This window comes from Actinomadura sp. J1-007, from assembly GCF_009793335.1.
Lineage (GTDB): Bacteria > Actinomycetota > Actinomycetes > Streptosporangiales > Streptosporangiaceae > Spirillospora > Spirillospora yumaensis.
The window spans coordinates 5,567,694-5,683,036 of sequence record NZ_WING01000001.1 but is presented as its reverse complement, the minus strand read 5'-3'; the positions used below and the strand labels follow the sequence as shown (position 1 = coordinate 5,683,036).

The window sequence follows — 115,343 nt, the reverse complement described above, 5'->3', positions numbered from 1 at the left end:
GGTCTCAACCGCATGCCCGCCAAGCCCCAAGCCATCGAAAGCGGCCTCCTCAGCGCCCCCTACCCCAGCTCCACCGCCTGCTTCGACCAGACGGCACTCACCTCCCTGACCCGCCGCAAGGCCTCCCACACCGCCTCGGACGGCGCCGGCCTGTACGAGTTCGGCGTCATCGGCCACGGCCCCGGCGGCGACACCCTGGCCGAGCAGGTAGCCGATGCCGTCCGCACCTGGACCGCGATTACCGCGGCCGCGAGGTCGTCTTCGAGATCCAGCCACTCGACAACCCCACGCCCGCCCGACGTCCGGGCCGCTTCGCCTTCCCCAACGCCCTCAACCGGATCTTCATCGAGTGGCGCTGAGATGGATGTCGGCTTGATAGCCCACCGTTTTCCGCTGGTCGCCCGCCCACGCCCCGCCTGCCCGCCACTCGTCGAGTGGATCGCTCAACTCCGCGACATGGCCCATACCGCCCACACCGACGGCGACCGCACGCTGGCCGCCGCCGTACAGAACAAGGCCGCCCTCATCGCAGCGACTGCGGCATGACCGACCTGGCACGAACGCTGTGCTGGCAGCACTTCGACACCTACCGAAGCCGCTGGCCCCTCAACGCGCCCACAGCCCGATATGCCCTCGAACCCCTGGTCAACATCGCCCGCCTGTTGATTCGCGCCCGAGACACCAACGGGGCTCACCACCTACTCGAGTCCCTCATCCACGCGGTCAGCACTCACGGCGACGCCGTGATCGACGGCCGCTCCGTCTCCTTCCGCCACCTCACCGGCACGCAGGAAGACCACCGCACGCTCCGCCAATGGTTGTGGACGGTCATGCTCGCCGACGGCACTCGCGCCCTGACCAGCGCCGGCCAATGGCAAGAGGCCCTCGCACACGTACAGCAGCACAAGGGCATCGGCCGCTGCCCACTGGACGGACGACAAGTCGCCGTCCTCGCCCACCTCCACGCCAACGACCCCGACACCGCGCTGAAGACCCTCAGCCAGAGCGTCACCACCGGCAGGGTGAGCGAGGCAGGCGGGTCTGTTGCGGTACACGGTTCTTTGCCGCCCGCCGCCTTCCCCGGGTCGGGAAACGCGGACTGCTCGACGGCTATCTCAAGAGCCACTCGCCGACCTGGGGGCCGAAGCCGCTGTCCAGCGTGAACTGGAACTTGCTGAGCTTGGTCTTCTTGGGAACGGAGAAGACCAGGTAGCCCTTGCGGCTGCTGCCAGGCGCCAGCTTGACAGAGGTGCCGATGGAGGCGCCGAGGGCGATCTCGCTCAGAGCTTCGTCATACTGCTGGTCCTCGTCGTCGATGAGATGGGCGCCGTTGCCGGGCGAGTCATCGTAGGTGGTGGAGCCGACGTTCTTCAGGCGGATCTGAACGGCGACAAACCGGTGACCAGGCTCGGGAACGTTGAACTCGTCCTTGGGCTTGGCCGACGAAACCGCCTTCACGACGGTCACCTCGAGCTTGAGTCCGTCCTCGCCGCTGTTGAGAGTGATGGTGTCACCGATCCTGGCCCGGGCGCCCTGCGCCTTCGGCGGGGGCTCCTGTCCCTTCGAGGCGGCGGGCTTGTCGTCGGGGTTGCTGGTCACCTCGGTGCCGGTGCATGCAGTAAGGGCGAACGACAGCAGGGCCGGCAGGACGAGCAGAGACTTTTTCATTCTTCGACTCCTGAACATGAGGGCTGGCTCGGGGGTGCGCTACCGACGAACGGACAGGCCCCGTCGAGGCGCCCCACAACTTAGAGAGCCCATGCAGAGCAAGCCATAGAGTGAATTGATAACCGGGGTTATCACAATTTCATGACACCTGAGAGCACTCGGTCGGCGTAGCGTCTGGGTTCCTTGCGGCTCGCAGGTCTCGCGAACCTCTTGAGTCGCACGTCCACTTCGGCCGCCGTTTGGCCATCGAGGACCGCCAGCCGTCTTCCCCGGAGGTTCACCATGAACGTTCTCGTGTCTGTCGTCCTGTGTCTGTTGTCAGGCGTCCTCTTCGGTGTCATCGGCTACGTGCTCGCGCGGGGCCAGTGCGCCGCAGAGAGGAGTCGGCTGTTGGCCGAACAACAGGTCGTCCGGGTCGAACGCGACCAGGCGCGGACGCACGCCGACGAGTTGCGCTCCGAGCGGGACCAGGCGCGCAGCCGAGCCCAGCAGGCGGACGCCTCCTGGACGGATCTGTCCGCGCGGTACACCGAACGGGCTGAGCAGGTCGTCCGACTCGACCGCGACCTGGAGTCGACGCGGGAGAAGCTGCAGGCGACCGAGAAAGAGAACGCGCTGCTGACGGAGTCACTACAGGAGAGCGTGCAGCAGACGCGTTCCCTTGAGGAGCGGCTGCAGCAGAGCCAGCAAGCTGCGGCGAGGCTCCAGGGGGACGTCGACCGGCAGGAGCAGACCTTGGCCGGGATCAAGCAGGACCTGGCCGTCGCCCGACAGGAGTGCGACGGGCTGCGTCGGCAGCAAGAACAGGTCGAGGCGGCACGCAAGGAGCTGGACAAGCTGCGCGACGACACCACCCGGCAGCAGACCGAGCAGTTCGAGGCGTTCGTGACGAAGATGCTGGAGTCCTCGCAGGACCGGCTGATCGCCACCGCGGACGACCGGCTGGGTTCGGCCAGCCGCATGATCACCGAGCGGCTGGCGGACATGGGCCAGCAGCTGAGCACCTTCGACTCCAAGCGGAGCGACAACGAGAGCCGGCTCAGCGAGCAGCTCAAGATGCTGGCCGACGCGAACGTCGAGAGCAGCAGGCAGGCTCGGGCGCTGGCGGACGCGCTGCGCAAGCCGCAGGTCCGGGGTGACTGGGGTGAGCTTCACCTCAAGCGCGCCGTCGAGCTGGCGAACATGAAGGAGCACTGCGACTTCGAACTGCAGAAGCACGTCGAAGGCGACGAGGGACCGCTGCGGCCCGACATGGTGGTGCATCTGGCCGGCGGTAAGCGGGTGGTCGTGGATGCGAAGGTGTCGCTGGCCGCGTTCCTGGACGCCCTCGAGACCACCGACAATGCCGAGCGGGACCGCTACATGGCCGACCACGCCCGGCATGTGCGCAAGCACATCGACACGCTGGCGGGCAAGGAGTACTACCGGACCGTCGCCGGAAGCCCGGAGTTCGTGGTGATGTACCTGCCGAGTGAAGCGCTGCTGCAGGCCGCGCTCGACAAGGATCCCCGCCTGGTCGAGTACGCGGCAGAGAAGCGGATCGTCATCGCGACGCCCACGGTTCTGATCGCGATGCTCCGCACAGTGGCGATCGCATGGACGCAGGCGGCACTGCAGGAGAACCTCCGTCAGGTGCACGAGCTGGGTCGTGAACTGCACAAGCGGCTCACAACGATGGCGACCTACTTCAAGCGCCTCGGCAACTCTTTGGACGGCTCGGTCAAGGCCTACAACGAGGCCATCGCCTCGCTCGAAGGCCGCGTGATGGTGACGGCACGGAAGTTCAAGGAGTTGAAGGTCGTCGATGACGATCTCCACCCGCTGGCCGAAGCGAACGGTTCCGCCCGGTCCCTGAAGGCTCCGGAACTGCTGGAGGCGGCGTCGGCCGAGCCTCCCGTCCGCGCGGTGGAGTCTACGGCACACGAGTCCGAGGAGACAGCAGAAACTGCCTGATAAGGGCCGTTATCGGTCAATCTGATGGCCGAGGTGCGGCCGTTGCTCTACTGTCGATCGCACGCGGAGAGAGGAGGTAATGGTGGTGAAGCTTGCTCGTGACGAGGCGCTCTTGATGTCCATGACGGAGATCGCCGAGCTGGCGGACGTGAAACGGCCGGTCGTCAGCACCTGGCGCCGCCGCTACCCCGGCTTTCCGCAGCCGGTGACCGAGGAGCGCGGGCAGCAGCTCTTCGATGCGGCGCGCATCGTCGACTGGCTGGTCGAAACCGGGCGGGCCGGGCGGAGCGAGATCGAAGGGGACCTGCGGGTCCACACGCTCGCCCGGCTCGGTGCCCGGTTGCCGTCCAGCACGCTGATCCCCGCGCTCACCGCGCTGATCTGCCTGCGGCACCTGTCCGGCGACGAGCCACTCGACGATGAGACGCCGGGCCTGATGGCGCGCCTGCGAGAGCAGGCGGACGAGATCGACCCGGATGACGAGCTGCTGGCCTCGGAGATCCGTGGGCTGCGCGCGTCCTGGCTTCCGGCCGCGGTGGACGAGCTCGTGGAGGCCGCCTGGAGCACCCAGGGCGCGTTCGAACGGATCATGCAGGTCCGCGATCGGCTCGGCGCGGCGGACATGTCGTCCGGTCGGCTGGATCCCGTGCTGGAGTCCCTGGTCGCGGGCTTGGCCGATGCCCGCGCCCGCGCCGACCGCGAGGGCGAGGTGCGGCTCGTCGACCCGTATGCTGGAGTCAGCGACTTGCTGGCCGCGGTCGCTGGCACGCTCCGTGACGACCAGGTTCTGCACGTCACCGCCTGCTGCGCCGACCCGCTGGCGGCGCGGCTGACGCGGCGGCGCCTGGCCGTCCGCGACGTTCCCGAGGTCGAGTACGAGGTCCGCACCGACCCAGACGGATGCCTGGACGAGGCCACGATTGTCGTCACACAACTGCCGTACCGTCCGGCCGAGGAACGCTCCGCCGCACTGTCGCTGAACGCGCTGAACGACCTGCTGCTGCCGCTGTCTCGCGGCGCGGCCGCGATCGTGGTCGCGCCCGCCGACACCACCGCCGCACTCGACCCGACCGGCGACGCCGGCGTCCTGCGCGGGGAGCTGCTGACCTCCGGTTCGGTCAAGGCCGTCATCCGGCTACCCGGTGGCCTCGCCCCTATCGCCCCGGATACGAGGTCGCGCTGTGGGTGCTCACCGCTGACTACGCGGTCGGGGAACGCGGCATGGTGCTGCTGGCCGACGTGTCCGACCGCACTCTCACTTCCGGACTGGTCGATGCCCTTGTCACCGACGTGCTGGCCTGGCGCGACGAGCAGTTCGACCCCGATGCCCACCCCCGCGTCCACACCGTCGCTACCCCGGTCAGCGCGTTGGTCGCCTCGCCGCGCCCTCTGATCCCCCGCTACCTGCCATCCCAGGATGATCTGCGCTGGGACGTGCCCGAGCGCGTTGCCCGCACGCTGGAGCTGGAACGCGTGCTGTGGGAGGCCCGCCCGGACGCGTCCCGTCTCAACAGCGACTTGTCGGCCGTCCCGATGCCGCGTCCGCCGCGCACCGCGACCATCGCCGAGCTCGCGGGCAGAGGCCGTCGGAAGGAGTTGTCGTTGCGCAAGGGCACGCGCCTGCCGGCCGGTCTCGTCCGGTCTGCTTCCAGCGCGGTGAACGCGACGAACTCGTATCCGGTGTTCGGTCCTGCGGAAGTCCTTGGTGAAAGTGAACCGGGCAGCCGCCGCGTCGACCGCATCGAGTTCGAGATGTCCTGCCCCGGTGCTCGGCACAGCAAGCCCGGCGACGTCATCATCACCACTACGCCGCGTCCGTCCGCCACCGTCGACCACGACGGCCACTCGGTAGTGGAGTTCCCGGCGCGCATCCTTCGCATCGAAGAGGAAGGCGGCAAGCACTTCACGCCACGCGTACTGGCCGCCCTGCTGGACCGCGCAGGAAGAGCCGACGGCGCCATCCGTCCGGCGCAACGCCTACAGGAACTCGCTTTGCCGCTGCTGTCCCCGTCCGAGCTGAAGCGGCTGGATCGCCTGCTGGCCGACCTTGACGACCGCCGGAACCGCGCCCGCCGCGAGATCGCCGCCCTGGACGAGCTGCGCCGCATCGCCGCCACCGGCCTCGCCGAAGGAACCCTGACTCTCGCCGACCCCATCGGCTGACGCAACCACACGAATAGAGGAGATAGATGCCGCCCCGTAAGAAGACCCCCGCCGGACAGGCCGAACTGCCAGGCGTGTCCACGATGGCGGAGCTGAAGGCGATCCTGTGGAAGTCCGCGGACAAGCTCCGCGGCTCGATGGACGCAGCCCAGTACAAGGACTTCGTCCTCGGCCTGGTCTTCCTGAAGTACGTCTCGGACGCGTTCGCCGAACGCCGCGACCAGATCCGTGACGAGCTCATCGCCGACGGCGTGCCGGAGTCGCGGCACGAATCGTTTCTGGACGACAAAGACGAATACGAGCGCGAGGGCGTCTTCTGGGTCCCCGAGGGAGCCCGCTGGCCCGACCTAGCGGCGCAGGCCAAATCCGGCGCGATCGGCGAGCTGATCGATGGCGCAATGGACGCGGTCATGAAGACCAACCGGTCCCTGCGCAGCGTCCTGCCTCGCATCTACAACCAGAACAACGTCGACCAGCGCCGTCTCAGCGAACTCGTAGACCTGCTCAGCGACGCCCGCTTCACCGGACACGACGGCAAGTCCGCCCGCGACGTGCTCGGCGAGGTCTACGAATACTTCCTGGAGAAATTCGCGCGCGCCGAGGGCAAGCGCGGCGGTGAGTTCTACACCCCGGCCAGCGTCGTCAAGGTCCTGGTGGAGATCCTCGAACCCTACAAGGGACGGGTGTACGACCCGTGCTGCGGCTCGGGCGGCATGTTCGTCCAGGCCGAGAAGTTCGTCCTCAGCCACCGGGGCCGCCGCGACGACATCGCCGTCTACGGCCAGGAGGCCAACGAGCGTACCTGGCGACTAGCCAAGATGAACCTGGCCATCCACGGCATCGGCGGCGACCTGTCCACCAAATGGGCCGACACCTTTTACGAGGACCGCCACCCAGACCTCAAGGCCGACTACATCCTGGCCAACCCCCCGTTCAACATGTCGGACTGGTACCGCCGGACCGACGACCCCCGCTGGCGCTTCGGCACCCCGCCCGCCGGCAACGCCAACTTCGCCTGGATCCAGCACATCATTTCCAAGCTCGGCACCCGCGGCAGCGCCGGCGTCGTCATGGCCAACGGCTCCATGTCCTCCAAGCAGTCCGGCGAAGGCGACATCCGCAAAGCCCTCGTGGAGAACGACCTCGTCGCCTGCATGGTCGCCCTGCCCCCGCAACTGTTCCGCACCACGCAAATCCCGGCCTGCCTGTGGTTCTTCACCAAGGACAAGTCCGCCCGTGCAGGCCAGACCAACCGCGAAGGCCAGACGCTATTCATCGACGCCCGCAACATGGGCACGATGATCGACCGCACCGAACGCGTCCTGACCGACGACGACCTCGCGAAAATCGCCAACGCCTACCACGCCTGGCGCGGCACCTCCAGTGCCCGCGAGGCGGGCCTGACGTACGAGGACGAGCTCGGCTTCTGCTACTCGGCCACCACTGACGAGGTCCGCGCAGCCGACCACATCCTCACCCCGGCCGCTACGTCGGCGCCCCGAGGGCGAAGAGGACGACGAGCCCATCGCCGACAAGATCGACCGCCTCACCAAGGATCTCTTCGCCCACTTCGAAGAGTCCACCCGCCTCGAGCAGATCATTCGGAAGCAACTGGAGAACATCAATGGCTAGGGAAAACACAATTACCGGTGGTCGCAGTGCCACAAGTGCCGTCATTCCCGGTCGCTGGGCATTGAGTGTGGGAAACCCGGATAGGTGGACACCTTCAGGATTCGAGTGGGCTCGACTGACTGAGATTGCACGCCTTGAAAGTGGCCACACCCCCAGCAGAAGGAATTCCGAATACTGGGGTGGTGATATCCCATGGATTGGAATTCGCGACGCGACCTCCAATCATGGAAGGATGATATTCGAGACAAATCAAACGATCACACAAGCCGGCATAGAGAACTCTTCGGCTAGACTTCTCCCCGCAGGGACGGTCTGCCTTTCAAGAACCGCTTCCGTTGGCTACGTAGTGACCATGGGAGTGCCCATGGCCACCAGCCAAGACTTCGTGAACTGGGTATGTGGGCCCAGGATTATGTCAAGGTATCTACATTACATCCTAATGGCTGAACAGGAGAGCATTCGCCGCTTTGCTCATGGCAGCGTACATAACACAGTTTATTATCCTGAAGTCAAAGCTTTTCATGTCTGCATACCGCAACCTCAAGAGCAGGAGAGGATCGTCGCGCTTCTGGGCGCGCTCGACGACAAGATCGCCGTCAACGATCGCATCGCCGCCACGGCGCTCGATCTCGTCTCCTCACTTTTCGCCGAATCTCTAGCCGAAGACTCGGACTCCTCGATCACTACTCTGGGTGATGTAACCGGGATAAATATCCACAAAGCAAGTCCCACCAGTGGTGGCGTCATTCGATATATAGATATATCTAGCGTCTCTGTAGACAGCTACACATGGCCAGAAGTCACCGCGTGGGAGGAGGCGCCAAGTCGGGCGAGGAGGAAAGTTTCTGCCGGCGATGTCATATGGTCCACGGTGCGCCCAAACCGAAAGTCGCGTGCGCTCATCCTTGACGATGACTCAAATATCGTCGCATCAACCGGATTTGCTGTCCTGACACCCCGCAAGGTCGGCTCGGCGTTCCTGTATGAGGTGACGCGTCGAAAAGAATTCGTAACATATCTTGAAAGCGTCGCCGAGGGAAGTGCGTATCCCGCCGTCCGTGCGGACAGGTTTGCAAAAGCCGTCATTCCAATGCTTTCGCGCTCGCGTATGGTGAAGTTCGAGTCCGAGGCGATGCAACTGCATCATCGGATTCACGTCGCCAACAAAGAAAATCGTTTCCTTGCGGAACTTCGGGACGCGCTGTTGCCGAAGCTCATGTCGGGCCAGGTCAGGATCAGGGACGCGGAGAAGGTCGTGGAGGATGCCGTATGAGCGGCTACAGCGAGTCCGACTTCGAGCATGACGTGCTGGACACGCTCGGCGAGCTCGGCTGGGAGTACAAGGACGGCAAGCAGATCGCCGTGGGCTCGGGTGAGCGGGAGTCCTGGGACGAGCTGATCATCCCGAGCCGGCTGCGGGACGCGATCGTTCGGATTAATCCCGGTCTGCCCGCGTCGTCCGTGGATGACGCCGTTGCCTTGGTGCTGTCGCTGCAGTCGCAGGACGCGAAGGCGGAGAACCGGCGGATTCATGAGTACCTGACCGGCGGCATCCGCGGTATCAGCTACGTCGACGAGTACGGCGCGGAGCAGCATCCGACCGTCCATCTGATCGACCGGAGCGACCCGTACCGCAACGACTTCGTGGCCGCCAACCAGGTGATGGTCGTCAAGGGTGAGGAGCGGCGCCGCTTCGACGTCGTCCTCTATGTGAACGGGCTTCCGGTCGCGGTCTTCGAGTTGAAGAAGATGGGTGACGAGCGGGCCACGCCTGAGGCGGCGCACGCCCAGCTCATGGCCTACGTCAAGGACCTGTGGGAGGCGTTCCGCTGCAACGTGGTGTGTCTGGTCTCGGACGGCGTGACCACCAAGTATGGCACCGCGTTCACCCCCTACAACCACTTCGCGCCATGGAATGTCGACGAGGCGGGCGCGCCGGTGGAGCAGCCCGCGGTCGAGTGGGAGAACGGCGAGCTGAACCTCACGCTGCACGGCCTGTTCGACCAGCGGCGGTTCGTGGAGCTGTTGACCGGCTATATCGCCTTCGCCCAGTCGGACGAAGGGCTGCAGAAGCGGATCGCCAAGCCGCACCAGTACTTCGCGGTGTCCAAGGCGGTCGGCAAGACGATCGAGGCCGTTCGCAGCAACGGCAAGGCCGGCGTGGTGTGGCACACCCAGGGGTCCGGTAAGTCGTTCGAGATGGAGCTGTACTCCAACCAGGTGCTCAAGCACCCGGCACTCGGCAACCCCACCATCGTGGTGATCACCGACCGCAACGACCTGGACGACCAGCTCTTCGACGGCTTCAACGCCAGCGAGCTGCTGCCGGAGAAGCCCGTCCGCGTCGACAGCCGGCACGACCTGCGCACCGAGCTGTCCAACCGGCGCACCGGCGGCATCTATTTCACGACCCTGCAGAAGTTCAGCAAGACCGCTGAGGAGAAGAACGCCGGGCGGCAGCACCCGCTGCTCTCGGACCGCCGCAACGTCATCGTGATCGTCGACGAGGCGCACCGAAGCCACTACGACAGCCTCAACGGCTACGCCCGGCACCTGAGCGACGCGCTTCCTTACGCCACCATGATCGCCTTCACCGGTACACCGATCTCCGATGGCGACCGCGATACCCGCGCGGTGTTTGGCCCCGACATTGACGTCTACGACCTCACCCGGGCCGTCAAGGACGGCGCCACAGTGCCCGTCTACTACGAGAACCGCCTGATCGAGCTCAAACTGCCCGAGGACGTCGATCCGGAGAAGCTGGACGAGGAGGCCGACAAGGCCACCGAGAACCTGGACGACACCGAGCGAAAGCGGGTCGAGCACGCCACCGCCACGCTCAACGCCGTCTACGGCGCGCCCGCGCGGCTGGAGAAACTGGCGGCGAGCGTCGTCGAGCACTGGGAGACCCGGTCGGAGGCGATGCGGCCGTTCATCGACGCGCCCGGCAAGGCGATGATCGTGTGCAGCACGCGGGAGATCTGCGCCGATCTGTACGAGCAAATTATCGCCATAAAGCCGGACTGGCACTCCGATGACGTTAACACCGGCAAGATCAAGGTCGTCTACAGCTCGTCCACGAGTGATCCTGACAAGCTCCGCAAGCACCGGCTGCGTCCCCGTGAGCAGAAGACCGTCCAGCGGCGCATGAAGGACGCCGACGATGAGCTCGAGCTGATCATCGTCAAGGACATGCTGCTCACCGGCTTCGACGCGCCCCCGCTTCATACCCTCTACCTGGACCGCTCGATGCGCGGTGCGCAACTCATGCAGACCCTCGCGCGCGTGAACCGCACCTTCCGCAACAAGCAGGACGGCCTCATGGTCGGATACGCGCCGCTCCACGAGAACCTGATCGCCGCGCTGGCCGAGTACACCACCGACGACCAGCACACCAAGCCGATGGGCCGCGGCCTGGACGAGGCCATCACCAAGGTCCGCGACCTTCTCGACGGCATCGGCGAACTGCTCAGAGACCACCCCTGGCGCCAAGCCCTGCAAGCTAGGACTCCCACCGCCTACCGCGACGCCGTCCGCGGAACCGCCGACTACATTTGGAACCCGCAGCACCCGCTCAACCAGCCCGATGCGTCCGAGCCCGACAAGGAGACCCTCAAGGAGAAGTTCCTGCGCTGCGCCGGGCGCCTTGCGCGCCTCTACGCCTTGTGCGCGACCAGCGGCGACCTGAACGATGTCCGCGACGACATCGCGTTCTTCCGGGACGTGCGCGTGGTCGTCGTGAAGCTCGACGCCGCCCGCCGTCAGGCCGAGGGCCGTCCCGTCCCCGCCGAGGTCGAGCTGTACCTCAAGCAGCTCACCGCCAGCGCGATCGAGGCCGGAGACGTCATCGACCTGTTCAAGGAAGCCGGCCTGGACCAGCCGGACCTGTCCCACCTGGACGAGACCTACGTCAAGAAGATGCAGGCCGCTAAGCATCCCGCCATCGCGATCGAGGCGCTCCGCCGGCTCGTCCTGCAGGAGATGCGCAAGGTAACCAAGCACAACATCGTGCGCCAGCAGAGCTTCTCCGACCGCCTGCTGGACCTGATGCGCAAGTACACCAACCAGAACCTCACCGCCGCCGAGATCATCGCCGAACTCGTCGCGATGGCCAAAGAAGTCGCCGCCGACGCCAACCGAGGCCAGCGCTTCAACCCGGCTCTCAGCAACGACGAGCTCGCCTTCTACGACGCGGTCGCCGCCAAGGACACCGTCCGGGAGTTGATCGGCGACGACCAACTCGCCGCCATCGCCCGCGACCTGGTCAAGGCCGTTCGCCGTAACCTGTCCACCGACTGGACCGCACGCGACGATGTCCAGGCCAAGCTCCGCTCCATCATCAAGCGCCTCCTGGCCAAGCACGGCTACCCACCCGAGGAGCAGCCCGACGCTATCCAGAAGGTCATCGAACAACTCGATACCTTCGCCGACGAGTGGTCCCCGAATGCCCAGCAGTGATCAGAGCCAATTCAACACGCCTAACCCCCAGCCGATCCCTGAGGTTCCCCCAGTTCGGCGGCCACGTGACCTGAGTTGGCCTTGGCCAACGGGGAAGGAAGCGTCTCGTGCCGCCACCTCATCCGGGAGTTCCGGCGCCGCGCTGTCGAACTGGCCCGGACCGGAGACAAGTCGGGCTCGGCGCTGGCCAAGAGGAACCGGACAGGCTTCACACCATCCAGAGATGAGGGCGGTCTCGTAGCGTGTCCCGCGACCGTCCCAGCCCGGCACCGCCATCCGCTGGACATTACGCATCTCACTTGCACGGACGTACTTCTCGGCAACCACATGGGCGTGGGCACCCGACCGCAGGCGAGGAGAGTGCCAGTCTGCGTCAGCATGGGCGGAGCATCCCTGGCGGCTTAGCGCAACATGTCCTTTGCCAAGTGAACTTCTGGTGTGTGCTTCCCCTCGTAGCGTGGAGACCTGAACCAGAGAGATGGTTGGGTCGTGGGAGACAAGAGACGCCGGTTCGATCCGGAGTTCCGTGAAGGAGCGGTGCGGATCGTCAAGGAGAGCGGCAAGCCCGTCGCGCAGGTCGCGCGGGACCTGGGGATCAACCCCTACACGCTGCACAACTGGATGAAGGCCGACCGTGAGCGGGAGGCCGCGGGCGAGACGCTGGCGGAGTCCGAGCGCGAGGAGCTGGCTCGGCTGCGGCGGCAGAAGGCCGAGTGGGACAAGCAGCGCGCTGAGCTTTACATGGAGCGTGAGGTGCTCAAGCGATCTGTGGTCCTGTGGGCGAAGGACTCGATGAACCGATGATCGTCGCGGAGTTCATCGCGTCCTGCAGGACCGAGCACGGCATCCCGCACGCGATCGCCTGCCGGGCCCTTCAGGTCTCGCAGTCCTGGTTCTACAAGCAGGTCAACCGCGTCCCGACCATCCGCGAGCGGCGGCGGGCCCCGGCTGGAGGAGGAGACCGGGCGGCTGTTCACGGCCTCGGGCGGCACCTACGGGTCCCCGCGGATCAGCCGTGACCTGCGGGATGCGGGCTGGAGGGTGTCGGTCAACACCGTCGCCGCTCGGATGGCCGAGCTCGGAGTGGCCGGCTGTCCGCCCAAACGACGACGGTCGCTGACCCGGCCGGGCCGCCGGCCGGCCGCGCCCGACCTGGTGCGCCGCGTCTTCACGGCCGTGGCGCCGGGCGTGCTGTGGTGCGGGGACGTCACCCAGATCGACACCGATCAGGGGCCGCTGTATCTGGCGACGGTGGAGGACCTGTTCTCACGGCGGATGCTCGGCCACTCCATACGCGAGCATCACGACGCGGCCCTGGTGGTCGCATCGTTGCAGATGGCCGCCGCCACCCGCGGCGGCGACGTCGACGGGGTGATCTTTCACAGCGATCGCGGTTCGCAGTACACCGCGGCCCGCACCGCGACCACCGGCCGCGCCCTGGGCATCGTCCAGTCGATGGGCCGGGCCGGCTGCGCGCTCGACAACGCCGCCGCCGAGGCGTCCAACTCCACGCTGAAGGTCGAGTTCGTCCACCGGCAGCACTTCACCACCCGCGCCCAGGCGCGCATCAAGGTCGCGACGTGGACCGCCGACTTCTACAACACCCACCGCAGACACAGCGCAAACGACAGGCTCGCCCCGATCACCTTCGAGCGTCCGATGGCAGAAGCGAGAAGAATATCAACGGCCCAGATCAGGACCGAAGGGGCATAACACCGTCTCCACGCTTTCAGGGGATTGACACATGTGCTGACCGACACCCTGGGCACCGTGCTGGCCGCCTGTGTCAGCCCGGCCGATGTCAGCGACCGGGATGGCGCCCGGGTGCTGCTGGCGCGCTGCTGCGCCGACTTCCCGCGACTCGCGCACGTGTGAGCCGACCAAGGCTATCGCGGACAGGCGTTCATCGAGTGGGTGCGCGACAACCTTGATGTGCGGATCGAGGTCGTGACGCGGCGGGATGGCGGCAAACGCGGCACCTGGGTCAAGGCCAGTGCTCCGCCGCCCCCGCCGGTGCCGGGATTCATGCTGGTGCAGCGCCGGTGGATGATCGAGAGAACCTTCGCCTGGCTGGGCAAGTACCGGCGTCTGTCCAAGGACTACGAATACCTGGCCGCCACCTCGGAAAACGTCATCTACCTGGCGATGAGCATGATCCTGCTGCACCGCATCACCGGCGCCCCGACCTAGACCCTTCTCAGACGCCCTCTAGGTCGGCGGGAAGCTCCAACCGCAGATACCAACTTCCATGCCAACGCCCCGGCAGCAGCTTCGGGCACGAGCGACCCCAGGTTGCCGGTGCCAGGGTGCAGGCAGCTGCAACGCCGGTACGCCCCATCAGCACTCATCGAAATCGTCACCGCCGACACTTACAATGAACGGAGCATGCAAATGCGCTCAACACGATGAAGCGCTGTTTCCCTACGGTGAACGGTACTCGGTGGGCTTCATTCACTAGGTGTGACAGCGGCTTGAATCGTGTCGGTGAAAGCGGCGGGAACGTTCCCTGGGCAAAACTGGGCGGCAAGGCGTATCCGTGACCATACGGTGCCGTGTTCCTCTAGTGGATCAGCGTTGCGCCGGTAGTCGCAATGATTGACAACCCACGTCACCGCGGGGCAAAAGGCTTCCGCGTACCGCTGGGCGACGAGCAGCGCGTAGCGCTGGCCCTTACCCTGAGCGCCGTCATTGCGCGCGGCTGGCCGGATTTGCATCAATTGCCGGTCCTTCGCCTCGACGACGACCAACTCTCGGGCATAGGGCGGTGGCGTGGTCACCGTGACGTCCGGAGTCAACATACCTGTTGCCGTATCCCGCCGCGGCTCACGCCACACCTCGAGGTACATCTGCGACGGTGACTGCCCCAGCAGCCGAGCAACCGGCATGTTCGTCGCCCCGACCGACAACTCCCACACCCCCTCAGCATCGGCCGTGCCAGCCAGGCGAACCCGCCACCCGGCATGCTCGCAGGCATCAAGCGTCGCGCACAGTACCCACACCTCGTAGAGGAGATCCCGCTGCCGCCACAGCGGGAGGTTGAGGAATTCCTCGACTGATTCCAGCAGCGTCGTAACGTCGATAGATACCGCGGGGTGGACAACCTCAGCCGCAAGCCACCTGGCGGCGGCGTCGCACTGCGATGTAATGGCGTTAAGCCATTGCGTAAGATTCTCCTGGTCAGCAAACAGCGTTGGCTCTAGACTTTCGCGAGAACGACGACTCCAGTGACTGCCACGCCATTGCGCTACAAACCCAGCGAGCGTCCCCATGGTGGTGCCGTTCCGATGTCGGTCCGGCGCCGACATGCGAACCGGTCTAAGCTGCTCGTCTAGACCAAGCAAAGTCGGCTCGTCGATTCCGGTGACGTTTCTCGGATACACCTCAGCAGCCAGTATTCTAGCATCACGAAAGCGGTTGACATCGTTGCGAATTTGGTGTTCCAGTTGGCGGGCAAACCAATCCGAAATCTCGATGGTGAATACGTCGGAGGCTCTAATAGCGCCGCCCTTATCGTCGAGGCTGCTGAGGTACGTGAAATAGCCACGAACCAACCACTCGGCGGAGCTGATCACACCTTCTGCAGCACGCGTCGCCACCGCGACCGCCTCGGCGGCTTCGGCCCACGCCGCAGAACCGGCAGCTCGATCGGCCACGGCGGGAGCGATCCATCCGAGAGCCAGGATGCGATCAGTGAGACGTGTTCCATTCGCAGTTGCAGGCGGCCACGTCCCGTACAGGACCCCGGTATCCCAGCCAACGAACGACTGCACGGAGTCAAGATCGATGTGGCCAATCTTGATCGTCGTCAACGTCCGGGTGAGGTGCCGTACCTGCTCGAGGAAGGCGGGGCTGATCGTCAGCTGATCCTCCTCGACGTTGGCCCGGCGCAGCCGGAACGTCTCATTGGTGCCAGTGGTCGTTGCGGTGTGTCGTGCGAGCCGCTTGTAGATCGCTTCCACCATCGCAACAAACCGACCGCCGCAACGCACCACCGTGTTGAGCAAGACAGCCATCGTGGGCGCGGCATCGGCCAGCCGTTCAGCAGCCGATTCCCGAAGCAAGGTGGTGCTCCGCCCGGTGAACTGGCGCTCCAACGCGGCGAAGTCAACTCCGAGCGAGTCAAACAGTTCGTCGATAACGTCCCGTTCTCTCTTGCCAGTACCGACCTCAAGCGCCTCAACAATGAGGCCGGCGAGACGTCTACGAGCCTCCTCGTCACTCATGGCAAACACTATCCTCCACAGCGACCAACCTTGTCGAGCCATATTACAAAAGGACGGCTACAGCCGCTGGGCAGGGCACCCAACCAGAGGGGAGTACAAACCGTCGGCTCGAACAACAGTCTCCTGCATCCCATCTTAATCCGCGGGTTCGGGATTCAAGTCCCTGACGGCGCACCCACCTTGACCAGTGAGTCTCTTTCAACGTGATGCGGTTTCGCGGAGTTGGAGGGTGTGGATGGCCTTGGCGAGGCGGCCGGCGCGGTGGGGGCAGCAGCGCAGCTTCCGCAGGATTCGCCACGACTTGAGTTGCGCGTTCGCGCGTTCGCCGGGGCCGCGGAGCCTGGCGGGTGCACGGTTGGCGTGCTTTTGCGGTTCGGGCTTGTCTCGTCCTTTGTAGGGGGTGAGGATGTGCGGGCCGGCGCCTTGGTAGGCCTTGTCGGCCAGTACGAGCAGCCCGGTGGAGGCCAATGCCCGGATGACCCCAGATCCGTGCTGCGGTCAGGTCGTGGACCGCGCCTGGCAGGGGTCCAGACACCCACAGCAGGGCACCGTCCGGGGCGGCGATGACCTGGAGGTTCATGCCGTGGCGGTGGTGTTTCCCCGAGTAGTACGGCCGGTCGGCGGCGACCCAGTCGATGCAGATCAATGTGCCGTCCAGGACCAGGTACGGCAGTGCGTCTTTGACCGCTGTGGCCAGGGCGGCGCCGAGTTTGGGTGAGCGGGCGGCCAGCGCGTCGACGGTCTCGTTGACATAGCGCCAGGCGGTGGTGGTCGATACGGCGAATCCGGTGCCCAGTTCGGCGTAGGTCTCGCCTTTGCGCAGGTAGACCAGGGTCATCAAGGCCTGCATGCCCGGCGGAAGGCTCCGGCCTTTACTGCCGATGGCCTGGCGGTGGCGGCGGACGACACCGGTGGCGTAGGCCAGGGTTCGACGCGACAACGGCAGCGAAGCACGGTACAACAGCATGTGAAGCCTCTGGTGTGGACGGCGCGTTGTGAGAGACCAACCGTCCTGCCAGGGCTTGATGTCCCAGGGCTGCCACACCGTCCGCGATCATGCTGTGATCAGCACACCCGCAACTGACGCTGAAAAAGGCTCAGTGATGACCTCCCACATGGGAGTCGTTGCTGTCGTCGTATGGGCCGAACTGAGGCCAACCTGCGCCCGCCACTATGCGTGCGTTTGCGGCGAAACGTTTTCGGCCCTATTTGTGTCCTACAGCAACCGTACGTGGACATGCAGCATCGTGCGTGGACCCCCGTGTAGGCCCGGTTCATCTGAGTTAGTAGCGACAAGGGAGAGGAAGACGGCCTCTATCAACTATCACAAATAAGGGCGAAACTGCCTCTAAGGAACACTACCGATTGGCCGCCCGGGCTGTTGGCCCGTTCCAGAGCCGTTCTCGAATCACTTCCGGGTGCCAGCTCCGCACCGCCCGCGTGAATGTTGTCGCATTCGCCAGTTCGGATGTGACTTCGCTGTGAGAACGGCCACGGACGCGAAGGGGTGCGGCTCCGCTTGGGAGCCGCACCCGGTGCACTGGCAACGGATGTTCCGCGGCCCGGGTACGGCCGGGCGCGCGGACGTGGTCACTCGTCGAGTACGGGGGTGTTCTGGCAGGCGGTCAGGCGCCACTTCCCGTCCTCTTTGGACATCACGAACAGCGGAGTGCCAACGTTCTGGCCGTCGGACGTCCGGTAAACCTGGCGGACTTTGACGGCCGCGACATCGGGACGGATGAACAGCACGTGCTCCACCTCGAACGTGACCGTCATATCCTTCAATCCACCGGGAGCGTCTGGTGGGTGAAAGCCGAGATCGCGTCGCGGCCGAAGAGGCGCTTGCCGTGACCCGTCGTCCAGATCGCGTCCTCCCGGAACAGGCCGACGAAGTCGTCGGGAAGTTCGTTGTTCTGGGAGTGCTCAACGGTGGCGACCACCTGCTCGATCGCCGCGATCTCGCTCTGCCGTTCCTGGTCCTCAACGGTCATCACGATGCGTGTCCGATCGCCTTGGGAAAGAAGGGGATCTCGAAATAGGGGTGGTCGGAGGCGTCCATGATCTGATGGCCGTCATCGACGGGGGATGGATCAACCGCATGATCCACTGCTTGACCTCCTTGCCCTCCGCGCCCGTGGCCATGACCTCCCGCTCCCAGCCGCGGGTGAACAGGGCGCCCGCCGTTCCGAGATCGAGGCTGGTGACGTGGACTTCTTGCCTTTCAGCTTGCCCTTGGGCCGAGCGACGGCCATGCCTTCACGAGTGCGCATCTTGAGCAGGGCGGCTTCGAACTCGGCGAACACCGCCAGCATAGTGAAGAACCTGGTCCAGGACGTACCGCTGCCCGACCGTCAGCCGCCCTTCCAGCACACCCCACAACCGCTTGGTCGTGTCGTCGCGGACCCGCGCGACCAGCCGGGCCAGCGTCGCGATGCCCGGCAGCAGCACCTTCCGCTCCCGCAGCCACCCCACCCCGTCAGTGAAGATCGCCCTCGGGCCATCGCCCGAGGTCCAGGAACGCGCCGCCGCCCACGCCGCGAACTCCTCCTCGACGTCGGCGAAGTCCCTCCACCCGTAGGCCCTGCGGATCTCCCGCTGATGATCGAACGGCGTCGGCCGCCGCCCGGTACACCGCTTCACCTGGGAGGAATCCTCAACCCCCAGCTGGCCGGGCATGAACTCCAGCACCGCGCCCGGCCCATCAAGGGAGTCCTCCAGGAATGTCCCGAGCCGGCGCACCGTCACTAGCTACAGCGCGCCCCGAGCCTCATGTGCTCACCACGCCGCCACCCGACCAGCGCACGGTCCTCGTCATTGAGGAAGAACACCCGCTCCAAGTCCGCCTGCGGCGGCGGCCCCGCGCACCGCCCGTACGCCGCCGCATCGTCATTGGTCAGGAACTCCACCGGCATAGCCCGCAAAGTAGGCCAACCAGCAGATCATCTACACACAGCGCCCTAGTCGTTACAAGAACCCGGCTCTATCCGGCATCACCCGCATCAGAACGGCCAGTCACGACAAGAGGCGCCGCCGGGGGACTTGACTCAGCCGGTCGGGCGGGTACTGCTGGAAGCACTACGCGACCGCGAGCGACGTCCTCCGGTTCGCCTCTGACCTGCGGATGCCCCCGACGAACCATCAGGCCGAACACGATGTCCGCCGGGCCAAGAGGCAACAGAAATTCTCCGGACGACTCCCCTCCGAAACCACCGCCAAGCACCGGTACGCCGTCCGCGGCTCCATCTCCACCGCTGCCAAGCACGGAACCGACGTGCTCATCGCAATCCACGACGTCCTGCTCGGCCGGCCTGGATGCCACCCGACCTGGCACCGGCCTGACCAACCGCCGGCCTCCCGCGTTGCCCCGCAACGCGATCTCGTCATGCCTCAACGCACTCGGCCTGAATGTTCGCCTCACCGCGGCAAGGCCGTGGTAACCGGCTGACCACACGGTTCGGTACGCCGCCGTATCCAGGACGTACGATCAACGGTCGCTGTAAGCCAATATGGCACGGGCCAAGTCCCGCAACCGTGGGTTCGCATAAACCATGCGGGTCGGCATGACCACCCCAAGGCCATTCTTGAGTTCGGCGGCCAACCTCAGCGCGATCAGCGAGTGGCCCCCGAGGGCGAAAAAATCATCATTGGCCAGTACCCTTTCACGGCCGAGCAACTCCTGCCACAGCTCGGCTATCAGCGTTTCCACATCCCCGTCGGGAAGATGTTCGGCGTCGTCGGCGGACAGTTGCTCGGTCGGTTCGGGCAGAGCGGCTAGGTCGACTTTCCCACTCACATCCAGTGGAAAAGTGTCGAGGGCGGTCAGCGACATCTGAACCATATGATCGGGCATACGCGAGCGCAGATGGTGGCGCAGCGCCTCCGGGTCCGCGGACATACCGGGGGCGGGAATCCAATAGCAGGCCAGGTTGCGGCCGACCGGGGCGCTCTCCCTTACCACGGCGGCTGCGGCGGCGACGGCTGGGTGTTCGGTCAGCGCGGCCTCGATCTCGCCGAGTTCGATGCGGAAACCATTGACCTTGACCTGACGGTCGACCCGGCCGAGGTAGGCGAAGCTGCCGTCCGGGCGCTGCCGGACACGGTCGCCCGTGCGGTACATGCGGCTACCGGGCGGGCTGAAAGGCGAGGCAACAAACCTTTCAGCCGTGAGATCGGGGCGGCGCAGATAGCCGATGGCGAGCCCCGGTCCGGTCAGGTACAACTCACCCTCGACGGCGGCACACAGCGCGTCGTCAAGGACATGTGCACCGACGCCCGGCAACGGCCGTCCGATGTGTGGGTCAGCGCCCTCGACCCAACCGGCGGTCGAATTGACAGTGCACTCGGTCGGCCCGTACAGGTTGGTCGCGTGGATGACTGAGCGCGCGTCAAGGTCGGCCAAGTCCCGCCACATCGAGGCAGGGATGGCCTCCCCTCCGACGAGCAACCGCAGACCGCCTGGAAAGTGTTCCGCCGCTTCGATGACCCGGTCGCGCAGGACTGACCAGTGGGACGGGGTCACGTCGAGGTCGGTGGCGTGCTGGTGGTGCAGGTGGGCAGCAAGGGCAGCGGGGTCGGTGCGCAGCTCCTCGGAGAGCGGCAGCAGGGTGTCACCACGGCATACGCGAGTCCACTGCTGTACGGAGGCGTCGAAAGAGAGGCTGGCATTCCAAGCCACACGGGCGGGCCGGTCAAGGAAGATGCCGCTCTCCTCCATTGCGGCGATCAACCACGCTGCGGCGCCACGACTAACCGCCACGCCCTTGGGGCGGCCAGTGGAACCCGAAGTGTAGATGACGTAGGCGGGGGCGTCAGAAGGAACTGGGACTGCGGGCAGGGGGATCGGCCCAGTCTCGTTCTCGGTCTCGTTCAAGGTGATGACCTGTACGCCGTTCGGCCAGGACTGATCTCGGTCGGCGGAAACCAACGTGGTGATGCCGGTGTCCTCAATCATCTGGTCAAGGCGGGCTTGCGGAAAGGCTGGGTCAAGCGGGACATATGCTGCCCCGGCCCGCCATACGGCGAGCAGCACTTCTATCACCCCAGGGGAGCGGTGCAGGGCGATGCCGACGTAGTGTCCGGCACGGACCCCGGCTGCCGCGAGCACGGCTGCGAGCCGCCGCACCCTCTTGTCGAGCGTCCCGTAGCTGAGCGCGGTGCCATCAGGCGCCACGACGGCATCCCGTCCGGGGTGTCGGGTGGCGATCTCATGGAAACGGTCCAGGAGGTCCAGCGCGGGCGGTATCACCGTGCCGCGGGGTGACGACGGCTCTTCGTGCGGTACTGCGGGCATGGGGTGAGCTCCTCCCCAGAGGGCCAGTCGTGGCAGGCGCGTCAATTGGTGGCCGGGGCCGGCGCAGTGACGGGAAGGAGGGCGCACAGTCGGCCACGTTGACTGTCCCTCTTATCGCGACCGCGATCCTGCCGTCGCCGCGACAGGGTCGCTCCCGTTAGTGGTGAGGACGTTGTCGGTAAAGAACAAAGGCCCGGTTGCGACTGGCGGTGTGCACAGAATTCCCCGACCCAAAGTCGAGTGTCATCGTGAATCCTCGGTGCAGCTGTCGGCAAAGTGGTCGGGCAGCGCTTCCCATACTGACCGGGCATAGAAGTGCCCACCGGGCAGGGCATTCGTGCGGAGTCCGCCGACAGCACAGCGCGCCCACTGCTCGGCCACGTCGGGCTCGATGAGGGTGTCGTTCTCGCCATACAGCAAGTGCACGGGTACCGAGGTGGTGACGCCGGGCCGTGGTTGATAAGAGTCGCGGACCTTGATGTCGGCTCGCATCAGCTCGACGGCCATCTCACGCAGGTCGGGGTCGCCAAGCGCATGATCGGGCAGCAGTCCGATCGTCCCCATCCATTCGACGAGCCGCCCCTCGGTGTCCTCGATACGTGGGACGCGGTCCCGGTCCGTGACGCCACGGTCAGGGGCGTTGCAAGAGGAGACGATCAGGCGCTCGGGCAGCCGGGCGCCGCGGTCGGCGAGCCGTACGGTGACATCGAAAGCCATCCAGCCTCCCATACTGTGCCCGAACAGGTGGTAGGGACGGTCCGGCGTTGCGGCCGCGGCACGGACCACGGCGTTGGTGGCATCCTCGGCGAGGGCCTCCCAGTCGGATGCGAACTCCTCGGAGAAGCGCCCCTCGCGCCCTGGATAGCAGACGAGGGCGAGTTCGGTGCGCTCGCCGAGTACAGGGGCCCAGGACCGGTATGGCCCGGTTCCCCCACCACAGAATCCGAGGCAGACCAGGGTGCAGGCGGCGTCCGGCTGCGGCCGGGGACGAATCACCGCGGTGTCCGGCAGGTACTGGTGGGTCATGGTGATCAGGCCGCCCCGCAAGTCCGGCGGCGCGGGCCTGCCTGGACGAGGGCTGGGCACTGGCCGCCGAGCCGGAGGGAAAGGAGTTTTATCGACTTCAAGGGGGGGCACGCAAGGGCCGTTAGATTCATCGCCAGTCAAGGCGTAAAAGCCGGAATTTTCGGGAGCCAATTCAGCATCCAATCACTTGGCAATTTCGATGGCCATCGACACCTCAGCCTCGTCGTCGGACAGCACTTACTGTCGCGCCATTCGCCGCAGCCGTCGCGGAATCCGTCCTCTTTGATGGATGGCCAATTGTTCCACCATGGCCGTTTCAGCCTGGCCTCCTGTCATCGCCGTCGAGGCCGGTCTCGACCTCACCTTCGCCGGCTATCCGATCGCGGTCCGGCTGTCGGGTATCGCTAGGAGGAGATGACGAAGACGCTTGCACTCCTTGTCGCTGTGGATCGCGGTAATGATGTGGGCCGCCGTGCTCCCGCAACTTCAGGGATGGGACAGGGTGTCGTCGTTGCCCGGGCCGGTTCCACTAGCCCACCCCCAAGGGGCATAGTCAACCGCCGAACCAGCATCGCTGCTCCTCCAACGTGATGGACGAGCTGCAGCAAGACCATCTCCACGACGCCGACCGCAGCCAGACCAGCCCTCGTGCTGGACGTTAAAGGCACTGCTCTGCGGGCTTCGGGCAAATCGCAGTCAACCACCTCACGATCGTGACCACGGAGAATTTCGAGGAAGCTTCAAAGTACCTCGTGATCGGCATATCATCTAGACACCCACACTCCACCAACCGCCGTTGCCGCCGGCCGACTCCGAACCAAGGCCCCCGGCTCACGTGCCGCCGACCTGGCAATGTCGTTCAGGCTCGACGGGGCCCCAGGCCCGTTGGCGCGCGGTCCACGCGCCCCATTTGGTGGCCTCCCTCGGCCGTACACAAGCCGCTTTCATCGGCGACAGACTTCTCGCCCGAAGCAGCCTGAGCCCTTGATCTACAGGTCTGGACTACTGCTCCCGCAAATTGCCAGAGGAGCAACGCCTCCCTCAAACACAAGGTCCTAGAGGCCACTCCCCCCATCGGAGCGGGCCTTGTGCCGCGTAAAAACACTTGCGTACGATAGCGCGGACTCAACGCTTTGCCGGAACACATGGAGGGTTGTCAACTGAAGCGATACCCCTGTACAGCGCACTCAGTGGAGATACCAAGTTCATGAACGCTGCCGCAATACGCCACCTGATTTCCACACACGACTTGACCGACGCCGAACTGACCTCTCTCGTCGAACGCGGTGCAGGGTTTGCCGATGGAACGATCTATCCCAGCGATCAGCTGGCCGGCCTCGTCGTCGGCATTCTCTTCCTGAAGACATCCACCCGGACGCGGACGTCGTTCTCTACGGCAGCTCTGCGCCTCGGCGCGCAGATCGTGTCTTATGGCCCCAACGACCTGCAGACGAATACCGGCGAGTCACTCTCCGACACCGCGGAGGTCCTGTCCCGAATGCTCGACATGCTCGTCGTCCGCACCTCCGGCGATCCGGCCGACCTGCGCACTCTCGCAGGTCAGCAAAGGATGGCCGTGGTCAACGCCATGACGGCTGATGAGCACCCCACCCAAGCTGTCGCTGATCTGACCACTCTGCTGAGGCACTTCGGCCACGTCGATGGATTGCGGATCTGTTACGTGGGCGAGGGCAACAACACCGCGGCTGCGCTGGCCCTGACGTTGAGCAGGTTCAAGGGCGTCCACTTGGAATTGCGTACTCCACCCGGTTATGGGCTTGAGCCCGCGATTCTGAGCAGTGCTGTGGAGAACGCCGCCAACAGCGGGGCGACAGTCACGGAACTGCACACCATGGACAGCGCGCCCGCAGGTTTCGATGCGTTCTACACAACTAGATGGCAGACGACCGGAACCATCAAACCGGACCCGCACTGGCGGGATGCCTTCACCCCCTTCCAGGTCACCTCCGCGCTGTGGGACAAGAGCCCCGAGGCCGTGTTCCTGCACGACCTGCCGGCCCACCGCGGCGAGGATGTCACCACCGAGGTCTTGGAAGGTCCCCACAGCCTGGCGTTCGACCAGGCTGAGAACAAGATGTATGCGGCCATGGCCGTCCTGGAGTGGTGCGCCGGGCGCCTCCGATCCGATGGGTCGAGCGGTACGGCATGAGTGACGATGGTCAACGGCCACGCGAAGGCCGCGTCGTTCAAGCGGAGGAACGGCGTACGGCGGCGTACTTCTTGACGGTGCCGTGCCCCAGGCGCAGACGGCGCATGCCCTCGCCGTGTACCCCGGTCGCGCCGAGGTGTCCAACGCCTTCCACTCAGCCGCGACCTTGGTCGAGCCGTCCTGCACTGCGACCCCACAGCATGGCAGAAGGGCCGTCTAGATGATCTTCGAAAGCGCTCCCGATATCGTCCTCGACGACATCTTCGTGCGTCTGCCCGACTTCGTGCCCGGTGTGAGCGTGCTCCTGAAGTTGGAGGGCCTGAACCCAGCCGGATCGGTCAAGCTGAAGACCGCCATCGCATTGATCGAATCAGCGGAGGCCGCCGAGACGCTGCGCCCCAAGAGCCGAATGATCGAATCGTCCTCCGGCAATCTCGGCATCGCACTGTCGGTGGTGTGCGCGGCGAAGGGTTACCAGCTGTCCGTGGTCACCGACCCCAACGCGACGCAGCAGGCCATCCATGTCATGGAGAGTCTCGGCACCGAAGTCATCGAGGTCACCGACCGGGATGCGCACGGCGGCTACCTTCACACCAGAGTGGACTACATCCGCCGCCGGCTCGTTGAGAATCCGGAACTGGTGTGGCTGAACCAGTACGCCAACCCCGCGAATGTCCGTGCCCATCGCGAGCGAACTGCCAAGGCCGTTCATCGGGAACTGGGGAACGTTGATGCGCTGTTCGTCGGAGTTGGAACCACGGGAACCCTGATGGGCTGCGTGGAGTACTTCGCGGTGCACAGCCCTCGCACGCGGGTCATCGCGGTGGACGCGGCGGGCTCGGTCACCTTCGGCGGCAGAGCCGCCCCTCGTTTCATTCCGGGGCTTGGCACCAGCCGACGGCCCGAAATCTATGTCGACAGTGGAGACTTCGAGAAGGTGCAGATCGAAGAGGCCGACACGATCACGATGTGCCGGATGCTCGCCGTCGAGTACGGGCTGCTGGTCGGCGGCTCCACCGGAACGGTGCTCGCCGCAGTGCGGCGACTGGCCCCGACGCTGACGCCGGGCGCCACGATCGTCGGGATCTCGCCGGACATGGGCGAGAAGTACATAGACACTGTCTACTCCGACGCCTGGGTCAGCGCCCAGTACACCGAGGCTCCCAGCCTGGAAACCCTCAGGCCGGCCACTGCCCCCCGATGACGTCCCTCGACGCGGCCTGAGGGCCTGACCCACAGCGAATGCAGCGGACTCCCACCCGGCCGAGCCGACCGCGGCCACAACTCCGCCACCGTCCAAGCAACGAACCGACGGGGCACGGCGGAGCGGGCGACCCGAGCTCGCGCGGCAACCGCCCCTGGAACACCTACCACTGGTCAGTACGAACACGATCGCGGTGAACACCAGCTCATCGTCCACGAGGCGCCGTCCCACCACCCTGCCGACGCGGCGAGAACCGACGGAACAACGGCTCGGCCAGTTCCCGCAACTCATCCATGGCCCTCGGCCGCCTCGCCCGTCGCGTACGCCAGCCTGGTCGCCTCGCCCGCGAACACCTGCTGCCCCACCATGCCGTCGTCCACCAGGCATCAACCAACGCTCAAGAGGAGCTCCAAGTCGACCTTGATCAGCTTGGGAAGGAAGTGTCCGGTGCCACCACCTCATCCGCCGGAGTTCCGGCGCCGTGCTGTCGAGCTGGCCCGCACCGGTGACGGGCCGGTCACCGCGTCGGCCAGTAGCCTGGGCATCAGTCAGTCGTGCCTGAGTGGCTGGCTCCGTCAGGCCGACGTCGACGATGGCCGTGTCGAGGGGCTGAGCGGCGGCGAGAAGAAGGAGCTTGCCGAGCTGCGTGGAAAGGCCCGGCAACTGAGCGGGAGAACGAAGTGCTCAAGCGGGCCGCGGAGTATTTCGCGCGCGAGAACGTGCTCCCAGAATGAGATGCTTCTCCGGCCACACCGCACGCGATCACGCCGTGATCAGCGGCCACTCACACTGCCGGTGAACAGACTCAGTATTCTCAGACCCAAGCCACTACTCGCTGCTGTGCGCCGGTTTCGGCCGGGCCGATCCCACCGGAGCGACCTGGTCGGCGTCCGGCTCGTCGCCTCCGATGACACTGATGTGCCTCAGCACGACGGCCGACAGGCACGAGAGCGCCAGGATGCTGACGGCGGCGACCAGCATCGCGACGTTCAGCCCTGAGGTGGCCGCTTCCTTGGCCTGGTCGAACCAGCCGGCCTGCATCTGGTCGGCCGCCGAGGCCGCGCCGACGAGGCTGTCCCCCGCCGCTTCGGCCACCTCGGGCGGCGTGCCGTCGGGGATCTCATCGCCGATGCGGCCACGGTAGACGGCAGTGGCGAGGCTGCCCAGGGTTGCCACCCCCAAGGCGAGGCCCAGTTCCTGCACGGTCTCCGACATCGCCGAGGCCGAGCCGGCCTCATCGGGCGGTGCTGCTCCGACCACCAGGTCCGTGCCCAGGGCCGCGATCGCCCCGAGCCCGAGGTAGACCAGCCCGAAGCCCATCACGATCCGGGTGACACCGCCCGTGGAGCTCACCTGAGTGAGAAGCACGTACCCAAGCGCGGACAGCGCCAGGGCGACGGCCACCACGATTCCCGGCAACACACGGCGCGCGAGCAGCGGCGACCCGATCGCGGCCACGAACATCATCAGCGCCGGTGGCCCCATCCACATGCCCGCTTCGATGGGAGGCAGGTCCTCCACGAGTTGAAGCTGCTGCGTGACCAGCAGCATCGCGCCCCCGACGCCGACCAGCCCAACGAGCAGAATGCCCAACGCCGCACTGAAGGTGCGGTCGGAGAACAGCCGCACGTCCAGCAACGGGCTCGCCAGACTGCCCTGGCGCCGGACGAACAGCACCGCGAACACCAGGCCGATCACGACGGCGACGACCGTGGGGACGTCCAGGCCGTCCTTGGCCGCCCGCTTCAGCGCGTAGATCACCGGCAGGATCGCGATCAGTGACAGCGCGACGCTGAGCAGGTCGAACCGGCCGCTACGCGGCGCCCGGTACTCGGGATCAGCACCGGCGCGGCCATCAGCAGCACGACCGCGACCGGGACCGCGAGCAGGAACGCCGAACCCCACCAGAACCGGGCCAGCATCGCGCCGCCGACCACCGGCCCGAACGCCATGCCGATCGCGAAGCTCGTCGCCCAGACGCCGAACGCCAGTGAGCGCTGGCGGGGGTCGGCGAACATGTTGCTGATGAGGGCGAGGGTGGAGGGCATCAGCGTGGCGCTGGCGATCCCGAGCGCTCCGCGCGCCGCAATGAGCAGTTCGGCGCTGTTGGCGTAGGCGGCCACTACCGAAACGGCCGCGAACGCGGCGATCCCGATCATCAATAGTCTACGGCGGCCGACCCGGTCGCCCAGCGTACCCATCGTGATCAGGAATCCGGCGATCAGGAACCCGTAGGCGTCCATGATCCACAACGCCTCCGTGCCGCTCGGTCGGAGGTCCTCCGCCAGCGAGGGAAAGGCGAGGTACAGCACGGTGACGTCGAGACCGAGCAGCACGGTGGGCAGGGACAGGACCCCCAGCCCGGCCCATTCTCGGAGACCGGCCCTGCCTACGGTCGATGTACTCATGGCACTCCCACGGGGCAGAGACGCCGACCCGAAGCGTCCCTCAGAAGAATCTGCTGACAGACCGGCGTTTTCTACCGGCTCATCGAGGAGCTCAGGGGGCAGGCCCACCGGATAGATCGGTCACCATCCCCGATTTCGCCGGGCACTGGGCCGGGAGTTCACCAGGTGAGGCCCGACGGTGCGACCGAGGACCGTCAGCGAACCCACAACGGATCGCAGATCCGCGGGACTCTGTGGGCGACCCGATTATCGCTGCTCTCGGGCAGACGCGGCGAGTTCCGCGGACAGGAGGAGCGGGCGGCCGTGCAGACGCTTATCCCCAAGCGGACGCTGTTCGCCGACACTCCATAGCCACCGAACGGTTTGTTCCCGTCTTCATGATCGAAGGTCGTCTGGTCGCGCAGGACTACGGCGGTGCCGAGCCTGGGACCGTTCAGCTGACTTTCTCCGAAGACGGCCGCATACATGCCACGAGCGGATTCCCACTCGGTATTCGCCCATGCCTCAAGGTCGGCGACGTCGTCGTACGGCGCGATGCAGAAGACCGGTGAGAAGAACTCTGGCGGGTTCAGCTCCATGTCGGAGTCGTGCACAATGACGGTCGGTTCGACTAGCAGTCGGCTGACGTCGGTCTCACCCCCGAAGACAACCTGGTCCGAGTGCTCGTTGATGTAAGCCTCCGCTTGCTTGACGGCATCGGCGTAGACAAGAGAGCCAGGAGGGGACTCGGAGTTGGCGGTGGCCCTGAGCATCTCCGAAAGCTGCCCGGTGACCCCCGAAGGATGCTCCGGTGGACGTAAACGAGGTCGGCGCACAGGCAGTCCTGGCCGGAGTTGTAGAGCCGAGATATCAGTAGCGACCTCAGCGTTGTCTCGGGAGTCGCCTGAGGGCCGATGATCATCGGGTTGGGCCCAGAATTGAACATCAGGAAGAGCGGCTTGTCGCTCAGCCGGCTCATCAGTTCGACACCGTTTTCGTACTGTCCGGTGAATATCACCGCATCCGCGCACGAGCACGTCTCGGTGAAAGCCCGCTGTGAAAGATCAATCAATCTGATGCGGTCGGAAATCCATGGACGACAGGTTTCCCGGAGAAGTTCGATCACCTTCCGGCTTGCATCTTTCACTCGGGACGAAGGGCGCATCTCTATGCTGTCACAATAAAGCGAGGGTATGAGCCCGAAGAGTACACACGAATACAGCACGTTGTTGGACGGAAGGAACACCGCGAGGTGGTCGATCCGGGGAGGCCGGTGCCGCGCCACCTCCCATGCGGCCCCTGCCAAAGCGCGAACCGATCTATTGAACTCATCCTCGGCCGCCACCCTGTCGGCCGTTCTGGAGAGGATGCCCAGGAACCGCTCTCTCGCCCCGAGCATTGCCTTGGCCATGTCAAGGGTGATTGTACGCAATCGCTGATTCGTTGGTGCACCGTGAAAGGCAGAGGGGATTTCGCTCGCCACGGGAGGGATTGATGACCAGAGGTCTATTGACGTTCGGTCGCCGGAGATCATGGAGTGCCTCGCAGTTTCGATCGGCCAACTGGCCGGCGGTTGACCCTTACCAGGGGAGAGGTGGTAGTGGCTGGATCGCGGCAACCCTCGGCAAACATTACGGCTCTGTCGACACCGGGATGGGCGGTGACGGCCACCTCGATCTCACCGGGCTCCTCCCTGCCGGGTTCGGTGAACCGGGCCGATGCCTTCAAGGCATCTCCGTCTGCGGACGAGGATGCACGTCGACGCCGATGATCCGTCAGTGGTTATCGTCGACCGGCACTTCCACGCGATTCCAATGACGGGAAAACTCCGCCACTGTCGGATACTCCATCAACATGAGGACGTCTGCGTCGATACACAGCCGCTGGTTGAGCTGGCTGGCAAGTTTCACCAACAGCAGCGAGTTGCCGCCAAGGTCGAAGAAGTTGGTATCAACGTCCACCTCATGAATCCCCAGCACGTCCGCCCAGATTTCGGAGACTTCTTGTTCTCGCACCGGCATGGTTGGCGCCCTTCCCGTATGTCTCAGCAGATCATTGAGTCCGCGCCATCGTAGGCAAGCACTTCCGCAGAACACAAGCCGGCTTCGACAGGGCGTTGAACGGGCCGCTATTGTTTGCGGGCCTCATCGAGAGCCTGACGGACGCTCAGGGGTGTGATATCAGTCCACACCTTTTCGATGTGATCGAGCACCTGGGACTTCGACCCTTGAAAGCCCACAGCCGTCCATCCCGACGGAATGGGCCGACTCACAGGCCAGATCGAGTACTGCTCCTCGTGGTTGACCACCACGTCGTAGACGAGTCCTGCCCCGTTGTCGCCTTCCCGAAGGATTCATCCACCGGCATGTTTGCGAACCTCCCGAAGTCGAGCCCGAACGGGCAAAACTGTGAGTGCTTCAGAACTTGCAAAGCCGAGCTGGATCGCGAATTCGGCATGCTAGGTCGGGGACAGACGCCCCTCCGACCCGGCATCGACGGCCGTCGTGAGCTCGGTGGCATTCTCGGCGACCGGCAGCGGCAACTCGTCGATGAGCGCATCGGGATCGGCCAAACCGGCCGAAAGCAGCGTTAGCAGGGCATTCTGCCAGCGTCGTGCCGAGCTCCGGTCGAACCTGTCGGCCGCGAACACGACCTCGCCTGACAGTCCGGCTTCGCTCTGCCGCATCATCAGGCTCAGCGCGACCCTTGCGGTGCCCTGATGGACGAATTGCTCAGTGATGTCGAGACCTTCGATAGTGCCGTGGTCGTCCAGCGGCGTGGACTGGAGCGAGAACGTCACCTGGAACAATGGGTTCTGTCCGGTCCCACCGCTCCGCTCAAGGCCGTCCACCACGTCGGAGAACGGCAGTTCCTGGTTGGTCAGCGCCTCCGCCAGTGCCTCACCGGTGCGTGAGATCAGCTCGTGGAACCGCATGCCCTCGGTGAAGCGCATCCGCAACGCGACCGTGTTGGCCAGGTAGCCGATCAGGTCCTCGGCACCGGGCCGGTTCCGGGATGCCATCACCACGCCGACCACCGCCTCGTCAACGCGGCTCGTCCGGCGCAACGTCGCGATGAAGGCCGCGAGCAGCACAGTGAAGGTGGTGGTCCCATGTGATTCGGCGACGCGCTCGACAGTGATCGGATTGACGGCATCGGGGGGCAGTTGCAGCGCGAACCCCTTGGTGCCGACTCCTCCTCCGGCTCCGCGTCCGGAGCCCGGCGTGACGGTCGGCGGGTCCCCGGCGAGTCGATCGCGCCAGTAGGCACGCTGCTCGTCCGCTTCCGCGCTGCGCAACCAGCGCTCCTGCCAGGCTGAGTAGTCCGTGTACTGGATGGTCACCTCGGGCAGCGGCCGGCCATCGTAAAGCGCAGCGAGTTCACGCCAGAATATTGCGAGCGACCAAGCGTCGAACGCCGAGTGGTGCACGTTGAGCAGCCACAGGTGCTCACCGGCGTCCACACGGAAACAGGCCGACCGCAGCATCGGGCCAGTTGTCAGATCGAACGGGCGCGCGGCCTCCTCCATGGCCCGGCGGGACGCCTCGGAGGCGTCGGCGACCACGGTCATCGCGGTGCGCACCGGGCTTGGAGGCCGGACCTGCTGCCACACTCTCCCGTCCTGTTCCTCAAGCACGGTGCGCAGGGCTTCATGACGGGCGACGATCGCCGACAATGCGGCGTCGAGGCGGTCAAGGTCGAGCGGACCCCGAATCTTGTAGCAGAGAGGTATCGCGTAGGTCGGCGCGCCGCGATGCAGGAGGTTCAGGAACCACAGGGCCTGTTGCCCGCGCGAAGCAGGGCGTCGGCCGCCGCGGTCACCCGTCGGCACGACCGCGCCCTCCGGCGCGCCACGAGAGTGCTCCTGTCTCACCAGGGCTGCGAGCCCCGCAACATGCGGAGATGACCGGAACTGAGCGAACGTCAACGCCACGCCAGTCACCTCGGAGACCCGGCTGAGAAGCTGCAACGCCCTCAGCGAGTCGCCACCGGCCGCGAAGAAGTCCCCGGCACGGCGGATGGGCCGGCCATCGAGCACGTCGCCGGCAAGGGTGGCGATGACGCGCTCCAGCGTCGTCATAGTGTCCTCGCCGGTGTGGCCGGCGCTCGCCGGCTTCACTGGGGGAAGCAGGGATCGGGCCACTTTGCCGTTCAGCGGCGAACGCGGGATCTGGTCCAGAAGCACGATGGTTCGAGGCACCATGGCTTCGGGCAACCGCCCGGCGACGTCGGCACGGATCGTCGTCTCGACCACCCCTTCCTCGACCTCGAGGTAGGCGACCAGGCGGAACCCGAAAGGCGGATCGTCAGCGGTGACGACGACCGCGTCCTTGACCCCGGCGCATTGGTGCAAAGCGCTCTCGACCTGGCCGGGTTCGACACGGTGCCCGCGGATCTTGATCTGACGGTCGGAGCGGCCGAGGAAGACCAGGGTCCCGTCGGGACTACGGCTACCACGGTCGCCGGTGCGATACATCCGCGCGCCGGGCGGCCCCTGGGGATCGGGGAGAAAGCGATCAGCAGTGGCGGCCGGGGAAGTGTGGTAACCGCGAGCAAGCGGCGGGCCGCCGACCCAGATATCTCCTGGTGTGTCGTCCGGCACCGGTCGCAGATCACCGTCAAGTATGTAGATCTCAGCGTTCGCAAACGGTCGGCCGATGGGCACCAGTGCGTGGTCGCGGACGCCGGAGGACGCGGTCCCGCGAATTCCATTCGGCCGGTGCAGCGCCACACTGATCGTGGTTTCCGTCGGACCGTAGTCCGAGACCCAGTCAATGGCCTCCGCTCCGGGGACCCGTGACCAGGCGGCGAGCTTGTCGACGAGAATCTTGTCGCCACCGACGAACACGATGCGCAAGCTCGCGGGAAGGCAGACCAACCCGGCGGTCAGATCGTCCACCCAATGGTGCCAGTAGGCACTGGGCAAGCTCACCGTCGTCACCGCAAGGCGGTCGATGATGTCGGTAAGTTCCCAGCTGGAGAACCTGCGTTGGCCGGGCATGACGACAGCCGCCCCAGCAAGCCACGCGGGCAGGACTTCTTCCAGCGCGGCGTCGATGGCAATCGCCGTGAACTGGAGCACACGGTCCTCAGGTACCAGCCTCAGCTCGTCCCGGAGGGACAGTGCGTGGTTGGTCAGGGCGGCGTGGGATACGGCGACCGGCTTGGGCTTGCCGGTCGAACCTGACGTGAACACGCAATAGGCGAGGTTGGGCGGGGCGACGGTGACCGCCGGTCTCGCTACGGTCTGACCGGACAGGTCGAGCAGATCCAGGTCCACCACCGGCAGGCCCGCGGGGTCCACGCAAGCCGGTCCGTTCCTGACAAGAAGGGCGACCCCGGCATCAGCGAGCATCGTCTCGGCGACGCCGCTGGGCAGTGCCGGGTCGATGGGCACGTACACGCCGCCGGCTTTCCAGACCGCGAGCAGTGTGATCAACAGCAACGGCGACGGCTCCATCGCCACGCCGACCAGGCGCTCCGGCCGGACACCGCGGGCGGCGAGCAGACCGGCGAGGTGACCGGCGCGCTCATCGAGATCGCGATAGGTGAGAGTGCCGCCATCCCAGACGGCCGCGACAGCATGCGGAGTTTCCGAAACCTGTGCTTCGACGAGGTGATGGACACAGCGACCGGACATCGATCTCCCCTATTTGCCCGTAGCTCCGGGCTCAGAAGTAGGAATCCAGGCTGCCCCGCCGCCGTACGTCAACGGTCGCGCAATGAAAGGAGCCACCAAAAGTGTTGAAGGACCGGAACGGACACGGGATCGCCGTTATCCCCCAGCCCTCGGCAAGCCGGCGCATCGGCTCGTCCTCGGCCTCCACGAGCATCCGATCCTCGTCGATCATCAGCACGTTCATGTTTATCCACTTGCTGGTCATGTACAGCGGATGCCCGTCCGGAATCACCGGCCGGGGCGCCACCCGCACTTCCCAGTCCTTGAAGATCTTCGGCACCTCCGGCACCCGATCCGGGTGGATCAGCAGCTTGCCGGGAGCCAGCGGCATCAGGCTCGCGTCGATGTGCATCGGGTGGTCATCGGCCAGTTGCACCTCGTGCACCTGGTAATCACAGCCCAGATGCCGGCGGACCCATTCGATGCCCATCGCGTTGGTGACGTGACTTCGCTGGACGAAGATGTCACGGCCACACCGGATGAAGTCGGCCGCGTCGAACGTGGGTTCGAACTCGGTGATCACCGAGCGGAACGGCTCCCCCTCCGGCTGATCGGTCCAGCCGGTGACGTACAGCTCGTCGGGGAGCTCGGGCTTGGGCGGGGAGGTCCAACGGGCGCCCTTCCGAAAGTACTCCTTGAGAAGCGGCCGATACGCCGAGACCGCGTGGTAGCGCGACCGCCAGGCCATCGGAGCTTCGATGACGTCGTCACCGACGACCAGCAACAGATCCCTGGGCATCGCGTCATACAAACCGGTGCTTGACCAGCCCGGCGCGCCGTACGACTGGCTGTGATCCCGCGGCTCAGGCCGACGGACCCTGATTCCTTCGCCTTCCAGGATGTCAGCCAGTTGGTCGAGCTCGTCGCGGGCGGCGGCGATCTCGTCAGCGGGGAACGGCCGTCCGGCACGTTCCTGGAACACCGACCTTTGCTCCGGGGACAGTGGGGCGGCCATCGCAATATGCCAGGGAGGGAAGTGCGCACCATCGACCGCGCCGACGATCACCTCCTCCAACGTATCCCACTCGTTGTAGGAACCAACCGGGGACCTGGTCTCAGTCGAGAGGTCTGACTCACTCATTTCGATCCTCCGGTGGTCAGGTTCACGAGGCGCCGGGGCCTCTGCTTCATATCCACGAACATGGTGCACGATTCCGCCTTACAATCCATCTCCACTCAAGCAGATATCGCCTTATTTGTCACACCGACAGGACCAACCACTTCGGTTTCCAGAGTCACGGGCTTATCTTGTGGCTTTGTGGCCGGCGGGCGCGAACATTTCGGACGCCATGAAGCGGCAGCCTTCGGCCCCGTTCCACGTTCTACTCGGTCAGAAACGCACCGAAATCGGCCCGAGCACGATGCCGCGACTCATCGCCATGCCCTCAGGTACGCCTAGAGGTCAGACGCCACCGAACAGAGATCGTGATCAGATTCAGGGCTCGCCGCAAATCGCCGCATCCCCGCGGCGTACATCTCCGCGATCTTGGCAATCCGTTCGCCGGACACCCGGTCTGCGTCATACGCGAGGAGCAGGCCCAATTCATAGTCCGGGGGGTCGATCGAATAGGTTGCCATCAGGGCGTAATGCGAGTTCTCCCGCGACTCAGGATGGTAATCGAGAAACTCGAGAACCCCGTCCCGATACATTTGATTGTATCTGTGAAAGCTCACATAGTTGAACCCCACATCGAAAAGTTCCGCCCTGCCATGCCATCGTTGAATACGCGACAACGGCACCCTCCGATGGGGAAGCAGACGACGCTCGGCGTCCAGGACCGAAGCCGCCAGATCGATCCACCTCCTGCCTGCCACGTCCACACCGATTGGCAGCACGTTCCAGAAGAGGCCACGTACCTGGTCCCCGCCGGCGCTTTCGGGACGGCCGTGGAACAGCATGCCGGTGAGGGGGTGGCCGGTGTCCTCGACTTCGGCCAGCACACGCAGGTGGACGGCAGCCGCGATGCTCTTCAGGGTCACCCCGTGGGAGGCGGCGATCTCCCTGAGTCGCCGCGAGGTCGCCGCGTCGATGGGTACGTGCCGACGCAGCACGACCGGTTTCCCTGCGGGCCGGAGGTCCGCGACATGGCGCGGAGTGATGTCGGCGAGTTCGCTCTTCCAGAACCGTTCCGCCGCGGGGTCGTTCGCCGCGTCTCGCTCGAGTCCGACGAAATCGGCGACCTTGACACCGACCTGCGGCCAGCGATCGGCGTAGCCGGCGTCACCTGAGATCAGAGCCTGCTGGCGTTCGAAGATCTCTGCGAAAGAGGAGGACCAGCTCCACCCGTCCAGTATGATGTGGTTCTCACTGATCGTTACCTGGAACTCGTCGTCGGTGAGCCTCTGCACAGTCACCCTGATGACCGGCGCCTTGCCAATGTCCAGCTCGTTGGACCGCTCATCGGCGACGAGGGCGTCGATCTCCGCACGCTGAGCACAATCGGTATGCCCGCGCAGATCCACTATGCGAACGGGAAGCTCAATCGCTTTGTGGACCAGTTGCAGGGGCTCGCTGTATCCGTTCAAAGCGAAGCTGGTGCGGAACGTCGGGTGCCGGGCGATCGTGTCTGACACGGCTTGCCGGAACGCCTTCTCCTCCAGGGGGCCCCGCAGGCGCATACTAACGGTGTTGTGGTAGAAGCCCGCACCCTCGGCCATCATCGCGTGATAGAGCATGCTGGCCTGCGTACCGCTTACCGGGTACGCATCCTCGATGCCGTCGGGCAGCCGGGCACGGTCGGCGGAACCGATCAACTCGAAGGGCTCGACGGCTCGTTCCGGGCGGGACTCGCGTCCGCCGGCGACCAGTTTCGCGATGGTTCGGTCCCGGAAGACATCTTGGAGTTCGACGCCCAGCCCAGCGGACTTCATACGCGACACCACGGTGAGTGCCAGAATGGAATCGCCACCGAGGGAGAAGAAGTTCTCGTGCACGCCCACTCTCTCCACTCCGAGCACGGCGCCCCAGATCTCCGCCGTGATCTGTTCGGCGGCGGTACGTGGCGGCTCGTACGTGAGCACGGAGGCGGCCCGGTCCGCCGCTGGATTCGGAAGCGCCCGCCGGTCCACCTTCCCGTTGACCGTAAGGGGATCGAGCCGATGGGCACGAAGACCGCCGGGATCTCATACTCGGGCAGTCCGCGCGCGCAATGGCCGCGCAGCTCTTCCACACTGGGCAGACCGGCCTCGCCGGGCACGAGGTAGGCGATGATCCTCTCATCCCGGAGATCCGCGACGGCATTCACGATGGCGCCGTGGGACTCGAGGACCGCCTCGATCTCGCCGAGTTCCACCCGGAAGCCACGGACCTTCACCTGGGTGTCGGCTCGCCCCTGGAATTCGAGCGAACCGTCGGCGCGGATGCGCCCGAGGTCTCCGGTTCGGTACAGCCGAGCACCAGGGGAACCACTGAAGGGGTCGGGGGTGAATCGCTCCGCGGTGAGCCCCGGACGTCCTATGTAGCCGCGGGCCACGCCGGCGCCGCCAACGTGGATCTCCCCCACGACACCGGGCGGGACCGGGTTCAGTGCTTCATCGAGGAGGTACAGGACCAGGTCCTGAATGGGACCGTCGATCGGCGCGATCTGCCGTTCGAGGTCTTGCCCTGTGATCGTTCGATGGGTGACGTGCACGGTCGTCTCCGTGGCGCCGTACATGTTGACGATCTGCGGAGTCCGATCACCGCGTCCGTCCATCCAGGTTCGCACGGATTCCAGCTCCAGCGCCTCTCCACCGAAGATCACCACTCGCACGGAGAGGCTGGAGGAGAAACCCACCGCCTTGTCCGCGGATACCAGTCCGCGGAACGCGGAGGGCGTCTGGTTGAGGACTGTCGCTCGCTCGGAGGCAAGAAGCCTCAGGAAATCTTCAGGCGAGACGACGGCTTCCTCGGGAACCATCACCAGGCGACCGCCGTGGAGCAGCGCCCCCCACATCTCCCAGACCGAGAAGTCGAACGCGTAGGAGTGGAACATGGTCCAGACGTCGTCCGGCCCGAATCCGAAGCGGGCTTCGGTCGCGCTGAACAGACGCATGACCTGCCGGTGAGCTACGCCTACGCCCTTCGGCCGCCCGGTCGATCCGGAGGTGTAAATGATGTATGCCAGGTCGCCTGAACCGCTGACGGTCTCCCCCCTGCAGGCAAGCGGCTCTCCCGGGCGACGGCCCTGGAGCTTTCCAACCTCGTCGATCAGCAACTCCGCGAATGATCCGGCGATACCCGCACGGGCCCGGGTTGTGATCAGTGCCTTCGCACCGCAGTCGTCGATGAGAAACCTGGCTCGTTCCGATGGCTGCCTGGTATCGATCGGCACGTACGCCGCCTTGAGCATGGTCGCCGCGAGCATGGCGAACACCTGACCAGGGCCGCGGTCGAGCAACAGCGCCACGTGGTCGCCGGCCCGTACGCCCATGTCTCGCAGCGCGCTTGCCAACTCCCGTGCACGCTCATCGACCTGCCCGTACGTCCAGGTGCGGTCCTTCCAGGTCAGAGCCGGCCGTTCGGGATACTCGCGTACGGTCGCCTCGAACCCGGCGGCCAGGTCGGCCACGGAGGTGGGGGCCTCGACCGGACCCCCGTTGCCCGTCACAACGGAGGACGGGGACATCGGCAGGGCCCATACGGGGTCGTCCGGCCGGTCGAGTCCAGCTGCGAGCAGGCTGAGGTACGCATCGAGCAGCGACCGCGCGGTGGTCTGGTCGAAGAGTTCAGTGTCGTACTCGAGTCGCACCTCGTACTCGGCGCCTCTCTTCGCGACGCTGACTGAGAGATCCGCCTTCGACGGACCGGCGCTGACGCTCAGCGGCGTGATCGTCAGATCATCGAGTGTCTGCTCAGACCTGTCCTCGTCGAGGAAGGTGAAGAGCACGCCGAACAGGGGAGAGTCCACGCCCTCGCGCCGTGCCTCCATCGCATCGGCGATCCGCGCGGTGGGAACGTGCTGGCGGCCGAGGATCGCGTGGGTCCGTTGGGAGGTCTTCCCGGCGAGGTCCCGGAACGAGTCGCCGTCCGTGAGTCGGCTCCGAAATGGGAGTGTGTTGGCGAAGGGGCCGATGACCTGATCGAGTTCGGCGAACCGGCGGTTGGCGAAAGAGACCCCTGCGACCAGGTCGTCGGTGCGGGAGACGCGGTGCAACAAGGCGCAGAAGGCCGAGGTCATCACGGCGAAAGGGGTAATGACGGCGTCGGAGGCGAAGCGTTCGACAGCGGCTTTGCATCCGGCATCGATCTGCGCCGTCAGGTGATCACCTTTGTGTGTGCTCCACCCGAGCCTACGCCGGTCGTGTGGGAGAGCGAGGCCGGGGACGAATCCGTCCAACTCCTCACACCACCAATCCACTGCTGTCTCGATCTCTTCCCTTGACTCCCGTTCCCATTCCGCGAAATCGGGATACTGCAGGGGCACCGGCGCCGCCGCGGGCTTCCCGCCCATCTTGTACGCGCCATAGGAATTGACGATCTCCCCCAGCATCAGCCCGATTGAGAGCGCGTCGGCGGCCGCATGGTGCACGGGGAGCACCAGCCAGTGCCGTTCGGTGGCGAGGCGGATCAATGTCCCTCTGACCAAGGGCCCGAAGGTCTCCAGATCGAAGGGTTCCTCCGCTTCCGCTCTTGTGATCTCGGAGGCGGCCAGGTCCGGGTCGGGGCTTCCTGAAACATCGACACGGCGCAATCCGGCGAGTCCCGCTCCGAGCCGTGCCGCGGGCAAACCTTCGTTCACTCCGATCTCGGTGCGCAATGCCTCATGACGGCCGACAACATGGGTGATGGCGGACTCAAGGGCATCGACGTCCAACGGCCCAGACAGATCCACGGCGGCGGGAATCGTGGGCGCGACTGTCGTGGGGTCCAGTTGATGCGCCGCCCAGATCCGCCTCTGAATTTCAGAGAGGGGGACGTCGTGGGGCTCGGTCCGCGGCCGCACCGCGGCGGTCGGAATTGACACCGCGTGCCTGGCGGCTTCGTGACCTGCGGATGCTCTGGTCATCTCCGGCCCTCCCCGGACTCAGTACATTTAAATAGCCGTTTCCGTCGCACTGCATGCAGAGGAAGGCAGCGACCGATAGATCTGCGCCATCCCACCACGCACGCCGGCCAAGCGGGGCAGAGCCGCGTACACCGGGTCACGGTGCAGGATCGCGTCGACCTGGCGCAGCCGCCACATCGGCGTCCGCGGAAACAGGTGGTGTACCAGGTGAAACCCCTCACCGTCCTTCTCCCCGAGCAGGAAGCGGCCAGCAAGCCCGTACACCCGGTTCCAGGACATGTAGATGTCCACACGCGGCGCGGACTCAATCAGCGGGAAGTGTTCCATGAGCTCTGCCACGGCACCGATCCAGACCTGCGTCGTGACTATCGGCACGAACCAGAGCAGCACAAGCCAGCCCCACCAACCGCCGAACACCGCCCAACCCAGCAGCATGGCGAGAATGGCGACACGCAGCCACCGCTCCGTCATCCGTTCGCCCTTGGCCACAATCCTGTGCCGCAGTAGGTAGTAGATGTAGGAGGCAGTCGCACGCGGGCTGATGACAGTCACGAAGTACCGGCGCAACGCCGCCCGGCTGAGGTTGTCGCCACACAGCCCATTGTCCTGGTATTGCCGGTAGTCGGGGTCGCGGTCCGGATCGCCCAGCCTGCCGTGGTGCTCACCAAGGTGTGAAGCCCGGTAGCCGGTAAAGCTCTGAAACACCGGGTAGCCGCCGAACAAGGCTCCGATCAGGTTGCCCATACGGTGCCGTGCCATGAACGCACGGTGGGTGGCCATATGCAATACGCCGGCAAGGGCCCGCTGGCGTCCACCGATGAAGAATACCGCGACAATGTAGACCAAGACCGCAGCCCACAGCGGGGCATGCTGGAATGCGAGCACCGACGCCGCACACCATACCGCGATCCAGAACCAGTGTTCGATCACTTCGAGGGGACCATGCCAGTTGTCGAGACGCGACGCGACACGAACTGCCTCGAGGATTTCAGGCGAGAATCTGTATCGAGCGGCGCGATCCTTTCTGGGCACAGTCTCTACTCCTTCCACTGCGGAACCTGTACGTCGAGCCAGGCATCAGCACGGCATCGTGATCCGGACCGTGCATAGGGAATTGCATATGTCCAGGCACACTCAACCTTCGACGGGGGGACAACGTTTAGGCCCCGTGGCGGGCGGGCCTGGCTCCTTTCTCAATTGAGAGACAACTGAAATCATGGTCCATTGAGTTGCAGCCGGTCAAGGTGTGCCGCCTTGTCCAATGCCTCCCCGGAGGCCGAATAGTCTCAATGGCTGTGCGCGCATAGCGGAACTGCGCGCTCTTCAGAGAGCCGGCCGACCCGGCAGCGGCAGGGTGGCCAGGGCCTCGTAGTCCGTCTTGCCGTTCTTGGTCTGGGGCACAGACTCAATGCGGATGAACTCGGCGGGCAGGGCGTGGACGGGCAGCAGCTCGCGCAGCCTGCGCCGCACCCTGACTGCGTCCCAGTCGGCCCCGGAGCGCATCCGTACGTACGCGACCACGGCCCGGCCCCGGCTCGGCAGGTCGCGGGCGCCGACGATGACCTCCTGGACGGGGACCACCGCGCGTATCGCGGTCTCGACTTCGCCTGGTTCGATCCGGTATCCGCGGACCTTGAGCTGGCGGTCGGCACGGCCGACGAAGACGAGGTTCCCATCCGGAAGGGTGCGTACCAGGTCGCCGGTCCGATAAGCCCTGCGGCCGGGGAAGCCGGGCCAGGGCGCGAATCCGTCCCGGGACGGATCGGGGGTCTTGAGGTAGCCGCGGGCCACTCCCTCGCCGAGGACCACCAGTTCCCCTTCACCGGTTGGCGAGAGGGCTCCGGTGCTGTCGACCACCAGCAACGTGTTGCCCTTGACCGCGGTACCGATCGGGGTGCGAGCGAGCGGGTCTCCCCCGGTGGCAGGAACGGTGAACAGGGTGCAGCACACGGTTGTTTCGGTCGGCCCGTACGAGTTGACGACGCACAGTCCGGGGCGAGCCCGTACCAGGGCTTGGAGCAATCCGAGCGCGATCGGCTCTACGCCGACGAACAGGCGCGTCAGCGTGCCGCAGAAGTGCGGGTCCGCCTCCAGCGCGGTGCGCGCGTCCGTCAGGAAGGCCGGTGGGATGTAGGCGCTGTGCACCTCTTCCCGGTGCAGGAAGTCCAGGTACCGGCTCGCTTCCAGCCTGTCCCGCGCGGGCGCCATCACGAGCGAGCCGCCTGTGCAGAGCGGGGACCAGGTCTCCCAGACCGAGACGTCGAAGTCGGGACTCGTCCAGACTGCTCCCCGGTGCGGGTCCGGCACCGGCGCCCGGGTGTCCACGTCCTCGATGAGGTTCACTACGCCACGGTGCCCGACCTGGACGCCCTTCGGGGTGCCGGTCGAGCCCGAAGTGTGGATGACGTAGGCGACGTCGTCGGCCAGCGGCCTCTGGTTGTACGATGCCGCTGCCGTCCGATCTGCCAGGGCCCAGTCCCCGGCGAGCTGATCTGGTGTGATGGCCATGTCCAGGCCCGTCACCGCCCTGGAGACGTCCAGGCTCAGCACAAGGCGGCAGCCTTCGAGAACCTGTCTGAGCCGCCGGGCCGGCTGGATTGGATCGACTGGCACATAAGCAGCACCGGTCATGAACGCCGCCAACGAAGCCGCGACAGAATCCCGGCCAGGCGCCATAACCAGCGCGACCCGGTCCCCCGGGCAGACACCGCGCTCCTGGTATGCCCGGGCCAGCGCGGAGGCCCGGCCGACCAGTTGGGCGTATGTCGCGCTGCCGTCGGAAGCTGACACGGCCATCCGTCCGCCGTGGCGCCGGGCGCCGGCCAGGACCGCGGCCAGCAGGTCGGGGGGCAGTTCTCGCTGCTGGTCAGTCATGCTGATACTCACTCCTGAAGCGACTCATGCTGTACAGGCGCCTGGCGCCCTTCCCTCCCCCACCAACGGGGTTTACCTGGGAACACGGCCGGGGCTTTGGCGGGCTCCTGCATCTGGACCGGGCATCAAGGCATGCCTTCTGGTTCGGCTTCGTGCAACAGGGGTTCGTGCAACAGGGGCCGGCGTCGGTCGAGGAAGCCGAGCATGGCGGGAACCGGGCTCACGACGCGGGGCTGCGCTTCCAGTCTGACCCGCTGGTCGTCTTTGACCCCTGGCAGCTGAGACCAGTGCGTGCCGGGCCTGAGGTGGTGCTCCTGGTGGTACCCGTCATTGAACGTGAGGAAGTTGTAGACACGGTTGTAGTGGCTCACCGAATCCGACGCGCGATCCTCCGGGTTCGCGCCGTAGTGCCGGTAGTAGTTCTGGACGTTCACCAGAGTCAGCGCAAAGAAGTACGCGGGGAGATAGCAGAAGACCGTCCACTGCCAGGAAAGCGAAACGAACACCACCAGGGAAAGGCTGTGCGCGGTACGGTCGGCTTGAATCTGGCGGAGTTCGCGGACTCTCCGCATTTCTCTGTGCGATGCCAGAGAAAGCAGTTTTTCTTCACTGTCTCCGACCTTCCAAAGGCGGACCACCGAAGCCACGCCCTTGACGCGGTCGGCGATGGAGGCAACGGCACCGCCGAAAGCATAGGGCAGCAGCGGTTCGTGCTGACCGTTCTTTCCCTTGCGGTACGTGGAGGAGGTGTCGCGGGTAGTGCCGTCATCACCTTGCCGGTCGTTGTTGAAGCGGTGGTGGTTCCGTACGTGGGTCAACTGGTATGCCTGGACCGACTGACCGATGTTGACGGAGTTGACCACTGACACCGCAGCATTGAGACGAACGCTCGCGAACCAGGGCACATGGGTGAACAGGTGAGAGATGACGATGATGTTGTACGTCATCAGCAAGGTGACCAGCGCCCCTCCCGCGACCCTGACTGGCAGCGAGACCGCGTCCCAGGAGATCGCCAGTAGCGGGGTAATAGCGAACTGCGCCAGGCTCAACCCCACGAGAATCGAGTCCTTGGGGGTGTTCTTCCAGACCGTCACCACTTTCCCTTCTCTAGGAAGAAGAGCAGCCCGAGCCACGAGTGGCAGCTCACGCCCAGCTGGCCCATAGTCGGGCATAGGCACCGTTCTGAACGATCAGGTCCTGATGGGAACCGACCTCGACAATGCGCCCGTCCTCCACAACGGCGATTCGATCCGCGTCGTAGGCCGTGTGCAGTCGGTGTGCGATCGAAATCACGGTTCGCCCCTTCAGCACCGCCGCGAGGGACCGCTCAAGCTGCCGGGCGGAACCGGGATCGATTTGTGAAGTCGCCTCGTCGAGGATCAGCACCTGCGGATCGGCCACGAGCAGCCGGGCCAGAGCGATCTGCTGAGCCTGCGCATCGGTCAGTTCGTCCCCACCGGCGCCTACCGCGGTATCCAGCTTCTCAGGGAGGGCATCTACCCAATCATCCGCGCCGACCGTTTCCAGCGCTTTCCAGATAACGGTGTCATCGGCCTCCCCTGGAGCGTCCTGATCCACGCGGGGGGCGGCCAGTTCGAGATTCTCCCGAAGAGTCCCACCGAAGATGTATTGGTCCTGGCTCACCAGGAGTACGCGCCTGCGCAAGTCGTCGCGTGGCAGCTCATGTAGGGAGGTGCCGGAAAGCCGTACGGTCCCCGCGCGCGGAGGATAGGTCCCGGACAGCAGCCGGCCGAGTGTCGACTTACCGCTCCCAGTCGGCCCCACGATGGCGATCCGCTCGCCAGGGCGCACGGCAAGGTCGATCCCTTGCAGGACGTCTGGTCCATCGCCGTACGCGAACCGGAGATCTCTGGCGGAGAGGTCAGCGGAGGCAACGACGCCGTGCCCATTGAGCTTCTGCTCGGATCTAGCGTCCGATTTCTCGGATCGAGCGTCCGCAACGCCGAGCAAACGGGCGAGCGACGCGTTGCCCTGTTGGAGTGTTCCCACCCAGTCGAGCAGTGTTTCCAGGGGAAATGTCAACTGAAGGAGATAGAGGGTAGCGGCAGTCACCTGGCCGACGCCGACCCAACCCTTGGTGTAGGCGTATCCGCCCAGCAACAGGGCGACCGCCACCGGCAGGGTGAAGAGGAACGAGTCGGTCGAGTACTTGACCGTCCGAAGCCACAACGTGTACTCGACCGCTTCGTACCAGGCCTGTGTGTCGCGCTCCGCGCGGCGGACCCGATGATCCTCCAGACCGAATGCCTCAACGGTGGCCGCACCCTGGATGGTCGCATCCAGACCTTCGGTGATGCCGGAGGAGGCTGCGGCTTCGCGCAGAAATCCCGCGCGTGCCCGGGCCAGGTACCACCGATTCGCCGCCAGGAGAGGCGGGAAGACGACCAGCAGGGCGAGTGCCAGCAACGGGGATACCAGCAGGAGGGCGATAACGCTCAGGGCAATCCACACCAAGGCCTCGACGACCTGAGGGACTGCCAGCTGCAAGGCGCGCCGCAGCGTGTCCGCATCCAGCGTGGCACGCGTCACCAGGTCGCCGTCATCGGCTCCTTCGACGACGGCCGGCGGAAGCGCGAGCACGTCCTCGACGAACTTGACACGGATCTCGGCCTGGACGGTCGCGGCAAGTCGCCCCGCTGCTTGAAAGGCGACACGAGTCAAGAGCACCTGCGCCAGGATGAATCCGGCCAGCGCGGCCGCGACGGCCGTCACGTGACCGACCGTTGTGCCGTCTCGCGCGTCCTGGACAAGGGTGCCGAGCAGTTGTGGGCCGGCCAGGCCGCTGCTCACCGCTAGTCCGTACAGGGCCAGCACCCCGGCCAGCTCTTTCCTGTGCTTGCGCGCCAGCTGTCGAATAAAGCCCCGAACAAATTCTTTGTCGGCGACCGGGAGTGTGCGGACCCTCATATCCCAATCCCTACCTGTGAGGCATCGTCACGCGCCACCAGCACCCGGTACGCCGCATGACTCTCCAGAAGTTCTTCATGAGTGCCGATGGCGAGCACGCGGGCGTTCTCCACATAGGCAACCTGCTGCGCTTGCTGGAGCACGGAAGGACTCACCGTGAAAACAAGAGTGCTCCGCCCAACTGAGGGAGAACTGTGGAAACCGGCGATATTTTCTGCCATGCGGTACTCGGTATACGCGTCCACAGCGTTGGTCGGCTCCACGAGGACCGTGAACTCGGCGTTCGCCAGCAGCGCGCGGGCAAATCTCAGGCGTTGCAACTGACCGCCTGAAAAGGTCCTGCCGCGACCCGCCATCTGTGTTTCGAGACCGGCAGAAAGGGCGTCGATGATGTCCGTCGCGCAAGCGATCCGAAGAGCGGTGGCGATCTCCTCGTCGTCGGCCGTTCCGTCGGGTGCGATCTCCTCTCGTACCGTGCCCGCGAAGAATCGGTCACTGTTCAAGCACAGCAGGACACGTGACCGCACAACGTGGAGCGGCAGGGACGACAGAGGCATGCCGTCCAAAGCGGGATCGCCGGAGTCTTCGAAGCGCGTCACTCGACGGGCCAGGGCATCGGCGTCGGCGGCGTCGGCACAGGCGACCGCCATGAACGTCGACGGCGGGACCGTCAGTCCTGAAACGCCGTCGGTCAGGTGAGCTCCGCCCCGGGCCTCCGGAGCGGAGACGGGCACACCGGGCGTGCCCCTGTCCTGCGCCTCGAAGTTCAACAACCTGGTCACTCGACCGGCGGCCACCCACGACCGGGTGACCTCGCTTGCGCCCTCCATCAAATCGGCGAGCGGCAGGACGAGGAAAGTCGCGAACCCGTAGAACGCGACCAGCTGGCCGATTGACAGGCGGTGATCGAGCACCAGCAGAGCCGCGGTGTAGGTGACGATCACGGTGACCAGACCCGGAACGAGGACCCGCGCTCCTTCGAGATCCGCTTCGGCGCGCGCCACATCGATGTCCGCGAGCCGCAACCGCGCTGAATCAGCGCGAAAACGCGCCGCGAAGCGCCTTTCTCCGCCCACCCCCTGGAGAACCCTCAGCCCCGAAGCGATATCGACGGCGCGCCCGGCCAGCCGGCCCTGCTGGGACCGATACTCGTCCTGGCGTCGGTGCAGGGGGCGCAGGAGGAGACCGCTGAGGCCGCTGAGGACCGGGATGGTCACCAGAACCAGAAGTCCGAGCGGAACCGAGATCATGAGCATGGCCACCGTGACAACGGCGACTGCCACGACGGACGCCAGGACCCGGCCCGCGTAGAGCGGGCCGAGACCGATGGTCGCGGCGTCCGCCGTGCTGGTCGCTATCAGATCGCCGTCTCCCTGCCGCCGCGGCAGCGAGGCGCCGAGCCGCGTGACGTGCCGCGTCACCATCCGCATGGTCAGGCAACCAGTCACCGTGCGTGTGGTGACCGAATGCCGGTAGAACGCTATGCCGAACACCGACCTGAGCATGGCGAGCAGCAGGACGGCCATCGACCACTGGACCACTTCGCGAGTGTTGTTGCGGGCAATGCCCAGGTCGATTGCGCGACCGATCGCGACCGGAATCAAGGCCTGGCTCGCCATCGATATGACGGACGCCGTCGAACCCCAGATCGTGGCGGCCCACTGCTTTCCGGCGAGCGCGAAGAAATACCTGGCCGGAGATCGATGGTCGAGCCCTTCAGCGCCGAGTCCGGGGATACGTTGCATGATCGAACACTTGACCCTTCACCGGTCGAGGTGGAGCAGCGGTCATTGATCGAGACCCTGTTGGGCGACACCGGTGATCGCACGGACTGCCCTTTCGGCCCGCAAGAATATCGTTGACCGCTCAGGGTCTCGATGCCCCGTGACGCACCGCTGGTGATCTTATAGGTCCGCGTCGATCACGCAAATGGTCACGACGCTGAACTGCGCTCCGAGGATGATCAAGGTCTGACGGTCATCGGCGATGACCTACAGCCTTTCCGTGCATGGTCGAGGTCCAAAAGCTACAGGAAGCCCGGATGCCGACCCCCTCTCTCAGGGACGGCGCAGCTCTCCCAGCTGCCGGCCGGAACTGGAGAGGACCTGCTCCACCGCCATTGCCAGCCGAGGCCCCAACGGCGCAAGGGCACTGCTTTCGGAGATCTCGGAGATCAGCTGGATTCCGTCGTTGCGTTCTTCGATGGTGATGATCGCGGGCCACGGTATGGTGTCGCGCGGCATCGTCAGTGATTCGGCGGTGGCGCCGAACATCGTTTCCGGGATGTGAACTTCGTAGTTGAACCCGGTGAAGGTGGTCGGCAGTTCGCGGTACCGCTTGTCTTGCAGCAGGCGGTACAGGCCGGACGTAATCTCCGAGCCGTCCAGCATCTGTGCCTGGACTGCCTTCGCCACATCGATCAGGGACCTGTCGTCGGGCAGTTCGACGATCACCGGCAGAACGTCGACGCAGAAGCCCATGAGCGGCTTGCCGGTATGGCGGGGCTGCCCGGTCTGCTGGGCCATCATGACGGGCTGAGCGTCGCCGGTGAGCAGCGCCGACGCGGCTGCCACCACCGACAGTCCGGCAGTATGCATAGTGCATCCGCTGGACCGCGCCAGATCGCGCAAGGTCGCGAGGCTCTCCTGGCGGAGGGAATCCACACGCATGACGGATCTGAACGGTCCTGCGCCATCGACCAGTGGGACCAAGCTCCATGCCGCGTCGAGCTTCGGCCGCCAGACGGCCTCGTTCACCTTGAACCGTTCGTCCTCGTCTCTGCGCTTCCACCGCGCATATTCGAGAAAACTCGCCGGTGCGGGCAGTGCATCGGCGGCCTCGCCGCTCAGGTAGCAGGCCGAAAGCTCCGACCACAGGACGTTGAACGACCAACCATCGGCGATGGCGTGCGGCACGGTGCACTGCAGGAACGCCGCTTCGTTGGTCTGGACCAGGTGGAACCGGAACAGCGAAGGCGCCGACATGTCTGTCGGCCTTTGCGTGAACCGGTCGAGAAGCGCCTCGACGTCGCCCGGCGACGCATCGCTGAGGGTGGTGACCGTCAGTGTCGGAACTGCGCGTGCGGTGCAATACTGCGATCCTCCATCCTGCTCGAAACCGGTCCTCATCGCTTCTTGCCGCCGAGCGACCTGCTCGAGAGCAGGCTGGAGCTTCGCAATGTCCAGTGTGCCTTCGATGCGGAGCACGCCGGACATCTGGTATGCCTTGCCGAGCTCACCACCCAGCTCACTGGACATCCACAACAGCTTCTGGCCGTCGGTCAACGGCGCCTCGCCGACGACCGCAGACGGGTCGCACCCGGGGCTCACCCCACCCGCTGCTCGTGCCTTGTCCCAAAAACCTCGCGACGCGACTTCCGAAGCGGCTTCGGCCACCGCCTCAGCGATTTCTGAACAGTCCGCGTCGGAGTGCGCAGCGCTGAGGAAACAGGTGCCGCCCTCCCATACGTAGATGCCTCGATTGAGGAGACCGAGATAGAACATGTCCTCAGACAGCGGGGAGCCATCGACATTGATCCGGAAGAGAGATGAAAAGTACTCGACTCCGATGGGGAACCCGTTAGCGGATGCGTGGGCGTTAATCTTTTCGGCCAGCGCGGCAGTCCGGCCGGACAACGAGTTCTGAAGCCGAGGCGACTCCTTCTCGAGATGCAGGATCATCTGCTGCGCCGCCGCCATGGCCAGGGGGTGTTTGCTGAACGTTCCTGCGAACACCATGCTCGGCCGTTGCGGGAACCCGCCGTCGCCCTCCCGCCGGCGTCCGCCGTCGATGGGCGCCATGAACTCCGCGTCGCCCGCGATGACCCCGATCGGCATGCCTCCGCCGATGACCTTGCCGTATGTCACGAGGTCTGGATGAACACCGAAGTAGGCCGCGGCGCCGGCGGGGTGACACCGGAAGCCGGTGATGATCTCGTCGAATACGAGTGCGGCGCCCTGTGCGCGGGTGAGCGCGCGGAGGCGGTGCAGAAGATCAACAGGTTGATGCCCGGGGCGCCGGCTTTGGACCGGCTCGACGAGCACAGCGGCGAGCCGGTCGCCACAGGACTCCAGGATGGGAATCGCGGAGTCGTCATACGGCAGGACGATGACGTCTTCGACCACGGAGGCCGGCGTACCCCGGCCCAGCGGTGTCGTCTCGCCCCGCTCACCGCCCGCTCGGGGAGCGACCAGCACGCCGTCGAAAGTCCCGTGGTAGGACCCGGAGAACAGCGCGACGAGGTCTCTCCCCGTCTTCGCACGCGCCGCGCGCACGGCGCCCATGACCGCCTCCGTCCCCGAGGAGGTGAAGGCGACTCGGTCGACACCGGCCAGCGACGCGATGCCGCGGGCAACGTCGCCGGCGGTGGACGACTGCGGGCCGATCAGCAGGTCAGACGCCTCGAACGTGCGCAGGACGGCCGTGAGCGGCTCCGATGAATGTCCCAGCAGATTGACGCCGAAGCCCATGCACAGGTCGAGGAACTCACGGCCGTCGGCGTCGGTGAATCGGGCGCCCTCACCGCGAACCCCGACCACGGGATAGCTCACCTCACGGCGCCCCTTGCGGATGATCATCAAATTCCGCTGGTCCGCCAGTGTGAACCGGTCCTCCTCAGTGATCCGCTTCGATTCCGGGGTTCGCTGAGCCCACTCGGCCTCTGCCCGGAGCGGATCGGTGTCATCGCCGGAGGCAGCCTGCCCGGACGATCTTGAAACCGGAGCGGCGAACTGCGCCGGACGCGGCTCCGGCGGGGCACTGGGGAGAGGTTGGGATAGCCGGCGTGGCTCAGACTCCATCGCAACGGGCGCCGACTGCCCGCTGGTCGAGGCAACGCTCTTGAGATGCTCGATGACGCCGTCACATGAATCCAAATCCATGTACAGCTGCCGTACGTCGATGTCGGTTTGGAACTCCGTTGACAGCGCGTCTGCGAGCTGGATCAGCAGAAAGGAGTCGTACCCGAGCTCGATGAAGGAGACGCCAAGGTCCGTGTCCTCCGACGTACTCCCCACGAGCCTCGCGACGATCCTCCGGACCCTGTCGCCGATTGTCTCAGTGTCAACGTCCGACCGAGTCGGGATCGGTGCTTCCGGAGGCGTCTGGTCCTCCGCTGCCGGGCTTGGCCTGGCGGAACTGGGAGTCGACTGTGCTTCGGTATGCACCGGCGGTTGCTCCTTCTGAGAGCTTCGATCGAACGCATAGGTGGGGGCATGGACGAGAACCGGGGCCGCGTCGAGACCGCTCCTCCGACCGATCTGCTCGGTCGTCAGATTGACCGAATCCTGTCCGGCAGACCACGCGGTCGCCAACAGCCGTGCTCGAGAGACCGCGTCGTAGCCCGCGTGCTTGGCGGTGGCCATCGCCAGAGCATCGGTGGCGAACACTTCCTTGACGAACGGGGTGACACCCGCATCGGAATCCATGACGTAAGCAAGATCCGTACCGTTCACACGGAGCCTCTGCATGGCTTCGCCGAAACGGACCGGCCGTACCAGGTGACTCGCCCAGAACCCGGGATCGCGGGCCGTCTCCTCGTCCAGCCAGTCGCCGGTTGTCGGTGACATCAGCCGCAGCTCTGGTCGCCGTAGTTCGACCTGGGACCAAGCCTTCGTGTATTCCGCGACGGAACCGTTCAGGACCGCACTGTGAAACGGATGCTTGACCGGGACTCGGACACAGGCGATGCCGTCGGTACGCAGCCGATCGGCGATCGCGTCGATCGCCGCCGCCTCGCCGCTGAGCATGCAGTCGCGGCCGTTGGGCACGATCGCCGGCGACACATCGGTGCTGAGGTACCGCGTGACGGACTTCTCGGAGAGCCGAACCCGGATCATCCCACCCTCTGGGGCGGCTGCCAGCAGCCGGGCTCGCTCCGACAAGACGGCGGCGGCCTCGTCCAGGGTGAAGACTCCGCCGACCACGCCCGCGGCGATCTCGCCCAGACTGAACCCGCACAGTGACCGCGCCCCCAAGCCATCGGCGAGCAGCGATCTGGCGACCGTCACCGATTGGACGAGCACCGCGAGCTCCGCGAGTCGTGATCCGGACGCGGTCTCGGACGCTCCGGTCAGGAGCCCTTTCACCAGCGGCCGATCGTCGGCCGGCAGACACTGGAGCGTCTGCGAGAGCAAGTCTCTGAATCCGTCGATCTCGGCAGCGGCAGCCGTCAGATCCCCTACCCGTCCTCCCTGTCCGGGGAAGATGATCGCGCTGTCAGGGGCCCGCTTCGCGAGCCGGCCTCCAGTGCGCCAGCTGACGAACCCCGCACCCCGTGTCGCGACGACGAACGCCTCCCGGTGTGGAAGGATGCGGCGGCCCGTCCTCATCGTGCGGGCGAGGCTCCGTAGACGCTGCGGATTCTCAGCGGCGAACTCCGCCACGCGGTTCGCGGTCTCCTCAAGGCTGCACCTCGATGCGGCGCTGACCGGCAGGATGCAGACAACCTCAATCGGCTCGTCGACCGCCTCTGGGACCGGCGCCTGCTCAAGGACCACGTGCGCGTTGGTTCCGCCTATCCCCATCGAGCTCACTCCGGCCCGCCGCGGCCTGTCCTCCTCTTCCCACCTGCTGCACCCATCGGGCACGAAGAGCCTCGCGCTGCTCGGTTTGATCCGGGGGTTCAGTTCCACGAAGTTCGCGACCGGGGGAATCCGCTCGTGTGAGAGCACGAGTGCGGCCTTGATCAGGGCGACAACGCCCGCGGCGGGCCCGAGATGGCCGACGTTCGCCTTGGTCGCACCGATAGCGCACCGCACACCGTCTGGGCCCAGGGCACGTTCGATGGCCGCCCATTCGACGACGTCTCCGATCTCGGTCGCAGTACCGTGCGCCTCCAAGTAGCCGATATCGCGCCCATCGACCCCTGCGGACGCCAGAGCCGCACTGATGACCCTTGCCTGCTGGTTCACGCTCGGTGCGGTGAACCCGGCCTTCCGACGACCGTCGTTGTTGATCGCACTACCGCGGATGACGGCGTGGACAGCATCTCCGTCGGAGAGCGCCTGGTCCAAGGGCTTGATCACAACTGCGCCTGCGCCGTTCGCGGTGATGGTGCCGGTGGCGGCACGGTCGAACGGTCGGCAGTAGCCGTCGGTGGACCAGACACTGCCTTCTTGGTAGTAGTAGCCCACCCGTTGATGGATCTCGACGTTCACCCCGCCGGCCACAGCCATGTCCGATTCACCGGAAAGTACGCTCTGGCACGCCAGGTGCAAGGCTACGAGGGAACTGGAGCACGCAGTCTGGACCGTCAAGCACGGCCCACGGAGGTCGAGCGGATAGGCGATCCGGGTGGCCAGGAAGTCGTTGTCGAGGAGCGCCCCCCAGTTGATCGCTTCGGACACCTTGAGCGGCCTGGCGACGTCTCCATACTGCGGGTCACCAATGCGCTGCAGGACCGAGCCGGGCGACGCACCGCCACCGGCGGCGAACAACCCGATGCTCTTGGGGTATCGCAGAGGGTCGCAGCCGGCGTCTTCGATCGCCTCGAGCACGACTTCCATCATGACGCGGTGGTTGAGGTTGATACCTTTGGCCTCGCCGGCGCTGATGCCGAACGCGCCGCTGTCGAACTCGTCGTATCCGTCCAGGGGTGCGGCAACGGGCACGTACCTGTTCCGGACCGTCGGGTCCAGACGCACACCTTCTCGTCGTCGGTCTTGCTCTCCGACCTCGACCATGCCCGTCGAACCTGACTCGATGTTGACCCACAGTGAGCGGTAGTCGGCTGCCCCCGGAACTCTGCAAGCCATGCCCACAATGGCCAGCGGCTCGCGCATTCGCTTCTCCTTCCGTGAAGGGCGTCGTGTCGCCTCACCCGAAAGCTCACTCAAACGGATAACCAGCCCCACAGGGTCATGCCGACCCGACTGACTGCGGCAAATGCGGCAGGTTGAGGGCGTTCAACACGAGGCCGACATCGTCTCCGGCGACCGCGGACCCCACTACCGGAGTTGCCAGACCGTCCGCGAGCGAGTTCGGCTCCGTCCCATCAGGAAGCATCATGCTGAGGCCCGGATGAGTCACTTCGAGGGGACGGGACGACGCGGGCCAGAGTCTCAGTCAGGCCGAGCGAGTCCATTGCCGCGTCGGGCTGTTGCAGTAGTTTCGCCAAGATCTCCTGGTATGCAGCGCAGTAGTCATGTGCGACTTCGCGCGAGTAGGTGCGTAGCGCGTACTGCCAATCGAGAGCGATACCCGAGGGGCTGAAGTCGCAGTACACGGCCAGGTCGAAAGGCCCCTCCGCCGTGTGTGCCAGGGCCTCCGACAGTTTTCCCTCGCCGAGTTTCAGGCCGCTTCCGGTGGTGCCTGCGGAGAAGACCGTTCGTACAACGTCGGTCCCGGGCTGGAGGCCGGCGTGCTGCAGTTCGGCAACCACTCGGCTGAACGGCAGGTCCTGGTGATCGATGGCGTCCATAAGCCCCAGCGACACCTGTTCGAGCATGGCGGTGAACGATTTGGTCATCTCAATCCGCGTGCGAGCAACGACCATGTTGGCGAGCGCCCCCACGGTGCGTGCGAACTTGGGCGTCCGCCCACTCGTCGCCGTGCCCACGGCCTGATCACCGTCACCGGTGGCCACGGCGAGCATGACCTTCATCGCACACAGCAGGATCGAGAATGGTGTCGACCTGGCGCGGCGCGCGAACGCCAAGAGCGCGACAGCCAGTCCGTCGTCGAGCGTGACGGACTGCATGTAGGTATCCAGCGTCCCCGGGGCTCGCTCGGCGGCACCGCCGCCTCCGGGTAGCGCACTGCCGGTGACTCCGGCGAGCTGTTCCCGCCAGTAAGCCGCCTCCTTATTGAGCCTGCCGTCAGAGAGCTCGGCAAGTTGCTCTTCCACAAAGGCGCTGTATCCCGGTCCGAGCGGTTTGAGATCGAGCGGGGCTCCCCGCCGCGCCGATCTGTAGATCTCACCGAACTCCTCGCAGATGACGCCCATCGACATGCCGTCACAAGCTATGTGGTGAGCGACCAGGACCAGCGCGGTCCGGATTTCGGACACCCGGATGACAGTGAGTCTGATCGCCGGCTCGGCCGTAATGTCGAAAGGCAGGTTCGCTGCCGTGTCGATGGCCGACTGCAGCAAAGGCTTCCGCGCAACCGCCGACAGACCGCGCAGGTCGATCACGTCGACCGGAACGGGCTCCGGATCGTGATCAATGATCTGCACGCCCCCGGAGTCCGTTTGGTGGAACGTCGTACGCAGGGCCTCATGACGGCGTATGACCTCGTTGAGTGCGAACTCCGCAGCCTCGGTGTCGAAGTCGCCATCGAAGTAGAAGACCTCTGGCATGCAGTACGCGGGACTCGTCGGATTCAGCCGACAGAAGAGCCAGATACCTTCCTGGAGCGGGCCAATCGGAAGGGTTGACGTCAACGAATCCGTGCTGTTTGTTCTCAACCCGCATCCCCGATCATGTTGCCCAGGGCCCGAATGGTGGGAGACTGATAGAAGTCACGGAGCCGGACTCGAACACCGAAGTCCTCGCGAACTCGTGCCAGGACGTCGAGCACCTCGATGGAAACGGCGCCGAGCTCGAAGAGGTTGTCATCGACTGTGCAGGTGCGATCCAACGTCTTGCCCACGATCGCGATCAGACGCTCCTCGACATTGTCGGCGACCATACCGTCCGTCCTCACCTCGGCCTCGCCGGCTTCTGTGAAATCCGCGATCGCCACGATATTCACATTGCCTTGGTCCGTCACCTGCTCATCGACTCCCATACTTCTCCTGCCTCGCGGGCACGTCCTTATCGCGATTTCGCGGTCCTCAGTCTCGGTGGCCCCCAGACCCGTTCTCTGGAGTCATCGCCGCCCGTTCAGGGCCGTTCCAGACCTGCGGATAGAGCCGATCCTTGGTCAACGACTGCTCCAGCACAAACTCGGCTTCGCGGCGTTCGAGGTAGGGAAATCCGCTCATCGGGCGCCCATAGGCCACTTGGAAGCCGAGCAGCCGACAGAACTCAACACCGGCGGCCAGGTCGAAACATACTAGCTTTGGCACAAGCCGCGGCACTCCCTAAAGATGCCGCGCCCCGGTCCCGCTGGCAAGTTCTCGATGTTGTGCAACTGCGGAAAATCCTCAGTTGCACACAAGCTTTCAGACTGCCCGTCGAGATCGCCCATCGCCACGGCTCTCACCAGCCGACACAAAACCCGGGGTGAGCGTAGGCCCGAGGTTTCGTGGAACGCCGTGAATTGCCCGCGCAAACGTGTGCTGGTCTGCCTCGTCCCTGAGGTCCGTAGGAGCGGTTCTCTCGGAGAGGCACTCAATGTCGGTGTGAGGGACTCGTTCTCGGCCCGCACCCGCTAACCGGTCGAGCTGTTCCCATTCAAGAACACATCTGGCTGGGCAGGACCAGAATATCACGATCCCTCTATGACGCAAGGAATCAGCGCCCTGTCGACCATTCGCGCAAATATCAGACTGCTCCGGCAGAGAAGCACGGCCAGAAACCTCATTTCGGCCGTCAAGGCGAATGGTTACGGGCATGGCGCCGGTTCCCACAGCACTGCCTGCCTCAGGGCGGCGTCACACATCTGGGGACGACTCCTGTGACCGAGGCGTTGCAGCTCCGAGGCATGGGGGGCGGTGCACCGATCCTCGCGCGGATCGCGTGGCCAGGCCAACAGGTCGAGTCTGCGATCAAAGGGGGCTAACGACATCTGCGTAGGCGCCACGTGGCTCATCGACGAGATCGCAGAGACGGCCCGGCGTGCCGGCAAGACCGCTCGGGTTCAGATGAGATCGACGCCGGGCTCAACGAACCCGACGGCCCCGGTCTCACCGCCCGCTCGACCAGCCGGAGTCAGCCGGCCGCGAATATGCCGCCCGCGTGGTTCGGACCCGGCGGTAGGGCAACCAACGGTGCTCGAATGGGCCGAAAGGCTGGAGGGGATACCGCAGGAAACAGCGGTGCGTGAGTCCCTCGACCGCCCGCATCTCGGCCTCGTGTAGCGACTCGCGCGTGGCGTAGGGGTGCGACGGTCAGTCGCTCCTGCGGTCGACAGAGATCGGGATCGTGCACCGGCCCACCGGATCGGCCAGAAGGCGTCGGTGGACGTGACGCCCCTCGTGTTGAGCATCCGCGGGGTGGCCAGCCTCGACATGGTGGCCCGCTCTGCCTGGCGACACTCCAGGCCGGCCTAGAACGACTCGCCCAGCAGGTCGCCCATGACGGCGCGCGGCTGCCAGATGCTCTTGACGCAGTGCGTCCGCTGCCACTTGCGCCGACTCCCACTCCTCAGCCGCGACTTCAGCACGGAAAGCCTGGCAGCCCTGTTGTGGCGGTGTTGAACACGTCTCCCTGTCGCCGGCGGGTGTGCGCCGGGATGCACTGTCCTGTCAGACCGACCGCGAATGTCCAGGGCGACCGCAGCGAGACCGTCGGGAACGCGGAGTCGCCTTGCTCAAGTGCCGCCCATCAGGCGGTTGACGTGTGTGCCTTGCTTTCGAGGAGTTCGGCCAGAACCTTCCATTCCTGAGCGTACTCGCTGGCGAGTCGCGCCACCACCAGGAGACAGTGTGCGGGAAGTGCGTCGACCAGTTCCTCTGGTCGACCGAATACGGGTTGGGCATGCAGCCAGCGAAGCAGTGTGCGCCCCACCTCTGTATATCTGATCGACGGGTCGCGCTTCAAACGGTCAAGAATCTGATCACGAACATCCTTCTCCACTTCGGGGGAGACGAATCGAGACCCTGCCTCGACGGCTCCCTCGTGTTGCGCCTCGCCCGTGGCGCACTGACGCGAGGCGGCTTGGCCGCCACCTCGCCGTATCTGCTCGCGGACCGCGCGAACCGTATTCGGTGAGACGCCGGCGATGGCTGCGATCTCCCGCAACGAGGCGTCAGGTCGGCTGGCCAGCAGCTCAGCCGTCAAGCGACGACCATGCGCGCTGTCGACAGGTCTGAGCCGCCCGTCCTGCCCCAGCCGCTTGTCGCCCTGCGAGACTTTCTCATCCGCCTCCCCGCGCATCAGCGCGACCGTCTTCCCAGAGAGACCTGTCGCCTTCGCTACGGCCCGGTCAGACCATTCGGGGTACAGCGTTATGACCCGCGTGGCGGCAGCCTTCCGCTCTTCCAAAGTCAACGGAAGGCCATGTGTGACGTTCTCCGCCACGGCTCTGATGAATGACTCCTTGTCATCTCCATCGAAGAACTGGACCCTTATCTTGCGCTTTCCCGTCAGCTCGGCGGCCCGGAGGCGGTGCATTCCGTCGATCACCCGCATCGTCGTCCTCTGGACCAGGATCGGCGGCAAAGGGTCCAGGGAATCGGCGAGAAGCCTCACGTGATCTTCGTTGATCCCTGCCAGGCGCGGGGATGCAGCAATACAGAGATTATCGAGTGGTATCTCAACGATTTCCTGATCGCGATCTCGTGGGACCTCTGGGTTTCCTCGGTCGCGGAGGGCTTCAGCCAAGACCCCAGCACCTCCTACCCGTGACGTGGCCCTCAGACCACCGAGACCCGATCGGTGCGATGCCCGGTATCGCCTGAGAGATGCCTACCTTGTCTCTACGCCGATTGCCGCTATCTCCGAGGGCAGGCCCCCTGGTGGAATGCATTCGAGATAGCTTCACTTGTACGTTTGATGGAATGACAGATGCCCTTGGTCTTCTCCGCACTCCCAGGGCCTTCTTCTGGTCGCTGGTCGAGCACGGCAGGTCGGTCGCGCCGGTGCGAGGGGGCGTTTCGGGATGCCTGACGGTGATCCGGTGGCGAAACGGCTTCGGGACGGCAACGGCGAGCCGACGATGCGCACCGGGCCAGATCGAGGCCACGACGTCTGGGCGGGACGGCCGGCCGATGGGCCGCCAAGGCGACCGCGCGGAACTTAGTGGCGGGAATTGTGGACGGAAGCGGCGGCGGATCTAACGCTAACCACAGCGAACCACGAAAAGGCTTTTGCCAGGAGGCCGGCCGGGAGATGGCCGAGTATTCGCCGCGAGAGAAGTGCCCATGTCACACGCTGCGTGACATGGGGGTGTGGGAAACGTCTTGTCATGGGCCACACCGTTGCTGTGATGATTTCGTTGACGCGAAGACGCAGATGCAGGCGCTGGGGCGCGTACCAGAAGGCAGTGGGAGGCGGCAGCCAGGTTCTCTCTCGTCAGAGCACCCCCACCAATCCTGCCGGGCAGTTCCGCTCGTTGCTACTGTAATAGCTGCACTGTGGAAGTTGTAGATAGAAGTAGCATGCAGTAGGAGTAACCCACGTTGGCCACTGGTGTCAAGCTTGCTATCGGGGGCAGGTAGCACCGGGCGAGACCCAACGACGTGGCACACACCTTTCGGCCCCCTTGTGCTCGGTGACCACTTGTGGACAGCGGAGGAACTCATGTCAGTTGGACAGGCACCGAAAACGCTGGCAGAAAAGATCAACTGGCTGATTCGTCACATGTGGCCACCGGACGTCAAGCCTGCCACCTCAGACGCCGAGGTCGCCGCCGCCCTCCAGAGGGTGACAGGAGAGGACATCTCCCGATCCACCGTGTGGAAGCTGCGAACAAGCCGACAACCGAATCCCACCCTGCGCACCCTGACAACACTTGCTACCTTCTTCAGAGTGCCCATCGGCTATTTCGGCGAGGGCTCGGAAGCCGAAAGCATCGAGGACCAGCTCACGCTGCTCGCGCTGATGCGCGACGGCGGTGTCGACACCGCGACTCTGCGGACTCTGGCAGATCTGTCCCCCGAAGGAAGACGCATGATTGGTGAGATGATCGCGAGCGCCGCCCGCATGGAACAGCACCGATCCACCCAGCCACATAGGGACCAGACTGATCGGTGACGGGACGGCCGACATCGACGTTGGCAAGGCGATTCCAGGTCATCCAGACGATGCACGTTCGGAAATCGAGAGGTCAGAACTTGACTGATCGGGATGTGAGACGACGGTGCCGAGCTCTCGTCGACTCGCTCGACATCCCCGATCCGTTCGACATCGGCGAGTTCTGTCTCCAGATCGAACGACGACGAGGGCGTTCGATCCGCCTGAATCCGATCGAGACCGCCCCCGGAACGCCATGCGGCATGTGGGTCAGCACGGCGGGCGCGGACTACATCTTCCACGAGCAAGGCACCTCGCCGTTGCACCAGCGGCACATCATCCTGCACGAGATCGGGCACATGCTCTTCGCTCACCGAGTCGGGCCCGGCCCCGGCGGAGGTCTTCCCGGACTCCTTCTGCCCGATCTCGACCCTGAGCTCATCAGGAGCATGCTGGGCCGGACAGCCTATGACAACACCCAGGAACTCGAGGCCGAGACGTTCGCCGACCTCATGTCCTTGGTCGTTGAGCAGCCCACCGAGGGCCATCCCCGTGAAGTGCGAGGATCACCTCCCGGACAGACCGAAGTAGTTGCCAGAATCGAACGAACGCTCGGTAGACCGCACTCCCCGCGGCGCTGATACTTGGTCGATCTACAGAGAAATGGGCATCTGGCCATGCTTTACGACGTTCTCGAGTGGAGTTGCATGATCGGCGCGTTGATGGCGCTGCTCTACACGTTGCCTCGCCTGGTGCGTCACCCCACCGAGGTGGCGGTAGTCGCTGTCTGTGTCTATTTCGCGAGTTCGTTCCTCAGCTTCTTCCTAGGGCTGGATTTCGTCTGGCCGTCCATCGCCGACCTGTTCGGATACCGGAACATCACCACAATTCTGATCCACTGCACCGTGGTCGTCCTGACCGCGGCCCAACAGGTTGTGTTGATCAACTGGTCCTATCCGCTGGATGTCGCCAGGACCAAGGCTCGAAAGCGCGTGGCCTCCTTCGGCGCGATGCTGATCCTCCTAGTCGCCATGTTCGTGTTCGCGCTCCCGCCAAGACGGCACGACGCCGAGACCGCCAGCCTGCTGAACATGGAGAACTCCCGCTACGTCACGTACTTGTGCGTCTATATTGGCGTGGTCGCGGTGGGGCAGATCATTACAATGCGGCTGTCCGTTCACTATGCCGGCATCGTCGGCCGCGCATGGCTGCGCCGCGGTATGTGGATCGTCGTCACAGGTGCGGGCTTCATCCTGGTGTACTGCGCAATGCGCTACGTAGAGATCATCGGGGTACAGAGCGGTGCGGACATGACGCGCTGGGACCCGCTCCAGTGGTTGGCCGGCGATGTGGGCTCGCTGCTGGAACTGGTGGGCTGGACCATTCCCGGATGGGGCCCCTGGTTGTCCCACGTTCATCGATGGACGGGAGACTACCGCGCGTACCGGCAGCTGTATCCGCTGTGGACCGCTCTGTACGAAGCCGCTCCCATGATCGCCAAGGAGCCCCCCGGCTCTCGGCTGGCCAGCCTGCTACCCCCGAGGGACCTCGAACATCGCCTCTATCGGAGAGTCATCGAGATCCTGGACGGACAGCTGGCCTTGCGTCCATACCTCCATCCCGGCGACGTCGAGGACGCCCGGCGCCGGGCGAGGGAATCCGGACTCGAAGAAAAGAGGTGCCAGGCCATCGCCGAGGCATTTCAGCTGTGCGCGGCGCTGCGCGCCAAAGCCGACGGACTCGCGGCCGCCGCACCCGCGGACACGCTTTTCGCCACACCAGGCGATCTTCCTGACCAGGTCCAGTGGCTGACCATGGTCGCCGAGGAGTTCGGGCGGATAACTCCGAGAGAAGTCGGCGCGTCGGTCCTCAGGGCTTCCCGCGCATGATGGGCGCCCTCCCCTTGCCTTCGGGCAGCCAGGAAGATCTCCATGTTCTCGCGGCACCGCCAGGGGCAGCCGAAGACCTCGCACCCGCCGACGAGGATTACGTCCTTGCGCTGCAGCAGAAGGTGCAGTGCCTAGTGGACCTCGACGTGCGGTTCGGTGGAGACCACACCTCCGCCCTTGCCCTGCGCGCCCTAGCCGCGGTGAGACACGACCTCGACCGGCGCGGGATTCGCCGCCGGGCAGAGCGCGACGTTCGTGCCGCCGTCGCCGAGTTCGCCGAGCTCACCGGCTGGCTCCTGTGCGACGCCAATCGGCACGCGCAGTCCTACCGCGTCAACCGGCATGCGCTCGCACTTGCACGGACGGCCGGCGACCGGTCCATGGAGTTGTTCGTTCTTCACAACTTGAGCCTTCAGGCCCTCTATCTGAGGCGCCCCATCAGCTCCCTGCTGTGGGTCGAACCGATTCTCGACCACGGCGGGCTCACTCCCCGGCTGACGGCGATGTTCAAGCTCAGGGTAGCGCGCGCATACGCGCAGATGGGGCTGCGGACCGAGGCGACCAAGACGCTCGATTCGGCCACCGGCCTGCTTTCCGAAGGCGTCAGCGACCGTGACCCCGGCTGGGCGTGGTGGGTATCCGAACGCGGCTTCAACCACGCCACCGGAGCGATGCTCGGCAGTCTCGGCGACTGGAAGGCAGCGATCGACCCCATCTCACATGCACTGATGGTTGCTCCCCACAAAGCACGCCGAGACCGCTTCCTCTACCTGTGCGTCCTCATGCACGCGCAGTTGGAGGCAGGTGCCTGGCACGATGCGGAATCCACCGTTGACCAGCTCCTCCCGCTACTTGGAACCGTCCGTTCGACCAGACCGTTGACCAGGCTCTCCGCCACCCTCGATCAGTTCCGCCGAAACGAGCGTCCGCCACGTTCGGCGCGGAGGATCATCGACGACATCTGGCACACCATGAACCTCTCTGGACGCCCCCAGAATTCCGGCGAGATCTGCACGGTGTCGGTCGAGTAGCCCAGGGGAATCTCACCCCTGGGCTCTCACAGAACCGTGCGTAACGGTCTCTCGTTACACGGCTCTTGTCCGTCCTGTTCACCGGACTCGAAGGATCGAGAATGGCCGCTGCACAGACCTCACAGGGCATGGCTGCGGGCATGCCCTGGCACGGAAGTTGGCGGCGGGGACGCGGCGTTCAGCAGTGGGGTAACGATGCCCAGGGAGGTCGCCCTCGGCCATGCCGTCGAGGTAGGTGTGACCGCAGTTCTGGGCGGGTGAACAACGGGCCGATGATCCGCGAGGATAGCTCGACCAGCGTCGGCTCCCAGGACACCACCAGTCCGTAGGACAGGAAAGGTCATCCACAGATCACCACCCAATGATCACGGGTCCCGAGAGCGAACACCCCCACAAGATCTCCGAATGTAGCGGCGGAAGGTTCCAAACTTGAAGTCGGACGAAAGTTTTCAGGACGACATCACCCCGCGCACGCAGACGCAAGCACCATCGTGGGTGCTCCATGGGTGCTCGTCTGCCCCGGTACGGACCATCAGCAAGAGATAGAGTCTGACATTAGAAAATGGATGAGACGCGGATGAAGCGACGCAAAATGACTCCGCGCGTCACCGGCCGGTACGGGGTGACAGCGCGAGCAGCGGACTCTTAGAGCGTGTCTCACGTGGATCTGACCGCCAGTGTGCGGCGTGATTTGGGGCATGTCGTCTGATCTTGCGCTCCGATTGGTGCCGGATGAGTTGTGGGCGATCGTTGAGCCGTTGATCCCGGGTTTGCGCCGCGCCGGCAGGGTGGTGGGACGGCGTCGGTGGATGATCGGGCGGTGTTCACCGCGATCGTGTATGTGCTGACCAGTGGGTGTGCATGGCGGCATCTGCCGGGTGAGTTCGGGGTGAGGGTGCCGACGGCGCATCGGCGGTTCACTGCGTGGACGCGGGCGGGGTTGTGGCCGCGGCTGCATCGCGCGGTGCTGGACGAGTTCGGGCCCGGGGCAGGTGGACTAGGCGTCAGCGATCGTGGACGCCGCCGCCGTCCGTGCGAAAAGGGGGGCATGCTGACCGGCCCAAGTCCGGTCGATCGGGACAGGAAGGGCAGCAAACTCCACGTGCTGTCGGATGCGGCCGGGCTGCCGCTGGTGGTCGCGGTGTCGGCAGCCAATGTGCACGACAGCCGGGCGTTCAGCCGTTGCTGATGGCGTTGCCGGCGATCCGGGCCCGGCGCGGGCCGCGCCGGCGCAGGCCGGTCAAGGTCCGCGCCGACAAGGCCTACCACTCCGCCGAGCACCTGGCCTGGCTGCGCCGCCGCGGAATCGTGCCGCGCATCGCCCGGCCCGGCATCGAGTCCAGCGAACACCTGGGCCGCCACCGCTGGAAGATCGAACAGACCCTGGCTGCTCGGCTACCGACGCCTGACCATCCGCTACCAACGCCACGGCCACCTGTTTAACGCCTTCCTCGTCCTCGCCGCCGCCATCACCTGCTACAAGAAGCTCGCCAAACGGTCCACATGAGACACGCTCTTAATCCGCAGGTTCGGGGTTCAAGTCCCTGACGGCGCACCCCGCTCCCCCACAGCAAACACAGATGATGTCCGTTTGCCCGTCGGCCTTTATGGGCCATTCTGTCACCCCTGTTCACTCCAGGTTCGCTCGCCGACTCGGATCGGAACACCATCATCATCGGTTTCGTCCTACCAGGCACGAGGCGGATGGCCGAGGGCGCGACTGGTCCACCTTCCGGTCGCATGGTGTGGGCCTGCAGTTGCAATCGACGGCCCCGAAACAGAGCGTCTCTCCCTTCGCCAAGGAAGCACCAGGGCCCTTTATGAATACCGCGTCGCGGCCATCCTGCTCGCCTTTTGCTCACCCGGCTCGGGCACGTCATGAGGCCGGTGCCGACTCCTGGGCAGGCAGCCCATCAGCGAGCAGCGGCGCTACAGTGCGCTCCGCACGGATGAAGTGATCGACTGCCTCGTCCGGGGACATCCCATACCGCTCGACGAGCTGTTCGGCGAAGCCGCCTGGTGCGTCGAACAGGGCAGTGCGGGTCGGTCCTGGAGAGACGACGTTGGAGCGCACCCCGAATGGCGCGAACTCCACTGACAGGGGCTTGGAGACCGATAGCAGCGCCGTCTTGGCCGCCGCTGCCAGCAGCCGCACGCTGGCCGCACCGATTCCCGATGACGCTCCGGTGACGAGGTAAACCTTGTCGGAGAGCTGCAGGTCCAACTTTTCTCCCTTTCACTGGTGCCTTCCGTTTCACCGGAAGGCGTTTATGTGGCGCCAAGACACGGTCCGGCCGGTACGGGGAGCGGGCCCGTGTTCGCGTTCGACGTGACGAACTCGCCGAGCCATGTGCGGAAACCGGGCCCCAGGTCCTCCCCCTCCCAGGCGAGCTGGACAACGGCCCGCAGATAGTCGCCGGGGTCACACCATGCATAGGGCCCTTCGCCCCGTCGCCCGCGCACAACTCGCGCAGAGTGTCCGTGAGCTGGACCTCGCCACCGCGGCCCGGCCGCGTGCGGCGCAGGACACCGAACACCACGGCGTCCAGGACGTAGCGGCCGAGCACCGCGTACCCGCTCGGGGCCTCGCCGGGCGCGGGCTTCTCGACCAGGTCGGTCACCCGCAGCACGTCGTGCTCGCCGGTCCTGGCCACGGCCGCGCACCCGTACCGGGAGATCTGCTCCCGATCCACCTCCATCAGCGCCAGGACGCTGCCCCCGTACCGCTCACTGGCCTCGGTCATGCGCGTGAGCAGCGTGTCCCCGGCGTCGATCAGGTCGTCACCGAGAAGGACGGCGAACGGCTCGTCCCCGACGTACGACGCGGCCCGCAGCACGGCGTGACCGAGGCCCCGGGCGTCGCCCTGGCGCAGATAGTGGATGTTCGCGAGGGCGGCGGACGACGTCAGCCGGGAGAGCTTCGCGTCATCTCCTTTTCCCCTGAGGACGCTTTCGAGTTCGAAACCGCAGTCGAAATGATCTTTCGGGGTGTTCTTGTTACGTCCTGCCACAATTAGTACTTCGGAGAGGCCGGCCGAGACGGCTTCCTCCACTACGTACTGGATGGCGAGTCTGTCCATGACCGGCAGCATTTCCTTCGGAACTGCCTTTGTCGCAGGGAGAAATCGCGTGCCCAGTCCGACGGCCGGGAGGACCGCCTTGGCCATTCGGCTGATACTGGTCATACGGCGAATTTAGCCGCACCTAGGACCGTCGCGCGAGAAGTCCCGGCAACGCGGAGCTACTTCAGCAGTTCTCACTTCGATCACCGCTCGGCGGGTCGGCCGAGCGTGCCCTGAGCTGGCGTTTAATCGGCTGTCGCGGTGCGGACTTACCGAAGACGCAAAACTACGTTGCCGACAAACGGTGGGTCATGCTGAGCGATCCGCGGGGATGCCGATCGGGGACGTACCGAGCGAACTCAGCGACAGGAGGCTGCCGCGATCGCCACGTTCGGGGAGCTCAGACGCCTCCGCGAGGAGGCGCACTCTGAGCGTTCTGTACGGCTCGCCCCCGCCACGGGTCGTCACCCGGCGTCCACCACTCTGCAGTGCCATGGACGACCAGCAGATGGTGCCCGTCCATGGCACAGCATGCAGGCATGTGCTCCTACAGACACGCATCCAAATGGCCTTCGCTTCGCCGCCGCACCGCCCAACCGGCGCTCCAAGACCGCGATCTAATGCCGCAACGCCAGGATCTCAACGTCCTTGTCACGATCGCTCAGCGGAAGAAGACCAAGCACCGCGAACGTGTTCGTCACCGTCGGATACGCCAATCGCAACAACACGGCCGACCATCATGCCGGGGCGACGATGTCCCGCGCCCACATCCGAAGCGATCACCCGAACCATCACCCCGTGGCCTGCCGACACCAGCGATCACGACTCTTACCTGCACGGATCTAGTTTCGGCGGACACACACGTTCGCCGGCGATCAGGAGCCGGTCGGTGCACTCGCGTCTGGCATTGCCGACCAGCGTTCGGCGAACGCCTTGGCCCGCGGAGCCGCACCGGGGTCACAATGACCCGAGCGCCGATCGGGGTGAACGCCGCGGTGAACCTGGTGACGCGGTCGCGGATGAGGAACCTCAGCTCGTCGGCGCGCCGCCCGAGGTCCATCAGCAGGTTGCGGGCCTGGGGGTTACCCACTCCCCCGACGGGTGTGCGGTCACGCCGGTCAGGTGGACCTGGCGGGTGCCGTGTTCGACGAAGAACAGCACGTACACCCGGCGCAGGAGCACCATCTCCACGTGGAAAAAGTCCACCGCGATGATCGAGCCGGCCTGTGCGGCCAGGAACTGGCGCCGACTCGGCCCGGCTCGTGAGGGTGCGGGATCGATGCCGGCGTCCTTGAGGACCGCCCACACCGTCGACGGCGCCACCCGGTAGCCCACGCCGACCAGCTCACCGTGCATGGGCCGGTGGCCCCAGGTCGGGTTGTCGCGCGCCCTCTCCAGCACCAGCCCGCGGATCACCGCCGCAGTGCGTAAACGTCCCGGCCGCCGGTGCGGAAAGGTCCAGCGGCGCTGCATCAGCCGAGCGCGCCAACGCAGCACCGTATGCGGGGAGACAAACGACCGCAGCCGCCGACGATGACCGGCTGGCAGCAGCCGGATCAGCGCCGAGATCACCGCTCGATCCGCCCACGAAGGGCGCGGACGCTTCACCTGCCGCTGCAGCACCGCCACCTGATGCCGCAACACCGGAATCTCGACGTCCTTGGCCGCATCCGACCGAGCCAGCAGCATCACCCAGCCGAACACCCGCACCACCGCGAGATACACCAGACGTAGCGCCATAGACACCGACAGTGCCTCACCTGCACGGAGCCCGTGGCCAAACATGCAGGCGATCAGGTTCCTCGCAGTCCAAGGCCGGTGACAAAGTTCTCGGCACCGACGCGTCGATCCCCGCCGGGTGGCCGACGAGCTCGGTCTGTCGTACGAGGCGCTGATGAAGCGCCGGCGCCGGGCCGAGTACCGCCTCGTCACCGCGATCACCAGCGGCGATCGGTCATGCAAGCGAGCTGATGTCCAATCCCGGCTCCTGATGGGTCATGACCAGGGCCGAACGACGCCGCGCTAGGACGGGCCCGGGAGGACACTCGGGGACGTCTTTGATATCCAGCGCGACCGGCCCAGCCCCGTCAGCCGGCTCTTCGGACAAGCCACTTCCCGGACCCGCTAGCAGCGACTCTATGCCTCCACCACCGTGACTTGGCAAATACAGAGGCACCCCGGGTCGGGGGGTGGGTGGCTCCATCAGACCAGGGCGCTTCAAACCGACGACTGACTCGACGACTCTGTCGCCGGCGGGGCACCGCACCGCTCGCAGCCGTTCGCATGGTCGTCCTGACAGACGTAGCCGATGGCACCTTCTACGCACCATTCGGCAGCTGCTTCGGACAGCAGGTCCGGCCCGGCAAGCAGGAGCCGACGCAGTTCAGCGTTGTCCGCAATGTCGGCCGGACGGCTGATGAACCACTCGTCGAACCAAGGCTGGTCCCGGTGCACCCGCCAGTGTCCGTGCTCCCGGTCGCCGACTGCGGCAACGAACCGATCGACGATGCGCCCCCAACTAGGTGCGCCGAACCAGCCGTTGTCGAACGCGCAGAAGAATTCGATCAGGGTCCGCAGGCCGAACTCCTGCTCGTGGAGGCGGTACGCACGGCCCCAACCGATCGCGTCCTGTGCCATCTCCGCGAGATCGTCGCGCGGATCATCCTCGTGCGCCGGGTCGTCAGGGTTGTGACAGGCCAACCCGAGCTCGAGCACAGACTGTCCAGTCGGCAGAACCCGAGACGGGTCGACGATCGCGAGACCGACAGCGACCCAGTCGACATGGTCGAACGACAGCATCGAGCGCACGAGCCGGGTGGTCGCCGCGTTGATCCGCATCATCGTGCCGTCGTGCAGCGGGCTCCTGCCGGCATGCCAGTTCTCGACAGGCGTGTTGCGCCACAGGGCGAGCGTGATCCGGGTGGCAGCGAGCCACAGCAGAGCGTCGTCGTCAAGGTGCCCGAACCGGCTGGCGCACTCCTGGGCGCCATACCGGATCAACTCTCGCTGGCTCGGTCGCGCCTGGCTGTCGGACCTTTCAGGTTCGACGTACTCGTAGTCGGTGGCGTACTCGTCGAGGATCTCGCTGAGCTCGGCTGCGCTGTCGGCGACGTTGTACTCGAAGCCGTCCGGCCCATTGACGGTGTACACGTCGTGGTCCCATGTGACTTGCACGTCGCCCCAGAGCACGACGTCGTCGCACTCGTCGACGGCGCTGTCAGTCACTACCGGCCTGATCGTGATCGGTGCAGGTCGCCCGTCGGTCCGCCCGTCGTCCTGTTTGGCCGCCCACGCGGTGATGACGCCGAGCGGCTTCGGGACGAAGGGACCGACCTCGGTGACGCTGAACGGCTCGTCGTTCTCATCGGTGTCGAACCGGCTGTTGATGAACGCGACCGCCTCGGCAGGCGTACTGACGACGGCTTCGTCGCCACTGTCGTTGTCGACAACTCGCCACAACACGCTGTTCTTCACGACGGTCTCCGATCGAGGTGGGGACACCCGGGGCTGGCAGGACGCGCCGAGTTACTCGGCACTGACTCCAATGATGGGGTGCCCGTCCCCTCTGTAGGTCCCGCAGGCGCTCGTCGGCGAGGATGCCTGAGCAGACGGTGGAGTCCACCGGGTTAGGGGGAGTCCTTGGTGTGCCCCGGCTTTGGTGGGGTCGTCTTACTGGGAACCTCGTGTCTTCGATCATGAGTAGAGGCACAGGATGCTAGGAGCTATCCCCCGAGTTCCGTCGCAGGATGTTGGACCTGGTGAAGGCCGGGCGGCCGGTGCGCGAGGTTGCTGCGGACCTGCAGATGCCCGGTCAGACGATCTATGTGTGGCTGCGGCAGGACCGGATCGATGCCTGCCTGGAGGCCGGGTTGACATCGGCCGATCAGGTCGAGTTGTTCGCCGCGCGGCGCCGGATCGCCCAGCTGGAGACCGAACTGGCGTCACCAGACGGGCGGTCGAGCTGGTGAGAAAGGCGGTGCCCCAAAAGACGCTTCCAAGCCATCGCGGTGATGGTCGGCGAGGGCCTGCCGATTAAGATCTGCTGCCGCGTCCTGAGCGTGTCAGTCGGACGATCAGCAGAGCGTCACGTCTGGCCGAAGGGCCGCCGCACGAACACTCGGCTACTCACCCTTAGAGGCAGGCTCTCCCGTGCTATCCCGAGTACGAACTGAGCCGGATGTGGCCAACAGTTCGGATGTGACCACTCAGCGACTTGATGAAGTCCCGAACAACGCTCACGGTGAGGGTGGTGCCGCTCTTCTTTGGAGGTGGGTGTGGCACGGTCCTCCAAGCCTGAGACCAAAGCCTCCGCACAAACGATCGTGGCTGAGTTCGGCCGGACGGTATCCCAGAAGCGGGGATTGGGGGGAGCCGAGGAGGACCAGCTACGAGGCCCTCTGGAGATACTGCTGCGGAAGCTCGGCACGTTCATCGGGGTGGAGGCCGTTCCCTATGGGGAGGTGAGGCTCGGCTCGCTCCGTGCGCGGCCGGACTACGCCGTGAACATCGGGCACGTGCGAGTCGGCTATGTCGAGTTGAAGAAGCCTGGCAAAGGCGTTCCCGGGGCGGCCGAGTGGCGTCCAGGGAGAGGTGACCAGGAACAGTGGACGAAGCTCTGCTCGCTCCCGAACGTGATTTATACCGACGGTGTGACATGGGCGCAGTATTCCTACGGCGAGCGGATTTCGCCGATCGTCAGGCTTGCCAACACGGTCTCCGATCTGCGCCGCCCCTCTGCGCCTGGTGTTGACGACCTGGTCGGTGTCCTTCGGCGTTTCCTGCTCTGGGAACCGGAATCCCCTCGAACGCTGAGCTCGCTGGTGAGAATTCTCGGGGGCTGTGCGGCCTGTTGAAGGATGAGGTCCACGCCGCGATCACCGACCCGCTGAAGAAGCGGTCGCAGATGCGGCTGGCGCTTCTGGCCGATGACTGGCGGGACCTGCTCTTCCCCGGTCTCGACAACGAGCGGTTCGCCGACGCGTTCGCACAGACGATCACATTTGCGCTGCTCCTGGCCCGCGTCGACGGCATTCACCTCCTCGGCGAGACCTATTACGGGATCGCCCAGAAGCTCGGGAAGCGGCACCTGCTGATGGGCCAGGCGTTCGCAGTGCTCACCAGCGGCGTGGACGATGAACTGGACACGATCGAGACCCTGCGCCGCGTCATCGACGTCGCCGAACTCAATGATCTCGACGTCACCCCCGCGGACGCCTACGCCTACCTGTACGAACGCTTCCTCGCGACCTATGACCCCGTGCTGCGCAAGGACACCGGCTCCTACTACACCCCCATCGATGTCGCCAGCCATATGGTCAGGTTCGTCGACGAGGTACTGCAAGAACATCTCGGCAAGGAGTGGGGCTTCGCCGACGACGAGGTCGTGATCGTGGATCCCGCTATGGGAACCGGGACCTTCCTGGTCGAGGTCATCAGCGCCGTGGCCGACCGCGTCGGCGACAAGCTCGGTCCGGGGACACGCGAGGACTTCGTCCATGATCTGGTCTCGAAGAGGCTCATCGGGTTCGAGATCCAGGTCGCCCCGTATGCGGTCGCCGAGCTTCGCATCCACGGCTCCTTCAAGACCCGGTTCCAGGTGGAGACACCTCCCAAGGCGCGACGCTTCCTCACCGACGCGCTGGCCGACCCGAACCACGTGCAGCGGAAGCTGGGCGCGCCCTACCGCGTGATGGAGGAAGCGCGCGACGAGGCGAACGACATCAAGCTCAAGGTTCCGGTGATGGTGGTCATCGGCAATCCCCCACACGTGGAGAACGCGAAGGGCCGCGCCCCATGGATCGAACATCCGCGACGGGGAACATCAATGCCTCGGTCCATCGCCTCGCGACCCTCCATCGACGAGTTCAGAGCCGAGGGTCTCGGGCGCTACGAGTCCGATCTGCACGGCATGCCCTGGTACTTCCTGCGGTGGGCGGCCTGGAAGGTGTTCGAGGCCGAGCAGCGCATGCCAGCGGGCGTAGTCGCCTTCATCGTCCCGTCCAGCGTGATCAGAAGCCGTGCCTTCAGTGGTCTGCGTGAGTATCTGCGTCGCAAGTGCAAGGTGGGCTGGGTCATCGAGCTCACACCAGAGGGCAACCGTCCACCGATGCCCACGCGCATCTTCGGCCCCGACGTGGGCCGACAACTGAGCATCCTCATTTTCGCTAACACCGACTGTTCCGATGAGGAAGAGGCAGCCGACGTCCGGTATATCGAGTTGACCGGAACGCGTGAGGAGAAGCGCTCCGCACTGGAGGTACTGAAGACGGCAGGTCCGGGGTGGCAGCGCTGCAACAGCGAATGGCAGGCCGCTTTCCTCCCCGCCGGCGACCCGGTATGGACCTCCTCCCCCTCACTTGGCGATCTCATGCCATGGCGCTCCCGAGGGATCACCCCTGGACGGACTTGGGTCTACGCACCCACAGCCGACCTGCTACACGACCGATGGCGCGCATTTCTCGCCGCCCCGACCAGAGAGCGCCGTGAACTCTTCCGGGAGAGCCGCGACCGAACCTTGCACAGCAAAGTCAAGCCATTGCCCGGCTTCCCACAAGCCCACCGACCGCTTGCCGAAGAGTTCATCGACTGCCCCGAACCGATCCAGGTGGCCTACCGTTCATTCGACCGACAGTGGATCATCCCCGACAACCGGCTCCTGGTCATGGCCCGACCGCCGCTCTGGCAGGTCCGATCCGAGCATCAGATCTATGTCTCCGAACAGGACGCTCACCAGGTCGAGGACGGCCCGGCTTTGACGTTCACCGGCCTCATACCAGACCTCCACCACTTCTGTGGCTGGGGTGGCGGCGGGGTGCGCCCACTCTGGCGCGACCAGGCCGGCGACGTCCCCAACATGACCGGCACGTTGCTCGACCACCTCAGCAGTGTATTGGGACTGTCCATCTCCGCGTCGGATGTGGTGGCCTACATCGCGGCTGTGACCGCACACCCCGGATACACCCGCCGCTTCAAGTATGAGCTGCGACAGCCAGGCGTTCGGATCCCGATCACTGCGGCCCCGACGGCATGGAACGACGCATTGACCATTGGACACGAGGTCATCTGGCTCCACACCTATGGCAGCCGCATCACCGATCCGACCATGACACTCAAACGGTCGGAGCGCGCGGTTGTCGAGCGCTTCGGCATCAAGTGCATGACTCCCGTGAGATCACTTCCCGAGCAAATTTCCGAACGCCTCGCCTACGATCCCGAGACACAAACGCTCTACGTCGGTAACGGCGCCTTCGCATCCGTGCGACAGGAGGTCATCGACTACACCGTCTCCGGCCGGCGTATCGTGTGGCGCTGGTTGAACGACCGAACCGCCCGGCCTCGAAACAAGCGCAGAACGTCGGAACTCGACGACATTACACTGACCGCCTGGAGCCATAACCTGACATTCGAGTTCCTAGCCCTTCTCTCCGTATTGACAGGATGCGTGCTCCTGCACCCGAAACAGGAACAACTCCTGGACGAGATCTGCGCAGGACCACTGATCAGCAGTAGCGCCTTGGAGGATGTTGGCGTCCTTCCCGTCCCACAAGCCACCACAAAGCCACCATCGTCAGCACCATCCAACTCCTCTTCCCTCCCCGGAAGCTAACCTTTGTCCTAACCCCTACGTTCTCGTGGCCGTCCAGGGCGACTCACGTTCGACACCGGACAGGGCGGCGGGTGGCGCAGGTGAAGATCCCCCACCCAGCAGCTGCCGACTACTTCGTATCGGGCAGGTCAGGCGACGTGTAGTTGCCCAGCAAGGCAGAGGCCAGACTCTCCGTCTGCAAGCACCACGGGCGCGGCCAGCGCAACGGCAGGCCGCATGGCGCCCCGAGCCCATGACCGCAGCAATAATCATGCAGCCTTGTTCGCTCGTTGTTCGCTCGTGGGCCCTGGTAGCAGCCGACAAGGGTTGACATACGCCGGGACGTATATGGTGCTCGATGCGGAGATCTTGGTAGCGTTTAGCATCGAGGGCGCTGATCCGACACGAAAGCAGCCGACTCTTGATCCGCGGGTTCGGGGTTCAAGTCCCTGACGGCGCACCCCGCTCCCCCAGGGCAAACGCAGACGATGTCGCGTTTGCCCATCGCCCTTTATGGACCATTCTGTCCCCCTGTTCGCTCCATGCTCGCTCGCCGACGCGGACTGGGACATCCTCCTCGGTTACGTCCTGCCAGGCACGAGACAGATGGCCGAGGGCGCGACCGGCCCATCCCCCGATCGCATGGTGTGGGTCTACAGTCGCAAGCGATGCCCCGAACAGGACGTGTCGGGCTTCCGCCCTCAGCGTTCTTCTCCCCGACCGGTCATCGGAGGCAGACGCAGCACCGCGAACGTGTTCGCCACGACCAAGTAGGCCAGTCTCAAGAGCACAACCGTTCACCATCCCGCAGCGAACGCCGCGCCGTGGATTGCTCTGCAACTAATCAGGCCCCGCGTCAGAGCCCGTTACCCCTTATTCCTCTCACCTGCACGGACATAGTTTTCGGCAGGCACAACGTTGGCGGTCGCGGTGGCAGGAGGGGAGGCTGCGCGCAACGCCGAAGGGCAGTCGGGCGCTGACCTGCCTTCGGCAGGCGGCCATGGTGCTGCACTGGTTCCCCGGTGAGCGCGACATCCCCGGCCGGGTTGCGGCGACAGATGTCGGGAGCCACCGCGCACCAATACACGGCGAGGGGATCGCCGTTCTGGCAGCTCACGAAGACCATCTGCACGGAGACCTCGATGGCCAGGGTAGCGATGGGAGCGCGTAAGGACCTGACCGATCGGCAGTGGCGGGTGCTGGCGCCGCTGCTTCCCCGGTCCAAGCGGCTGAGCCGGCCTCGTAAGTGGACGCGCAGGCAGTTGGTGGACGGTGTGCGATGGCGGGAGCGGGCTGGTACGCCGTGGCGGGATGTGCCCGAGCGGTACGGGCACTGGCAGTCGGTGTATGCGTTGTTTCGGTGCTGGCACTGCGTGGAGATGTGACCCGTTGATCTGGGCGAGGCTGATGGCCTTTGCCGATACCGTGGGGCTGATCGACAGGTGGGTGACGGTGGACTTCACAACCTGCCGGGCGCACCAGCATGCCGTCGGCGCCCGCCGCGATGGCGACGCCCAGGTCGAGCCACCCGGTGGGGCCGGCTGCCCAGAACCACCTGACCACGTGCTGGGCCGCTCACAGGGCGGGCTGGCCACCAAGATCCGTCTTGCCGGGAGCAGGGCCGCAAGCCGATGGCGGTGCTGCTAACCGGTGGGCAGCGCGGCGACAACCCCTGGTTCACCGCGATGCTGGAGCGGGTGCGGGTCGCCAGGCTCGGGCCGGGACGTCCCCGGACCCGGCCAGACCGTGGCTTGGCCGACGAGGCCTACAGTTCCCGCGGCAACCAGGCCTACCTGCGGCGTCGCGGCATCCGGGCGCCCATCCCGGTCAAGGACGACCAGCAGGCCCACCGCAAGGCCAAGGGCCCGGCCGAAGGACGACCGCCGGTGTTCGGCCCCGACGCCTACCGCCAGCGCCACGCCGCGGAATGCGGCATCAGCCTGCTCAAGCAACACCGCGCGGTGGCCTCCCGCTACGACAAACTCGCCGTCCGCTACGAAGCCACCATCCACGTCGCCACGATCGACATCTGGCTGCGAACCCTGGCCAACACCACTTTCTAAACACGGCCTAGACATCCGCGAGGCGCTCGATCGCGTCCGCGACGACGGACACGCCTACGGATCTCACGGAGGGGTCGCTCATGCCGGTCGACCGGTGCGCCCAAAGGTTCCTCAGTATCAAGGGCGAACCGATCGATCTGTGGTACTCCGGCAGGGCCACCGGCACGCCGTCCACCTCCAGGCCCTGTGCGGCCCGGCTGGGCTCCCGCACTGGTCTCCGATGTCGGGCCCGGCTCGGTCCACGATCTGGTCGCAGCCCGCGCCCACGTCCTGAGCGCCCTGTACGCCGCAGTGGCCCGGGGACTTCCCACCCTGGCCGACGGCGGCTACCAAGACGCCGGAATCGGCGTTCTTACGTCCATCAACTACCCCACCGACGGCCACACCCTCAGCATCGGCAACCGCGCCTACAACCGGCTCCTACGCGGCCTGCGCGGCCTCGGCGAACGCGAACGCCCGCATCTCGATCACATGGTGACCGATGTTCGTCCAGGCGAACACAAAAGGGTAACTTCACACAATAGACTCTCGATTGAAGTCCAAAACATTCACACCCCTTGCATCCATTAGAGATTCAAATTCCTCAAGCGTCCGCCGTTTAATGAACACAGCTTCGCTCCGATGGATCGGGAGCAGCCACAAGAACCGTGCCCTACCCGCGTCCTGTGATGCCCATTCGAGATCCGGGCCGTACGGATACGGGAGACTGACGAGCAGGTGTTCCATGCTCGATCCACGCATCCACGGACGGCCGAGATTGACCACCGAACCAACGTCGAGCTTATGAGCTTGGAACGAGTGATAGTGCCCCACCATTGCCAGGGTTTCGGAGTGTTTTTCATCGGCAAAAGGAGACATGACAAAGAATTCGACCCCTCCACCAGATGTATGAACAAGCGAGCATCCCGTCGTCACATAGACCCATGCTTCGCCTGCCCGCTCGGCAGAACGCGCCAACTAGAGAAGAACGGTAGTCGCTCTAGGGCCGGCCCGCTTTTCCAGGTTGCCTCCTCCACGAGGTGCTCGTTCCAGAAGCCGCGCATGTGGTTCTCCAGAGCAACAATTCGTACATTCTCGTCGGCCATAGGTCCAAATTCCTTGCAATCGCTTTAGAGTGTGTCTCATGTGGATAGTTTGGTGAGCTTCTTGTTAGCAGGTAAGTGCGGCGGCGAGGACGAGGAAGGCGTTGAACAGGTGGCCGTGGCGTTCGTAGCGGATGGTCAGATGCCGGTAGTCGAGCAGTCAGGCCAGGGTCCGTTCGATCTTCCAGCGGTGGCAGCCCAGGCGTTCGCTGGACTCACGCCGGTTCGGGCGATGCGCGGCACGATTCTGCGGCGGTGCAGCCAGGCCAGGTGCTCGGCGGGATTGTAGGTCTTGTCGGCGCGGTCCTTGACCGACTTGCGGCGGCGCGGTCCGCGCCGGGACGGATCGCCGGCAGTGACATCAGCAACGGCTTGAACGCCTGGCTGTCGTGCACGTTGGCCGCCGACGCGACGACCACCAGCGGCAGCCCGGCCGCATCCGACAACACCTTGCCCTTCTTGCCCCGACCGACCGGATTGCGGCCGGTCAGTGTGCCCCCTTTGTCGCGCGAATCGCGGCGGCGTCCACGATCGCCGACGCCCAGTCCACCTGCCCACGGGCCCCGAGCTCATCCAGCACCGCGCGATGCAGCCACGGCCACAGCCCCGCCCGGGTCCAGGCGGTGAACCGCCGATGCGCTCTCGGCGCCTTCACCCCGAACTCGCACGGCAGATGCCACCACGCACACCGGCTGGTCAACACTTACACGATCGCGGTGAACACCGCCCGATCATCCACCGACGCCGTCCCACCACCCTGCCGACGCGGCGCGAACCCCGAGATCAACGGCTCAACGATCGCCCACAACCCATCCGGCACCAACCGGAGCGCAAGAACCGACGACATGTCCCCGAATCATGCCGCACCCCATCAACCGGCCACATGAGACATGCTCTTAAGGTCATGGAGTTCCGAGAATTTCCATGAGCAGTTCACGCAGTTGATCCGACAGGAGTGCGACTCTTTTTCGGTCGACACCCCGGTCGACCGCCCTGTCGATCTGCCACTCCACAAAAAGTGGAGCAAACCAAGTAAGACGTATGAAGTCCGGATGCAGACGCTCCCCTTCCCCGATATTTACCGACCGAAGAAGCGCCAGAAATTCATCGCCAGCCGCTTGGGAAGATTCTCCTGTCCTGAGCAGGCCCAGAAAGCCTGTTTCGTCGTCCCATGCACCATTGAGTGCCTCCAGCACCGCTGGATCGTCATGCCTAGCCACTACCAGAATCCAATGATCGCGTCTGGATGAATGCTTCCAAAGATCAGGACCTCCTGATCCCTCCGTGCCCACTGGTCAAAACGTCCCTTTCCAGGGAATCCACCGGAGATATCTTCGACTCGACCAATGACCTTGGTGAGGTCGATGGCAACTATCCCATGTCCACTGTTGTACTTCTCGAAAGCAACACTTGGCAGCTTGCTCGTGGAAATCCACGGGCTCGCCTTCTTGCCTTCGACATGAGACAGGGGCGAGACACCGACAGCCGACGGATCGCGTGCGGTCAGTCCGAGCGCCGGGTCCTCTCCCTTTGCCAGTGCACGATAGACGATGTTCGGATCGACATCTGCGTCGGTGGGGCCGCAGTTGTGGACGAGAACGGGTGCGGAGCCTGCAAGCGCGTAGTAGGTGTGGTCGGCGTCTACGGTCAGGTTGTGGACGCGTTGGTGCTGGTGCCAGGTCTTGACCGCCGAGATCTGGACGTAGGTGCCGGCGCTGGTTCGGAGCCACATGCCGGGTTTGAGGTGGCCGGCCGGGTCCATTGGTTGGTTTTGGGGGTCCAGAAGGGGTGGTTGTCGGTGGCGGTCAGGGTGCCGGTCTTGGCGCCACGTTTGCCGTCGGTGTCGATGGTGAGTTTGACGAGGTGCTTGGCGCCGGTGTTGCTGAAGGTGGTGGTGACCGTGCGGGGGGGCGGTCTTGCCGGTGGCGGGGTCGGTGGCGATGACCTTGTCGCCGACGCGGACCTGGTCGATGGGTTTGGTGGTGCCGTCGGCCATCAGCACGGCGGTGCCGGGGACGAAGCTGCACTTGCCCTTGGCCGGTGCGGATCGGGCCCGGCCGGAGGAGAAGATCTTCTTGGCGGCGGCGGGTAGGGGTTTGGCCGCGGGGTTGCCCTTGGCGACGCTGCCTCCCTTGCCGGCACCGAGACCTGCGATCTTGCCGGCGATGCGGGGAGCGACTCGTTGGATCACCGGGGCGGCGGCCTTGGCGGCCAGGCCCGCGACGCCGTGGGTGACCAGTCCGGTGACGCCGCCTATCGCTGCTTCTTTGAGGAACCCGCCGGCCGTCCATTGGTCGCGTGGGGTGTGCTGGGCGTGGTGAACCAGGCCGTAGACCGCGCCGGAAGCGACGGCGCAGCCGGCGCCGCCTACGCCGGTCCAGCCGATCGCGACTCCGCAGCCGACGCCGACCGCGGCGGCGGCGATGGTGGCGCGGTGTTTGCTGACGAACTCGGCGCCCTTCTTCTTGGCCTTGCACAGCCAGCTCGTGCAGGGCGGGGGCGCGGGCGGCGCCGCTGCGGTCGATGGGGTTGTTCTCGGCGTAGGCGAAGCCTTTCCAGCTTTCGGGCAGGGAGGCGTTGAAGGCCGGGTCGACGCTGGTGAAACGGCCGATTTGAGGGTCGTACTCGCGGGCGCCCAGGTGGGTGAGGCCGGTGCTGGCGTCCTTGGTGCCGCCGCCGTACCCCTTGTCCATGCCTGCGGGCCACACGCCGACGGGGTTGGCGCGTTCGGTTTCGAACGGGCCGAAGCGGCGCAGGCTCCAGGTGTTCTGGTCGACGGCGTTGACGGTGGCTTCGCTGCTGTTCTGGTATTTGGGGACCAGGAACTGAACGGTCGAGGTGGAGGTGCCGGTGCGGTAGGCGACGGTGTCCTCGCCATGGCTGTTCCACTCGGGCGGCAGGTTTGTCGCTGAGGCCCTGGCGGATGGCGGCGTGAGGGCCGTCCGTAAGGTCGCACGAATCCGGTTCAACATCGGCAGCGACGCCGGCTTGCTTAGCGCCTCGCTCTGGCGGGCGATCGCGGTGAACGTCGTGTGGACATGCGCCGCCGAGAGCTCACGGAGGAGCAGCTTGCCCAGGTACGGGGTCAGGTAGAGAGAGGGATATGGCTGGTGTAACCGCGCACAGGCGGGGAGGAACGGTTGCGGGCCGCGATCCAGTGCGACAACCAGTCCCCCACCGTCAACAAGCTCGGACTCGCGTCACCCGCGCTCGGTGTCCGCAGCCGCGCCAACGCCGCCTCGGCAGCCGTTCGGGACGCGAAGCCACCCGGCGGGTACACCGACGGCGGCCATCCAGGTCGGCGGGAAGCTCCAGCCGCCGATCTCAACTGCCATGCCGCCGACCAAGCGCCCGTCTCGGACAGGAGCGGCCCCGCGACTTACCGGTGTCAGGGTGCAGGCAGCCGCAACGCCGGTACACCCACCAGCACCCATCGAAATCGGCACCGCCGACATGTACGCCGAACACGGCGCGTGAAGGCGCTCAACACGATGAGGCGCTGTTTCCCGCTGTGAACGGAACCCGGTACTTCAGTCCATGGGTCCATCGATTCGTGCTGATCGAGTTCCCCGGGGACCGCCTCACCGGCAGCACGGCGCGGGCGCTGCCGGGTTTCATCGACCGCGGCGTGGTTCGAGTGCTCATCGATCATGGTGATCGGTAAGGAGCACACGGCTCGATCACTCTGATCGGCCTCTCCGGTCCTCGGTGAAGGAACTGAGTGCTTGCGCCGTCTTCGCGGGCGTCCAGTCGGGGCTGCTGGCGGGGTCGGACGCGTGCGGGGCGGCCGATGTGAGGAACGCCGACACGGTCGCCGCGCTGATCATTTTTGAGAAGACCTGAGTCGCTCCGTTCATTGCCGCCGCCCGCGAGAACGGGGGCGAGGTCATCGCGAGTGCCCGCATTGCCGCGACCGATGTGATGGTCGCGCTCGGCGCGGTGGGTTGAGGAGGCGAATCATGCCGACGCCGAGTTCGAAGCCGAAGGTCCCGCATCTCGCAGGTTGATCACTTAATGTTGTGCGGCTGCGTTTTGTGGTGGTACCACGGCGGATTGTCAGGGTGGGTCGTTACGATTCCCCGCGTGGCCAAGAAGGAGCGGCAGCAAATTCCGGCGGGCGTACGGCGTGCCCTGTTCGACGCCGCCGACCGGCGGTGCAGCATGTGCCTTCGGAACGTCGACATCGACGGGAGCACTGCGCACATCGGCGAGATGGGCCACATCGCCCCGTCCTCTCCGGACGGGCCGCGTGCCGAGATGGACAGGCCCGCCGAGGTCGACGGCGTCGCCAATCTCATGCTGCTCTGCCCCGCCTGCCACCGGACCATCGATAAGGCCCCCGCGCTCTGGCCCGGAGAGACACTGCTCGCGATCAAGGCTGAGCACGAGGGCTGGGTCGCGGTCGAGAGGGCACGCCCCGAGCCGGTCAAGGACGTCGCGGAGGCGCCTCTCGGTCTCGGCGAGGTGGTCGAGATCGGCGAGGATCTGTTCAGGGTCACGGGCGCTCCGGTCGAGGAGTGGTCGGCCGACGACGCCACTGTCGTCTCCCGGACCTTCGCTCTTGGGCGGGACGGCCGGCACGTCTGGCTCCGGAGGGCCGAATCGCGGGAGCCCGGTCCCGAGACCTTGCGGTGGCGCGCGGAGCTCGCGGCCGAACGGGACCTCCTCGGAGAGGGGCTGCAAGGACTGCCCGCGGTGGCGGCGGTGTCGATGACGCCGGCGGAGCTGGTGCTCGCCGTCGACGTTCCGTCGTTCACCTCGATGGGGGTCTTCTACAAAGGCCGAGGGGGTGCGGCGGAGACGGTGAAGGTGCTCGGCGCGGCTCTTGAGGACGTGTGCGCGGGCCTCGCTGCCTTGCACGCGAGGGGGCTGACCCATGGCGACCTCACGCTCGGCTCGATCCTGGCCGATCGGCGAGGAAAGCTCGCCCTGCGCGACACCGGTCGTGCCTTCGCCTATTTCAGCGATCCTTCCGATCGGTTCGCGCCCGCCGATGACGTTCGCGCGCTCGCCGAGCTCGTTCACCTGATCGTGACGGGACGGTCGCCGGTCCCTATGGTGTCGGCCTCGATCCTCAATCCGGCCGTTCCTGAGGGATTCGCGCGAGCCCTCGCACGGGCCCTCTCGGAGGATCCGGCGGAACGCGGCCACATCAGCGAACTCGGTGCGCAACTGCGCCGCTGACCCTGGGGAGAGGAACGTGACGGGAAAGGTCGTCGATCTGGGGCCCGAGGTCGGGCTCGTCTGGTCCCAGAAGTTCCCGGAGAACTTGATGCGGCAGCGTGCCCGCCACCCGTTCCTGCCCGACCTGCAGGCGATCACGGAAGACCTCTGGGCGTTCGGGCCGCGGCAGCCGTTGGCCGGCCGGGTCGAACGCGGCAGGGACGGGCGCGATGACTTCCTCAAGGTCTACGTGGACGACCGGTACGCGCTCATGCTCTTCCCGACTCGCGATGGGCGAGGCTACTGGGTCGGGGGCATCCACCCCCTCCATTTCGACGACCATGACCAGGTCGCCCGGGGAGCGCTGCTGCTGCGGGCCGGCGGGTGGCGGGTCCACGCCCACCCCCGCGAGCTTCGCCACCTCTCGGGCTGGTCCGCCGTCCAGGCCGCCTGGAACGCCGGCATCACCGGTTCGCACGAGCCACGCCAGGACCTCCCCGACACGCACGCCCGGTACCTCGACCGCCTGACGACGCTGATCGAGCAGGGGCGCCGGATCGAGGCGACCGGCGGCGCCGGACGCCTGTCCACCTACCGCAGGGTGGCGCCCGTGGCGGCGGTTCGCCGGTCGGCCAGGTCGGTGCACGCGTTCCACCTGCTCGATGCGGGCCGGTTGACCACCGGCTCCCGCGTCCACATCGACGGCGAACCCGATCTGCGCGGCCGGGTCGAGCAGATCGACGAGGGCGTGGCCAGGGTCCGGTTCGAACGCCCCGTGGACTTCGACCGCATCCCCGAGGTCGGCTCGTTCGCCGAGTCGCCCAACCTGCTCGCCTATGACAAGCGCAGCGAGGCCGTCGAGATCCTGAGGGAGCGGCGCTCGCACAATCCGGCGCTGCTGCCCGCCCTGGTGGACGGCGTGTACCGGCCGTTCCGTCCGGCGGTCGGGACCCGCCCGGCCGAGCCCCTGGACCCCAGCCAGCTCAGCGCCTTCCACAAAGCCCTGGAAGTCCCGGACCTGGCCCTGATCCAAGGGCCGCCCGGCACGGGCAAGACGCGCACGATCCGGCAGCTCGCCCTGGCCTGCGCCGAGGAGGACCGCAAGGTCCTGATCACCTCGTACACCAACCGCGCCGTCGACAACGTGCTCAAGGACCTGCCCGACGACCTGCTCGTTCTGCGGATCGGGCGCGAGGACGGCGTCACCGCGGACTGCGAGCACCTGATGCTCGAGGCCCGCGCCAGCGAGCTCCAGCGGCACATCGTCGAACGGACCGAACCGCACTTTCGGCGCTACGCCGCCGCCGACACGGCCGGAGGAGCCGCCGACGCCCTGTTCCGCCAGTTCGCCTACGACAGGGAACGCCTCGTCGAGGCCGTCGAGGACGTTCGGCGCCGCGCCGCGGCCGTCGCGACGAAGGACGGCGAGGTCACCTTCGACCTGAGGCACAGGCTCGGCACGCTCGACCAGGCCACCTGGCAGCACCAGGCGATGCTCGCCGAGCGCGTCGAGGTGCTCCAGCGTCTGGAACGTTCACTGGCCAGAGCCCGGCGCAGGGCCGAGATGCCGTTGATCGGGCTGTTCGTCAGGAGACGGGTGGCTCGCATCGACGGCGAGGCCGCCCACGCGCGGGCCGAGGCGGACGGGATTCACCGGACGCTCGCCGCGATCGATAACGATCGGAAGGGGCTGCTGGCCGAGCTCGCCCGCGTTCGTGGCACCCATCCCGAGCTGAACGCGCTCCGGCGCGACCATCAGCAAGCCCTCACTGAGCAGGGCGCCCGCGCCGACCAGGCCGCAGGCGTCGCCGGAGCGTTGCGCGACCTGCTCGACGGCCCCCTGCCGCCGATCGCGGCCGACCCCGCCGCGCTGGCCGTCTTCCATGAGGCTGCGGAACAGGCGCTCGTCCTGGCCCGCCGGAGATGGGAGCTGCTGAAGTCCTGGCGCGAACGGCTCGGCCGCCGGAACGAGCAGCTGTACGGAGAGCTGATCAGGTACGCCGACGTCATCGGCGCGACCTGCATCGGCAGCGCGACGAGCGAACATCTCGATGACGTCGGCTTCGACCTGGCCATCGTGGACGAGGCGGGGCAGATCGCCACCGTGGACGCGCTCGTGCCGCTCGTCCGCGCACGGCGGGCCGTCATGGTCGGCGACCACGTCCAGCTGCCGCCGCTCCCCGACCAGGAGCTCCTCACCTGGGCGGCGGCCGAGCACCCGGACGATCCCGACCTGGCCCGCCTGGTCACCCACAGCGCGTTCGAGCTGGCCTTTCCCACGGTCCCGCCGGGACACCGTGAACTGCTGCGCTACCAGCGCCGGATGCCCGAGATGGTGGCCCGGTTCGTGTCCGAACAGTTCTACGGCGGATTCCTGGAGACCGCCGTCGAGCGGACGCACCGCGACGACCTGTTCGCCGCGCCGCTGGCGTTCGTCGACACCTCCGCGCTGCCCCAGAAAGAACGCCGCGGCAGGAGGCCGAGGCCCGACGAACCCTGGCCGAAGCGGAGCTGGCTCAACGACCGGGAGGCCGAACTGGCGGCCCGGCTCGCCGCCCATTACCACGCGCGTTCCGGCGACTGGGCGGTGATCCTTCCCTACTCCGCGCAGATCGGGCTGGTCTCCGAACTGCTGGCGAAGGAGATCGGTGACCAGGACGCGATCGCCCGTCGCGTCGCCACCGTCGACTCGTTCCAGGGCGGCGAACACGACACGATCATCTTCGGTTTCACGGTCAGCAACCCCTCCGGTCACATCGGGTTCCTGCGGGAGGTCCGCCGTTCGAACGTGGCGTTCTCCCGTGCCCGGCAGCGGCTGATCCTCATCGGCGACCTCAGCACGCTGCTCAACACGGGCGACCCGCTCTTCCGCGGCATGGTCGACAACCTGCACGAGCACGTCCGGCGACGCGGAGACCTCCGCGCCTACCGCGACGTCATGGGCGTTCTCGGGGAGGACACGTGAGCAGGAACGACGGCCCGCTTTACGCCCAGACCCGCGCGCTGGAACACGCGGCGAGCCTCCCCGGCGTCCGGCCCCTCCGCGTCCACTCCCTCGCGTTCCCCCTGCATGCCGCCGAACTGGACGCCACGATCGAGGAACACGGCCCGTTCGACCTGCTCGACCGGTACGTCGGCCTGGCCATAGCCGACGCGCGCTTCACCACCGCGCCGGAGATCGCCGCGTTCCTGGGCATCTCCGAGCGCATGGTCGACCGGGTCCTGCGGTTCCTGCACGGCATCGGTCACGTCCAGGCGAACGGTGGCAGTCTGACCCTCACACCACGCGGCTTCCGGGCGGTCCGCGACGACCGCCGCTACGTCGAGAAGCGCGAGAAGCTCCGGATCTACTTCGACGGCGTCCGCTGCGGCCCGCTGCGCACGGCCCACTACGCGCCCGGGGTCCGCGTCCTCGACCGCGAGGCCGCCCACGCCCAGCGCACCTTCCGCCTGCTCCAACACGGCGGCCCCTTCCAACCGGGCGCCGTCGACGACCTGGCTCGACGTCCCGACCGTGGCGACTACGACCTGCCCGACGAGCTGCTGAACCTCGAAGTGTCGAGCATCGATCAGGCGTTCCTGCCCTGCTACGTGATCAGGGCGCGCAAGGGCGGCGCCCGCACGACGATGGTCTACTCCGGCGTCGCCGACCGCCGCGATCTGCACATCGAGAAGATCTTCAACGGCTGGCCGAAGTCCGCCCATGTCATGGAAGCCTCGGACGCCGAGGAGCCGCGCGACCATTTCGCCGGCTGGATGCGCCAGCGCGACATCGCCCCAGACGCGATCGTTTGGCAGGACCATGACAGCCCCCGTCTCAACCTGCCGCCGTCCCGGTACACCGACAAGGAGAACCGCCCGAAGAACACGTTCTCCCTGAGTATGCTCGGCGCGTACGTCGCTCCCCGCAGCCACGTTCTCCAGCTGTGGTGCGACGACTCCGCGACCCGCGAGAAAGCCGCCTTGGGCCGCGCACTCGCCTACGTCTCCTCCACCCGCCGCACCCGGGACCAGCTCACCGAGTTCCTGCAACGCGTGTCCGGCCAGCTCGAACTCCCATCAGACCTCACCGAGGAGATCCTCCAGCGCCACGCCCGCGAGGTCGGCTACGGCCCACTCAACCTGAAGGGCTGATCGTCCTCCAGTCCGACGACCACTACGCGCTGTACGACGCCGCCCTGCTCTATCGGGCACAGTGCACCACCCTCATAGAGCCCGTTGCCCAACAACCAGGCGAGTAGTTTCGTCGCAGCTCAAGCGTAGTGACACAGTTCTCGGCACCGACACGGTGACTGTGAATTACCCGGTACGGCCAGTCGCAGTCAGGTGTTTCCCTGCGGAATGTCAGTGGCAGAGTGAAGAATGTGAGGTCCCTTCTATCTTAGGGCTTACTTCAAGGCATCTTGAGAGGTAGCGGATGAAAGCCGAAGAGACCACCCTCCGTAAGTTGATTGGTGGTGAGCAGCAGTTCGTTGTTCCGCTCTACCAGCGCACTTACTCGTGGGGGTTCGGCCAGCTCGACACGTTGTGGACGGACGTGGAGAACCAGGCGCGGGCGCTGGCGGCCGACCTGCCCTCGTCCCACTTTCTCGGCTCGACGGTGCTCGCGCCCGGCCCTGAGCTCAGCCCGTCGATATCCCAGTGGGTCGTGGTGGACGGGCAGCAGCGGCTGACCACGCTGATGATCGCGTTGTGCGCCCTGCGCGATCACATGGCGGCCGAGGACCCCATGCACGTCGAGCGGATCAACGAGCTGCATCTGATCAACAAGTTCAAGCAGGGCTCCATGCGCTACCGTCTGCTGCCCACGCAGGTCGATCGCGCCGCGATGATCGCGTGCATCGACGGGAACCACGACGGGCCCATCAGCGGCGCGATCGGCGACGCCTACAAGTTCTTCCGCAGCAAGCTCGTCGATTTCGACGATCCCGCCGATCCGCACAAGGTCGGCCGGATCGAAGAGGTGATCCTCGATCGTCTGGCGCTCGTCCAGATCGTGGTGGAGAAAGGCGATAACGCGTTCCGGATCTTCGAGTCGCTCAACAACACCGGACTGCCGCTCAGCCCGGTCGACCTCATCCGCAACTACGTCTTCATGTGCCTGCCCACGCGCGGCGAGGAAGTGTATCACAAGTACTGGTTCCCGTTCCAGGAACGGCTTCGGCGCGAGCACGGGACCAAGGCCCTGGAGACGCTCATGTATCAGGTGCTGGTCCTGAACCGGGGCGAGGAGGCCACCTACGCCGACACCTACCTCGGTCACCAGGAGATGCTGCGGGAGGCCACCGGTGACGAGGCCGCGGTCGAGGCGTACGTCGCCGAACTGGCCCGCCGCGCCCGCCACCTGGAACTGGTCCTCGATCCGGCCAAGGAGCAGCACACCTCCACCAGGAAGCACCTGGCGTTCCTGAACGAGTGGCGCGCGACCACCGCCTACCCCGCCATCATGCGGCTGCTGGAGTTGCGGGAAGACGGCGCCGCCTCCGACGAGGAGGTGGCCTCGGCGCTGTCGTACATCGAGAGCTTCCTCGTCCGGCGAATGATCACCGGCGTGACCACGAAGAACCTGAACCGCATCTTCCAGCGGCTGCCCGGACGGCTGTCGGGGGATTCGGTGGCGGAGACGGTGCGCGCTGAACTGTCCCCCGTACGCCAGTACTGGCCCACCGACGAGGAACTACGAGACGCGATCCGTACCAACGCCTTCTACTGGAGGGGCCAGGCCGGTCAGCGCAAGCTGGTGCTGCGGCGTCTCGCGGAGACCTTCAACGGTGGTGAGCCGGTCCTTCTCACCTCCAAGAAGATCACCATCGAGCACGTCATGCCTCAGCACCTGACCGACGCCTGGCGTGCGGAAGTGTCGGTCGATGGCGAAGACCCGGCCAGAACGCACCGGGAACTGGTCCACACCCTCGGCAACCTGACGCTCACGGCGTACAACTCCGAACTCGGAGACATGCCCTACGAGGAGAAGCGCACGCGGCTCGGTCAGACGGGTATCGCCATGACCCACGCCATCGTGCAGCAGGAGCGATGGAGCCGGGCAGAGATACTGGCCCGCGCGGATGACCTCGCCGATCGCGCCATCGCGCTGTGGCCGGGACCGGACGAGCAAGCCCGCGGCGCAACTCCACGACGCGACTGGACGCTGTTGCACGACGCTGTAGCCGCGATCCCGTTCGGCACATGGACGACCTACGCCGAACTCGCCGAAGTGGCCGGCTCCGCACCCATGCCAGTGGCCGTGCACCTGTCGACGACTCCTCTGCCCACCTCCCATCGAGTGCTCCCCTCCGACGGAACCGCACCGAAGGAAGACAGCCGGTCGGGCGATGAGGACGCGCTCAGCACTCGAGAAATCCTGGCCGGGGAGGGCGTCCATTTCGATGAGAACGGGCAGGCGGCTCCGAACCAGCGGATCACCGCCGTGGAGCTTGCTGAGCTGCTCCAGCTTCCGGATGGTATGGAGTCGCCGCCGTCACAAACCTACGACGTCGATCCCTCCACGCTCACAGAGCACCAGCACCGTTTCTACAGGCAACTCGGGGAACGCGGCGGCCCCGATGTCGCCCGCGCGGTCTCCGAGGTGATCGACTGGTGGACCGAACACGTGGGGACGTTCTGGTACGGCTCCTCCGCCACTGGACGGTGCACGCCCTACATTCATGCCAGCAGCACCGATTACTGGCTGCTGCACCTCTACCCCGAGGTCACAGAAATCCCCTTCACGTCCCTCAAGCTACGCGCACCGTTCGACGACCCGGAAAAGCGTGAGGAACTGCGCAGCCGACTCAACGACGCTCCCGGGGTCGAGATCCCGGAATCGAAGCTGGATCTACGCCCCAACTTCCCCAACTCGCTCCTCACCGACGACGGCGCCTTGGACATACTGATCAGCACACTCGACTGGTTCGTCCACGAGGTGAAGAAGCACGAGACGAGCTAGAGGCGGCGGCTGGTGCGGCCTCTTCAACTGGCGCAGCCCCCGCAGGGAGACATCAGTCGTCCTGGCAGCCATCAAATTCGCGTCGGTGCCGGTGCCGAATACCCGCGTCACCAGCTCTAACCTGCGGGTTCGGTGGACATGACCAACGGCCCCACGGGCACGTCCTGGGTCCTCATGTTCGCTCGCCGACGCGGACTGGGACATCATCATCGGTTTCGTCCTGCCAGACGCGAGGCGGATGGCCGAGGGCGCGACTGGTCCACCTTCCGGTCGGCATGGTGTGGGTCTGCGCTCGCAAGCGATGCCCCGGAAACAGAGCGCCTCTCCCTTCGCCGAAGGAGGCGGCGGGGACCTTTATGAATACCGAGTCGCGGCCATCCTGCTCGCCCCTTTGTTCGCCCGGTTCGGGCACGTCATGAGGCCGGTGCTGACTCCTGGCCAGGCGGCCCGTCAGCGGGCAGCGGCCCATAGTGCGTGGACCCCACCCGGCTGGTGAAGTCCTTGATGAAAACGTCGTCGCTTGCGCGGTCGCGGACTAAAGCTTGTCCCATGGCTGTGGAGACCGGGTCGGGCGGAACGTTGAATTGGCTCTGCTCGCCAGGCCGTTTCAGGTAGGTCACCGGCTGCCGTGCCACGCGCAGCGCGACGTCCTGCCCGTGGTCGTCGGTGATCAGCGCGAGCGCCAGGTCCAGGCACGCGCTCAGCCCGGCGCCCGTCCATACGTCGCCGTCGCGGATGGAGGCCGGGTCGGTGTCGGGTACTCGGCGGCCGGTGGAGTAGTGCGTCGTAGTCGGCCCCTGAACGACCGGTTCGTGGCAAAGTGGCGGAATGCCTGGCGCGCGGTACGGGATGGATGCGCCCTACGGGTTCGGCTTCGTGGGCTTGGTCGTGCTGGGGTTCTGGGTGACCGGGCTGGTGATGGCGGTCACCGCCGATCTGGCCGCCGCGCTGCCCGCGCTGGTCTCCGGCACCCTGCTGGCGGGATGCCTGGCCCTGAGCCTGCATGCCACGCTGCGCGGCAAGTTCCTGGTCTGGCGGGACGTGCTGGACGAGCTGGACCTGCGTGGCGACGAACGGCTGCTCGACCTCGGCTGCGGACGCGGCGCCGTCCTGCTGGCCGCCGCCCGGCGCCTCCCGCGGGGCCGAGCGGTCGGCGTGGACCTGTGGCGCGGACGGGACCAGTCCGGCAACACCCCGGCGGCGACCCTGCGCAACGCCCGCGCCGAAGGCGTCGCCGACCGCGTCCACGTGCAAGGGGGTGACCTGCGCAGACTCCCGTACGCGGAGGCGAGCTTCGACCTGGTCGTGTCCAGCCTGACGGTGCACACCATCTTCGGCGCGGACGCCCGCGCCCAAGCGATCGCCGAGGCGTACCGGGTGCTGCGGCCGGGCGGCCGCCTGCTGATCGCCGACCTGGCGCGGACCCCCCGTGAGTACGCCGCGGTGCTGGCCCAGCTGAACGCCCAGGACATCCGCGTGCGCGGCCTCGGCTGGCGCGCGTGGTGGGGCAGTCCGTGGGTCCCGACCCGCCTGCTCACCGCCCGCAAACCAGCCACCCCGTGAACGCATCTCTCACCGGAGAGGGTCAGGAGATGGTGGGGACGATGATCTCCAGAAGACTTGGTTCGGAAGTTCGGTCGGCGAAGATCCTCAGTCTGAACGGGGCGGCGCCGACGTCGACGGTGATCCTGTTGAGGCCCTCGACGTCGCGGACGGCGAGGCTGCCGCTCTCGGTCACGAACTCCGCGTCGTAGTACTCGACGGGCAGGACCGAGCCCCCGTCGCCTTCGAACACCGCCACGGTCGTCAGACCGTCCACGGCGTGCAGCACCTGAACCACGACCCTGCTCCGCGACGCAGCCACCGGGAGCTCGTCCATGTACAGGAAGCCGTCCATCCCCAGCTCAGGGTCCTCGATGAACAGGACCCCGTTGGACGCGGCGATCTCCAGGGACGCCAGTTTCTCCTTCATCGTCACCTCAACGGATCTATGCAGGCAGGCGTCTGAGAACCTGCCGAAACCCGCCCCGCAAACAAAGCTGCGGGCACCGCAGAAAAAGCTGCGGCATCACAACGCTTGACAACCTGCCATCGGCTCACTGCGCCCGAAGCCCGTCCCAGCCTCAAAGTAGCTTGAGTCGTCCTCAGGAGGTGCCGGGCTCAGAGTCGGTAGCGCCAGCCAGTTGCTGATGGCGGCGGCGGCATGGCGATGTCGACAGGCCCCCTGGCTCCCGCCTCTCGGGCATGACTTCGTCTGGGCACCGCTAGGGGCGGTAGGCCAGGTCGATCAGGCACTGCTTGCGACGTAGCACGACGCTATATATCGTCACGATGTATCGGCTCGATATATCTGGATGCTCTACCCAGCTGAGGTGGGGAGTTGCGATGAGGCGGATCGACTACGACATCGAGCAGCATCAGGACTACGCGCGTGGCCGTGCGCTGTCCCGGCAGCAACTACAGACATGGCTCAGTGCCTTCGCCGCGGTGCTGCCCGAGCAGCGCCCACTGGTGGGGCTGGACGTCGGTTCGGGGACCGGCAGGTTCACTCCCGCGCTCGCGGACGCCTTCGGGCGGGTCACCGGCGTCGAGCCATCGGTCCGCATGCGTGAGATAGCAGAGACGCAGTCCGCGCATCCCGAAGTGCGGTATCTGGCGGGCTCCGCCGAAGACATGCCCGTCCCGGCCGGCGCAGCCGACTACGCCCTTATGGTCTTGTCCTGGCACCACGTCCAGGACAAGCCGCAAGCGGTCCGCGAACTCGCCAGGGTGCTCAAACCCGGCGGGCGGCTACTCCTGCGCGCACACTTCCGCGACCACGCTCCCAATCCCTGGTGGCTGGAGTACTTCCCCCGCGGTTACGAAACAGACGCCGCGCTGTTCCAGCCGCTGCACGAGGTCATCGCGATGTTCACCTCAGCCGGCTGGCGCGTCGCCCACTTCGGAACGGTGACCGAGCCGTCCTGCGGAACCCGCGCCGCCATGCTCGAACGACTGCGCCTCCGCACTTTCTCCTTCTTCGCTCAACTCGGGCCCGACGAGCTAGAGATGGGGTTCCGCCGCCTGGAACAGGCCGTCGCCGCCGATCCCGACGCACCAGCACCTGTCTTCGCTGAGCCACTACTCACGCTCGAACGGCGCCGCTAGCCTGCCCACGACCTGCACACCTTGGTCCGGACGGCCGGCCGACCGCCACTGGAACGGCCAGGCAGCGGATCCCAGGCCACACCCCCTCCCCCGCCCGCCAGCGGCGCATCAGCACAGACACTTGACGTCGCGAGATCCCCAGTTCCACCGCCACCCGGTCGGCAATCTCCGTGCCGACCCTCTGCTCCCGCGCCGGAGCGCCGATCATCTCAGCGTGCCGAGCCGTCACCGACCTCTCCTCCCCCGGGGCCGTCAGCACACCCGGCTCAGCAACCCCGCGCCCTCGTCGGCCAATGCCGCGACCTCACGTTGTGCGCAGGAGTACGGACGCCAACCGGCGGTAATGCGCGATCAGGAAGATCCGGACTCCCTTGCACGCGACCCCGCAGCCCCAGGGCGGTTGGGCACGCGGCTACGGCAAGCGACGTCCGGCGCCGGTTCGCTGCGCTCGCAGGGCCGGTCGTTTCTGGGAGCGGGGCCACTGCGTCCAGGAGTCGACGGGGCGGGGCGGTTTGAGCGTCACAGCGGGCCGGGCCGTCACGTCGAGCGGATCCAACGTGGTGCGTGGATTTTCCAATGATTGGAACTTCCATGTACTGTGGGGGCATGGATGATCGGCAACTGACCGAAGAGCTTTACGACTGCCTGTTCGCGATCCGTACCCGGGTGCATGCCGAGCTCAAGGAGCTGGCCCGGGAAGCGGGGCTGACCGACACTCAGGCCGACGCGCTGTGGAGGCTGAGCCGCGGGCCGGAGATGACCGCGCGCCGCCTGGCCGACCTCTTGCAGTGCGACGCCTCGACCGCCACGTCGATGATCGACCGACTGGAGAAGCGCGGCCTGGTCCGCCGTGTGCCCCACCCCGTCGACCGCCGCGCGAAGGTCATCCAGCTCACCGCCGAGGGGTGCGCGCTGCGCGATCGCGTCGTCCAGCACACCACCGAGCACTCACCCTTCGCCCTCCTTGACCGCGAGAGCAGGCTGCGCCTGCACGCGCTTCTCCGCGAAGTGATCGACGGTCCCCGCCCGGCAGGTGGGGCCGCCGGCGCCGAGGAGTCCGGGAGGGAGCAGCAATGAACAGCGGGACCACGGTCATCACGGGCGGAGCCTCGGGCCTGGGCCTGGTGACGGCACGCCACCTGGTCAAGGCCGGCCAGAGCGTCGTCCTCGTCGGCCGGGACGCGGCGCGCACCCAGGCCGCTGCCGACAGCCTGCGCGGCCTGGCTCCGGCGGACAGTGACGCGCCATCGCCGAGAACGTATACCGCTGACCTGGAACAGTGGTCGCAAGTGCAGGCGCTGGCAGCGGAACTGGCCGCCGACAAACATTCGGTGGACGTCCTCATCAACAATGCGGGAGCGGCGTTCTCGCGTTACGAGATGACGCCGGACGGGGTGGAACGCACCTACGCGCTCAATCACCACGCCCCGTTCCTGCTCACCCACGCCCTTCTGGCCGAAGGGGCATTCACGCTCGAAGCGCGGATCATCAACTTGTCGTCGTTCGTGGAAAAGCGCGGCAAGCTCGATGCCACCGATCCGGACGTCGCGGGAACATCGTGGAGCAAGCGTTTCTACAACCAGATGAACGTCTACGCGACGAGCAAACTCGTCAGCCTCCTGGCCTCGCGAGAACTCGCACACCGCCTGCCGGACGGCATGAGCCTGTACAACGCCAATCCCGGCATGGTCAAGGGCACCGCAATCAACAGCAACGCTGGCGGGCTGATGCGGCTGACCGCCCCGCTGTTCCGTCCGTTCGCCATTACCCCGGATGAAGGTGTGCGGACTCCGGTCTGGCTCGCCAGCGCCTCGCTCGCACCGCGCCCCAGCGGCGGTTTCTTCAGCGAGTCCCGGCCGGACATCCCTTCGCGCCGGGCGCTGAACGACGCTCTCGCCCGTACCGTCTACACCAAGACCGCAGCCCTTCTCGGGGTCGAGCCCCTCACCAGGTAGGGCCGTCCCGGAACGGGTTGTCACGCCAGGGTTGCGGCTGCCCCGTTCCGCGGGGTCCTCGGGCCGAGGCGACTTGGTGATGGAAGAAGCGCGCAAATGTGCGTCCCTCGTTTTTCTTTAGGCTTGCAGGCCGCTTGGGTGGGCGTCAGCGACAAGCCCGAGAACGATGTTGTGCTCCAGCAGCGCCTTGAGGGCGCTGATCAGGAATGTGAAGCCGCCGGTGGAGTCGGTTACGTAGCGGACGAGTTCGTCGCCGGTTCCGGTGAACCCGCTTTCGATGACTTGGACGTAGGTGGTGTCGTCGGGCATGGGGATGAAGCGGAACTCGACCGTGGTGGGGTTGTCGGGGGTGTAGTTGCCCCAGGTGAAAACGATCCGGCTGTCTTCTTCTACCTCTTTGACCGAGGCTCGGGTCGACGCACCGTACATTTCCCATTCCCAGGTCAGTTCGGCGCCGGGGGTCATCTTCCCGCTGCTTTTGGTGTACCAGATCTTGCTCGTGACGGCAGGGTCCGCGATGGCCTGGAACACCTCGCGGGCGGGGCGGCGGATGAGCATGCCCACTTTTGCCGAGGGAACCGTGGTGAGTTGGAGCGTGCGGGTGGACATGCGCTAGTTCTCCTTTCGCGGTGCGGCGGTGAGGGTTTCGCCGGTCTCCAGCAGGGTCTTGAGGCCGGCCAGGATGGACGGCCAGCCCTGGCTGACGCTTTCGAGCACGACGCTGCCGGGCTCGAAATCGTCGTGGATGACCGTCAACTTGACGATCGGGCCATCGGGTTCGATGTCGAAGCTCACCTTTGACCGGCGCTCGCTGGCGGCTCGTGCGAGAAAGTCGTCGCTGATCCCGTACGTGTCGGCCCACTCGCGGGTGAAGGTGTGCCAGGTATAGGCGAGCCGGCGGTAGGGGTCGGATTCGAGAACGACTTGATCCGGGTCGGCTATCTCCACCCCGCTCGCCTCCAACCTGACCGTGATCACCGACCCCACCCGCCAGTCGCTCTGCAAAGCCGTCCCCCAGTAGCGGATGGTGAACGCGGGGTCGGTCAGGGCCTGCCAGAGCCGTTCGGGCGTGGTCTTGATGTAGGTGGTGTAAACGAACTGGGTGCCGGTCACCGGCGTCTCCTCCAGGGCTCTCTTCAAATCCGCCAGGGCTCGGACCCGGTCACGGTCGTAATTGCTGATCCAGCGCTCGGCGATTTCGTTGATGGGTGCGGCGTTCAGGAAGTGAAGCTTTTCCCGTCCTCGCCGCGCCGTCGTGACCAGTTCGGCCGACTCCAAGATGGCCAGGTGCTTGGTCACCGACTGGCGGGCCATGCCCAGCCCCGCGCACAGCTCCCGCAGGGTCTGCCCGTTGCGCTGGTTCAGCCGGTCCAGCAGCGTCCGGCGGCTGGGATCGGCCAGCGCCTTGAAAACAGGGTCCATGCCTCCCCACCCGTTAGGCAGCCGATTGGCTGCCTAATCGGATACAAGCAGCCAATCGACTGCCTGTCAAGGCGCTCACCGGCGGCCCCGGGATGCGATCGGTGATCTCGTCCCCGAGATCGACGGGCCTGTCCGGGCGTTCGCGGCCGCGACCGAACCGGCCGAGCCACGCCTCAGAGCCGTGCCGCTCCAACTGACCGCCGACGACGTCTGCAACGTGTTAACCGGCGGCATGCCCTACGGCGGCTCCGGTACCTCGCCAGTCTCATCGTCGGCAGCGGCGACCCCATCCCGGGTACTCCGCGGTCTTGCCCGACCCGATCCCGTACGGACGGGTTGGGGTGAAGCAGCGCGTAAGGAAAGCCTCGGCGGCCGCCTGCACGGTCAGCGCCTTCCCGTCGGCAACTGGGCGACTCAGCCTGTCCGTACCGCCCTCTCCGAAGCCGTACTACAGATAACAAGGCCCCTTCGCGTCTGGGGTTCCGGCACGTCAGCCCGGGTCGCGATCAGCGCTGCCACAGATAGGAGAGCGTCATGCGTGGCTAGACCAGTGAACGTTCGCAGGGCTCGGCGTCGGCCGCATTGGACCGATGGACGGCGGTAACTCCGGCCGCGTGGCTCACTATCGCCGTTGGCCGATCGGTTGCTGCTCAAGGGTGAAGAACCGTTGGAAGCCGCTACGACGGTGTGGGTTATCCTGACCGGAACTTATTGACGGAGACGAGTAGCCGCAGATCACGCGGGTGGAGAGTGCCGCCGGTAGCTGGGGGCCCGGATCGAGGGTGTCGAAGACGTGATGGCGTTCGAGGAGGAGATGCTCGCCCACGCCCTGGCCAGAGTCGCGGTCGTCCACGGCCATCAGATCACTGAAACCTCCGGCGTCTCGTTGCCCGTTCCCCGGACGCCGTTTCCACGGAGCCCGCTGGCTGAGGCCACCGTGCTGCTGCGTAAGCGCGGCTGAGACCCCGCCCACGCCAAGCAGGACCTCGAGCCCGAAGGGGAACGAATGCTGTCGGCTCTCGTCCAGGAGCAGCATGGGCACGAGTTCGTCTTCGTGACCGGCTACCCGACCGGCATCCGCCGCTTCTACCACATGCGCTCCGACTCCGACCCGCAGAAGACGCTGAGCTTCGACCTGCTGTGGAAAGGACTGGAGGTCACCACCGGCGCCCAACGGGAACACCGCCACGACCGGCTCCACGCCAAGCCGCGGCCAAGGGCATGCGCGCCGAACCGCTGCGCGGCTACCTGACCGCCTCCCGGTTCGGCTGCCCGCCGCACGGCGGCCTTGGCCTGGGGCTCGTCCGGCTGCTGATGGTGCTGCTGGGTCTGGACTCCCTCCGTGAAGCGGTCTTCCTGTTCCGCGGACCGAGCCGGCTGTCGCCCTCGCCTAGAGCCGCAGGCTCGTCAAAGCCCGGCTCGCCTGTCGGCGTGCTCGTGAAGGCGCCTGAACGTGAAGTTCCAGGTGCCCCGCGGGTTCGCTCCTGTACGTGATGATGGTCCGTCATCACGTACAGGAGCTCTGAACGGTCACGGCCAACATGCGGGGTCGCCACGTTGTGGGACGGACGCGGTCCGGCAACCTGGAACCGCAATGGGGCCGCGGTGGCCTCTGGCTAGGCTGATGCACTGCCAAGGAGCGGGGGTCCGCACCATCGGTACCGCCCAAGAGCCCTCCCCGCCCGAGCGGTGGGCCCGCGGCTTCGGGCCGCTCTCGCATGGGTCGTCCACGTTGGCCGTCACGCAACGTACAAGCGTCGACTTCCACTCAAAGTTTCTCAACTCCCATATCGGTGGGCAATGGTCGGGCCTTTTGCGTGGCGGCCTCGACGTTGCCCTGCGGCCTGTGGTTACGCTTCGGCTTGAGGTCGTTGAACCTTTTCTTGGCACGCGGTGTGGCCTTTACGGCAACGATGCCCACCACGATCCCCACCGAGACACATACGGCCGCGCCGGCCTTGATCGCGTTTTCGGCCGGGAAGAGCGCGGCATGTGTGACGAGCGTGTCGACATCATTTCGCGCGAGCGCGCTGCTGCCTCCAGGAGTGCTCGACTGCGACAGATGCGTACCGGACGGATACTCGGCCCACATCAGGCGCCGGACCGTCCCGAGCAAATCATCAGAAGCCATGGGGAAACTGTAGCGACCACCGCCGACGGCCCGCGAGTGCGCGATCACGGCGATTTCCCGTTGCATCCACCACAACTCGCGCCGTTATCGCCTGGTGGTTGTCGCCTCATCTGAACGCGGCCTAGAGTAGGCAGGTCAGGTGCCGCTCGCCGGTCCTGACGGCGTCTCCCGGGTGAGCAGGCCCGTGGTGCCTTCAGCGGGCTCGATCCGCCATCCACGCGGCAGTCCGTGCGACTGGTTCCTGTTCGCCACGGTGGCGGCATCCAGGCTGACCCCGGCTTCGAACCTTGTGTCACCAAGTGCGACCGTACGGGAGAAAGCCGCCCTGTTGAAGCTGGCTGGACCGGAGAAGGACGCCCCACTGAACTCGGCGTAGCCGGAGAAAGTCGCCCAGACGAAATCGGCGGCACCGGTGAGAGATACCCCGCGTCGAGAGAAGGACGCTTTTTCGAACGAGACGCCACCCGAGAAGAACGTCTCGCTGAACTGTGCGCCACCGGAGAAACACGTCCCGACGAACCAGGCGTCGGCTGAAAAGGACGCCTTGTAAAATCTGGCTTCGCCGGAGAAGGAAGCCCCGGTGAACCAGGCGCTACTGGAGAAAGACGCCCTCTCGAACCCGGCGATGCCGGAGAAGGACGCCCCGGTCAACCTGGCTGCCCCGACGAAGGTGGCTGAGGAGAAGTCGGCGTCGCGCACACGGCAGTCGGCCAAGGTGAAGTCGGTGAGGGTGGCGCCCGTAAGGTCCAGGGAGACATCCTGCCAGTGCGCCTGGGCGTCGGGTTGCAGGTGGGTGTGCAGGATGCGCTGGGCGGTGAGGCGTACTTGGAGTTCCTCACGCAAGTCGATGCTGGACGGCTCGGCGGGGGCGGCGCCGGTGGTGCGAGTGGCGTGGTAGCGGCGCGCGGCGCGGCGCTGACTGTCGGACGGGCCTGGGGAGGCGCCCACCGGCTCGTAGGGCATGCGCAGGTAGGCGCAGATGATGTCGACGACGGTCTGTCGGTGCCCGGGGTTGCTGTTGGCCAGACGCCGCAGGGTGTACAGCGCGGCGAGCCGGACCGGGGCCTTGGCCGAGGCCAGTTGTTCGGCGGCGGCGTTGTACAGCTCGGTGATCCGCCGTTCGGCGGCGTCCAACTCGCCCAGCGCGGTCGCCAGCTCAGCGTGGCGTTGACGCCGGAACGCCAGCATCAACCCGACCGCAGCGGCCGCACCGCCGCCGGCGGCCAGCCCGGTTCGCACCGCGTCCACCCGCACCCGGGCCCGCTCGGTCCCCGCCTTGGCATCGTCGGCGACCTCCAGCAGCCACGCGGTCGTCACCCAGATCGCCAACGCCGCCGCACCCGCCGCGGCCAGCATCCAGAACCCCGCCGCCAGCGGACGCACCCGCAACGCCCGCCCGTCCCGCCGTTCTCGCACGCCTGCCCAGTACCGCCGCGCCGACTCCAGCCCACGCCCGGTTCGTCCTGCCATATCCGGTCAGTCAATGACACCGGCGGTAGCGGCCGCTGCCGGTTGGCCACAACAGGACGGACCGGGCGGCGGGACGTCCACCCCCGGCGGGTAGTGGCCGACCGGCGGGCGGCCTGGGGAGGTGGGCAGCCCCGGCCCGCCCGGTGAGTTCCGCGGGTACGTAGCGCCGGTCAGCAGCTGCCAGCGGCGGAGTTGTCGCGGGTGTTGGCTCGGAACTGGTTGTGGCAGCCGGGGATGTAGGCCGCGTTGCGAAAGCTGACGGATAGCGGCACGGCGGGGGCGAGGGTTTGGGACGGTCATGGTGACCGCGATCCGCTGCGGGACAGCCGAGTTAAGGGAGATCATTCGCAGCGTCCTGGGGCGCCGGCGGGACCGCCGAGACGAATCTCCATGAGGGCTGCATGGCGTTCTGACCGGTTCGGCTCTTCCTCAAGGGTTGGGGGCGTTGACTGGAGGCGATCTGGGGGGCGAGGTCGTCGGCGTGGGCGGTACGGATGCGGTACGGGTCGTATGCGAGGTGGCCGAGTGGCCGGTGTCGGCTGCGGGCTCGGGCGGCGTGGTCGGTCAGGTCTCGGGGGTCGCTGGGCGCGGGCGGCGGAATGGGGGGCGTTGATGCTCCGGTGTGGCTATGGGGTGACTTGTCGGGTTGGTGGGGCGGGTCAAGGATGGGCGGATGATCCTGCACCGGCGGTACGGCGGGGAGACGGACGCTCTCACCGAGATCAAGGACGATCTGGAGTTGCGGGAGACGGTCCTGACGCTGGATCCGGCGGGGGTGCGGTCGGGGACGTTCGACAGTGACGTGAACGTCGTGCGGGCGGTGCGTCCGCCGGGCGTCAACTACGTGATCGGGCACGGCGCGCTCGGGATGATGCAGGACCAGATGGCCAACGAGGCCGAGTTCGCCAAGCACCTCGTCGCACGGGGATTGCAGCGCGGGGACGAACTCGTGCTGGTCGTGTGCAGTACGGGGCGGCCGGGGGGTGCGGCCGAGCGGATCGCCGATGCGCTCGGGGCACTCGGCGTCACCGGAGTGAAGGTGACGGGACCTCGGGAGTTCGTGCACTGGACCAGGCAGGGGCCGCTGCTGGTGAAGACGTATCCGAAGAAGAGCAAGGACCAGTCGGCGGCGGAGCGGGCGTACACCGCGGCCGAGGACAAGGCCTGGGCCCGGTACGTCAACTACCTCAAGGCATGTTCGATCAAAGCGATGCGGGCCGGGTTTCCCAGAAGCGAGCAGGCGGTCTGCGAACGGATCGTGGCATTCGGCCGGAGCCGCACCGGGCAGAACCTTGTCGACTTGCAGAAACACCTTTCCAACGTGGAACGCAGGGTCAACACGGAAGCCGCGCTCGCCAACATCGTCGAGCAGGCCACTCCCAACTACCAACGCGACGCCCAGGGCAAGGTGATACGGGAGACGTCCCACGAGATCTGGTCGTCGGACCTGCGCAGCCTGATGACCGATCTATGCGGGATCGTCGGTCCGGTGGCCGGCGAGCAGAAGGCGGAGGGCCGGGTCGCCAAGGCCCGCAGGGCGCTTCGCGACACGCTCACGGCGCGCTGGCAGGCGTACAGCGACGGCTACTACGGCGAATTGCGGAGGCTGATCGACCCGAGCACCCGGAGCGAGTGGGTGAGCTACACCAGCGCCGTCAACGTCGTCGCGGCCCCGGTCACTCTGCTGCCGCCCACCACGCAGGTCCTGCGGACGGCCGAGGAGACCGCCGCCGCCGAGACCGATGACGCCACTCCCCTCGACCAACTCCTCCGCGAACTCGATGACCTCTTCTGATCCCGGTGTCCAGGGCAGCTATCACCGGCTTCTGACTTAGTCGACCGTCGTGGGACATCTCGTTTGGTGGGCAGGCGATAACAGATCAGGCGATGGTGATACCGGACATGCGCGTGGTCGTTAGTGTCCTGGATTATGGCTTCGTCCTCTGATGCCGGTGATGTTCCGGACGCTCCCCCATCCAGCGCGGGACCGCCTAACGCGCCGGTCGATCCGTCCGCCTTTCCGGTGGTACGGCCGCCGTGGAGCCGCCTTGCGGTGGCGGCGCTGGTGTTCGGGATCGTCGGCGGGGTGGTGCTGGCGTTCGGGTTCGGCGTGGCGGCCTTGGTCCGGGTCCGTCGCCGCGGTGGCCGCGGCGCTGGTCTGGCGATCGGCGGGATGCTGGCCGCGATGGCTTGGACCACCGCCCTTGTAGTGGGCGTGACGCTGGTGTGGTTCACCTCGGTCGGTGAGGGCGGCGAGGGGTCGTCCTATCCCAGGGTCGGTGAGTGCTTCGACATGCCGAGCGGACGGCAGACACCCGACGACACCGTCCTGGTTCCGTGCGAGAAGGGGCACGAGGCCGAGCTGGTCGCCGCGGTGCATCTGCCCAAGCGGCGGCGGCCGGCGGCCGACGTGCTCAAGGAGATGAGCGACACGGCCTGCGAGGGGCGGGCGCGGGAGATGTTCCACACGGCCTCTCCGGTCGAGGACGGCCAGATCATCAGCCTGCCGCCGCGAAGGTCGGCGTGGCCGGGCGACCGCGAGGCCCGTTGTGCGGTGGCGGGCCCGTCGCCCCGCAAGCTGGTCGGGCGGCTCGCCGCGCGACCGTACGAGGTCCGGTTGTGGGCCGAGTTGCAGATCGGTGACTGCTTCGACGTGCGCGAGTCCTGGACCAGCGTGCGGCTCCCCGGTTGCACCAAGCCGCACGACGCCCAGCTCATCGGCCGGTTCATTCTCCCGGCGGACGTCCATCTGGACGACAGGCGGTCCAAGCCCGCGGCCAAGGCAGGCTGCGCTTCACGCATGGAGGCGCTGACGCGCGCCGATCCGGACATGGCGCGGCTGACCGGCCGGTTCCTACAGCCCCGTACCAGCGAGCACGCACCGCCTGACCGTGAGGTGTTCTGCTTCATCACCGCCGACACCGGTCGGGGGAAGCTGCGGCGGTCGATGTTGCCCGGCAGCACACCCGCCTGACGAATGCCGCCCCCCACTCCCGGCGCCTGCGACATAGGAGTACGCCGGGAGGCCCAACTGCTCGACAGCCACAGCGAGATCGCCACCACCGGTCACGGGATATTCGGCTTCCATGACGAAGGAGGCGACCACCCCGAGCCCCCGCCCCGGTACGGCGTCGAGTGGTACGCCTCCGGCATCGGCGCCGTTCACGTCTATCCCGCCTGCGAGGCCCCCGCGCCTGTGGGCGTGGAGTCGGGCGTGGTGAGGGGGTGGTTAGGGGGTTGTTAGGTAGTGGGTGGCTATTTCGTCGCTGGTGGTCAGCCAGACGTTGGGGTGGGTGGTGATGTACTCCAGGGCGCGGTCCAGGTAGCGGGCCCGGAACGGCTGGCCGATGACGAACGGGTGGAGGGCCAGGGCCATGACGCGTCCGCTGTCGGCGGAGTCGGCGTAGAGCTGGTCGAACTGGTCGGTGACGGCCTGGAGGAACTCGGGACCGGTGAAGCCGTTCATGGTGAACAGGCACAGGTCGTTCAGTTCGAGGGCGTACGGCACGCTCAGCATTCCGGGGACGTTCAGCCGGTACGGCTGGTCGTCGTTGGTCCAGTCCAGGAGGTACTCGACGCCGAGTTCGGACAGGAGCGCCGGGGTCTGGAACGTCTCGGTGAGCGCCGGGCCTAGCCAGCCTCGGGGGCGGTGGCCGGTGGCGTTCTCGATGGTGCCGACGATATCGGTGAGGAAGGCGCGTTCCTCGTCGGCGGACATGCCGGTCTGGAGGATCGAGTTGTTCTTGCCGTGCGCGAGCCACGCCCAGTCGCGTTCCCGTCCGGCCTCGATGATCTGCGGGTAGCGGACGGCGACGTCGGAGTTGAGCAGGACGCTGGGCCTGATCCCGTGGCGGTCGAAGATCTCGGTCAGCCGCCAAACACCCACGCGGGGCCCGTAGTCGCGCCACCCGTAGTTCAACGGGTCGGGCGCCAGGGCGGCCGTCGCCTCGTTGAGGCTTGTGGACGGGCGGTCGACGAGGAAGTGTTCGATGTTCAGTCCGACGTAGAACGCGACGCGGGCGTCGCCGGGCCATCGGATCGGCTTCCGTCCGACGATCGGGCTGTAGTCGAAGAGTTCGTTCTCCATTTTGGTTCCTCTCCTATGTAGGGCGGGTCAGCGAACGGCTTGAGCGCGGTCCGGGGTTTCGGGACGGGGGTCGCCTACGGGGGTCGGGGTTCGCCGCCGCAGCGCCGTCAGGGCGACGACGATGACGACCACCGCCAGCGCGGCGGCGACCGTCGCGGCGACGTGGAAGCCGGTGACGAACGCGTCCTGGGCCGCGTCGGTCAGCCGGCGGGCGAGTGGGGCGGGAAGGTTCTCGGCCGCCGAGATCGCGCCGCCGAGGGTGTCGTGGGCGGCCTTCCCGGCCCCGGCGGGTGTTCCGGACGGGGTGTGGGCGGCGACCTGGTCCCGGTAGACGGCCGTGGCGACGCTGCCGGTGATCGCGATGCCCATGGCCAGGCCCAGGTCGTACGCCGTCTGCCCCGCCGCCGCGGCCGAACCCGCCTTCTCGGCGGGCGCGGCGGTGACCGCCAGGTCCGTGCCGAGCACGCTGATCGGGCCGACGCCGAACATGATGACCGTGATCGCCGCGGCGGCGGCGACCGGGCCCGCCGCCTGCGCCGCGAGAACGTAGCCCACCAGGGAGACCAGCGTTCCGGCCACCAGGACGCGGGCGGGTCCGGCGCGCCGGACCAGCGGCGGGGTGAGCTGGGAGCCGAGGAGGAACGCGGCGGCCGAGGGCAGCAGCCATAGTCCGCCCTCCATCGGCGACAGCCCGCCGACCATTTGCAGGAAGGGCGGGACGAGGTATTCGACGCTGTTGAGCGCCATCATGCCCAGGAACAGGATCGCCAGCGCGGCGGAGAACGTGCGGTCGGCGAACAGCCGCAGGTCCAGCAGCGGGGCCGCGAGCCGCCGCTGCCGCCGGACGAACAGCCATCCGAACACGACTCCGGCGGCGCCGGCGGCGATGACGGGCGCGTGCCAGCCGTGTTCGGCGGTCCGCTTGATGGCGTAGACGACCGGCAGGACGGCCAGCAGGAACAGCGGCACGCTCGGCACGTCCAGCCGTCCGGCCGAGACGTCCCGGAACTCGGGCAGCACCGACCGTCCCGCGGCGAGCACCACGACCATGACCGGCGCGCCCAGTAGGAACACCCACCCCCACCACAGCTCCGACAACAGAAGCCCGCCAAGGACCGGCCCCAGCCCGACGCCGAGCGCCAGCGCGGTGGACCACAGCGAGATCGCCCGGGTCCGCTGCCCCGGGTCGGTGAACATGGCGCTGATCAACGACAGCGTGGAGGGCAGGATCGCCGCTCCGGCGACGCCGAGCAGGGCGCGGGAACCGATGAGCAGGGCCGGGCTGCTCACCGCCGCGGCCGTCAGCATCAGGAACTCCACCAGCAGGTAGAGCGCGGCTCCCGCCAGCAGCATCCGGCGGCGTCCGACCCGGTCTCCGAGGGTGCCCATGACCACCAGGAACCCGGCGGTCATGAACCCGTACACGTCGGTGATCCAGAGGAGTTCGGTCCCGCTCGGCCTCAGGTCGGCGGTGAGGTCGGGAGTCGCCAGCCACAGCACCCCGAGGTCGGCGGTGAGCAGCGTGGTCGGCAGCAGCAGCACCGCGAGCCCCAGCCACTGCCGCGCACCCGCCCTGGCCGGAGGCTTGTCATGTCGTTCGTCCATGCCTCGGACGGTACGAGCGCGGTACGGGCCGCCGGGAGGACCGCGGACGTCACCGAGGGGACCGAACGCGTCAGGCTCGGCCGAACGCGTCGGGGTTCGAACGAACGCGTCAGGCCCAGCCCCACGCGTCGGGATCGACCGAACGCGTCGGGTTCAGGCCCAGGCGTCGGGTTCGACCGAACGCGGCGGGTTCGACCGAACGCGGCGGGTTCGACCGAACGCGGCGGGTTCAGACGGCCCGGTCGGGCCGCGGCGGCGTCCGGAGCGCGGCCGGGCCGCAGCCGTACCATCGGTGGACGGCCCGGCGCAGCGCGCGCGGATCGGAGTACCCCGAGCGCGCGGAGATCGCCTCCAGGGTCATCGACGTCTCCCGCAACAGGTGCTCCACCCGCTGCCGCCGGAACCGTTCCAGCTCGTCCCGCCAGCTCGTGCCCTCGTCGTTCAGGCGGCGTTGCAGCGTGCGCGGCCCCATCGCCAGCCGCCGCGCCACGTCGGCCAGCTCGGGCGGTCCCGCCGCGACCGCGGCCTCCAGCGCGAGGTGGAACCGGCCGAGCCAGTCCAGGACCGGACGGGCGGTGGCGACCGTGATCCGCGCGTGCTCGTCCAGGATCGCCGCCAGGGCCGGGTCCGCCCTCGGGAACGGCGCGTCGGCGTCGGCCTCCGAGAACGTCACCGCCGGCGGGCCCGCCTCGAACTCGATCCGCCGGGTGCCGTACACCTCGGCCAGCAGGTCGTACCGGGGCGGCGCGCGGTGGGGCAGCCGTACCCGCACGGGCGCCAGCCGGCGTCCGGCGCCCGAGCCCGCCACACCGAGCAGCATCGCCGGCACGAACTCCGCGATCAGCGGGAACGACGGATGCTCCTGGTACGGCCCGTGCCAGGTGACCGTGACGCCCTCGCCGTCGCGGACGACGCCGAGGGTGTCGGCGGGATCGGCGATCGTCGCGAAGTGGCGGCCGCAGGCGTGCAGCGCGTCCTGGAGCGTGTCGGCGGCGGTGAACAGGTAGTCCCACACGCCGAGCCGTCCGGGCCGCCACAGCTCCATCGCCCGCGCCCCGCCGCCCACCTCCGCCATCGCCCCGGAGATCGCCTCCCACACCCGCAGTAGGGTCGCCGTGGGAATCCGTACGTGATCCTCGCCCACCACGGCCAGGCCGGGAACGCCGCTGAGCTGTGACCGGTGCACGCCCGACCGCTGCCCCGCCTCCAGCAGCATCCGCGTGAGATGCGGCGAGACGCTGTGCAACATCCGGTCCATCCCTGTCCGCGGCTTTCCGAACGCCCAGTCTCCCATAGCAGAATCAACAACCCCCTGGTGAGACCCCCATCCGCCCCGCCCCCCGGTTGGTCGGCCGTGGTCAACGTTTTGAGGGGTGTCGCCCGATGTGCGTCCGCCAGGGGCACAGCGATCACTCAACGTGATGGGACCTCCCGACAGTCTGTGGATTCTGCTGCCGACGCTTCTGGTGGGAGGGGTGTCGGTAGCGAAGCTGTCATGAGCGCATGCCGCGAGGAGTGGGCCTTTCGGGTGCGGCTCCTCGCGGCGGCGTTGGAGCGACGCGGCTGTTCGTGTTACCGGCCGAGGTCTTGTTCGTCGAAAAGGAATTGGGGGTTGAGGGCGGCCAGTGCGGTGGGGGTGAGTCCGAACATGCCGCGGAAGGTGTCGGTGAAATGCGACGGCGAGGCGAAGCCCGCGTCGGCGGCGGCGCGGGTGAAGTCGTGGCCGTCGGCGAAGGCCGCGGCGACGTGCAGGATCCGCGCCCACTGCACGTAGCGGCGGAAGCTGGTGCCGGTCTGGTCGGAGAACTTCCGCAGGAAGTGCGACCTGGACAGGCCCGCCTTGCGCGCGGCGGTCTCGGCGCGCTGCGCGCGTGCCGGGTCGGTGCGGATGCGCGCCGCCGCGTCGGCGATCCGGGGGTCGACGGCGCTCAGCGCGGGGATGCTGGCCGCTGCCAGGAGCCGCTCGTAGTCCACCTCGTCCCGGGTGGCCAGGTCGATCAGGTCCGCCTCGTGGCGGTGGTCGCTGGAGAGTCCGCCGGTGACGCGGCGCATACCGCCCAGGCACCGCGCCATCCGGGCCGAGGTCGGGTCGAAGTAGCAGTACAGCATCCGTCCTGCGCCGTCGCGGATCTCGTACCGGGCCCTGGCGCGGAACAGGAAGCTGCGGACGGTCAGGTCCGGGGCTCCGTCGGCGCGGACGGTGAAGGGCGCGTCAAGGCCGACGCCCAGGCAGGCGACCGCCGACGCGTGGGGGCCCAGGCGCAGCGAGGGGCCGAGGTAGACAACGTGCCCGAGTCGCAGCCACAACCGTACGGGAGCGCACGTTCGTGGAAGTGCCGGCGCGGTCATGCGCCCAAGAATAGGCGTCCCGCAGCAGTTCACCCGAGGGGAGACGGTCACGTGCAGGACGCCGAGCAGTTCGTCGCTGACTTCATCGACTTCTGGAACGATCCGTCACCGCAGCGGATCCCGGAGATCCTGCACCCGGACGTCGTGTTGACCCAACCATTGGCCGCGCCGATGCGCGGAATCGCGGCCGTACAAGAAGAGTTCCGGCGGATCTGGCGTTTTCTGCCCGACCTGCATGTCCAGGTCGACCGGTGGCGCGGCGACGGCGATGTGCTGTTCATCGAGCTCCGGCTGCGCGCTCACGCGGGAGGTGAGCTGGTCGAATGGCCGGGCATCGATCGGTTCGTGTTGCGCGACGGCAAGGCCGTCCAGCGGATGACCTATTTCGATCCGCTCCCGGTGCTGGCGAAGGTCGTCAAACACCCTTCGCTGTGGTGGCGCTGGTGGGTCTCGGGTGCCGCGCGTCCCTGGCGTACCGGACACCTCGTCACCGACTACACAGCCCTCACCCAGGGAGTCGATTGACGCCCTCACAGCGTCAACGTCTGCCTTTCATGACGGGTTCCTTATCGACGTTCCTGTGAAGGAGAGGACGCCGGTGACTGGCCCGCCGTCCGGAACGTTGTGCGGCAGGGCACGCAGGGATATTCACTCGCTGGGTGATGGGTTCTCTTGATGGGGAGGTGGGCTGGGCAGGAGGGGGTCGTTGCCGCCTGTGGCGAGTTGTTGCTCGTACAGGGCCACCTTGCGGGAGATCAGCGCGGAGCAGGAGGACAGTTCCTCGATCTGGGCGGCTATCCGCTGTTGGTGGGTCTTGAGGAGGGCGAGTCGCGCGTGGAGGGTCGTTGGCCCCTCCCTTACGAGTGCCGCGTATTCGCGGATTGCGGGTAGTGGCATGCCGGACGCGCGGAGCCTGGTGCACAGGTGGAGCCACGCAAGGTCTCCCTCTCCGTAGACGCGGTTCCCGCGGACGCGGCGAACCGGCGTGGCGAAGAGCCCTTCCTTCTCGTAGAAGCGGAGGGTGTGGACGCTGAGGCCGGTGCGCTCGGCCACCTGGCCGATCGTGAGGAGCGTTCGAGCCATGTCCGGAGCGTACGGCTTGCCCTAGAGCCGACTCTAGGACCTAGCGTCCGGGCCATGACCGATTCTCCTGTCGCATTGATCACCGGCGGTTCCGGGGGCCTCGGGGCGGCGACGGCGCGCCTGCTGCTCGGACGCGGCCACCGGGTCGCCGTCACCGGACGCGATCGCGCCCGGCTGGACCGGTTCGCCGAAGACCGCGGAAGTCCCGATGGGCTGCTGTGCCTGGTCGCGGACGCCTCCGATCCCGAGGCGGCACAGTCCGCGGTGGACGCCGCCCTCCAGAGGTACGGGCGGCTGGACGCGGTCGTTGCCAACGCGGGGTTCGCCATCTCGGACAGCGTCGTCGACGGCGATCCGTCGCTCTGGCGGGAGATGGTGCTGACCAACGTTCTGGGACCGGCCGTCGTCGCCAGGGCCTCGATGCAGGCGCTGAAGGAGAGCCGCGGCCGGGTGGTCCTGGTGGGCAGCGTGGCAGGCTTCGTCCACGCACCCGGCAGCCTTTATGGCGCGACCAAGTGGGCTCTGACCGGCCTGGCGGAGAACATCCGCCGTGCGGTGACGGGCCACGGCGTGGGGGTGACACTGGTCGCGCCCGGACGCATGGAGACCGGCTTCTGGGACGGTTTGGGCGGACCGCCCGAGGCGTCGATGCTGACGGCCGGGCAGGTCGCCGAGTCGATCGTCTGGGCGCTTTCCCAGCCGCCCGGAGTAGATGTGAACACGCTCGTGGTCCGTCCGATCGGCCAGCCGGTCTGACGCAGGCGTTGGTGCGCGTGCTGGGCATCGCGTCGGCGGCGGGCTGAAGAGGGGACGGAACGTGTCCGTTCCATCTCGGATAATGATGGCCGTTCGAAGACCCGATGACAGGGAGTTGCATGAGCGCGGACACGCGGCCTGAGCCTGGGCTCTCGCCCGAGAGACTGGCCTTCTTCACCGACGCGGTCTTCGCGATCGCGATGACGCTGCTGGCCGTGGAGCTGGAACGTCCGGACGAGAGGCAGCGGGAGTCCGGGCACGCGCTGTGGGACTTCCTGGTCGACCAGCGGGGCTCCTATCTGGCGTTCGCGCTGGCGTTCGTCCTGCTGTGGTCGGTGTGGCGCCGCCACCACCAGCTGATGGACCGCGTCCACCGGCTGTCGAGGGCGTTCGCGTTCTGGCACGCGCCGTTCCTGATGCTGGCGGCCTTCCTGCCGTTCCCGACCGCGGTCATCGGCGCCTCGATCACCAATCCGATGGCGCAGACCCTGTTCGCCGGGACGATGGCGGCCATGGTCTTCTGCGAGGCGGTCATCAAGGAGATCGCCGTCGCCGCCGACCTGAGCACCGACGACCCCGCCGCCACCCGCGACCACGCCGACGCCTCCTGGGCGGTCGGCGTCTGGTTCGCTCTCAGCGCCGCCCTCGCCTGGCTGCTCCACTACGCCTACATCATGTGGTTCATCGCCCCCCTCGCCGCCGCCTACGGCGCGGCCCTCGTCTTCCGCGTCCGCTCCCGCGTGCGAGGCCGGTCCAAGTCACAGGACCTGGACTCCTAGGCCGTCTCGGGTGGCCGGTCGGGACGCCGGGGCGAACGCGGTGATCGCGGCGGCGAGGTCGGCCGGGGCCTCCAGCGGGATCAGGTGCCCGGTCTTCGGGATGACCACGAGTTCGGCTCCCGGGAGGTAGGGCACCAGGTTGTCGCGGAGCACGCCGACGGGTTCGACCCGGTCGTTCTCTCCGGCGACGACGAGGGCGGGGACGCCGACCATGCGGGTGTGCCCGGTGACGTCCTCGGCGATGCCGCGCAGCGGCCACTCCGCGCGGGCGGCGTCGGCGGCGGCGCGCGAGTCGTCCGCGATCTGAGACTTGATCGCCTCGGGCAGCGCGGTCGCGGTGAGGACGTTGTCCCGCGCGTCGGCGACGGACTCGTCGGAGTCGTAGGCGTGGGAGAGCCCTTCCCGGTAGCCGGGAGTGACGTGCGCCGGAGGCTTCGCCGGGGCGGGGCCGACGAGGACGATCCCGCGGAGGCCGGCGGGCCGGGTGGCCGCGACCAACTGCGCGACCTTGCCTCCCATGGAGTGCCCGACGAGGACGTGGTCGGTGACGCCCGCGTCGGCGATCACGGCGAGCGTGTCGTCGGCGAACCGGCGGAGCGTGTAGGGCCCGGGCAGGTCGCGCGAGCGGCCCCATCCGCGGAAGTCGACGGTGAGCGTGTCGCGGCCGGTGAGGCGATCGAGGACGAGGTCCCAGGTACGGGCCGACCCGCCCCAGTAATGCAGGAAGACCAGGGTCGGTCCGGCCCCCGGCCGGTGGTCGTGAACGGGCAGGGGCGGGTGTGCGGTGGTCATGGTCACCTTCTCCTTCAGCGTCGCGGAGCGTTCGTTCCGTGGAGTCATTCAAGCTCTTCAGAGACACAGGGGCATCGGAGGAATCGGTCGTCCGATGGTGAAAAATGGACACGTGAGCGTGATCCGGCAGATGACCTACCAGCCCGCCGGGCGCCGTGCCGCCGCCGTCGAGACGATGACGTTCGAGCGCCTTCGTGAGCTGAACGACGGCGGGACGCAGCGCGCCGACTTCAACGTCCTCGCCCTCGTCGACGCCGGACGGGGAGCCGTCACGGTGGACTTCCTCCGGCACCCGCTCCGGGAACGGTCCGCGGTGTGGATAGGTCCGGGCGCGGTGCATCGATGGGACGACATCGCGGGGGTGGCGGGGCACGTCGTACTGTTCGTGCCGACCGCACCGGTCACCCACGCCACCAGGGAACTCGTCGCGTCACCGGATCTGGTCGCGCAATGGACGATTCCCGACGCCGACTGGCCGTTCGTCGACAGCGCGCGCGACCATCTCGTCCTCGAAGCGACCGCCCCGCCCGGGGACGCGTCGGCGGAGCTGCCCGAGATCCTGCTCTCCGCGCTCATCGCCCGGCTGCGGCCACCGCACGCCGAGGCGCGGGCGGCGAACGCGGCGTTCCGGCTGTTCCGGTCGAGCGTCGAAGCGCACTTCCGCGACCACCACGACGTCGGCCACTACGCCCGGTCCCTCGGCTACGCGCCCCGCACTCTGTCCAGGGCGGTACAGCAGGTCACCGGCCGCACCGCCAAGGCGTACATCGTCGATCGGATCGTGCTGGAGGCCAAACGGCTCCTCGCGCACGACCGCCTCACCGCGGCCGCCTGCGCCAGGGCGCTCGGCTTCCCCGACGCGTCCAACTTCTCGGTGTTCTTCCGGAAGGCGACAGGCATGCGCCCGGGAGCCTGGCAGGCGACGATGACCGCCGAGTGAACGGCTGTCCGCGGTGGCCGCGCCGCCGGTGAGAAAGGCCGATGCCTTGGTGGCCGTTACCCGCGGGTGGTGGCCGACGGGAGTTCGCCGAAGCGGGACCGGTAGTCGGCTGCGAACCGGCCGAGGTGGGTGACGCCCCAGCGGTACGCTATCTCGCCGATCTGGTCGTCGGTCGACAGCAGGTCGTGGCGTATCCGGTCCAGCCGGAGGTCGCGGACGTAGGCCATCGGAGATGTCCCGAGATTGTCCCGGAAGGCGCCGCTGACCGTCCGGGCGCTGCATCCGGCGGCCTCCGCGATCCGGCTGAGGGAGAGCGGTTCCGGCAGGTTGGCTTCGATGAAGGCGACGGCCGCGCGCAGCGCTTTCGGATGCGGGGTTCCGGGGACGTCGCGCAGCGCGGCGGTGTGGGTGTGCGACTGGGCCAGCAGCAGCGCGGTCACGATGCAGCGCAACTGGCTCCGCCGCAGTTCCTCCCGCTGGAACAGCGGATCGCCGGAGTCGAGTTGCTCGATCAACGACTCGATCAGCAGCTTCACCGCTCTCCCCTGCGGTTCGGAAAGGTCGAGCGGGAGGTCGAAGCGCACGGCGGAACGGGTCGGGCGCCCGGTGAGCGCCGCGAGTTCCCGCCGGACGAGTCCGGCGTCGATCCGCAGGCCCAGGAATCTCGTCCCCGGCCGGTTCGGGCGCAGTTCCTGGGCGTCGCCCGGATTGAACACCCCGGCCCTTTCCCGGCTGAGGACGACCTGGTCGCCGCCGCGGCTCGCGGAGATCTCACCGTCCAGGCCGAGGTTGACGAAGTAGGAGTCCCTGCCGGGCGTCGTGCCGACCCGTACCGCCAGCGGGGAGGCGAAATAGCCGACGGCGAAGTCCGCGGCCGCGATGCCGCGCACCTCGTGCTCGCCGTCGGCGAAGGGGCCGAGGGGGCTGGTGGTGACCGCCCCGCCGAACAGCCGGGTCGCCGAGTGGAGCAGGTTCACCGGATTGCCGGACTTCGTGATGACGAAACTGCGGAGGGGACTCGACAACACTGCTCACCTCTTCGGTACGCGGTTCGATGATGCCACCGGTCGAGGGGGCGGAGCATGGGCCGTTGAGGCGGAGAGCCGGTCGGCGAACCAATCCGCGACGAGCACGTGCTTCTCGTACGAATGGTTGTAGACGCAGTGGTCGCCGTCGGGCCACTCGGCCCAGCGCTTGTCGGACGATCCCGCGGCGTCGTACAGCGCGCGGGCGTTCTCGATCAGGAACACCCGGTCGGGCCTGCCGTGCAGGACCAGCAACGGGGCCCGCAGGCGGGCCAGGCGCTCCGGGGTGAGCCGGTAGCGCCGCATCGCCGCCCGAGCCCGCTCGGGATCGTCGATCCCGAGCAGCGGCCGCACCTTCTCGACGAACCTCGGGTAGCGGTCCAGGACCTCGGCGGGACGGACGGTGCCGCCGTTGACGCAGCAGGCGGCGAACGCCTCGTCCGCGCTCGCGGCCAGCGCGGCGAGGAACCCGCCCATGCTGTTCCCCCAGATCCCGACCCGGTCGCCGAGCCTGCCGTCCGCGCGCAGGCTCTCCGCGACGGTCCCGAACGCCCCGGCCACGTCCGGGGTCATCCGGCTGCCGTGGAACAGCCTGCTCTCCCCTTGGCCGGGACCGTCGGCGAGGAACGCGGCGATCCCGCGGTCGAGCAGGTACGTGGCGCCGAGGTGGTACTCCTCCCGCCACCCGTCGAACCCGCCGACGATCACCACCGCGGGCGGGTTCCGTACCCCGGCGGGGCGCAGCAGCCAGCCCGACACGACCCCGGCCGGGGTGTCCACGTCCAGGTGCTCGGCGACCGGCACGGCCAGCGCGCCCGCCGCGCCGAAGGCCGCGATCAGCTTGCGGTACAGCTCCCGCTTGCGCGGCTCGGTGTCGGCGAGCGGGACCTGCCCGACCCGGAAGCACGCCGACGCGAACAGGTACCAGCCGCGCGCGGTCGCGGTGTGCCCCTCGGCGAGGGCGGCGTCCGCGCGGGCCAGGTCGCGCTCGCCCAGCTCCTCGGCGACCGCGTCCCACGGCCGTCCGAGGTCCACGAGCCGGTAGAGCTCGCCGGCGTCGGCGAGGTCCATGCCGTTGCCGACGAGGCGCTGCACCGGCATCGCCCGCTTGTGCGCCTCCGCGGCGGCCTTCCAGTCCGGGGCCGCGCTCACGGAACGGCCGGGATCTGCGAGGGCCCGCCGATCGAACGGCCGAGCGCGTCCACGACCCGGCCGGCCGCGGCGCCGTCCTCGGCGGCGCCGAAGACGTAGAAGTCCGGGCGGTAGAGGATCATCGAGAGGCCCGTCCGGGCGAAGTAGCCAGCGTAGTAGCCGTCGATGTCGGCGGGGTCCTCGCCGAGGGCGACGATCCGGGCGCCGAGCCGGTCGAGGACGGCGGCCTGGCCGGGGGTGAGATCGCAGTCCGCGCCGGGGGCGAGCAGCAGCGTCCATCCGTGGCCGACCACGTCGTCGAACCGCCCGGTCCGACCGCCGCTCCGCACCCGGCCCTGCGGGGCGAGCCGGCCCACGACCTCGGCCGCCCTTCCTCCGGCCCCGGTGTCGAGCAGCCCGTCGAGCAGGTGCGGGAACGGCGGCGGGGGCGCGACCTCGCCGCGCCGGAACGCCTCGTCCCTGGCCGCGGCGATCTCCGGGTCGAACGTGCAGGACACCCGGCCCGCCTCGACGGACATCCGGATCAGCGTCTCGACGTGCGGCGCCCGTTCGGCCTGGTAGCCGTCGAGAACGGCGTCGGCGGCGAGGCCGCGCAGCACCAGGTCGAGCCGCCAGGCCAGCGCCTTGGCGTCGCGGATCCCCGAGCACATCCCCTGCCCCATGAACGGCGGCATGACGTGCGCGGCGTCGCCGGCCAGCAGGATCCGGCCGCGGCGCCACCGGTCGGCGAGCTTGGCCTCGAAGGTGTAGACCGCGTGCCGGACGAGATCGGCCTTGCCCGGTGTGACGCCGTACGGAGCGAGCAGCTCCCAGGCCGCCCGCGGGTCGCGGAACCGTCCGGGGTCCTCGCCGGGCAGCAGCGCGAACTCGAACCGGCGGTGCCGGGCGCCGAGCTGGAACAGGCAGTGCGGCCGGGCCGGGTCGCACACCTGCCCGTTGTCGAATCCGAGGTCCAGCGGGACGTTCGGCTCCAGGTCGCAGACGAACCAGGTCTCCCGGAACCCGAAGTCGGTCTGGGAGGCGCCGAGCCGCGTACGGACGAAGCTGTTCGCGCCGTCGGCGCCCACCAGGTACCGGGCCCGGACCGTCCGGGTCCGCGCGCCGGAAGCGCTCTCGCCGGAACGGGACTCGGTGCTCTCGCGCAGGGTGATTTCGACGTGGTCCTCGTGCGGGGCGATCGCGGTGGCCTCCCAGCCCTGGTGCACCGAGACGGTCGGCTGGGCGCGCACCGCCGCGTCGAGCGCGTCCTCGATCGACGGCTGGTACATGATGTAGTCCGAGGGCCACCCGGAGATGCCGTCGGCGTCCCAGTCGAAGGTCAGCAGGGTCTCGCCGTCCGCGTTGCGGAACACGTACTTGGTGGCGCGGAACATGTCCCGCTCGACCCGTTCGGCGATGCCGAGGGACTGGAAGATCCGCATGATCTCGTGGTCGACGTGCCCGGCGCGCGCCCGGCCGTACAGCCGGGGCCAGCGCTCGAACACCGCGACCTCGCGGCCGGCCTGCCCGAGCAGCGCCGCCAGGGTCTGGCCGACCGGGCCGTACCCGATCAGAACGACGTCGTAGAGGACGTCGTCGCCCGGCCGTCCGGCCGGATCGGTGGTCTCGGACATCGTTGCCTCCGGTGAGGGGTCGGGCGCAAGGCCGTCGCGGCACGTGCGCGCGCGGGACCGGACACGCTAAGCGGGCGGTCGCGGGGCCGCTGTCCGGTTCCAGACGTTCGTTATCCCCTTCCGGAACCGTTGCCGGAACCGGACGACCTCCTCCCGAACCGGACAGAAAGCCCGAGGCCGCCGCCCTACCTTGGCCGAGCGCAACGGCTTGGAGGGCCTATGGACAACAGTGGCGGCGCGCGTTCAGCGCTGATCGTCGGCGCCGGCATCGCGGGACTGACGGCGGCGAGCGCCCTGGCCCGGCGGGGATGGCTCGTCGAGGTCATCGAAGCGGGCGCCGAGGGCGCCACCGCCGGATGGGGGCTGAGCCTGACCGGCCCTTCGCTTCGCGCGCTCGACGGCCTGGGGCTCGCGGACCAGTGCCTTGCCGCCGGATACGGCATGAGCGTGATCACCAACGTCGACGCGGACGGGGCGGCGACCCCGATCGGGCTCCCGCGCCTGATCGGCCGGGACCGCCCGGCCATGGCGGGGATCGCGCGCCCGGAGCTGCACCGGATCCTGCGCGCCGAGGCGCTGCGGCTCGGCGCGCGGACCCGCCACGGACTCAGCGTCTCCCGCCTGGACCAGGGGGACGGCCGGGTACGCGCCGAACTGACCGACGGAACGACGCGAGACGTCGAACTGCTCGTGGGCGCCGACGGGATCCGTTCCGTCGTCCGTGACCTCATCGGCCGTTCCGCCCCGATCCGCTACCACGGCCAGATGGTGTGGCGGGCCCTCGTGCCGCGCCCT

General features: G+C 66.6%; 91 protein-coding genes and 9 pseudogenes (2 of these 100 cut by a window edge). 47 read left to right on the top strand and 53 right to left on the bottom strand.

Features of this window, described 5'->3' with window-relative positions; translation table 11 throughout:
* A protein-coding gene (locus GEV43_RS25850) for a methyltransferase domain-containing protein (RefSeq protein WP_309240038.1) crosses the window boundary here: on the top strand, positions 1-546 show its 3' end. 609 nt of this gene lie to the left of the window's left edge; the window shows 546 of its 1,155 coding nt (coding positions 610-1,155); its start codon lies off the left edge, out of view; the stop codon is at positions 544-546.
* Complete coding sequence (locus GEV43_RS25845; RefSeq protein WP_160822924.1) at positions 543-1,163, top strand: hypothetical protein; 621 nt, start codon at positions 543-545, stop codon at positions 1,161-1,163. The genes GEV43_RS25850 and GEV43_RS25845 overlap by 4 nt, the downstream gene beginning before the upstream one ends.
* Here GEV43_RS25845 and GEV43_RS25840 read toward each other — a convergent pair.
* Positions 1,111-1,668 carry a DUF4352 domain-containing protein gene (locus GEV43_RS25840; RefSeq protein ID WP_160822923.1) on the bottom strand — a complete coding sequence of 186 codons (558 nt, stop codon included), beginning with the start codon at positions 1,666-1,668 and terminating at the stop codon, positions 1,111-1,113. The two genes, GEV43_RS25845 and GEV43_RS25840, sit on opposite strands and share 53 nt — an antisense overlap.
* A 282-nt stretch (positions 1,669-1,950) precedes the next feature.
* Between GEV43_RS25840 and rmuC the strand changes: the two genes are divergently transcribed.
* The 11 genes and pseudogenes from rmuC to GEV43_RS25800 form a co-directional block, all read left to right on the top strand.
* Positions 1,951-3,621 (top strand): DNA recombination protein RmuC, encoded by a 1,671-nt coding sequence (gene rmuC / locus GEV43_RS25835; RefSeq protein WP_160822922.1) that lies wholly within the window; start codon positions 1,951-1,953, stop codon positions 3,619-3,621.
* A gap of 85 nt (positions 3,622-3,706) precedes the next feature.
* Positions 3,707-5,014 carry a hypothetical protein gene (locus tag GEV43_RS25830; protein ID WP_160822921.1) on the top strand — a complete coding sequence of 436 codons (1,308 nt, stop codon included), beginning with the start codon at positions 3,707-3,709 and terminating at the stop codon, positions 5,012-5,014.
* Positions 4,990-5,784: a hypothetical protein gene (locus tag GEV43_RS48285; protein ID WP_206681284.1), complete on the top strand. Its 795-nt coding sequence runs from the start codon at positions 4,990-4,992 to the stop codon at positions 5,782-5,784. Before GEV43_RS25830 ends, GEV43_RS48285 begins: the two co-directional genes overlap by 25 nt.
* Before the next feature lie 26 nt (positions 5,785-5,810).
* Positions 5,811-7,481, top strand: coding sequence for a class I SAM-dependent DNA methyltransferase (locus GEV43_RS25825; protein WP_241683040.1), 1,671 nt, complete (start codon positions 5,811-5,813; stop codon positions 7,479-7,481).
* Positions 7,409-8,689, top strand: a complete 1,281-nt coding sequence (locus GEV43_RS25820) for a restriction endonuclease subunit S (RefSeq protein WP_160822920.1) — start codon at positions 7,409-7,411, stop codon at positions 8,687-8,689. Before GEV43_RS25825 ends, GEV43_RS25820 begins: the two co-directional genes overlap by 73 nt.
* Complete coding sequence (locus tag GEV43_RS25815; RefSeq protein ID WP_160822919.1) at positions 8,686-11,874, top strand: type I restriction endonuclease subunit R; 3,189 nt, start codon at positions 8,686-8,688, stop codon at positions 11,872-11,874. The genes GEV43_RS25820 and GEV43_RS25815 overlap by 4 nt, the downstream gene beginning before the upstream one ends.
* Before the next feature lie 489 nt (positions 11,875-12,363).
* Positions 12,364-12,678 carry a transposase gene (locus GEV43_RS25810; protein WP_160822918.1) on the top strand — a complete coding sequence of 105 codons (315 nt, stop codon included), beginning with the start codon at positions 12,364-12,366 and terminating at the stop codon, positions 12,676-12,678.
* Entirely contained in the window at positions 12,675-12,893 is a 219-nt protein-coding gene (locus GEV43_RS48280; RefSeq protein ID WP_206681283.1) for a hypothetical protein, read from the top strand. The genes GEV43_RS25810 and GEV43_RS48280 overlap by 4 nt, the downstream gene beginning before the upstream one ends.
* Entirely contained in the window at positions 12,823-13,587 is a 765-nt protein-coding gene (locus tag GEV43_RS25805) for an IS3 family transposase (protein ID WP_206681504.1), read from the top strand. Before GEV43_RS48280 ends, GEV43_RS25805 begins: the two co-directional genes overlap by 71 nt.
* A 33-nt stretch (positions 13,588-13,620) precedes the next feature.
* Positions 13,621-13,749, top strand: coding sequence for a hypothetical protein (locus tag GEV43_RS53990; protein WP_302930988.1), 129 nt, complete (start codon positions 13,621-13,623; stop codon positions 13,747-13,749).
* Positions 13,750-13,761: 12 nt separating this feature from the next.
* Positions 13,762-14,064: pseudogene (locus tag GEV43_RS25800) on the top strand (transposase); the annotation flags it as partial.
* 257 nt (positions 14,065-14,321) lie between these two features.
* Here the strand turns inward: GEV43_RS25800 and GEV43_RS25795 are convergent.
* The 9 genes and pseudogenes from GEV43_RS25795 to GEV43_RS25760 form a co-directional block, all read right to left on the bottom strand.
* Positions 14,322-16,097: a hypothetical protein gene (locus GEV43_RS25795; RefSeq protein WP_160822916.1), complete on the bottom strand. Its 1,776-nt coding sequence runs from the start codon at positions 16,095-16,097 to the stop codon at positions 14,322-14,324.
* A gap of 198 nt (positions 16,098-16,295) precedes the next feature.
* A pseudogene (locus GEV43_RS25790) lies at positions 16,296-17,064 on the bottom strand (transposase family protein).
* Between the two features lie 623 nt (positions 17,065-17,687).
* Positions 17,688-17,873 (bottom strand): SgcJ/EcaC family oxidoreductase, encoded by a 186-nt coding sequence (locus tag GEV43_RS53310; RefSeq protein WP_254715873.1) that lies wholly within the window; start codon positions 17,871-17,873, stop codon positions 17,688-17,690.
* Between the two features lie 5 nt (positions 17,874-17,878).
* Positions 17,879-18,088, bottom strand: coding sequence for an SgcJ/EcaC family oxidoreductase (locus GEV43_RS53305; RefSeq protein ID WP_254715872.1), 210 nt, complete (start codon positions 18,086-18,088; stop codon positions 17,879-17,881).
* Positions 18,089-18,187: 99 nt separating this feature from the next.
* The gene (locus tag GEV43_RS25780; protein ID WP_160822915.1) at positions 18,188-18,409 is read right to left on the bottom strand and encodes a recombinase family protein; all 222 of its coding nucleotides are present in this window, start codon (positions 18,407-18,409) and stop codon (positions 18,188-18,190) included.
* Positions 18,354-18,836 (bottom strand): DUF4158 domain-containing protein, encoded by a 483-nt coding sequence (locus GEV43_RS25775; protein WP_160822914.1) that lies wholly within the window; start codon positions 18,834-18,836, stop codon positions 18,354-18,356. The genes GEV43_RS25780 and GEV43_RS25775 overlap by 56 nt, the downstream gene beginning before the upstream one ends.
* A 5-nt stretch (positions 18,837-18,841) precedes the next feature.
* Positions 18,842-19,009 carry a DUF4158 domain-containing protein gene (locus GEV43_RS53300; protein ID WP_160822913.1) on the bottom strand — a complete coding sequence of 56 codons (168 nt, stop codon included), beginning with the start codon at positions 19,007-19,009 and terminating at the stop codon, positions 18,842-18,844.
* 572 nt (positions 19,010-19,581) lie between these two features.
* Positions 19,582-21,387 carry a non-ribosomal peptide synthetase gene (locus GEV43_RS25765; protein ID WP_160822912.1) on the bottom strand — a complete coding sequence of 602 codons (1,806 nt, stop codon included), beginning with the start codon at positions 21,385-21,387 and terminating at the stop codon, positions 19,582-19,584.
* A gap of 243 nt (positions 21,388-21,630) precedes the next feature.
* Positions 21,631-22,413, bottom strand: a complete 783-nt coding sequence (locus GEV43_RS25760; protein WP_160822911.1) for a thioesterase II family protein — start codon at positions 22,411-22,413, stop codon at positions 21,631-21,633.
* Positions 22,414-23,620: 1,207 nt separating this feature from the next.
* Between GEV43_RS25760 and GEV43_RS25755 the strand changes: the two genes are divergently transcribed.
* Both GEV43_RS25755 and sbnA read left to right on the top strand, forming a co-directional pair.
* The gene (locus tag GEV43_RS25755; protein WP_160822910.1) at positions 23,621-24,583 is read left to right on the top strand and encodes an ornithine carbamoyltransferase; all 963 of its coding nucleotides are present in this window, start codon (positions 23,621-23,623) and stop codon (positions 24,581-24,583) included.
* Positions 24,584-24,803: 220 nt separating this feature from the next.
* Positions 24,804-25,787, top strand: a complete 984-nt coding sequence (gene sbnA, locus GEV43_RS25750; protein WP_160822909.1) for a 2,3-diaminopropionate biosynthesis protein SbnA — start codon at positions 24,804-24,806, stop codon at positions 25,785-25,787.
* A gap of 828 nt (positions 25,788-26,615) precedes the next feature.
* On the opposite strand, the gene GEV43_RS55135 is transcribed toward sbnA, so the two are convergent.
* The 19 genes and pseudogenes from GEV43_RS55135 to GEV43_RS25655 form a co-directional block, all read right to left on the bottom strand.
* Positions 26,616-27,548 carry a hypothetical protein gene (locus GEV43_RS55135; protein WP_309239837.1) on the bottom strand — a complete coding sequence of 311 codons (933 nt, stop codon included), beginning with the start codon at positions 27,546-27,548 and terminating at the stop codon, positions 26,616-26,618.
* Between the two features lie 14 nt (positions 27,549-27,562).
* A complete protein-coding gene (locus tag GEV43_RS55130; protein ID WP_309239836.1) occupies positions 27,563-28,195 on the bottom strand; it encodes an MFS transporter in 633 nt (210 codons plus the stop codon).
* A gap of 194 nt (positions 28,196-28,389) precedes the next feature.
* A complete protein-coding gene (locus GEV43_RS51040) occupies positions 28,390-28,947 on the bottom strand; it encodes an aldehyde dehydrogenase family protein (RefSeq protein ID WP_160822907.1) in 558 nt (185 codons plus the stop codon).
* A 41-nt stretch (positions 28,948-28,988) separates the two neighbouring features.
* Positions 28,989-29,339 (bottom strand): annotated as a pseudogene (locus GEV43_RS56305) (aldehyde dehydrogenase family protein); the annotation flags it as partial.
* A gap of 610 nt (positions 29,340-29,949) precedes the next feature.
* Complete coding sequence (locus GEV43_RS25725) at positions 29,950-30,195, bottom strand: acyl carrier protein (RefSeq protein ID WP_160822905.1); 246 nt, start codon at positions 30,193-30,195, stop codon at positions 29,950-29,952.
* A gap of 107 nt (positions 30,196-30,302) precedes the next feature.
* Entirely contained in the window at positions 30,303-30,482 is a 180-nt protein-coding gene (locus tag GEV43_RS25720; protein WP_309240037.1) for an MbtH family NRPS accessory protein, read from the bottom strand.
* Positions 30,483-30,632: 150 nt separating this feature from the next.
* The gene (locus GEV43_RS25715) at positions 30,633-33,815 is read right to left on the bottom strand and encodes a non-ribosomal peptide synthetase (protein ID WP_160822904.1); all 3,183 of its coding nucleotides are present in this window, start codon (positions 33,813-33,815) and stop codon (positions 30,633-30,635) included.
* Between the two features lie 31 nt (positions 33,816-33,846).
* Positions 33,847-34,860, bottom strand: coding sequence for a hypothetical protein (locus GEV43_RS25710; RefSeq protein WP_206681282.1), 1,014 nt, complete (start codon positions 34,858-34,860; stop codon positions 33,847-33,849).
* A 389-nt stretch (positions 34,861-35,249) separates the two neighbouring features.
* The gene (locus GEV43_RS25705) at positions 35,250-36,788 is read right to left on the bottom strand and encodes a condensation domain-containing protein (RefSeq protein ID WP_160822902.1); all 1,539 of its coding nucleotides are present in this window, start codon (positions 36,786-36,788) and stop codon (positions 35,250-35,252) included.
* Positions 36,722-39,841 carry an amino acid adenylation domain-containing protein gene (locus GEV43_RS25700; protein ID WP_160822901.1) on the bottom strand — a complete coding sequence of 1,040 codons (3,120 nt, stop codon included), beginning with the start codon at positions 39,839-39,841 and terminating at the stop codon, positions 36,722-36,724. The genes GEV43_RS25705 and GEV43_RS25700 overlap by 67 nt, the downstream gene beginning before the upstream one ends.
* Positions 39,842-39,868: 27 nt before the next feature.
* Positions 39,869-40,873 carry a fatty acid desaturase gene (locus tag GEV43_RS25695; protein WP_160822900.1) on the bottom strand — a complete coding sequence of 335 codons (1,005 nt, stop codon included), beginning with the start codon at positions 40,871-40,873 and terminating at the stop codon, positions 39,869-39,871.
* Positions 40,874-41,164: 291 nt separating this feature from the next.
* Positions 41,165-42,715 (bottom strand): amino acid adenylation domain-containing protein, encoded by a 1,551-nt coding sequence (locus GEV43_RS25690; protein WP_160822899.1) that lies wholly within the window; start codon positions 42,713-42,715, stop codon positions 41,165-41,167.
* A 125-nt stretch (positions 42,716-42,840) separates the two neighbouring features.
* Complete coding sequence (locus GEV43_RS25685; RefSeq protein WP_206681281.1) at positions 42,841-43,809, bottom strand: fatty acid desaturase; 969 nt, start codon at positions 43,807-43,809, stop codon at positions 42,841-42,843.
* Between the two features lie 49 nt (positions 43,810-43,858).
* The gene (locus tag GEV43_RS25680; protein WP_160822897.1) at positions 43,859-45,643 is read right to left on the bottom strand and encodes an ABC transporter ATP-binding protein; all 1,785 of its coding nucleotides are present in this window, start codon (positions 45,641-45,643) and stop codon (positions 43,859-43,861) included.
* A complete protein-coding gene (locus tag GEV43_RS25675; protein WP_160822896.1) occupies positions 45,640-47,388 on the bottom strand; it encodes an ABC transporter ATP-binding protein in 1,749 nt (582 codons plus the stop codon). Before GEV43_RS25675 ends, GEV43_RS25680 begins: the two co-directional genes overlap by 4 nt.
* Before the next feature lie 312 nt (positions 47,389-47,700).
* Positions 47,701-53,424: a type I polyketide synthase gene (locus GEV43_RS25670; RefSeq protein ID WP_160822895.1), complete on the bottom strand. Its 5,724-nt coding sequence runs from the start codon at positions 53,422-53,424 to the stop codon at positions 47,701-47,703.
* 212 nt (positions 53,425-53,636) lie between these two features.
* A complete protein-coding gene (locus tag GEV43_RS25665; protein ID WP_160822894.1) occupies positions 53,637-55,025 on the bottom strand; it encodes a condensation domain-containing protein in 1,389 nt (462 codons plus the stop codon).
* Positions 55,026-55,045: 20 nt separating this feature from the next.
* Entirely contained in the window at positions 55,046-55,372 is a 327-nt protein-coding gene (locus GEV43_RS25660; protein WP_160822893.1) for a phosphopantetheine-binding protein, read from the bottom strand.
* A gap of 46 nt (positions 55,373-55,418) precedes the next feature.
* Entirely contained in the window at positions 55,419-55,664 is a 246-nt protein-coding gene (locus tag GEV43_RS25655; protein ID WP_160822892.1) for a hypothetical protein, read from the bottom strand.
* Between the two features lie 363 nt (positions 55,665-56,027).
* Here GEV43_RS25655 and GEV43_RS56300 point away from each other — a divergent pair, with 363 nt between their 5' ends.
* The gene (locus GEV43_RS56300) at positions 56,028-56,207 is read left to right on the top strand and encodes an alanine racemase (protein WP_160822891.1); all 180 of its coding nucleotides are present in this window, start codon (positions 56,028-56,030) and stop codon (positions 56,205-56,207) included.
* A gap of 865 nt (positions 56,208-57,072) precedes the next feature.
* Here the strand turns inward: GEV43_RS56300 and GEV43_RS25645 are convergent.
* Entirely contained in the window at positions 57,073-57,954 is an 882-nt protein-coding gene (locus GEV43_RS25645) for a ParB N-terminal domain-containing protein (protein ID WP_309240036.1), read from the bottom strand.
* Here GEV43_RS25645 and GEV43_RS55125 point away from each other — a divergent pair.
* The 6 genes and pseudogenes from GEV43_RS55125 (at position 57,940) to GEV43_RS25620 (ending at position 63,848) form a co-directional block, all read left to right on the top strand.
* Positions 57,940-58,095 carry a hypothetical protein gene (locus tag GEV43_RS55125; RefSeq protein ID WP_309240072.1) on the top strand — a complete coding sequence of 52 codons (156 nt, stop codon included), beginning with the start codon at positions 57,940-57,942 and terminating at the stop codon, positions 58,093-58,095. The genes GEV43_RS25645 and GEV43_RS55125 overlap by 15 nt on opposite strands.
* A gap of 894 nt (positions 58,096-58,989) precedes the next feature.
* Complete coding sequence (locus GEV43_RS25640) at positions 58,990-59,442, top strand: XRE family transcriptional regulator (protein ID WP_160822889.1); 453 nt, start codon at positions 58,990-58,992, stop codon at positions 59,440-59,442.
* A gap of 80 nt (positions 59,443-59,522) precedes the next feature.
* Positions 59,523-60,062, top strand: a complete 540-nt coding sequence (locus GEV43_RS25635) for a hypothetical protein (RefSeq protein ID WP_160822888.1) — start codon at positions 59,523-59,525, stop codon at positions 60,060-60,062.
* A gap of 66 nt (positions 60,063-60,128) precedes the next feature.
* On the top strand, positions 60,129-61,310 hold the full coding sequence (locus tag GEV43_RS25630) for an MAB_1171c family putative transporter (protein ID WP_160822887.1): 1,182 nt from the start codon (positions 60,129-60,131) through the stop codon (positions 61,308-61,310).
* Positions 61,307-62,341: a hypothetical protein gene (locus GEV43_RS25625; RefSeq protein ID WP_160822886.1), complete on the top strand. Its 1,035-nt coding sequence runs from the start codon at positions 61,307-61,309 to the stop codon at positions 62,339-62,341. The genes GEV43_RS25630 and GEV43_RS25625 overlap by 4 nt, the downstream gene beginning before the upstream one ends.
* 698 nt (positions 62,342-63,039) lie before the next feature.
* Positions 63,040-63,848 (top strand): annotated as a pseudogene (locus GEV43_RS25620) (IS5 family transposase).
* A gap of 369 nt (positions 63,849-64,217) precedes the next feature.
* On the opposite strand, the gene GEV43_RS25615 reads toward GEV43_RS25620, so the two are convergent.
* The 3 genes and pseudogenes from GEV43_RS25615 to GEV43_RS25605 form a co-directional block, all read right to left on the bottom strand.
* Positions 64,218-64,565 carry an SDR family oxidoreductase gene (locus GEV43_RS25615; protein ID WP_160822885.1) on the bottom strand — a complete coding sequence of 116 codons (348 nt, stop codon included), beginning with the start codon at positions 64,563-64,565 and terminating at the stop codon, positions 64,218-64,220.
* Positions 64,566-64,857: 292 nt separating this feature from the next.
* A pseudogene (locus GEV43_RS25610) lies at positions 64,858-65,508 on the bottom strand (UTP--glucose-1-phosphate uridylyltransferase); the annotation flags it as partial.
* 954 nt (positions 65,509-66,462) lie between these two features.
* Positions 66,463-67,143, bottom strand: a complete 681-nt coding sequence (locus GEV43_RS25605) for a hypothetical protein (protein ID WP_206681280.1) — start codon at positions 67,141-67,143, stop codon at positions 66,463-66,465.
* Between the two features lie 118 nt (positions 67,144-67,261).
* Between GEV43_RS25605 and GEV43_RS25600 the strand changes: the two genes are divergently transcribed.
* Entirely contained in the window at positions 67,262-67,429 is a 168-nt protein-coding gene (locus GEV43_RS25600; protein ID WP_160822884.1) for a hypothetical protein, read from the top strand.
* Positions 67,430-67,620: 191 nt separating this feature from the next.
* On the opposite strand, the gene GEV43_RS25595 is transcribed toward GEV43_RS25600, so the two are convergent.
* Positions 67,621-68,877, bottom strand: a complete 1,257-nt coding sequence (locus tag GEV43_RS25595) for a hypothetical protein (RefSeq protein WP_160822883.1) — start codon at positions 68,875-68,877, stop codon at positions 67,621-67,623.
* A gap of 263 nt (positions 68,878-69,140) precedes the next feature.
* On the opposite strand from GEV43_RS25595, the pseudogene GEV43_RS25590 reads away from it, so the two are divergent.
* The 5 genes and pseudogenes from GEV43_RS25590 to GEV43_RS56290 form a co-directional block, all read left to right on the top strand.
* Positions 69,141-69,371, top strand: a pseudogene (locus tag GEV43_RS25590) (transposase); the annotation flags it as partial.
* A gap of 306 nt (positions 69,372-69,677) precedes the next feature.
* A complete protein-coding gene (locus GEV43_RS25585; protein ID WP_160822881.1) occupies positions 69,678-70,256 on the top strand; it encodes a hypothetical protein in 579 nt (192 codons plus the stop codon).
* On the top strand, positions 70,253-73,009 hold the full coding sequence (locus GEV43_RS25580; RefSeq protein WP_160822880.1) for a type ISP restriction/modification enzyme: 2,757 nt from the start codon (positions 70,253-70,255) through the stop codon (positions 73,007-73,009). Before GEV43_RS25585 ends, GEV43_RS25580 begins: the two co-directional genes overlap by 4 nt.
* Positions 73,010-74,046: 1,037 nt before the next feature.
* The gene (locus GEV43_RS56295; RefSeq protein ID WP_375539105.1) at positions 74,047-74,373 is read left to right on the top strand and encodes a transposase; all 327 of its coding nucleotides are present in this window, start codon (positions 74,047-74,049) and stop codon (positions 74,371-74,373) included.
* 240 nt (positions 74,374-74,613) lie between these two features.
* Positions 74,614-75,051: pseudogene (locus tag GEV43_RS56290) on the top strand (transposase); the annotation flags it as partial.
* A 513-nt stretch (positions 75,052-75,564) separates the two neighbouring features.
* Here GEV43_RS56290 and GEV43_RS25570 read toward each other — a convergent pair.
* From GEV43_RS25570 to GEV43_RS56280, 5 genes and pseudogenes are all read right to left on the bottom strand, one after another.
* Positions 75,565-76,008 (bottom strand): suppressor of fused domain protein, encoded by a 444-nt coding sequence (locus GEV43_RS25570; RefSeq protein ID WP_241683039.1) that lies wholly within the window; start codon positions 76,006-76,008, stop codon positions 75,565-75,567.
* Positions 76,009-76,200: 192 nt separating this feature from the next.
* Positions 76,201-76,980, bottom strand: a pseudogene (locus tag GEV43_RS56285) (IS5 family transposase).
* 55 nt (positions 76,981-77,035) lie between these two features.
* Positions 77,036-77,329 (bottom strand): hypothetical protein, encoded by a 294-nt coding sequence (locus tag GEV43_RS25560; protein ID WP_160822879.1) that lies wholly within the window; start codon positions 77,327-77,329, stop codon positions 77,036-77,038.
* A 23-nt stretch (positions 77,330-77,352) separates the two neighbouring features.
* Positions 77,353-78,324, bottom strand: a complete 972-nt coding sequence (locus GEV43_RS51030) for a hypothetical protein (RefSeq protein WP_164717149.1) — start codon at positions 78,322-78,324, stop codon at positions 77,353-77,355.
* Positions 78,325-78,712: 388 nt separating this feature from the next.
* Positions 78,713-78,826: pseudogene (locus GEV43_RS56280) on the bottom strand (RHS repeat-associated core domain-containing protein); the annotation flags it as partial.
* A gap of 1,015 nt (positions 78,827-79,841) precedes the next feature.
* Between GEV43_RS56280 and GEV43_RS53985 the strand changes: the two are divergent.
* The 6 genes from GEV43_RS53985 (at position 79,842) to GEV43_RS25520 (ending at position 89,805) form a co-directional block, all read left to right on the top strand.
* Complete coding sequence (locus GEV43_RS53985; protein ID WP_302930987.1) at positions 79,842-79,976, top strand: hypothetical protein; 135 nt, start codon at positions 79,842-79,844, stop codon at positions 79,974-79,976.
* 240 nt (positions 79,977-80,216) lie between these two features.
* Positions 80,217-81,317, top strand: a complete 1,101-nt coding sequence (locus GEV43_RS25545; RefSeq protein WP_160822877.1) for a hypothetical protein — start codon at positions 80,217-80,219, stop codon at positions 81,315-81,317.
* Positions 81,318-81,333: 16 nt separating this feature from the next.
* Positions 81,334-84,261, top strand: a complete 2,928-nt coding sequence (locus GEV43_RS25540) for a DEAD/DEAH box helicase (protein ID WP_160822876.1) — start codon at positions 81,334-81,336, stop codon at positions 84,259-84,261.
* Complete coding sequence (locus tag GEV43_RS25535; protein ID WP_160822875.1) at positions 84,258-85,430, top strand: hypothetical protein; 1,173 nt, start codon at positions 84,258-84,260, stop codon at positions 85,428-85,430. Before GEV43_RS25540 ends, GEV43_RS25535 begins: the two co-directional genes overlap by 4 nt.
* Positions 85,431-85,713: 283 nt before the next feature.
* Positions 85,714-88,242, top strand: a complete 2,529-nt coding sequence (locus GEV43_RS25530) for a DUF262 domain-containing protein (protein WP_160822874.1) — start codon at positions 85,714-85,716, stop codon at positions 88,240-88,242.
* 828 nt (positions 88,243-89,070) lie between these two features.
* Positions 89,071-89,805 (top strand): class I SAM-dependent methyltransferase, encoded by a 735-nt coding sequence (locus tag GEV43_RS25520; protein WP_160822873.1) that lies wholly within the window; start codon positions 89,071-89,073, stop codon positions 89,803-89,805.
* 22 nt (positions 89,806-89,827) lie between these two features.
* On the opposite strand, the gene GEV43_RS25515 is transcribed toward GEV43_RS25520, so the two are convergent.
* Positions 89,828-90,214 (bottom strand): hypothetical protein, encoded by a 387-nt coding sequence (locus GEV43_RS25515; protein ID WP_160822872.1) that lies wholly within the window; start codon positions 90,212-90,214, stop codon positions 89,828-89,830.
* 413 nt (positions 90,215-90,627) lie between these two features.
* Between GEV43_RS25515 and GEV43_RS25510 the strand changes: the two genes are divergently transcribed.
* From GEV43_RS25510 to GEV43_RS25500, 3 genes are all read left to right on the top strand, one after another.
* A complete protein-coding gene (locus tag GEV43_RS25510) occupies positions 90,628-91,389 on the top strand; it encodes a class I SAM-dependent methyltransferase (RefSeq protein ID WP_160822871.1) in 762 nt (253 codons plus the stop codon).
* 606 nt (positions 91,390-91,995) lie between these two features.
* Positions 91,996-92,466, top strand: a complete 471-nt coding sequence (locus GEV43_RS25505; protein WP_160822870.1) for a MarR family winged helix-turn-helix transcriptional regulator — start codon at positions 91,996-91,998, stop codon at positions 92,464-92,466.
* A complete protein-coding gene (locus GEV43_RS25500; protein ID WP_160822869.1) occupies positions 92,463-93,344 on the top strand; it encodes an SDR family NAD(P)-dependent oxidoreductase in 882 nt (293 codons plus the stop codon). The genes GEV43_RS25505 and GEV43_RS25500 overlap by 4 nt, the downstream gene beginning before the upstream one ends.
* A gap of 117 nt (positions 93,345-93,461) precedes the next feature.
* On the opposite strand, the gene GEV43_RS25495 is transcribed toward GEV43_RS25500, so the two are convergent.
* Positions 93,462-93,953: an SRPBCC family protein gene (locus tag GEV43_RS25495; RefSeq protein ID WP_206681277.1), complete on the bottom strand. Its 492-nt coding sequence runs from the start codon at positions 93,951-93,953 to the stop codon at positions 93,462-93,464.
* Positions 93,954-93,956: 3 nt separating this feature from the next.
* Complete coding sequence (locus GEV43_RS25490) at positions 93,957-94,766, bottom strand: metalloregulator ArsR/SmtB family transcription factor (RefSeq protein WP_160822868.1); 810 nt, start codon at positions 94,764-94,766, stop codon at positions 93,957-93,959.
* 796 nt (positions 94,767-95,562) lie between these two features.
* Here GEV43_RS25490 and GEV43_RS48260 point away from each other — a divergent pair.
* Genes GEV43_RS48260 through GEV43_RS56275 form a run of 3 tightly spaced genes read left to right on the top strand, consistent with a single transcriptional unit; the run spans position 95,563 to position 96,260 of the window.
* On the top strand, positions 95,563-95,727 hold the full coding sequence (locus tag GEV43_RS48260; protein WP_206681276.1) for a hypothetical protein: 165 nt from the start codon (positions 95,563-95,565) through the stop codon (positions 95,725-95,727).
* Between the two features lie 45 nt (positions 95,728-95,772).
* Positions 95,773-96,018 (top strand): amino acid--tRNA ligase-related protein, encoded by a 246-nt coding sequence (locus GEV43_RS48255; RefSeq protein WP_206681275.1) that lies wholly within the window; start codon positions 95,773-95,775, stop codon positions 96,016-96,018.
* On the top strand, positions 95,988-96,260 hold the full coding sequence (locus GEV43_RS56275) for an amino acid--tRNA ligase-related protein (protein ID WP_206681274.1): 273 nt from the start codon (positions 95,988-95,990) through the stop codon (positions 96,258-96,260). Before GEV43_RS48255 ends, GEV43_RS56275 begins: the two co-directional genes overlap by 31 nt.
* Before the next feature lie 274 nt (positions 96,261-96,534).
* On the opposite strand, the gene GEV43_RS25480 is transcribed toward GEV43_RS56275, so the two are convergent.
* Positions 96,535-96,897: a hypothetical protein gene (locus GEV43_RS25480; protein ID WP_160822867.1), complete on the bottom strand. Its 363-nt coding sequence runs from the start codon at positions 96,895-96,897 to the stop codon at positions 96,535-96,537.
* A 135-nt stretch (positions 96,898-97,032) separates the two neighbouring features.
* Positions 97,033-98,253 (bottom strand): pentapeptide repeat-containing protein, encoded by a 1,221-nt coding sequence (locus GEV43_RS25475; protein ID WP_160822866.1) that lies wholly within the window; start codon positions 98,251-98,253, stop codon positions 97,033-97,035.
* Between the two features lie 787 nt (positions 98,254-99,040).
* On the opposite strand from GEV43_RS25475, the gene GEV43_RS25470 reads away from it, so the two are divergent.
* Both GEV43_RS25470 and GEV43_RS25465 read left to right on the top strand, forming a co-directional pair.
* Complete coding sequence (locus GEV43_RS25470) at positions 99,041-100,162, top strand: hypothetical protein (RefSeq protein WP_160822865.1); 1,122 nt, start codon at positions 99,041-99,043, stop codon at positions 100,160-100,162.
* Positions 100,163-100,420: 258 nt separating this feature from the next.
* Positions 100,421-101,341 (top strand): septum formation family protein, encoded by a 921-nt coding sequence (locus tag GEV43_RS25465; protein WP_160822864.1) that lies wholly within the window; start codon positions 100,421-100,423, stop codon positions 101,339-101,341.
* 255 nt (positions 101,342-101,596) lie between these two features.
* Here the strand turns inward: GEV43_RS25465 and GEV43_RS53980 are convergent, their stop codons facing one another.
* From GEV43_RS53980 to GEV43_RS25445, 4 genes are all read right to left on the bottom strand, one after another.
* On the bottom strand, positions 101,597-102,454 hold the full coding sequence (locus GEV43_RS53980; protein ID WP_160822863.1) for a polysaccharide deacetylase family protein: 858 nt from the start codon (positions 102,452-102,454) through the stop codon (positions 101,597-101,599).
* A 27-nt stretch (positions 102,455-102,481) separates the two neighbouring features.
* A complete protein-coding gene (locus GEV43_RS25455; RefSeq protein ID WP_160822862.1) occupies positions 102,482-104,059 on the bottom strand; it encodes an MFS transporter in 1,578 nt (525 codons plus the stop codon).
* Positions 104,060-104,288: 229 nt separating this feature from the next.
* Positions 104,289-105,308 carry an AraC family transcriptional regulator gene (locus tag GEV43_RS25450; protein WP_160822861.1) on the bottom strand — a complete coding sequence of 340 codons (1,020 nt, stop codon included), beginning with the start codon at positions 105,306-105,308 and terminating at the stop codon, positions 104,289-104,291.
* Between the two features lie 323 nt (positions 105,309-105,631).
* On the bottom strand, positions 105,632-106,408 hold the full coding sequence (locus GEV43_RS25445) for an AraC family transcriptional regulator (RefSeq protein WP_160822860.1): 777 nt from the start codon (positions 106,406-106,408) through the stop codon (positions 105,632-105,634).
* Between the two features lie 51 nt (positions 106,409-106,459).
* On the opposite strand from GEV43_RS25445, the gene GEV43_RS25440 reads away from it, so the two are divergent.
* Positions 106,460-106,933 (top strand): nuclear transport factor 2 family protein, encoded by a 474-nt coding sequence (locus GEV43_RS25440; RefSeq protein WP_160822859.1) that lies wholly within the window; start codon positions 106,460-106,462, stop codon positions 106,931-106,933.
* A 123-nt stretch (positions 106,934-107,056) separates the two neighbouring features.
* Here the strand turns inward: GEV43_RS25440 and GEV43_RS25435 are convergent, their stop codons facing one another.
* On the bottom strand, positions 107,057-107,491 hold the full coding sequence (locus GEV43_RS25435; RefSeq protein ID WP_160822858.1) for a MerR family transcriptional regulator: 435 nt from the start codon (positions 107,489-107,491) through the stop codon (positions 107,057-107,059).
* A gap of 54 nt (positions 107,492-107,545) precedes the next feature.
* On the opposite strand from GEV43_RS25435, the gene GEV43_RS25430 reads away from it, so the two are divergent.
* Together GEV43_RS25430 and GEV43_RS25425 are read left to right on the top strand one after the other, a co-directional pair.
* Positions 107,546-108,247, top strand: coding sequence for an SDR family oxidoreductase (locus tag GEV43_RS25430; protein ID WP_160822857.1), 702 nt, complete (start codon positions 107,546-107,548; stop codon positions 108,245-108,247).
* Positions 108,248-108,366: 119 nt separating this feature from the next.
* Complete coding sequence (locus GEV43_RS25425) at positions 108,367-109,026, top strand: TMEM175 family protein (RefSeq protein ID WP_160822856.1); 660 nt, start codon at positions 108,367-108,369, stop codon at positions 109,024-109,026.
* Here the strand turns inward: GEV43_RS25425 and GEV43_RS25420 are convergent.
* A complete protein-coding gene (locus GEV43_RS25420; RefSeq protein WP_160822855.1) occupies positions 109,006-109,818 on the bottom strand; it encodes an alpha/beta fold hydrolase in 813 nt (270 codons plus the stop codon). The two genes, GEV43_RS25425 and GEV43_RS25420, sit on opposite strands and share 21 nt — an antisense overlap.
* A gap of 112 nt (positions 109,819-109,930) precedes the next feature.
* On the opposite strand from GEV43_RS25420, the gene GEV43_RS25415 reads away from it, so the two are divergent.
* Positions 109,931-110,758 carry an AraC family transcriptional regulator gene (locus tag GEV43_RS25415; protein ID WP_160822854.1) on the top strand — a complete coding sequence of 276 codons (828 nt, stop codon included), beginning with the start codon at positions 109,931-109,933 and terminating at the stop codon, positions 110,756-110,758.
* Between the two features lie 56 nt (positions 110,759-110,814).
* Here GEV43_RS25415 and GEV43_RS25410 read toward each other — a convergent pair whose 3' ends face one another.
* From GEV43_RS25410 to GEV43_RS25400, 3 genes are read right to left on the bottom strand one after another with little or no spacing between them, the layout of a single operon-like run.
* On the bottom strand, positions 110,815-111,783 hold the full coding sequence (locus tag GEV43_RS25410) for an AraC family transcriptional regulator (protein ID WP_160822853.1): 969 nt from the start codon (positions 111,781-111,783) through the stop codon (positions 110,815-110,817).
* A 6-nt stretch (positions 111,784-111,789) separates the two neighbouring features.
* Positions 111,790-112,935 carry a serine aminopeptidase domain-containing protein gene (locus GEV43_RS25405; protein ID WP_160822852.1) on the bottom strand — a complete coding sequence of 382 codons (1,146 nt, stop codon included), beginning with the start codon at positions 112,933-112,935 and terminating at the stop codon, positions 111,790-111,792.
* The gene (locus tag GEV43_RS25400; protein ID WP_160822851.1) at positions 112,932-114,548 is read right to left on the bottom strand and encodes a bifunctional 3-(3-hydroxy-phenyl)propionate/3-hydroxycinnamic acid hydroxylase; all 1,617 of its coding nucleotides are present in this window, start codon (positions 114,546-114,548) and stop codon (positions 112,932-112,934) included. Before GEV43_RS25400 ends, GEV43_RS25405 begins: the two co-directional genes overlap by 4 nt.
* Before the next feature lie 219 nt (positions 114,549-114,767).
* Between GEV43_RS25400 and GEV43_RS25395 the strand changes: the two genes are divergently transcribed.
* On the top strand, positions 114,768-115,343 hold the 5' portion of the coding sequence (locus GEV43_RS25395) for an FAD-dependent monooxygenase (RefSeq protein ID WP_160822850.1). 549 nt of this gene lie beyond the right edge of the window; only the first 576 of its 1,125 coding nucleotides appear in the window; the start codon lies at positions 114,768-114,770; its stop codon lies off the right edge, out of view.

Bases quoted from the DNA above. Each gene is read 5' to 3' on its own strand.
- GEV43_RS25845 (WP_160822924.1), top strand. From the start codon at position 543: ATGACCGACCTGGCACGAACGCTGTGCTGGCAGCACTTCGACACCTAC.
- GEV43_RS25840 (WP_160822923.1), bottom strand. From the start codon at position 1,668: ATGAAAAAGTCTCTGCTCGTCCTGCCGGCCCTGCTGTCGTTCGCCCTT.
- rmuC (WP_160822922.1), top strand. From the start codon at position 1,951: ATGAACGTTCTCGTGTCTGTCGTCCTGTGTCTGTTGTCAGGCGTCCTC.
- GEV43_RS25825 (WP_241683040.1), top strand. From the start codon at position 5,811: ATGCCGCCCCGTAAGAAGACCCCCGCCGGACAGGCCGAACTGCCAGGC.
- GEV43_RS25820 (WP_160822920.1), top strand. From the start codon at position 7,409: ATGGCTAGGGAAAACACAATTACCGGTGGTCGCAGTGCCACAAGTGCC.
- GEV43_RS25815 (WP_160822919.1), top strand. From the start codon at position 8,686: ATGAGCGGCTACAGCGAGTCCGACTTCGAGCATGACGTGCTGGACACG.
- GEV43_RS48280 (WP_206681283.1), top strand. From the start codon at position 12,675: ATGATCGTCGCGGAGTTCATCGCGTCCTGCAGGACCGAGCACGGCATC.
- GEV43_RS25795 (WP_160822916.1), bottom strand. From the start codon at position 16,097: ATGAGTGACGAGGAGGCTCGTAGACGTCTCGCCGGCCTCATTGTTGAG.
- GEV43_RS53310 (WP_254715873.1), bottom strand. From the start codon at position 17,873: ATGACGGTCACGTTCGAGGTGGAGCACGTGCTGTTCATCCGTCCCGAT.
- GEV43_RS53305 (WP_254715872.1), bottom strand. From the start codon at position 18,088: ATGACCGTTGAGGACCAGGAACGGCAGAGCGAGATCGCGGCGATCGAG.
- GEV43_RS25780 (WP_160822915.1), bottom strand. From the start codon at position 18,409: ATGCTGGCGGTGTTCGCCGAGTTCGAAGCCGCCCTGCTCAAGATGCGC.
- GEV43_RS53300 (WP_160822913.1), bottom strand. From the start codon at position 19,009: ATGCCGGTGGAGTTCCTGACCAATGACGATGCGGCGGCGTACGGGCGG.
- GEV43_RS25765 (WP_160822912.1), bottom strand. From the start codon at position 21,387: ATGCCCGCAGTACCGCACGAAGAGCCGTCGTCACCCCGCGGCACGGTG.
- GEV43_RS25760 (WP_160822911.1), bottom strand. From the start codon at position 22,413: ATGACCCACCAGTACCTGCCGGACACCGCGGTGATTCGTCCCCGGCCG.
- GEV43_RS25755 (WP_160822910.1), top strand. From the start codon at position 23,621: ATGAACGCTGCCGCAATACGCCACCTGATTTCCACACACGACTTGACC.
- sbnA (WP_160822909.1), top strand. From the start codon at position 24,804: ATGATCTTCGAAAGCGCTCCCGATATCGTCCTCGACGACATCTTCGTG.
- GEV43_RS55130 (WP_309239836.1), bottom strand. From the start codon at position 28,195: ATGAGTACATCGACCGTAGGCAGGGCCGGTCTCCGAGAATGGGCCGGG.
- GEV43_RS51040 (WP_160822907.1), bottom strand. From the start codon at position 28,947: ATGCTCAGGGCCACCGCCAACTCCGAGTCCCCTCCTGGCTCTCTTGTC.
- GEV43_RS25725 (WP_160822905.1), bottom strand. From the start codon at position 30,195: ATGCCGGTGCGAGAACAAGAAGTCTCCGAAATCTGGGCGGACGTGCTG.
- GEV43_RS25715 (WP_160822904.1), bottom strand. From the start codon at position 33,815: ATGTCCGGTCGCTGTGTCCATCACCTCGTCGAAGCACAGGTTTCGGAA.
- GEV43_RS25700 (WP_160822901.1), bottom strand. From the start codon at position 39,841: ATGACCAGAGCATCCGCAGGTCACGAAGCCGCCAGGCACGCGGTGTCA.
- GEV43_RS25690 (WP_160822899.1), bottom strand. From the start codon at position 42,715: ATGACTGACCAGCAGCGAGAACTGCCCCCCGACCTGCTGGCCGCGGTC.
- GEV43_RS25680 (WP_160822897.1), bottom strand. From the start codon at position 45,643: ATGAGGGTCCGCACACTCCCGGTCGCCGACAAAGAATTTGTTCGGGGC.
- GEV43_RS25675 (WP_160822896.1), bottom strand. From the start codon at position 47,388: ATGCAACGTATCCCCGGACTCGGCGCTGAAGGGCTCGACCATCGATCT.
- GEV43_RS25670 (WP_160822895.1), bottom strand. From the start codon at position 53,424: ATGCGCGAGCCGCTGGCCATTGTGGGCATGGCTTGCAGAGTTCCGGGG.
- GEV43_RS25660 (WP_160822893.1), bottom strand. From the start codon at position 55,372: ATGGGAGTCGATGAGCAGGTGACGGACCAAGGCAATGTGAATATCGTG.
- GEV43_RS56300 (WP_160822891.1), top strand. From the start codon at position 56,028: ATGACGCAAGGAATCAGCGCCCTGTCGACCATTCGCGCAAATATCAGA.
- GEV43_RS25640 (WP_160822889.1), top strand. From the start codon at position 58,990: ATGTCAGTTGGACAGGCACCGAAAACGCTGGCAGAAAAGATCAACTGG.
- GEV43_RS25630 (WP_160822887.1), top strand. From the start codon at position 60,129: ATGATCGGCGCGTTGATGGCGCTGCTCTACACGTTGCCTCGCCTGGTG.
- GEV43_RS25625 (WP_160822886.1), top strand. From the start codon at position 61,307: ATGATGGGCGCCCTCCCCTTGCCTTCGGGCAGCCAGGAAGATCTCCAT.
- GEV43_RS25605 (WP_206681280.1), bottom strand. From the start codon at position 67,143: ATGGCGCTACGTCTGGTGTATCTCGCGGTGGTGCGGGTGTTCGGCTGG.
- GEV43_RS56295 (WP_375539105.1), top strand. From the start codon at position 74,047: ATGTCGGGAGCCACCGCGCACCAATACACGGCGAGGGGATCGCCGTTC.
- GEV43_RS25530 (WP_160822874.1), top strand. From the start codon at position 85,714: ATGAAAGCCGAAGAGACCACCCTCCGTAAGTTGATTGGTGGTGAGCAG.
- GEV43_RS25520 (WP_160822873.1), top strand. From the start codon at position 89,071: ATGCCTGGCGCGCGGTACGGGATGGATGCGCCCTACGGGTTCGGCTTC.
- GEV43_RS25515 (WP_160822872.1), bottom strand. From the start codon at position 90,214: ATGAAGGAGAAACTGGCGTCCCTGGAGATCGCCGCGTCCAACGGGGTC.
- GEV43_RS25510 (WP_160822871.1), top strand. From the start codon at position 90,628: ATGAGGCGGATCGACTACGACATCGAGCAGCATCAGGACTACGCGCGT.
- GEV43_RS25505 (WP_160822870.1), top strand. From the start codon at position 91,996: ATGGATGATCGGCAACTGACCGAAGAGCTTTACGACTGCCTGTTCGCG.
- GEV43_RS25500 (WP_160822869.1), top strand. From the start codon at position 92,463: ATGAACAGCGGGACCACGGTCATCACGGGCGGAGCCTCGGGCCTGGGC.
- GEV43_RS25495 (WP_206681277.1), bottom strand. From the start codon at position 93,953: ATGTCCACCCGCACGCTCCAACTCACCACGGTTCCCTCGGCAAAAGTG.
- GEV43_RS25490 (WP_160822868.1), bottom strand. From the start codon at position 94,766: ATGGACCCTGTTTTCAAGGCGCTGGCCGATCCCAGCCGCCGGACGCTG.
- GEV43_RS48260 (WP_206681276.1), top strand. From the start codon at position 95,563: ATGGCGTTCGAGGAGGAGATGCTCGCCCACGCCCTGGCCAGAGTCGCG.
- GEV43_RS48255 (WP_206681275.1), top strand. From the start codon at position 95,773: ATGCTGTCGGCTCTCGTCCAGGAGCAGCATGGGCACGAGTTCGTCTTC.
- GEV43_RS56275 (WP_206681274.1), top strand. From the start codon at position 95,988: ATGCGCGCCGAACCGCTGCGCGGCTACCTGACCGCCTCCCGGTTCGGC.
- GEV43_RS25480 (WP_160822867.1), bottom strand. From the start codon at position 96,897: ATGGCTTCTGATGATTTGCTCGGGACGGTCCGGCGCCTGATGTGGGCC.
- GEV43_RS25475 (WP_160822866.1), bottom strand. From the start codon at position 98,253: ATGCTGGCCGCGGCGGGTGCGGCGGCGTTGGCGATCTGGGTGACGACC.
- GEV43_RS25470 (WP_160822865.1), top strand. From the start codon at position 99,041: ATGATCCTGCACCGGCGGTACGGCGGGGAGACGGACGCTCTCACCGAG.
- GEV43_RS53980 (WP_160822863.1), bottom strand. From the start codon at position 102,454: ATGGAGAACGAACTCTTCGACTACAGCCCGATCGTCGGACGGAAGCCG.
- GEV43_RS25455 (WP_160822862.1), bottom strand. From the start codon at position 104,059: ATGGACGAACGACATGACAAGCCTCCGGCCAGGGCGGGTGCGCGGCAG.
- GEV43_RS25450 (WP_160822861.1), bottom strand. From the start codon at position 105,308: ATGTTGCACAGCGTCTCGCCGCATCTCACGCGGATGCTGCTGGAGGCG.
- GEV43_RS25445 (WP_160822860.1), bottom strand. From the start codon at position 106,408: ATGACCGCGCCGGCACTTCCACGAACGTGCGCTCCCGTACGGTTGTGG.
- GEV43_RS25435 (WP_160822858.1), bottom strand. From the start codon at position 107,491: ATGGCTCGAACGCTCCTCACGATCGGCCAGGTGGCCGAGCGCACCGGC.
- GEV43_RS25430 (WP_160822857.1), top strand. From the start codon at position 107,546: ATGACCGATTCTCCTGTCGCATTGATCACCGGCGGTTCCGGGGGCCTC.
- GEV43_RS25425 (WP_160822856.1), top strand. From the start codon at position 108,367: ATGAGCGCGGACACGCGGCCTGAGCCTGGGCTCTCGCCCGAGAGACTG.
- GEV43_RS25420 (WP_160822855.1), bottom strand. From the start codon at position 109,818: ATGACCACCGCACACCCGCCCCTGCCCGTTCACGACCACCGGCCGGGG.
- GEV43_RS25400 (WP_160822851.1), bottom strand. From the start codon at position 114,548: ATGTCCGAGACCACCGATCCGGCCGGACGGCCGGGCGACGACGTCCTC.